At 37.0% G+C, this 115,343-nt stretch carries 111 protein-coding genes, 2 tRNA genes, 2 pseudogenes and 4 other annotated features (1 of these 119 cut by a window edge); of the genes and pseudogenes, 18 read left to right on the top strand and 97 right to left on the bottom strand.

The features are described from left to right. The 8 genes from DPQ31_RS20840 to alaS form a co-directional block, all read right to left on the bottom strand. Positions 1-928 carry the 5' portion of a peptidase U32 family protein gene (locus tag DPQ31_RS20840; RefSeq protein ID WP_000217960.1) on the bottom strand. Its footprint begins 353 nt before the window's first position, so the window shows 928 of its 1,281 coding nt (coding positions 1-928); it begins with the start codon at positions 926-928; its stop codon lies beyond the left edge, outside the window. Between the two features lie 18 nt (positions 929-946). Beyond that, the gene (locus tag DPQ31_RS20835; RefSeq protein ID WP_000742797.1) at positions 947-1,876 is read right to left on the bottom strand and encodes a peptidase U32 family protein; all 930 of its coding nucleotides are present in this window, start codon (positions 1,874-1,876) and stop codon (positions 947-949) included. A gap of 7 nt (positions 1,877-1,883) precedes the next feature. After that, positions 1,884-2,525: an O-methyltransferase gene (locus DPQ31_RS20830; RefSeq protein WP_000389100.1), complete on the bottom strand. Its 642-nt coding sequence runs from the start codon at positions 2,523-2,525 to the stop codon at positions 1,884-1,886. Between the two features lie 203 nt (positions 2,526-2,728). Continuing rightward, complete coding sequence (gene mltG, locus DPQ31_RS20825) at positions 2,729-3,799, bottom strand: endolytic transglycosylase MltG (protein WP_000572128.1); 1,071 nt, start codon at positions 3,797-3,799, stop codon at positions 2,729-2,731. 218 nt (positions 3,800-4,017) lie between these two features. After that, a complete protein-coding gene (locus DPQ31_RS20820; protein ID WP_000392249.1) occupies positions 4,018-4,296 on the bottom strand; it encodes a DUF1292 domain-containing protein in 279 nt (92 codons plus the stop codon). A gap of 12 nt (positions 4,297-4,308) precedes the next feature. After that, on the bottom strand, positions 4,309-4,722 hold the full coding sequence (gene ruvX, locus DPQ31_RS20815) for a Holliday junction resolvase RuvX (RefSeq protein WP_001221202.1): 414 nt from the start codon (positions 4,720-4,722) through the stop codon (positions 4,309-4,311). A gap of 3 nt (positions 4,723-4,725) precedes the next feature. Further along, complete coding sequence (locus DPQ31_RS20810) at positions 4,726-4,992, bottom strand: IreB family regulatory phosphoprotein (RefSeq protein WP_000348591.1); 267 nt, start codon at positions 4,990-4,992, stop codon at positions 4,726-4,728. Positions 4,993-5,068: 76 nt separating this feature from the next. Then, positions 5,069-7,711, bottom strand: a complete 2,643-nt coding sequence (gene alaS / locus DPQ31_RS20805) for an alanine--tRNA ligase (protein WP_208730948.1) — start codon at positions 7,709-7,711, stop codon at positions 5,069-5,071. A gap of 40 nt (positions 7,712-7,751) precedes the next feature. Continuing rightward, positions 7,752-7,970, bottom strand: a binding site (T-box leader). Between the two features lie 237 nt (positions 7,971-8,207). On the opposite strand from alaS, the gene DPQ31_RS20800 reads away from it, so the two are divergent. Next, positions 8,208-8,552 (top strand): PH domain-containing protein, encoded by a 345-nt coding sequence (locus tag DPQ31_RS20800; RefSeq protein ID WP_000209538.1) that lies wholly within the window; start codon positions 8,208-8,210, stop codon positions 8,550-8,552. A 42-nt stretch (positions 8,553-8,594) separates the two neighbouring features. Here the strand turns inward: DPQ31_RS20800 and DPQ31_RS20795 are convergent, their stop codons facing one another. After that, positions 8,595-9,662 (bottom strand): AI-2E family transporter, encoded by a 1,068-nt coding sequence (locus DPQ31_RS20795; protein WP_208730947.1) that lies wholly within the window; start codon positions 9,660-9,662, stop codon positions 8,595-8,597. A gap of 176 nt (positions 9,663-9,838) precedes the next feature. Between DPQ31_RS20795 and DPQ31_RS20790 the strand changes: the two genes are divergently transcribed. Then, the gene (locus DPQ31_RS20790) at positions 9,839-10,051 is read left to right on the top strand and encodes a hypothetical protein (RefSeq protein WP_000242555.1); all 213 of its coding nucleotides are present in this window, start codon (positions 9,839-9,841) and stop codon (positions 10,049-10,051) included. 35 nt (positions 10,052-10,086) lie between these two features. On the opposite strand, the gene DPQ31_RS20785 is transcribed toward DPQ31_RS20790, so the two are convergent. The 7 genes from DPQ31_RS20785 to cymR all read right to left on the bottom strand — a co-directional run bounded on the left by DPQ31_RS20785 (position 10,087) and on the right by cymR (position 16,493). Beyond that, positions 10,087-10,215 (bottom strand): YrzQ family protein, encoded by a 129-nt coding sequence (locus DPQ31_RS20785; protein ID WP_001053553.1) that lies wholly within the window; start codon positions 10,213-10,215, stop codon positions 10,087-10,089. An 18-nt stretch (positions 10,216-10,233) separates the two neighbouring features. Next, positions 10,234-10,422: a hypothetical protein gene (locus DPQ31_RS20780; RefSeq protein WP_000469281.1), complete on the bottom strand. Its 189-nt coding sequence runs from the start codon at positions 10,420-10,422 to the stop codon at positions 10,234-10,236. A 127-nt stretch (positions 10,423-10,549) separates the two neighbouring features. Then, the gene (locus DPQ31_RS20775) at positions 10,550-12,886 is read right to left on the bottom strand and encodes an SF1B family DNA helicase RecD2 (protein WP_000528059.1); all 2,337 of its coding nucleotides are present in this window, start codon (positions 12,884-12,886) and stop codon (positions 10,550-10,552) included. Between the two features lie 107 nt (positions 12,887-12,993). Next, positions 12,994-13,653 (bottom strand): tetratricopeptide repeat protein, encoded by a 660-nt coding sequence (locus DPQ31_RS20770; RefSeq protein WP_000066402.1) that lies wholly within the window; start codon positions 13,651-13,653, stop codon positions 12,994-12,996. Between the two features lie 110 nt (positions 13,654-13,763). After that, a complete protein-coding gene (gene mnmA, locus DPQ31_RS20765) occupies positions 13,764-14,879 on the bottom strand; it encodes a tRNA 2-thiouridine(34) synthase MnmA (RefSeq protein ID WP_208730944.1) in 1,116 nt (371 codons plus the stop codon). Between the two features lie 16 nt (positions 14,880-14,895). Further along, complete coding sequence (locus tag DPQ31_RS20760) at positions 14,896-16,041, bottom strand: cysteine desulfurase family protein (RefSeq protein WP_097952885.1); 1,146 nt, start codon at positions 16,039-16,041, stop codon at positions 14,896-14,898. Between the two features lie 35 nt (positions 16,042-16,076). Further along, a complete protein-coding gene (gene cymR / locus DPQ31_RS20755; RefSeq protein ID WP_000704116.1) occupies positions 16,077-16,493 on the bottom strand; it encodes a cysteine metabolism transcriptional regulator CymR in 417 nt (138 codons plus the stop codon). A 396-nt stretch (positions 16,494-16,889) separates the two neighbouring features. On the opposite strand from cymR, the gene DPQ31_RS20750 reads away from it, so the two are divergent. Beyond that, the gene (locus DPQ31_RS20750) at positions 16,890-18,176 is read left to right on the top strand and encodes a replication-associated recombination protein A (protein ID WP_000812925.1); all 1,287 of its coding nucleotides are present in this window, start codon (positions 16,890-16,892) and stop codon (positions 18,174-18,176) included. 37 nt (positions 18,177-18,213) lie between these two features. Then, positions 18,214-18,855: an RsfA family transcriptional regulator gene (locus DPQ31_RS20745; protein WP_000857724.1), complete on the top strand. Its 642-nt coding sequence runs from the start codon at positions 18,214-18,216 to the stop codon at positions 18,853-18,855. 501 nt (positions 18,856-19,356) lie between these two features. Here DPQ31_RS20745 and DPQ31_RS20740 read toward each other — a convergent pair. The 13 genes and pseudogenes from DPQ31_RS20740 to DPQ31_RS20680 form a co-directional block, all read right to left on the bottom strand. Further along, entirely contained in the window at positions 19,357-20,124 is a 768-nt protein-coding gene (locus tag DPQ31_RS20740; RefSeq protein ID WP_000903182.1) for a tRNA threonylcarbamoyladenosine dehydratase, read from the bottom strand. Between the two features lie 191 nt (positions 20,125-20,315). After that, positions 20,316-22,091 carry an aspartate--tRNA ligase gene (gene aspS, locus DPQ31_RS20735; protein WP_000840919.1) on the bottom strand — a complete coding sequence of 592 codons (1,776 nt, stop codon included), beginning with the start codon at positions 22,089-22,091 and terminating at the stop codon, positions 20,316-20,318. 12 nt (positions 22,092-22,103) lie between these two features. Continuing rightward, entirely contained in the window at positions 22,104-23,375 is a 1,272-nt protein-coding gene (hisS, locus tag DPQ31_RS20730) for a histidine--tRNA ligase (RefSeq protein ID WP_033657340.1), read from the bottom strand. 69 nt (positions 23,376-23,444) lie between these two features. Then, positions 23,445-23,675 (bottom strand) — a binding site (T-box leader). A gap of 54 nt (positions 23,676-23,729) precedes the next feature. Next, positions 23,730-23,906 (bottom strand): hypothetical protein, encoded by a 177-nt coding sequence (locus DPQ31_RS20725; protein ID WP_001242605.1) that lies wholly within the window; start codon positions 23,904-23,906, stop codon positions 23,730-23,732. A gap of 85 nt (positions 23,907-23,991) precedes the next feature. Next, a complete protein-coding gene (locus DPQ31_RS20720) occupies positions 23,992-24,183 on the bottom strand; it encodes a hypothetical protein (RefSeq protein WP_001104578.1) in 192 nt (63 codons plus the stop codon). A 79-nt stretch (positions 24,184-24,262) separates the two neighbouring features. Continuing rightward, a pseudogene (locus DPQ31_RS20715) lies at positions 24,263-24,595 on the bottom strand (YrdB family protein). 269 nt (positions 24,596-24,864) lie between these two features. Continuing rightward, positions 24,865-25,305, bottom strand: coding sequence for a D-tyrosyl-tRNA(Tyr) deacylase (locus tag DPQ31_RS20710; RefSeq protein WP_001266954.1), 441 nt, complete (start codon positions 25,303-25,305; stop codon positions 24,865-24,867). A 17-nt stretch (positions 25,306-25,322) separates the two neighbouring features. After that, positions 25,323-27,503 (bottom strand): GTP diphosphokinase, encoded by a 2,181-nt coding sequence (relA, locus tag DPQ31_RS20705; protein ID WP_097861320.1) that lies wholly within the window; start codon positions 27,501-27,503, stop codon positions 25,323-25,325. Positions 27,504-27,713: 210 nt separating this feature from the next. Next, complete coding sequence (locus tag DPQ31_RS20700; RefSeq protein WP_000346217.1) at positions 27,714-28,226, bottom strand: adenine phosphoribosyltransferase; 513 nt, start codon at positions 28,224-28,226, stop codon at positions 27,714-27,716. A gap of 66 nt (positions 28,227-28,292) precedes the next feature. After that, the gene (recJ, locus tag DPQ31_RS20695) at positions 28,293-30,614 is read right to left on the bottom strand and encodes a single-stranded-DNA-specific exonuclease RecJ (protein ID WP_208730943.1); all 2,322 of its coding nucleotides are present in this window, start codon (positions 30,612-30,614) and stop codon (positions 28,293-28,295) included. Between the two features lie 101 nt (positions 30,615-30,715). Next, the gene (locus tag DPQ31_RS20690) at positions 30,716-31,609 is read right to left on the bottom strand and encodes a cation diffusion facilitator family transporter (RefSeq protein WP_000409731.1); all 894 of its coding nucleotides are present in this window, start codon (positions 31,607-31,609) and stop codon (positions 30,716-30,718) included. A 164-nt stretch (positions 31,610-31,773) separates the two neighbouring features. Continuing rightward, a complete protein-coding gene (gene secDF, locus DPQ31_RS20685) occupies positions 31,774-34,038 on the bottom strand; it encodes a protein translocase subunit SecDF (protein ID WP_208730942.1) in 2,265 nt (754 codons plus the stop codon). 282 nt (positions 34,039-34,320) lie between these two features. Then, positions 34,321-34,605: a post-transcriptional regulator gene (locus DPQ31_RS20680; RefSeq protein ID WP_000890217.1), complete on the bottom strand. Its 285-nt coding sequence runs from the start codon at positions 34,603-34,605 to the stop codon at positions 34,321-34,323. Between the two features lie 185 nt (positions 34,606-34,790). On the opposite strand from DPQ31_RS20680, the gene spoVB reads away from it, so the two are divergent. Next, positions 34,791-36,350, top strand: coding sequence for a stage V sporulation protein B (spoVB, locus tag DPQ31_RS20675; protein ID WP_000198273.1), 1,560 nt, complete (start codon positions 34,791-34,793; stop codon positions 36,348-36,350). Between the two features lie 56 nt (positions 36,351-36,406). On the opposite strand, the gene DPQ31_RS20670 is transcribed toward spoVB, so the two are convergent. Then, on the bottom strand, positions 36,407-37,063 hold the full coding sequence (locus DPQ31_RS20670; RefSeq protein ID WP_000455375.1) for a DUF421 domain-containing protein: 657 nt from the start codon (positions 37,061-37,063) through the stop codon (positions 36,407-36,409). Between the two features lie 103 nt (positions 37,064-37,166). On the opposite strand from DPQ31_RS20670, the gene DPQ31_RS20665 reads away from it, so the two are divergent. Then, complete coding sequence (locus DPQ31_RS20665; protein WP_208730941.1) at positions 37,167-37,550, top strand: TIGR04086 family membrane protein; 384 nt, start codon at positions 37,167-37,169, stop codon at positions 37,548-37,550. Between the two features lie 37 nt (positions 37,551-37,587). On the opposite strand, the gene yajC is transcribed toward DPQ31_RS20665, so the two are convergent. From yajC to ruvA, 6 genes are read right to left on the bottom strand one after another with little or no spacing between them, the layout of a single operon-like run. Further along, positions 37,588-37,848: a preprotein translocase subunit YajC gene (yajC, locus tag DPQ31_RS20660; protein WP_000991114.1), complete on the bottom strand. Its 261-nt coding sequence runs from the start codon at positions 37,846-37,848 to the stop codon at positions 37,588-37,590. A gap of 27 nt (positions 37,849-37,875) precedes the next feature. Continuing rightward, positions 37,876-39,015: a tRNA guanosine(34) transglycosylase Tgt gene (gene tgt / locus DPQ31_RS20655; RefSeq protein ID WP_000125368.1), complete on the bottom strand. Its 1,140-nt coding sequence runs from the start codon at positions 39,013-39,015 to the stop codon at positions 37,876-37,878. A gap of 12 nt (positions 39,016-39,027) precedes the next feature. Further along, entirely contained in the window at positions 39,028-40,080 is a 1,053-nt protein-coding gene (queA, locus tag DPQ31_RS20650) for a tRNA preQ1(34) S-adenosylmethionine ribosyltransferase-isomerase QueA (protein ID WP_000354012.1), read from the bottom strand. A 19-nt stretch (positions 40,081-40,099) separates the two neighbouring features. Then, complete coding sequence (locus DPQ31_RS20645) at positions 40,100-40,300, bottom strand: DUF2905 domain-containing protein (RefSeq protein ID WP_098822034.1); 201 nt, start codon at positions 40,298-40,300, stop codon at positions 40,100-40,102. Continuing rightward, the gene (ruvB, locus tag DPQ31_RS20640) at positions 40,297-41,298 is read right to left on the bottom strand and encodes a Holliday junction branch migration DNA helicase RuvB (protein WP_000344470.1); all 1,002 of its coding nucleotides are present in this window, start codon (positions 41,296-41,298) and stop codon (positions 40,297-40,299) included. Before ruvB ends, DPQ31_RS20645 begins: the two co-directional genes overlap by 4 nt. 5 nt (positions 41,299-41,303) lie before the next feature. Beyond that, positions 41,304-41,921: a Holliday junction DNA helicase RuvA gene (gene ruvA / locus DPQ31_RS20635; protein WP_000464514.1), complete on the bottom strand. Its 618-nt coding sequence runs from the start codon at positions 41,919-41,921 to the stop codon at positions 41,304-41,306. 188 nt (positions 41,922-42,109) lie between these two features. Between ruvA and DPQ31_RS20630 the strand changes: the two genes are divergently transcribed. Further along, complete coding sequence (locus DPQ31_RS20630; protein ID WP_000823617.1) at positions 42,110-43,054, top strand: iron-hydroxamate ABC transporter substrate-binding protein; 945 nt, start codon at positions 42,110-42,112, stop codon at positions 43,052-43,054. A gap of 11 nt (positions 43,055-43,065) precedes the next feature. On the opposite strand, the gene DPQ31_RS20625 is transcribed toward DPQ31_RS20630, so the two are convergent. Further along, positions 43,066-43,596, bottom strand: a complete 531-nt coding sequence (locus DPQ31_RS20625) for a BofC C-terminal domain-containing protein (RefSeq protein ID WP_052943593.1) — start codon at positions 43,594-43,596, stop codon at positions 43,066-43,068. Positions 43,597-44,027: 431 nt separating this feature from the next. Here DPQ31_RS20625 and DPQ31_RS20620 point away from each other — a divergent pair, with 431 nt between their 5' ends. Further along, the gene (locus DPQ31_RS20620; RefSeq protein ID WP_208730940.1) at positions 44,028-44,471 is read left to right on the top strand and encodes a branched-chain amino acid ABC transporter substrate-binding protein; all 444 of its coding nucleotides are present in this window, start codon (positions 44,028-44,030) and stop codon (positions 44,469-44,471) included. A gap of 33 nt (positions 44,472-44,504) precedes the next feature. Here DPQ31_RS20620 and DPQ31_RS20615 read toward each other — a convergent pair whose 3' ends face one another. The 5 genes and pseudogenes from DPQ31_RS20615 to nadB form a co-directional block, all read right to left on the bottom strand. Continuing rightward, entirely contained in the window at positions 44,505-45,152 is a 648-nt protein-coding gene (locus DPQ31_RS20615) for a YhcN/YlaJ family sporulation lipoprotein (protein WP_098822036.1), read from the bottom strand. 1,979 nt (positions 45,153-47,131) lie between these two features. Further along, positions 47,132-47,294 (bottom strand): annotated as a pseudogene (gene safA, locus DPQ31_RS29865) (SafA/ExsA family spore coat assembly protein); the annotation flags it as partial. Between the two features lie 224 nt (positions 47,295-47,518). Continuing rightward, complete coding sequence (nadA, locus tag DPQ31_RS20605; protein ID WP_208730938.1) at positions 47,519-48,625, bottom strand: quinolinate synthase NadA; 1,107 nt, start codon at positions 48,623-48,625, stop codon at positions 47,519-47,521. Positions 48,626-48,655: 30 nt separating this feature from the next. Then, positions 48,656-49,489 (bottom strand): carboxylating nicotinate-nucleotide diphosphorylase, encoded by an 834-nt coding sequence (gene nadC, locus DPQ31_RS20600; protein ID WP_208730937.1) that lies wholly within the window; start codon positions 49,487-49,489, stop codon positions 48,656-48,658. A gap of 19 nt (positions 49,490-49,508) precedes the next feature. Continuing rightward, positions 49,509-51,038 (bottom strand): L-aspartate oxidase, encoded by a 1,530-nt coding sequence (gene nadB, locus DPQ31_RS20595; RefSeq protein WP_052943868.1) that lies wholly within the window; start codon positions 51,036-51,038, stop codon positions 49,509-49,511. Between the two features lie 155 nt (positions 51,039-51,193). Between nadB and DPQ31_RS20590 the strand changes: the two genes are divergently transcribed. From DPQ31_RS20590 to DPQ31_RS20580, 3 genes are all read left to right on the top strand, one after another. Further along, a complete protein-coding gene (locus DPQ31_RS20590; protein WP_199631828.1) occupies positions 51,194-52,336 on the top strand; it encodes an IscS subfamily cysteine desulfurase in 1,143 nt (380 codons plus the stop codon). Beyond that, positions 52,336-52,878 carry a transcription repressor NadR gene (locus tag DPQ31_RS20585; protein WP_000812272.1) on the top strand — a complete coding sequence of 181 codons (543 nt, stop codon included), beginning with the start codon at positions 52,336-52,338 and terminating at the stop codon, positions 52,876-52,878. Before DPQ31_RS20590 ends, DPQ31_RS20585 begins: the two co-directional genes overlap by 1 nt. Positions 52,879-52,957: 79 nt before the next feature. Then, complete coding sequence (locus DPQ31_RS20580; protein ID WP_000510705.1) at positions 52,958-53,605, top strand: MOSC domain-containing protein; 648 nt, start codon at positions 52,958-52,960, stop codon at positions 53,603-53,605. Between the two features lie 110 nt (positions 53,606-53,715). On the opposite strand, the gene pheA is transcribed toward DPQ31_RS20580, so the two are convergent. The 32 genes from pheA to hemA all read right to left on the bottom strand — a co-directional run bounded on the left by pheA (position 53,716) and on the right by hemA (position 87,394). Then, positions 53,716-54,567, bottom strand: coding sequence for a prephenate dehydratase (gene pheA, locus DPQ31_RS20575; protein WP_052943870.1), 852 nt, complete (start codon positions 54,565-54,567; stop codon positions 53,716-53,718). A 96-nt stretch (positions 54,568-54,663) separates the two neighbouring features. Next, the gene (locus DPQ31_RS20570) at positions 54,664-56,577 is read right to left on the bottom strand and encodes an ABC transporter permease (RefSeq protein ID WP_208730936.1); all 1,914 of its coding nucleotides are present in this window, start codon (positions 56,575-56,577) and stop codon (positions 54,664-54,666) included. 49 nt (positions 56,578-56,626) lie between these two features. Continuing rightward, a complete protein-coding gene (locus DPQ31_RS20565; protein ID WP_097957295.1) occupies positions 56,627-58,540 on the bottom strand; it encodes an ABC transporter permease in 1,914 nt (637 codons plus the stop codon). Beyond that, the gene (locus DPQ31_RS20560) at positions 58,515-59,291 is read right to left on the bottom strand and encodes an ABC transporter ATP-binding protein (protein WP_000114530.1); all 777 of its coding nucleotides are present in this window, start codon (positions 59,289-59,291) and stop codon (positions 58,515-58,517) included. Before DPQ31_RS20560 ends, DPQ31_RS20565 begins: the two co-directional genes overlap by 26 nt. Positions 59,292-59,384: 93 nt before the next feature. Beyond that, positions 59,385-60,467, bottom strand: a complete 1,083-nt coding sequence (locus DPQ31_RS20555) for a HAMP domain-containing histidine kinase (protein ID WP_001197401.1) — start codon at positions 60,465-60,467, stop codon at positions 59,385-59,387. Then, complete coding sequence (locus tag DPQ31_RS20550) at positions 60,457-61,164, bottom strand: response regulator transcription factor (RefSeq protein WP_000276708.1); 708 nt, start codon at positions 61,162-61,164, stop codon at positions 60,457-60,459. Before DPQ31_RS20550 ends, DPQ31_RS20555 begins: the two co-directional genes overlap by 11 nt. A gap of 213 nt (positions 61,165-61,377) precedes the next feature. Then, the gene (gene obgE, locus DPQ31_RS20545; RefSeq protein ID WP_000497121.1) at positions 61,378-62,664 is read right to left on the bottom strand and encodes a GTPase ObgE; all 1,287 of its coding nucleotides are present in this window, start codon (positions 62,662-62,664) and stop codon (positions 61,378-61,380) included. Next, the gene (locus tag DPQ31_RS20540; protein ID WP_208730934.1) at positions 62,664-63,212 is read right to left on the bottom strand and encodes a sporulation initiation phosphotransferase B; all 549 of its coding nucleotides are present in this window, start codon (positions 63,210-63,212) and stop codon (positions 62,664-62,666) included. Before DPQ31_RS20540 ends, obgE begins: the two co-directional genes overlap by 1 nt. A 63-nt stretch (positions 63,213-63,275) precedes the next feature. Further along, positions 63,276-63,566: a 50S ribosomal protein L27 gene (rpmA, locus tag DPQ31_RS20535; RefSeq protein ID WP_000944957.1), complete on the bottom strand. Its 291-nt coding sequence runs from the start codon at positions 63,564-63,566 to the stop codon at positions 63,276-63,278. 3 nt (positions 63,567-63,569) lie between these two features. Further along, positions 63,570-63,914: a ribosomal-processing cysteine protease Prp gene (locus tag DPQ31_RS20530; protein ID WP_001973720.1), complete on the bottom strand. Its 345-nt coding sequence runs from the start codon at positions 63,912-63,914 to the stop codon at positions 63,570-63,572. An 11-nt stretch (positions 63,915-63,925) separates the two neighbouring features. Then, positions 63,926-64,234, bottom strand: coding sequence for a 50S ribosomal protein L21 (rplU, locus tag DPQ31_RS20525; protein ID WP_000270907.1), 309 nt, complete (start codon positions 64,232-64,234; stop codon positions 63,926-63,928). Positions 64,235-64,248: 14 nt separating this feature from the next. Further along, positions 64,249-64,326, bottom strand: a sequence feature (ribosomal protein L21 leader region). Between the two features lie 77 nt (positions 64,327-64,403). Continuing rightward, the gene (locus DPQ31_RS20520) at positions 64,404-65,792 is read right to left on the bottom strand and encodes an Rne/Rng family ribonuclease (protein ID WP_097957293.1); all 1,389 of its coding nucleotides are present in this window, start codon (positions 65,790-65,792) and stop codon (positions 64,404-64,406) included. Positions 65,793-65,859: 67 nt separating this feature from the next. Next, entirely contained in the window at positions 65,860-66,720 is an 861-nt protein-coding gene (gene spoIVFB / locus DPQ31_RS20515; RefSeq protein WP_000598976.1) for a stage IV sporulation intramembrane metalloprotease SpoIVFB, read from the bottom strand. Further along, complete coding sequence (gene spoIVFA / locus DPQ31_RS20510; protein WP_208730931.1) at positions 66,713-67,459, bottom strand: stage IV sporulation protein SpoIVFA; 747 nt, start codon at positions 67,457-67,459, stop codon at positions 66,713-66,715. The genes spoIVFB and spoIVFA overlap by 8 nt, the downstream gene beginning before the upstream one ends. 134 nt (positions 67,460-67,593) lie before the next feature. After that, entirely contained in the window at positions 67,594-68,391 is a 798-nt protein-coding gene (minD, locus tag DPQ31_RS20505) for a septum site-determining protein MinD (protein WP_000503310.1), read from the bottom strand. A 2-nt stretch (positions 68,392-68,393) separates the two neighbouring features. Beyond that, entirely contained in the window at positions 68,394-69,080 is a 687-nt protein-coding gene (gene minC / locus DPQ31_RS20500; RefSeq protein ID WP_000391516.1) for a septum site-determining protein MinC, read from the bottom strand. A 35-nt stretch (positions 69,081-69,115) separates the two neighbouring features. Next, positions 69,116-69,661, bottom strand: coding sequence for a rod shape-determining protein MreD (gene mreD / locus DPQ31_RS20495; protein ID WP_000975759.1), 546 nt, complete (start codon positions 69,659-69,661; stop codon positions 69,116-69,118). Positions 69,662-69,675: 14 nt separating this feature from the next. Beyond that, on the bottom strand, positions 69,676-70,530 hold the full coding sequence (mreC, locus tag DPQ31_RS20490; protein ID WP_097952346.1) for a rod shape-determining protein MreC: 855 nt from the start codon (positions 70,528-70,530) through the stop codon (positions 69,676-69,678). A 41-nt stretch (positions 70,531-70,571) separates the two neighbouring features. Beyond that, on the bottom strand, positions 70,572-71,591 hold the full coding sequence (gene mreB / locus DPQ31_RS20485; RefSeq protein ID WP_000466737.1) for a cell shape-determining protein MreB: 1,020 nt from the start codon (positions 71,589-71,591) through the stop codon (positions 70,572-70,574). A gap of 158 nt (positions 71,592-71,749) precedes the next feature. Next, the gene (gene radC, locus DPQ31_RS20480; RefSeq protein WP_001013401.1) at positions 71,750-72,427 is read right to left on the bottom strand and encodes a DNA repair protein RadC; all 678 of its coding nucleotides are present in this window, start codon (positions 72,425-72,427) and stop codon (positions 71,750-71,752) included. Positions 72,428-72,474: 47 nt separating this feature from the next. Next, positions 72,475-73,050 (bottom strand): Maf family protein, encoded by a 576-nt coding sequence (locus DPQ31_RS20475; RefSeq protein WP_097952344.1) that lies wholly within the window; start codon positions 73,048-73,050, stop codon positions 72,475-72,477. 220 nt (positions 73,051-73,270) lie between these two features. Next, a complete protein-coding gene (locus tag DPQ31_RS20470; RefSeq protein WP_098911468.1) occupies positions 73,271-74,233 on the bottom strand; it encodes a stage II sporulation protein B in 963 nt (320 codons plus the stop codon). Between the two features lie 165 nt (positions 74,234-74,398). Continuing rightward, positions 74,399-75,700, bottom strand: a complete 1,302-nt coding sequence (locus DPQ31_RS20465) for a bifunctional folylpolyglutamate synthase/dihydrofolate synthase (protein WP_000582087.1) — start codon at positions 75,698-75,700, stop codon at positions 74,399-74,401. A 92-nt stretch (positions 75,701-75,792) separates the two neighbouring features. After that, positions 75,793-78,438 (bottom strand): valine--tRNA ligase, encoded by a 2,646-nt coding sequence (locus DPQ31_RS20460; protein WP_098911467.1) that lies wholly within the window; start codon positions 78,436-78,438, stop codon positions 75,793-75,795. Between the two features lie 38 nt (positions 78,439-78,476). Further along, positions 78,477-78,708, bottom strand: a binding site (T-box leader). Positions 78,709-78,884: 176 nt separating this feature from the next. After that, positions 78,885-79,910: a spore coat protein YsxE gene (ysxE, locus tag DPQ31_RS20455; protein ID WP_000350668.1), complete on the bottom strand. Its 1,026-nt coding sequence runs from the start codon at positions 79,908-79,910 to the stop codon at positions 78,885-78,887. A 66-nt stretch (positions 79,911-79,976) separates the two neighbouring features. Next, complete coding sequence (gene spoVID, locus DPQ31_RS20450; protein WP_106080608.1) at positions 79,977-80,981, bottom strand: stage VI sporulation protein D; 1,005 nt, start codon at positions 80,979-80,981, stop codon at positions 79,977-79,979. Positions 80,982-81,060: 79 nt separating this feature from the next. After that, the gene (gene hemL / locus DPQ31_RS20445) at positions 81,061-82,350 is read right to left on the bottom strand and encodes a glutamate-1-semialdehyde 2,1-aminomutase (RefSeq protein WP_208730930.1); all 1,290 of its coding nucleotides are present in this window, start codon (positions 82,348-82,350) and stop codon (positions 81,061-81,063) included. After that, positions 82,350-83,339 (bottom strand): porphobilinogen synthase, encoded by a 990-nt coding sequence (gene hemB, locus DPQ31_RS20440; RefSeq protein ID WP_001087055.1) that lies wholly within the window; start codon positions 83,337-83,339, stop codon positions 82,350-82,352. The genes hemL and hemB overlap by 1 nt, the downstream gene beginning before the upstream one ends. A 169-nt stretch (positions 83,340-83,508) precedes the next feature. Then, positions 83,509-84,261 (bottom strand): uroporphyrinogen-III synthase, encoded by a 753-nt coding sequence (gene hemD, locus DPQ31_RS20435; RefSeq protein ID WP_208730929.1) that lies wholly within the window; start codon positions 84,259-84,261, stop codon positions 83,509-83,511. A 2-nt stretch (positions 84,262-84,263) separates the two neighbouring features. Next, positions 84,264-85,193, bottom strand: coding sequence for a hydroxymethylbilane synthase (gene hemC / locus DPQ31_RS20430; protein ID WP_001226391.1), 930 nt, complete (start codon positions 85,191-85,193; stop codon positions 84,264-84,266). A gap of 15 nt (positions 85,194-85,208) precedes the next feature. Beyond that, positions 85,209-86,042, bottom strand: coding sequence for a cytochrome c biogenesis protein (locus DPQ31_RS20425; protein WP_000009003.1), 834 nt, complete (start codon positions 86,040-86,042; stop codon positions 85,209-85,211). 17 nt (positions 86,043-86,059) lie between these two features. Continuing rightward, a complete protein-coding gene (gene hemA, locus DPQ31_RS20420) occupies positions 86,060-87,394 on the bottom strand; it encodes a glutamyl-tRNA reductase (protein ID WP_000547854.1) in 1,335 nt (444 codons plus the stop codon). A 416-nt stretch (positions 87,395-87,810) separates the two neighbouring features. Between hemA and DPQ31_RS20415 the strand changes: the two genes are divergently transcribed. Together DPQ31_RS20415 and DPQ31_RS20410 are read left to right on the top strand one after the other, a co-directional pair. Then, positions 87,811-88,263: a MarR family winged helix-turn-helix transcriptional regulator gene (locus tag DPQ31_RS20415; protein ID WP_000568750.1), complete on the top strand. Its 453-nt coding sequence runs from the start codon at positions 87,811-87,813 to the stop codon at positions 88,261-88,263. A gap of 2 nt (positions 88,264-88,265) precedes the next feature. Continuing rightward, positions 88,266-88,682: an organic hydroperoxide resistance protein gene (locus DPQ31_RS20410; RefSeq protein WP_000359777.1), complete on the top strand. Its 417-nt coding sequence runs from the start codon at positions 88,266-88,268 to the stop codon at positions 88,680-88,682. 33 nt (positions 88,683-88,715) lie between these two features. Here DPQ31_RS20410 and ysxC read toward each other — a convergent pair whose 3' ends face one another. From ysxC to DPQ31_RS20375, 7 genes are all read right to left on the bottom strand, one after another. Beyond that, entirely contained in the window at positions 88,716-89,312 is a 597-nt protein-coding gene (gene ysxC, locus DPQ31_RS20405) for a ribosome biogenesis GTP-binding protein YsxC (protein WP_000869123.1), read from the bottom strand. After that, positions 89,309-91,639, bottom strand: coding sequence for an endopeptidase La (lon, locus tag DPQ31_RS20400; protein ID WP_000097313.1), 2,331 nt, complete (start codon positions 91,637-91,639; stop codon positions 89,309-89,311). The genes ysxC and lon overlap by 4 nt, the downstream gene beginning before the upstream one ends. Positions 91,640-91,823: 184 nt before the next feature. Continuing rightward, complete coding sequence (gene lonB / locus DPQ31_RS20395; protein ID WP_033663342.1) at positions 91,824-93,494, bottom strand: ATP-dependent protease LonB; 1,671 nt, start codon at positions 93,492-93,494, stop codon at positions 91,824-91,826. Between the two features lie 106 nt (positions 93,495-93,600). Next, positions 93,601-94,860, bottom strand: coding sequence for an ATP-dependent protease ATP-binding subunit ClpX (gene clpX / locus DPQ31_RS20390; protein WP_000472286.1), 1,260 nt, complete (start codon positions 94,858-94,860; stop codon positions 93,601-93,603). Positions 94,861-95,124: 264 nt separating this feature from the next. Further along, positions 95,125-96,402, bottom strand: coding sequence for a trigger factor (gene tig / locus DPQ31_RS20385; RefSeq protein ID WP_000729257.1), 1,278 nt, complete (start codon positions 96,400-96,402; stop codon positions 95,125-95,127). Between the two features lie 309 nt (positions 96,403-96,711). Next, the gene (locus DPQ31_RS20380; protein WP_208730928.1) at positions 96,712-97,710 is read right to left on the bottom strand and encodes a hypothetical protein; all 999 of its coding nucleotides are present in this window, start codon (positions 97,708-97,710) and stop codon (positions 96,712-96,714) included. Positions 97,711-97,908: 198 nt separating this feature from the next. Continuing rightward, positions 97,909-98,157, bottom strand: a complete 249-nt coding sequence (locus tag DPQ31_RS20375; RefSeq protein ID WP_001983650.1) for a hypothetical protein — start codon at positions 98,155-98,157, stop codon at positions 97,909-97,911. Between the two features lie 513 nt (positions 98,158-98,670). Between DPQ31_RS20375 and DPQ31_RS20370 the strand changes: the two genes are divergently transcribed. Next, positions 98,671-99,285, top strand: coding sequence for a PH domain-containing protein (locus DPQ31_RS20370; protein ID WP_000473869.1), 615 nt, complete (start codon positions 98,671-98,673; stop codon positions 99,283-99,285). 84 nt (positions 99,286-99,369) lie between these two features. Here DPQ31_RS20370 and DPQ31_RS20365 read toward each other — a convergent pair whose 3' ends face one another. The 12 genes from DPQ31_RS20365 to DPQ31_RS20310 form a co-directional block, all read right to left on the bottom strand. Then, positions 99,370-99,570, bottom strand: coding sequence for a hypothetical protein (locus DPQ31_RS20365; RefSeq protein ID WP_000090056.1), 201 nt, complete (start codon positions 99,568-99,570; stop codon positions 99,370-99,372). A gap of 412 nt (positions 99,571-99,982) precedes the next feature. Further along, positions 99,983-100,056: transfer RNA gene (locus DPQ31_RS20360), tRNA-Arg, on the bottom strand. A gap of 1 nt (position 100,057) precedes the next feature. Next, positions 100,058-100,131 (bottom strand) — tRNA-Gly (locus tag DPQ31_RS20355). 109 nt (positions 100,132-100,240) lie between these two features. Then, a complete protein-coding gene (locus tag DPQ31_RS20350) occupies positions 100,241-100,744 on the bottom strand; it encodes a metallophosphoesterase (RefSeq protein WP_000645514.1) in 504 nt (167 codons plus the stop codon). 13 nt (positions 100,745-100,757) lie between these two features. Continuing rightward, positions 100,758-101,366 (bottom strand): XTP/dITP diphosphatase, encoded by a 609-nt coding sequence (locus DPQ31_RS20345; protein WP_141555939.1) that lies wholly within the window; start codon positions 101,364-101,366, stop codon positions 100,758-100,760. A gap of 11 nt (positions 101,367-101,377) precedes the next feature. After that, entirely contained in the window at positions 101,378-102,115 is a 738-nt protein-coding gene (gene rph / locus DPQ31_RS20340; RefSeq protein WP_001261767.1) for a ribonuclease PH, read from the bottom strand. A gap of 128 nt (positions 102,116-102,243) precedes the next feature. Then, on the bottom strand, positions 102,244-103,290 hold the full coding sequence (locus tag DPQ31_RS20335; protein WP_208730927.1) for a GerMN domain-containing protein: 1,047 nt from the start codon (positions 103,288-103,290) through the stop codon (positions 102,244-102,246). Positions 103,291-103,470: 180 nt separating this feature from the next. Further along, complete coding sequence (gene racE, locus DPQ31_RS20330) at positions 103,471-104,277, bottom strand: glutamate racemase (RefSeq protein WP_098711451.1); 807 nt, start codon at positions 104,275-104,277, stop codon at positions 103,471-103,473. Between the two features lie 323 nt (positions 104,278-104,600). Next, positions 104,601-105,272, bottom strand: a complete 672-nt coding sequence (locus DPQ31_RS20325) for a type 1 glutamine amidotransferase domain-containing protein (RefSeq protein WP_208730926.1) — start codon at positions 105,270-105,272, stop codon at positions 104,601-104,603. A gap of 107 nt (positions 105,273-105,379) precedes the next feature. Further along, positions 105,380-105,604: a spore germination transcription factor GerE gene (gene gerE, locus DPQ31_RS20320; RefSeq protein ID WP_000659484.1), complete on the bottom strand. Its 225-nt coding sequence runs from the start codon at positions 105,602-105,604 to the stop codon at positions 105,380-105,382. Positions 105,605-105,769: 165 nt separating this feature from the next. Next, positions 105,770-107,065, bottom strand: a complete 1,296-nt coding sequence (locus DPQ31_RS20315; RefSeq protein ID WP_000792689.1) for a purine/pyrimidine permease — start codon at positions 107,063-107,065, stop codon at positions 105,770-105,772. 98 nt (positions 107,066-107,163) lie between these two features. After that, positions 107,164-108,405: an amidohydrolase family protein gene (locus DPQ31_RS20310; protein WP_098711449.1), complete on the bottom strand. Its 1,242-nt coding sequence runs from the start codon at positions 108,403-108,405 to the stop codon at positions 107,164-107,166. 189 nt (positions 108,406-108,594) lie between these two features. Between DPQ31_RS20310 and DPQ31_RS20305 the strand changes: the two genes are divergently transcribed. After that, entirely contained in the window at positions 108,595-108,780 is a 186-nt protein-coding gene (locus tag DPQ31_RS20305; RefSeq protein WP_000038412.1) for a PspC domain-containing protein, read from the top strand. Positions 108,781-108,848: 68 nt separating this feature from the next. Here the strand turns inward: DPQ31_RS20305 and DPQ31_RS20300 are convergent, their stop codons facing one another. Then, positions 108,849-109,421: a helix-turn-helix domain-containing protein gene (locus tag DPQ31_RS20300; protein ID WP_000658048.1), complete on the bottom strand. Its 573-nt coding sequence runs from the start codon at positions 109,419-109,421 to the stop codon at positions 108,849-108,851. 100 nt (positions 109,422-109,521) lie between these two features. Between DPQ31_RS20300 and DPQ31_RS20295 the strand changes: the two genes are divergently transcribed. Together DPQ31_RS20295 and DPQ31_RS20290 are read left to right on the top strand one after the other, a co-directional pair. After that, positions 109,522-110,487: a DMT family transporter gene (locus tag DPQ31_RS20295; RefSeq protein WP_208730925.1), complete on the top strand. Its 966-nt coding sequence runs from the start codon at positions 109,522-109,524 to the stop codon at positions 110,485-110,487. 140 nt (positions 110,488-110,627) lie between these two features. Continuing rightward, complete coding sequence (locus tag DPQ31_RS20290) at positions 110,628-111,293, top strand: aquaporin (protein WP_000913214.1); 666 nt, start codon at positions 110,628-110,630, stop codon at positions 111,291-111,293. Positions 111,294-111,352: 59 nt separating this feature from the next. Here the strand turns inward: DPQ31_RS20290 and DPQ31_RS20285 are convergent, their stop codons facing one another. The 3 genes from DPQ31_RS20285 to DPQ31_RS20275 all read right to left on the bottom strand — a co-directional run bounded on the left by DPQ31_RS20285 (position 111,353) and on the right by DPQ31_RS20275 (position 114,016). Then, complete coding sequence (locus DPQ31_RS20285; protein WP_000512996.1) at positions 111,353-111,784, bottom strand: Rrf2 family transcriptional regulator; 432 nt, start codon at positions 111,782-111,784, stop codon at positions 111,353-111,355. A gap of 118 nt (positions 111,785-111,902) precedes the next feature. Next, positions 111,903-113,129: an ABC transporter permease gene (locus DPQ31_RS20280; RefSeq protein ID WP_001224992.1), complete on the bottom strand. Its 1,227-nt coding sequence runs from the start codon at positions 113,127-113,129 to the stop codon at positions 111,903-111,905. A 2-nt stretch (positions 113,130-113,131) separates the two neighbouring features. Continuing rightward, a complete protein-coding gene (locus tag DPQ31_RS20275) occupies positions 113,132-114,016 on the bottom strand; it encodes an ABC transporter ATP-binding protein (RefSeq protein ID WP_000058109.1) in 885 nt (294 codons plus the stop codon). 342 nt (positions 114,017-114,358) lie between these two features. Between DPQ31_RS20275 and DPQ31_RS20270 the strand changes: the two genes are divergently transcribed. Beyond that, positions 114,359-115,186: a 5'-nucleotidase, lipoprotein e(P4) family gene (locus DPQ31_RS20270; protein WP_000782780.1), complete on the top strand. Its 828-nt coding sequence runs from the start codon at positions 114,359-114,361 to the stop codon at positions 115,184-115,186. Positions 115,187-115,343 lie beyond the last annotated feature (157 nt).

Raw genomic sequence — 115,343 nt, 5'->3', positions numbered from 1 at the left:
TATCAAGCTCATCTAACCATTCTTGTTTAAACTCAAAGTTATCCGGATCCGCACAATACGCATCAATTACTTTGCGATATACAGTTGCTACAGTCGCTACGTAATGGATAGATTTCATACGTCCTTCAACTTTTAAGCTATCAATTCCAATTTCAATCATTTTCGGAATTGACAAGATTAAATTTAAATCTTTTGGACTCATCGCAAAGTGAGCATCTTCTTCTTGGAATAAAGGAAGCTCTTTTGCATCTTTATGTTGTGATACCGTTTGAACTAAGTCATAGTCCCAGCGACAAGATTGACAACAACCACCACGGTTAGAGTCACGCGCTGTCATATGGTTACTTAATGTACATCTTCCTGAATATGCGATACACATTGCACCATGGACGAATGCTTCAATTTCAATGTCCACTTTGTCTTTAATTTCTTTCATTTCTTCATAGCTTGCTTCACGAGCTAATACAAGACGATGTAAACCTTCTTCTTTCCAATACTGTGCTGCTTTCCAGTTGGATAGCGATTGTTGTGTACTTAAATGCACCTCAACAGAAGGCGCTACACGTTTACACGTCTCAATAATAAGCGGATCTGCAACGATAATTCCCGTTACACCAGCTTTTTCAATCCCTTTTAAATATTCCTCTAGCCCGTCCATATTTTCATTATGTGCGAAAATATTTGTTGTTACGTATATTTTCGCTCCATATTTCTTTGCAAATTCAACGCCTTCTGCCATATCTTCTAGCGTAAAGTTACCTGCATTAGAACGAAGACCAAATTCTTGTCCACCTAAATATACAGCATCTGCCCCATAATGGATAGCTACTTTTAATTTTTCTAAGTTACCCGCAGGGATTAACAGTTCAGGTTTCTTCACAATAACGCGCTTGCCATCGATCACTCGTGAAATTTCTTGTACAGTCATTTCCTACACCCTCCTCGTTTAGTAAACCGTTTCTTTAAAGAAGAATCCTGTATCTAATGGACGATTTACTGGTTGCATTTCTTCTATTTCTTTATATAGATCATCTTTCACGTCATAATACGCATCACGATCTTCCACACACAAATCAATCGCTTGACGATATTTCTTCGTTACTTCAATAATGTATTCAGAGCTTTTTAGTACACCATCGATTTTTAAGCTATCAACTTCAGCCTCAATTAGTTCCTCTAATTCATCGATGAAACAAATATCATTCGGACTCATAATGTGAGTACCATTTTCATCTTCATAAATTGGATATTTATTGTTACGCTCTGGGTCATACAAGAACATATTCTCTTCATATTTTTTCTTTTCAATGTCAAGATTACGTCCTTGATACTCAAAGTAGTTTCCTACTAACGAACGCTTCGATTGGAACATACAAGTCATACCGTGAATTTGCACTTCAAGTTCCACTTCAGCATTTTCTTTTAAATCAACAATTTCATCTAAGCTAAGCTCACGAGCTAATACAGCACGCTTCGCTCCTCTTTGACCCCAGTAGTTACAAGTGAACCAATTTGTTGCTGTCGTTTCTGTATTCCAGTGCAGTTGCATATTTGGTGCTACTTCACGAACAGCCATTAATACCGCTGGATCTCCGAAGACAATTGCATCTACATGTACTTCGTTTAAAAATGCAACGTAATCTGTTAATTCTTCTACTTTATCATTATGGAACATAGCATTCATTGCTACGTATACTTTCACACCATTTTCATGTGCAATTTTAACAGATTTTTTTACATCTTCACGTGAAAATTCCCCTGCTAAACGTAAACCAAACTTTTGTTCACCGATCATTACTGCATCTGCTCCTGCTTTCGCAAGAGGTTCGATATCCGCCACCGCTCTTGGCGTTACTAACAATTCAGGTTTCTTCATACCTTGGTCATCCTCTCTTTTTACTAACAGCTACTCCATCTCCAATTGGGAAAATCGTTGTATCATATCCTTCATGGTTCATAAGCCATTCATTGTACGTCTTAATACGACGGATTAAACCACGTGTACGTCTATTTTCAATTTTCTCTTTTGTCGTTACAAGACCATGGTACATAACATTATCTGAAATAATTACGCCACCAGGGTTTAATAACGGTTCATATAAGTCAAAAAAGCGACGATATTGTCCTTTTGCTGCATCAATAAAAATAACGTCAAATGTTCCGTGTTCTTTTACTTGTTCACCCGTCTCTAACGCATCACCGTATATAACTGAAATACGTTCTTTTACTGGGGAACGTTCTATATATTCAAGTGCTTTTTCATATCGTTCACGATTGCGCTCAACTGTCACAATGCGTGAATTTGGAATAGCTTGCATCATACGAATACTAGAATAGCCAATTGCTGTACCAAGCTCTAAAATGCTTTTCGGTCCAATTAAACGTAAAAATTGCAGCATAAATTCCATTCCAAGTCGATCCATAATCGGCACATGATTTTCTGTTGCATATTCTTCCATTTCAAGAATTAATTTATCTTTTGGATCAATAAATGATAATAGGTACTCGTTAACTGCATCCTCCATAAATGGTCCTCCTTATTTACATGGAGAAGTGCCTCTATGACGTCTTTTCACACATAGAATGCAATAAAAATACAAGCCAGCTTTACCCTTAGCTTGTACGTCCCGTTTTGATATTAAAAACGATTCTTCTGCCAGTTTTTAACCCGATATATTTTACCACAAAAAAGAGGGATGTGCGACCTTTTTCGCTATCCCTCCCCATTTCACTGTTTTTTCGTAATATATTTTTGCTTTAATGCATTATGCTCTTCTAATGTTTTCGCATAGTACACTTCACCACTTGGTGCAGCTAAGAAATAATAATAATCTGTTTGCGCAGGTTCTAACGCAGCTTCCACTGAATGTTTACCAGAGTTCGCAATCGGTCCAACTGGTAATCCTTTTACAACATACGTATTATACGGTGAATTCACCTTTAAATCCTCGTATAATACACGTTGCTTATGCTTTCCAAGCGCGTATAATACCGTTGGATCTGTTTGAAGGGGCATACCTTTTGCTAAGCGATTATAAAAAACACTAGAAATCTTTTGGCGATCTGTAAAACCAGTCGCCTCTTCTTCAATCAGTGAAGACAATGTTAAAAGCTGATGAACATCCCAGTTCTTCGCTTTCATTTTCGCCTCGTTTTGAACAATGATTGCATTTGTTTTCTCAAGCATTGGAATTACGATTTCTTCTAACGTTGTATCTTTCTTATAGAACGAATACGTCGCAGGATATAAATACCCTTCTAATGGATATTTAATATTACTATCAAAGATTTTATCCGTTAATAACTTCGGATACTTTTGCTGCATTTTTTGAATAAATGCTTTATCGTTTAATTGACGCGTAACATCATCTTTATTCCACTTTAATTCACTCGCAACCGTTTCTGCAATTTCAGTTACTTGCGCTCCTTCTTTTATCGTCACTTTATACAGAGCTGGACGATGTACATTACCAGATGACATTTGTTCAATGACATCTGAGGCACTCATTGAAGGATTTAATAAATATGTACCAGCTTGTAAGTTTTTTGATTTAGCCTTTGTATAAAAGCTAAAAACTGTACCGTTTTTCACAGCACCCTTTTCTTCTAAAATTTCACCAATTTTACTAGTAGATGATCCTTTCGGAATTTCTACTTCAATCTCTTTTTTATTCCCGCTATCAACTGGTCCTAATGCCGATGAAATATACGCATAGACTGAACCACAAACTAAAAGCAGTGCAATAATCGAAAATAAAAAAATGCGTCTACGCTTCTTTTTCACTTGATTCTCTATCAAAACTCTTCCTCCTTATTCAATTGTAGGCCATATGTACGTCTTTCTATACAACACGATGAAAAATCACAATAAACTTACCTATCATTTTTTGACAGATATTTTATTTTTCTACAATCCGTCTCATTATACTACAAAGGATTACACAGTTTCGACAAAAAATCTTTCATTTTACATATAAAAAAAGATGGACTATATATCGTCCATCTTCTCAGTACTTATTATTCAGCTTCTTGCTCATCAGCTAGAGTGTTGAACATTTCTTGTACCATTTCCCACTCTTCTTCAGATTCGATTGGAAGTAAAGTTCCGCCCTCTTCTTCATTTTGCTCATAAGCCATTGCATCATAAATTTGGTCTCCATCTTCGTCTACTTCACCGATTGGAGAGAAGACTACATATGATTTTTTGCCAAATTTTTCAGCATCAAAAGTGAAAACAATCTCACATAAATGTTCGTTACCTTTTTCGTCTACAATTGTAATTTGATTTTCTTCCATTTTGGTCACCTCTTATTTACTATCTAAAAATCCTTGTAAGATTACGACTGCAGCCATCTTATCGATTACTTGCTTTCGCTTCTTACGACTTACATCAGCTGAAATGAGTAGACGCTCCGCCGCCATCGTCGACAAACGCTCGTCCCACATTACAACGTCTAATTGTAACAGCTCTCGTAGGTTTTCTGCAAATTGCTGGCACGCTTCACCACGTGGGCCAATTGTACCATTCATATTTTTAGGTAAACCTACTACTATTTTGTCCACATTGTACTGCTTTACTAACTCAGAAATACGGTCAAAACCAAAGTGACCTCGTTCTTCGTTAATCTTGATTGTTTCCAATCCTTGTGCTGTCCAGCCCATTTCGTCGCTCATTGCAACTCCGACTGTTTTTGTACCTACATCTAAACCTAATATCCGCATAAACTACTCCTCACGATGATGTTTCAAGTAAGACTTCACAAGCTCTTCAATTATCTCATCACGTTCAAGTTTGCGAACGATGCTTCGTGCATCTTTATGGCGAGGTATGTATGCTGGATCTCCACTTAATAAATAACCGACGATTTGGTTAATCGGATTATAGCCTTTTTCTTGAAGTGCATCATACACAGTTAAAAGTACATCATTTACATGGACACTCTGTTTTTCATCTTGAATGCTAAACTTCATTGTTTTATCAAAACCGTCCATTTCAAGCACCTCACTTATATAGTAAGTATAGGGAGAAGAACTTCTCCTCTCCCTACCATTGTACACTACTATCTCTTTATTTTGAAACAGATTTAACGTACTCTTGTACAAATGCTAAAGCTTCTTCAACTTGTGCTGGGTTTTTACCGCCCGCTTGAGCCATATCAGGACGGCCACCACCGCCACCGCCACAACGAGAAGCTACTTCTTTCACAAGTTTACCAGCATGGTAACCTTGGCTAATTAAATCTTTCGTTACGCCAGCTAAAATGTTTACTTTATCGTCATTTACAGAAACTAATACAACAACTGCAGACTCTAATTTATTTTTAAGGTCATCCATCATCGTACGTAAGTTGTTCATATCTGCAACATTTACTTTCGCTGCTAATACGTTTACGCCATCAACTGTCATTACTGAATCAGTTAAGTTTCCAGCTTCGATATTGCTTAATTTTGCAGCAAGAGATTCATTTTCTTTTTGAAGTTGTTTCACTTCAGCAAATAAGCCATCAACTCTCGTTAAAATATCTTTCGGATTTGTTTTCATTTTTCCTGCTGCTTCTTTTAATAAACCTACTTGATCGTTCATTAATTCGTATGCAGACTTACCAGTTACCGCCTCAATACGACGAGTTCCTGCACCGATACCAGACTCAGCAACGATTTTGAAAATACCGATAGAAGCTGTGTTATCAACGTGACAACCACCGCAAAGCTCTAAGCTGTAATCGCCTACTTGTACAACGCGTACAACATCACCGTATTTTTCACCGAATAATGCCATTGCACCCATTTCTTTCGCTTCTTCGATTGATTTTTGAGAAATCTCAACGTTAATACTTTCCCAAATTTTCTCGTTTACGATACGCTCAATTTTTTCTAATTCGTCAGCTTGTACTTGACCGAAGTGAGAGAAGTCAAAGCGTAAACGTTCAGAAGTTACAAGAGAACCTGCTTGGTTAACATGCGTTCCAAGTACATCTTTTAACGCTTGGTGTAGTAAGTGAGTTGCTGTATGGTTTTTCACAACGCTACTACGGTTTTTCGTATCGATAACAGCTTTTACAGCCGCACCTTTCGTTAATGTACCTTCTTCCACAACTACTTTGTGTAAGTTTTGACCATTTGGTGCTTTTTGTACATCTTTTACAACAACTTTCACGCCATCAGCAAGAAGGTAACCACGGTCTGCAATTTGTCCGCCGCTCTCAGCATAGAATGGTGTTACATCAAGCATTAACTGTCCTTCTTCACCTGCTTGTAAGCTATCTGTATACTCACCGTTTTTCACAAGTGCAACAATGTTACTTTCTGTTGCAACTGTACCGTAACCAACGAATTCGCTCGCTACTTTAACTTCACCAAGTACACCGCCTTGAACTTGCATAGAATCAACGTCTTGACGAGCAGCACGTGCACGCTCACGTTGTTTTTCCATTTCAGCTTCAAAACCTTTATGGTCAACTGTCATACCAGCTTCTTCTGCATATTCTTCTGTTAATTCAATTGGGAAACCGTACGTGTCGTATAAACGGAACGCATCTACGCCAGAAATAACAGTTGTTTTTTCTTCTTTCGCTTTTGCAATAACTTCAGCTAAAATTGCTTCACCATCATGAAGTGTTTCGTGGAAGCGTTCTTCTTCATTTTTCACAACTTTTGCGATGAAACCTTTCTTTTCCAGTACTTCTGGATAGAAGTCTTTCATTACTTCTCCAACAACCGGTACTAATTCAAACATGAATGGACGGTTGATGTTTAATTTCTTAGAATAACGAACAGCACGGCGTAATAAACGACGTAATACATAACCACGGCCTTCATTAGATGGAAGAGCACCGTCACCAACAGCGAATGTTACTGTACGAATATGGTCAGCAATGACTTTAAACGCCATATCTTTTTCTAAGTCTCCATTACGATACTTCTCACCAGAAATTGATTCTGTTGCACCAATCATTGGCATGAATAGATCCGTATCAAAGTTCGTAGGTACATCTTGAACGATAGATGTCATACGCTCTAGACCCATCCCTGTATCAATGTTCTTCTTAGGAAGTGGTGTATATGAACCGTCTGGATTATGGTTAAATTGAGAGAATACAAGGTTCCATACTTCTAAGTAACGCTCGTTTTCTCCGCCCGGATATAATTCTGGGTCACTAAAGTCATTACCGTAAGCTTCCCCGCGATCATAGAAAATCTCTGTATTCGGTCCACTTGGTCCTTCACCGATATCCCAGAAGTTTTCTTCTAAGCGGATGATGCGCTCTTTTGGAACACCCATTTTCTCATTCCAAATTGTAAATGCTTCTTCATCTTCCGGATGGATTGTAACTGATAGTAATTCTTTATCGAATCCAATCCACTTGTCGCTCGTTAAAAATTCCCAAGCCCAAGTAATTGCTTCTTCTTTGAAGTAATCACCGATCGAGAAGTTCCCTAACATTTCAAAGAATGTATGGTGACGAGCTGTTTTCCCTACGTTTTCAATATCGTTTGTACGAATTGATTTTTGAGCATTTGTAATACGTGGATTTTGCGGGATTACGCGTCCATCAAAATATTTTTTTAATGTAGCTACACCACTGTTAATCCATAGAAGAGATGGATCTTCATGTGGAACTAGTGATGCACTAGGTTCTACTGCATGTCCTTTTTCTTGGAAAAAGTCTAAAAACATTTGACGAATTTGTGCGCCTGTTAGTTGTTTCATTGTATTTTCCTCCTTAAATATAAAAAACTCCCGCCCCTATAAAAGGGACGAGAGTTAACTCGCGATACCACCCTAATTATGAATTGATTATTATAACAATCAATTCATCACCTCATGGTGCCGTAACGTGGCAAGACGGCAGTGATTAGCTGCTCTCAGGATTAGCTTTCTGTTACCCTTCATTTAAAGCTCCTTTCAGCCAGTGGAAGCTTCTCTCTACAAATGGACTGTAACGTACTTGTTCCGTCATTGATTTAATGTATTATATGACTAAATATAATAGAATTCTCTTAAGTTTGTCAATGTAGATAATCATTTATATTGTATCAATTGTTTATTACTCATAGTTATTCTACTATTCATTCTTAACAGCCTTTCAATATATTATGCATTTATTACTAAATAGGAATCTCCTCACAAAAAATACTTTATACAAATTTCTAAATATTACATTATTTGTTATAATTAAATTATTAACAATAAAGGAGCGATTACAATGACAACTTTATTGAATCAAGCTAGAGAAATGTTAACAACTGATGAAAAAATTCTTTTTTATGCAGCATGTTCATTAGACATATTTATTTATCGTTCCGTCGCAAGGCCAGGCCTATTGATTTTAACGGACAAAAGGCTATTCTTTTATGGACCAGATGTAAGTAAGAATCCAATATTTGAAGAGTACTCTTTCGCAAAAATTTCTAATCTAAAAGAACAAAAGCGCCTTTTCAGCAATCAAATTGTATTTATGTATGATACGGAATGGAAAAGAATAAAACATATTCAAACAACTGATGTGAGCTCTTTTGTTCAAAAAATAAAAAATCAGCTCCCTAAATAATCATATGATTAGCCCTCTATTTTTTAAATAGAGGGCTTCATTTTAAACATCTTCTCTTTTCCAAAGAGGCCTCACATGAACAATCACTGTACGAATAACTGCTAAAATCGGAACCGATATTAGCAATCCTACAATCCCGGCTATCTCTCCTCCAACTAGTAAGGCAAGCATAATAATAACGGGGTGCATACGAAGCGACTTACCAACGATGTAAGGCGATAAAATGTTACTTTCCAAAAATTGCAAAATAGCAATTGTAATCCCCGCCTTAATAAGTAAACTCGTTGATACCGTTGCCGCAATCATCAACGTGGGAATCGCCCCTAAAATAGGACCAAAGTATGGGATTATATCCGTTACCCCAATAATAATGCCGAGCAGCAATGGATACTTCATACCGATAAACCAAAAAGAAAGAACAGATACTCCCCCTAATACTAAGCAAACAAATAACTGTCCTCGAATATAACTTCCGAGTGATTTATCAATTTCTTTCGCAAGCATTTGACCCGTACTACGCCACTTACTCGGAACTAGTTTCCAAAAGATATGATAAAACTCACCGTAATCTTTTAATATGTAAAATACAATGAACGGAATCAAGAAAATAATGAGCAATGAATCCAGTACACCACGGGCTGTGCTCATAACTTTATTTAAAAGCGTTTGTATCTTCATTTCTACACCAACGAAAATTTGCTTTACCTTTTCATGAATAAATGATGGGAAATTCGCTGTTTGTTCTGTAACGCCATCCATCCAAGAATCATACATTTTTGTGAACTGCGGAAATTGTTCATTAATTTCTTGTAACTGTTTAATAACAACTGGCGTTCCTTTATAAATCCCATAGCCAATCCCGCCAAAGAACAGGATGTAAATGAGCAAAATAGCGAGTGTGCGCGGCATCCCTTCCTTATGAATTCTTTCAATTAAAGGATGCAATAAATACGCAATAAAACAAGCGATAAGAAACGGTGTAATCGCCACTTTACATACAAAAATAATCGGCGCCCATAGTGGCTTGATCTTTAAGAAGACAAGCAAACAAAGAAATACAAGTAACAATAATCCTAAACGGTATATCCAAATGATTTTAAGATTCTTCACACGAAAAACCTCCTCCACCTTTATTTTGAAAATAAATAGGGTAGGTTATGTGCAAAACTTTTAAAATCTTTTCATACAGACCATACTGTTTTGTAAAGACGTACATATACATAACATAACAAGGACAACCATCCCTGAGAATGCAGCATGAAACAATATAATCAGGAGGACTCATAATGGTTTTATTTATGCTCGTATTATCAGCACTTTTTATGATTCTTGAATGGGTTTGTATCGGATTTGGTATTTGGAAAGGTTTCTTTATTCGTTCCTCACGAAAAGAGAGGGCGAAGCAATTATTTCATTACGGAATGCTTGGTGTTGGGTGTTACGGTCTATCTTATCTCTTCTCTGAAATTGGACTTTTATATTTGCATACGAGCGCATAAAAAAACTCCCTTATCATGAAGGGAGTTTTTTACGTTTATAAATAAGATTTAATCATCTTACGTGCTTTTTTCATATTGCGTTTTGAAAATACATCTTGCTTGCGAGCATATTGATATGCTGCAGCTCCAACACCTAATGCGATTAATGAATTGCGTAGATTCAAAGTAAATCCCCCTTTTCGTTATCCGATCGTTCTTTCGTTCTCATCAAATAAATCATCAAGAGAGCTTAATGAACCATCTTCCTCTACTTGATGCGTATGGATTTTCCCCTTTGAAACCGATAATTCGATATAACAATTCCAGCAATAAAATTGGTTGACACCTATTTTTCCGATGTCTTTCCCTTTGCAATTTGGACAAATAAACATATGGCTTTCATCTCCTTACAGTCTCCCAGATTCTATTCGCCATTATGTCCAAACCGCATTCATTTATACATTGCTGGAGCCTTTCAACGTTATACGTTTGAAAGTTTCACTATATAATTTCACCTCGTTACATGAAATCATACGGTGAAATGTTTTCCACGTCCATTTCCTCGCCATTAACCGTTACCATCTGCACCTCTCCTTGTGATTCTTGCAAACGACTAGCTAAAGTCGTTTGACGCATTGCATCGTCAAGGCGATTTACACCGGATTGAAAAGCCGCTTCCTCCCCACAAATAATAAGGAATTTCTTACTTCTTGTAATGCCCGTGTAAATTAAATTACGACGTAACATACGGTAGTAGCTCTTTACAATCGGCATAATAACTATTGGAAATTCACTACCTTGTGATTTATGAATCGAGCAGCAATATGCATGGGTAATTTGATTTAAATCCGGCTTTGTATACGTTACTTCGATTCCATCAAATGAAACGATAATCATGTCCTGTTGCTCAACATTTTCTTTTGCATAAAACACCGAAACAATTTCTCCAATATCACCATTAAATACTTGGCTTTCCGGCTGATTGACTAATTGAAGTACTTTATCACCTCTTCGATACACAACGTCACCGTAGGCAATTTCTTTACTTTTTTCTTTTTTCGGATTAAACACTTCTTGAAGAGCTTCATTTAACACATTAATACCTGCTGGTCCGCGGTACATAGGTGCCAACACTTGGACATCTCTTGCGCTAAACCCTTTCGTCTTCGCGTTTTCACATACTTTTTTTACAACTTCAACAATTTGAGCCCCTGCACAGCTGATAAATGAACGATCTTTTTTATTTTGCGCTAAATCCGGTGGAAGTGTTCCGTCTTTTATCGCATGGGCAAGCTGAATAACAGACGAACCTTCCGCCTGACGATAAATTTCTGTAAGTTTTACCGTTGGAATGGCTCCTGCATTTAATAAATCTTTTAACACTTGTCCAGGTCCTACAGATGGCAACTGATCTTCATCACCTACAACGATAACTTGAATATTTGTCGGAAGTGACTTGAATAGCTGATTTGCAAGCCAAATATCTACCATCGAAAACTCATCAATAATGAGTAACTTCCCTTGAACTGGATCGGTTTCATTACGCTGGAAAGACCCTTCTGGCGTCCAACCAAGCAGACGATGAATTGTACAAGCAGGGAGCCCGGTAGATTCACTCATTCGCTTCGCTGCTCTTCCTGTTGGAGCCGTTAATAATATTGGAAATGGATTATCATCACTGTATTCATTCGGATTTAATGATACCCCATGCAAAGACGCGTACATTTCAACAATTCCTTTAATAACTGTTGTTTTCCCCGTTCCTGGTCCACCTGTCAATAACATCATCGGCTTATGAAGTGCCGTTTGAATTGCTTCTTGCTGAAACGGTGCATACTGCACCTTCAGCTGTTCTTCAATTTCACCTAATGTTTTTAACATTTCTGCTTCAGGAAATGAAGGGGTTTCCTCTTGATTCATAAGCCTACGAATAGACTTTACAACACCTTTTTCAGAGTAAAATAACGATGCTAAGTACACTCGTTCTTCTTCAATGATGACTTTCCCTTCACTTTGCATCATTTCAACACAGCCTATAATGTCTTCCTCAGTCACTCTACCTTCTTGATTATTTAAAAGTGACATCGTTTCTCTTACAAGTTGATCTTTCCCCATATAAACGTGGCCGAGCTGCAGTGAAACATTCTCTAACGTATAAAAACATCCCGCACGTACACGGTCATCATGATTACCCGATATACCTAACGCACGTCCTATATCATCTGCTCGTCCAAAACCAATCCCGTCCACTTCTTCAATAAGTTGATATGGATTATTACGAATCACTTCTAATGTCATTTCTTTATATTGCTGATAAATTTTAATAGAAAGCTTCGTTCCAAAACCGTAACCATTTAAAAAGCTCATTACTTTCTCTAACCCTTGATGCTCCACAATTGTCTCATATATTTCCTGTGCTTTTTGTTTGTTAACAACACCATTTAACGCATCAGGATCATCCATAATTTTAGAAATGGCATGCTCACCAAGGTGATCTACGATTTTTTCAGCCGTACGCTTTCCAATCCCTTTAAATAAATCGCTCGCTAAATATTGCACCATACCTGCTTTTGTTTGCGGCAATTCTTTCTTAAACGTTTCAACTAAATATTGTTTCCCATACTTCGGGTGGTCTTTAAAATGACCTGTTAATGTAAACACTTCATCTTCATGCATACGGGGAAAATGACCGTTTATCATTACTTTTTTTTCGTCGTATGTTTCATTCGTTTCAATGATTTTCATACTGACAACGGAATAGAGGTTTTCTTCGTTGTGGAAAATGGTATGAAGAACTTGCGCTTTTATAAATTTTTTCTCTTCCTCAAACAAATCCATGGCATGTTGATTTCCCATCTTTCCTCTCCTTCCCGAGTTCTTTTCACCTTAATGAGCAGTACATCCCCCACCTCTTTCACAATCTTTAGATGAGGGGTAACTGCGCATTAAACTATCATTTCACTTTATTCAGCTTCTTGCTCTAATAAACGAATACCATTACCAGCTAAAAAGTGGTCTGGCTGAATTTCAGTTGCTTTCTTAAATAAAGTAAGAGCTTTCTCGTTATTTTCTTCAAATACGTACGCAACACCTAAATTATAATACGCATCTGCATGCTCTTCATCCATTTCTAATACCTTTTCAAAATAAGGTTTTGCCTCTTGAATATGTTCTAGTCGCGCGAAGCAAAGTCCGCATTGGAAAACAGCTTCTACATCGTCTTCATCTAATTCCGTCGCTCTTTGTAAAAACGGTAATGCAAGACGATCATTTCCAAGTTGCACATGTGTAATACCTAACATAAATGTTACATCAGCTGACTGTAAGCCCGATTGCATTGCTTGTTCAAATACAGATTTTGCCTCTGCAAATTGCTCTTGACCGTAATATACGTTTCCTAAGCCATAATAAGCAGCCGCAGATTTATCATCTAACTCTAATGCACGCTTATAAAATAAAATTGCTCGTTCACTATCACCTAATACATCTAATAAATTCGCAAAGTTAATATATCCAAGCGCATCTTTCGGATTTTCTTCGATTGCTTCTGTAAAATTTTTAGCTGCTTCTTCCCAGTTTCCTTCTTGCATATATTGAATACCTGTTTCAAGTTTGTTTGACATGTCCTTCACCTCTACAACAAATTATAACAAAGAATGTATTTTCCAAGCGAACGAAAATTCGCTTTATGTAAAAGAAACCTCTAACCGCTAATCGGCAGAGGCTTCTCGTTTTATCCTAAATAATCTAATTTCTTACCACTATGATATACTTCATCAATTGTAGCGCCGCCTAAGCACTCATCTCCATCATAGAAAACAACTGCTTGGCCTGGCGTAATCGCACGAATTGGCTCATCACAAAGAATACGAACTGTATTTTCATCAACAATTTGAACCGTTACTTTATTATCTGCTTGACGATAGCGGAATTTCGCTGTGCATTTAAATTCTGTTTCTTTTGCTTTGTTACTTACCCATCCTACATTCGTAGCGATAACTTCATCACCATATAGAAGTTCATTATGGAATCCTTGATCAACATATAAAATGTTGTCTTTTAAGTTTTTCCCAACAGCGAACCATGGATCACCGTTACCACCAATACCAAGGCCATGACGTTGTCCAATTGTATAGTACATTAAACCGTCATGTTTTCCTTTCACTTCACCAGATAACGTTTGCATCACACCTGGTTGCGCTGGTAAATAGTTACTTAAGAAATCTTTAAAGTTACGCTCGCCAATGAAGCAAATACCAGTACTATCTTTCTTCGCCGCTGTCGCTAAACCAGCTTCTGTCGCCATTTCGCGAATTTGCGGTTTCTTTAATTCACCTAATGGGAACATTGTTTTTGATAATTGCTCTTGGCTTAATTGATTTAAGAAATACGTTTGGTCTTTATTGCCATCAACGCCGCGAAGCATTTTATATTCGCCGTCCATATAAGCAACACGTGCATAATGGCCTGTCGCTACATAATCAGCACCAAGCGCAATTGCATGCTCTAAAAATGCTTTAAATTTAATTTCTTTGTTACACATTACATCTGGGTTTGGTGTACGACCAGCTCGGTACTCATCTAAGAAGTACGTAAATACTTTGTCCCAGTATTGTTTTTCAAAGTTTACTGCATAATACGGAATACCGATTTGGTTACACACTTCAATTACATCATTGTAATCTTCTGTTGCTGTGCAGACACCATTCTCATCTGTATCATCCCAGTTTTTCATAAAAATTCCGATCACATCATAACCTTGCTCTTTTAATAAAAGAGCTGCTACAGATGAATCGACGCCACCGGACATCCCGATGACAACGCGTGTTTCGTGAGGTAGTTTGTTCATCATGTCACCTCCCATGCTAATTTTGTGTTAATCGCTTCACGATTTTCACTGTTTCGTACGCCGCTTTTTCAATTTGCTCTTTCGTATTTCCAAGACCGAAACTAAAGCGTACGGATGAACGTATTTGATCGGAGTCTTTTCCGAACATCGCCACTAATACATGTGATGGATCAATCGAACCAGCTGTACAAGCAGAACCACTTGATACTGCAATGCCAGCTAAGTCTAAGTTCACAAGAAATGGTTCAATGTTCATTCCTGTAAAACTGATATTCAACACATGTGGTAAGCGATATTCCAAGTTTCCGTTTACCTCGAAAGTAATGCCTTCATTTTTGAAGACAGATACCATTATATCTTTAAACTCTTCATATTGGGCATTTTTTTGCTCACGAGTTTTTTCAGCTAAAAGAATTGCATGTTGAAGTCCGACAATACTAGGTACATTTTCAGTACCAGCACGGCGTTTTCTTTCTTGCTCTCCGCCTATTAATAACGGTTCAAATTTCAAATTTGCACTAGCGTATAAGAACCCTACGCCTTTTGGCCCGTTAATTTTGTGCGCTGAAATTGATAATAAATCAATCCCAAACTCTTTCACATTTATTTCTACTAAACCGTAAGCTTGTACCGCATCTGTATGGAAATAAGCTTGATGCTCTTTTAGCAGTTTTCCTATTTCCGCAATCGATTGCATCGTCCCTACTTCATTATTCCCAAACATAATAGATACAAGAATTGTCTCTTCTGTTAATGCCTTTTGTATGTCAGAAAGTTGAACACGCCCCGTTTCATCGACAGGTAAATATGTCACTTCAAACCCTTCACGCTCAAGCAATTCACACGTATGCAAAATCGCATGATGTTCAATTTCCGTCGTTATAATGTGGTTACCTTTATGACGGTTTGCGCGTGCTACACCTATAAGCGCTAAATTATCAGCTTCTGTACCACCGCTCGTGAATATAATTTCATTCGGTTTCGCATGGATGCTTTTTGCACACACGCGTCTCGCCTCATCTACTGCATGGCGCGCTTGACGTCCATAAAAGTGAATACTAGACGGGTTTCCGAATGTTTCTGTCATATATGGAATCATCTTTTCGACCACTTCTGGGTGAGTCGGAGATGTCGCAGCATGATCTAAGTAAATGCGTTCCATTAAATCTCCTTCTTTCCAAATCGTTTCACAAGGAATTAAATGTAAAACATATAGCCCCCGTGATTTTCTTCCTCATAACGCACTAAATCTTCTAAAGTTGTACTATCTAACACTTCTTGCACTGCATCTCGAACACGCATCCATAATTGGCGCTGTGCTGGTTCTTCTTCTTCTATCATTTCTACAACACTAATTGGACCCTCTAGTACACGGATTACATCCCCAGCTGTAATGTTAGCCGGTTGATCAGATAATACATATCCGCCATATGCACCACGCGTACTCTTTACAAGACGAGCGTTACGAAGTGGTGAAATTAATTGTTCTAAGTAATGTTCCGATAAGTCATGTGCCTGTGCGATTGATTTTAATGAAATCGGACCTTCACCAAACTTTTTTGCAAGATCGATCATAATTGTTAAGCCGTAGCGGCCTTTTGTTGAAATCTTCATCTATTTTGCACCTCTTTTCAAATTTTCACTTCTATTGGTTATATCTTATTTATCCCGCTATTTGCGGGCAGTAAAACTCCCACCTCAAAATTCGGCTGGAGCAAAGAAGTTAGGTAGGGGATAAACAAAACCCCCACTGATTAAAGTTTCACTTTATAAAAGAACACAATTTAAAATCCTATGAAATTATAGCATAATATAGTATTATAAGAAATTTCAACTTGTGTATCAAAATGATAACATAAAATCGCATTGAAAAACTCGGAAATTATTAAAATTGAAAGAAAAATGAAAATATTCATATTCATCTTTCCCATAAAACAGCATCCTATTTCAAATTCCACTAAAAAAAATGATACGATAGAATGAGATTATATAGTAAGGGAGACGGTAAAAATGAAACAACCACTCGCACATCGAATGCGCCCTACAAATATTCAAGAAATTATTGGACAACAGCATTTAGTTGGTGAAGGAAAGATTTTATGGCGAATGGTCCAAGCAAATCATTTTCAATCTATGATTTTATACGGTCCTCCAGGTACAGGAAAAACATCAATAGCTAGCGCAATTGCGGGAAGTACTGGAACACCGTTTCGCCTATTAAATGCTGTTACTCACAATAAAAAAGATATGGAAGTTGTCGTACAAGAAGCGAAGATGCATCGACACCTCGTTTTAATTTTAGATGAAGTTCACAGGTTAGATAAGGCGAAACAAGACTTTCTATTACCTCATTTAGAAAGTGGACTCCTTACTTTAATCGGTGCAACGACGAGTAATCCATTCCATGCGATAAACTCTGCTATCCGAAGCAGATGTCAAATCTTCGAGTTACACGCACTAACAGAAGATGATATTTTAATTGGTTTAAAACGAGCTCTTGAAGATAAAGAAAAAGGGCTTGGGGAATATGATGTAACTGTTACGGATGGAGCATTACATCACTTTGCAAATGCTTCAGGCGGAGATATGCGTTCCGCTTATAATGCACTTGAACTAGCTGTTTTATCTAGCTTTACAACTGACGACAAAGCTGCGGAAATCACGCTAGAAATCGCAGAAGAATGCTTACAAAAAAAGAGTTTCGTTCATGACAAAGGTGGAGATGCTCATTATGACGTATTATCGGCATTTCAAAAATCAGTGCGCGGAAGTGATGTAAATGCAGCACTTCATTATTTAGCACGCCTTATTGAAGCAGGTGATTTACAAAGTATCGGTAGACGCCTTCTTATTATGGCATATGAAGATATCGGACTTGCTAGCCCGCAAGCTGGACCGCGCACACTTGCAGCGATCGAGTCAGCTGAACGAGTTGGATTCCCAGAGGCACGCATACCACTTGCAAATGCCGTTATCGAGCTATGCTTATCACCAAAATCAAATTCAGCTTATAAAGCACTTGATGCTGCATTGCACGATTTACGTAACGGTCAAACAGGTGACATTCCAGGTCATTTAAAAGACAGTCACTATAAAGGCGCTGAATCGTTAGGTCGAGGCATTGGATACTTATATCCACATGATCATCCAAATGGCTGGGTACACCAACAATACTTACCTGATAAAATAAAAAACAAGCAATATTATAAACCGAAAACAACAGGGAAATTTGAGCAAGCACTTTCTACTGTTTATGAAAGATTACAAAGTTCGAATAAAACGAAAAATAAAGGGTAACATAAACGAAAACGTCACCATTACGGAGGCTTCGCTTATGAAAACACGTCAAGATGCATGGACAAGAGAAGACGATCTCCTTTTAGCAGAAACTGTTTTACGACATATTCGTAGCGGCAGTACACAAATCAAAGCATTCGATGAAGTTGGCGATGCTTTGAACCGCACTTCAGCAGCTTGCGGTTTTAGATGGAATGCTGAAGTACGAGCGAATTACGAAGATGCGGTACAGATTGCAAAAAAACAACGTAAAGAATTAAAACGTTCTGAAGCTAAAATAGAAAAAGAGCAGTTTACACAAACTCAGCAGCTCGTAATCGATGCCGAGTTTTCAGAAAATATCACGCCAAGTCAACAGGAACTTACAATGCAAAATGTCATCTCATTTTTGCAAAACATGGAACATAATAACCCTTCAACCGCAAAGTTGCAAACTGAAAATGAGGTATTACAAGATCAGCTTACTTCCTTGCAAAAAACGAATCATGAACTTGAAGCAAAATTAGCGGTACTCACAAAAAAACAACAAGCAATCGAAGAAGATTATGCAATGCTTGTTAGAATTATGGATCGTGCTCGAAAACTTGTTTCAGTTGAAGAACAAGAAGAACAGATTGCTCCCATTTTCAAAACCGATCAAAACGGGAATTTAGATATTATTTATTCTGCAGAGAATTAAAAACAGGGATGTCACTTTTTTGATTAAGTGACATCCCTGTTTGTTTTCGGTGAATCGTATATAGATATATCGGTAAATGAAATTATATCAACGATTTTTCGAATATATCTATCGTAACTTGCAATATATCTATCGTAACTTGCAATATATCAACGATTTTTCAAATATATTTATCACAACTTGCAATATATCAACGATTCGAAAAAGAATATCGATTTAACGACAAAAATTGACAATAATATTTCTCCCTGTCATACAAGGAAACTCCCAAAATATATTAGATAATTTTTACTGTAATGTCATTATAACTCTTGGCCTTCTCGTCCTGACTTTAGCTCTTTTCACCATTAACAGTCTAAAAAATACATCCGCCTATAAATCAGATAAATATGATCATTACTTATTAACCTTACTTACATTTGAACTAGTAGTGATGCAAATATCAATAATTCTTTAAAACATAGAAAAAGCATATATCCGAAATGGATATATGCTTTCCTTTTATTCTTGCCCTACACGCTTCACTTCTACATTTTTAATACGCTCACGTACAACGTGACTTGCCATAATTAAGCCTGCCACAGATGGTACGAATGCATTTGAAGAAGGTGGTAATTTCGCCTTACGAATTTTTGCATTTTCGTCTGGTACGATTTCTTTACGTACTTCTTCACGAATTACGATTGGGTTTTCGTCAGAGAAGACAACTTTTACACCTTTTTTAATACCCTCTTTACGAAGCTTCGTACGAATTACTTTCGCAATCGGATCTGTATGTGTTTTAGAAATGTCCGCAATACGAAAACGAGTTGGGTCCATTTTATTTGCTGCACCCATACATGAGATAATTTTAATTTTACGACGTAAACATTGTTTAATTAAATGGATTTTGAACGTAATCGTATCAGATGCATCCACTACGAAATCTAAACCGTGTTTAAAGAACTCTTCATATGTTTCATCTGTATAAAACATTTCTAATCCAATTACTTCACATTCGGGATTAATGTCTGCAATACGCTCTTTCATTAATTCTACTTTTGAACGTCCTACAGTAGATACTAATGCGTGAATTTGACGGTTTACGTTTGTAATATCTACAACGTCTTTATCAACTAATACGAGACGTCCTACGCCAGAACGTGCTAACGCTTCAGCTGAAAATGATCCTACGCCGCCAATTCCTAAAATACCGACTGTACTATTTTTTAATATTTCAAGTCCTTCTTTACCGAAGGCTAATTCATTACGTGAAAATTGATGTAACATTCAGCTCTACACTCCTATTACAAAAATGGTCTACCATGTATTCTAGCGTTTTTCCGACTATTTGTATAGAAAAAGTTATAGAATTCCTAAAAATACATATTTCAAACAAAAACATAATATAAACCGGACTTTTTAAACTTCCTCTCAAAAAAAGTCTAGACGGCTATAGTATAACCATCTAGACCCTATTCTTACTTCTCTTCTTTCAAGCTTAATTTTAAGTTCAGTTCTTCAAGCTGCGCTTCTGCAACTGGGCTTGGAGCTTCTGTTAATAAGCAGCTTGCGCTTGCTGTTTTCGGGAATGCAATTGTATCACGAAGGTTCGTACGACCTGCAAGTAACATAACAAGACGGTCTAAACCTAATGCAATTCCGCCGTGTGGTGGTGTACCGTATTCGAATGCTTCTAATAAGAATCCGAATTGTTCTTGCGCTTCTTCTTGTGAGAATCCAAGTGCTTTAAACATTTTTTCTTGTACGTCACGCTCGTAAATACGAAGTGATCCGCCACCAAGCTCATAACCGTTTAATACAAGGTCATATGCTTGTGCACGTGCTTTTTCTGGTGCTGTTTCTAATAGCTCAACGTCTTCACGGAATGGCATTGTGAATGGGTGGTGAGCTGCGAAGTAACGATCTGCATCTTCATCGTACTCAAGAAGTGGCCAATCAGTTACCCATAGGAAGTTAAATTTACTTTCATCTATTAACTCAAGCTCTTTACCTAAACGTAAACGAAGTGCACCTAAGCTATCTGCAACAACGCTTTTCTTATCTGCTACGAATAGTAATAAATCGCCAGCAGTAGCTTCTAATGTACTCATTAACGCTTTTGCATCTTCTTCGCCGAAGAATTTCGCAATCGGTCCTTTTAAGCCGTCTTCTTCCACTTTAAGCCAAGCTAGACCTTTTGCACCGTATACTTTTACGAATTCAGTTAATGCATCAATGTCTTTACGAGAGTATTTGCTTGCGGCACCTTTTGCATTAATTGCTTTTACTTGTCCGCCGCTTTCTACAGCACTTGTAAATACTTTAAATCCACAATCTACTGCAAATTCAGATAGGTCTGTTAGTTCCATTTCAAAGCGTGTATCTGGCTTATCAGAACCGTAGCGAGCCATTGCATCAGCATATTTCATACGAGGGAACGGTGCACTAACTTCTACACCTTTTGCATCCTTCATAACTTTCGTCATCATACGCTCCATCATATCTAAAATTTCATCTTGCGTTAAGAATGAAGCTTCGATATCGATTTGCGTGAATTCTGGTTGACGATCCGCACGTAAATCTTCGTCACGGAAACAACGTGCTACTTGATAGTAACGCTCAAATCCGCCGACCATAAGAAGTTGTTTAAATAATTGTGGTGACTGTGGTAATGCATAGAATTCACCGTCGTGTACACGGCTTGGTACTAAATAGTCACGAGCTCCTTCTGGTGTGCTCTTCGTTAAAATTGGAGTTTCAACTTCTAAGAAGTCTTCTGTATCTAGGAAGTTACGAATTGTTTTCGTTACGTCGTGACGCATTTTGAATGTGTTAAACATTACAGGACGACGTAAGTCTAAGTAACGATATTTTAAACGCACATCTTCTGATGCATCTGTATCATCAGCGATAATGATTGGTGTTGTTTTCGCTGCGTTTAATACGTTTACTCTCGTTGCTTGTACTTCAATACGACCAGTTGCCATATTGTCATTAATTGCGCCTTCACCACGTTCAACAACTGTACCTTCTACGTGCAATACGTATTCACTACGAATCGTTTCTGCTACTTCTAGTGCTTCTTTTGATGTTTCTGGGTTAAATACGACTTGCACGATACCTGTACGGTCACGTAAATCGATGAAGATTAATCCACCTAAGTCACGACGTTTTTGTACCCAACCTTTTAATTGAACTGTTTGTCCAACAGCTTCTACTGTTACTTTTCCACATGCATGTGTTCTTTCAGCCACTGTAAGTTCCCCCTATATTAATTTCTCTGCTACGTATGAAGCAAATACATCTAATGCTACTTCTTCTTGTCCGCCTGTTGCCATATCTTTTAAGTTAATGATGCCTTTATCTAGCTCATCTTCCCCTAATACAGCTACAAATTTCGCATTTAAACGATCTGCTGATTTAAATTGTGCTTTCATTTTGCGATCTAAATAATCTTTTTCGACTGATAATCCAGCTTTACGAAGATCAAACGCAACTTTCGCAGCATGGTCTTTCGCTTTTTCACCAAGAGCTACAACGTAACAATCAATACTATGTTCAATTGGTAACTCAATGTTCTCAGCTTTTAGCGCCATAATTAGACGTTCAATACTCATCGCAAAACCGATACCTGGCATTTCTGGTCCACCGATTTCTTGTACAAGTCCATTATAACGGCCACCACCGCTTAATGTAGTGATAGCACCGAAACCTTCTGCCTCACTCATAATTTCAAAAACAGTGTGTTGATAGTAGTCTAAACCACGCACTAAGTTTGGATCTTTTTCAAATGGAACATCCATCATCGTTAATAGTTCTTGAACTTTATCGTAGTATACTGCTGAATCTTCGTTTAAGTATTCTGTAATAGATGGTGCTGTACCCATTAATTCATGGTTACGGTCCTTCTTACAGTCTAAAATACGAAGTGGATTCTTTTCTAAGCGAGATTGGCAATCAGAGCAGAACTCGCCGATGCGTGGCTCAAAATGAGCGATTAATGCATCGCGGTGCGCTTGACGGCTCGCTGCATCACCTAAGCTGTTTAATACAACTTTAATATTTTTTAAGCCCATGCCGCGGTAAAACTCTACAGCAAGTGCAATTACTTCTGCATCAATTGCAGGGTCGTTACTACCGATTGCTTCAATACCGAATTGTACGAATTGACGATAGCGACCTGCTTGTGGTCTTTCGTAACGGAACATTTGACCGATATAGTATAACTTTGTTGGTTGCGTTGCGTCACCGAACATTTTGTTTTCAACGTAAGAACGTACAACAGGTGCAGTACCTTCTGGACGTAATGTTAAACTGCGCTCACCACGATCTTGGAATGAATACATTTCTTTTTGTACGATATCTGTCGTGTCACCAACACCACGTAAAAATAACTCAGTGTGTTCAAAAATTGGTGTGCGAATTTCTTTATAATTGTAACGACGGCAAATTTCGCGTGCTTGCCCTTCGATATACTGCCATAACTCAACAGTGCCTGGAAGAATATCTTGCGTTCCGCGTGGGATTTGAATAGACATATTCAGTTCCTCCTCAAATTGTTTTAATCTTAATAAAAATAAAAAAACTCCCGCCTCTACTGTTTGAACAGTAGGGACGAGAGTATTATACCCGTGGTGCCACCCTAATTGAAGCACGTATGCTTCCACTTTTTTAATAACGCTTAAATGTGCGTTCATCCCTACTAAGCATATATGCCGTTCAAGTTGAAACCTCTAGAGTGTCATTCAATCAGTCATCATGTAGAAATGTTTTCAGCCTAAGACATCTCTTCTCTTTCCATGTGTATCTCATTTACTCTTCTCTATCAACGGTTATATTCATATGTAAATATAAAATTACTATACGTTTGTTGAGTTCGATTGTCAAGTGTTCTAAGAGCGTTCAATCTGCTTCTTAAGACGCTTTACATCTTGAAGAGAAATTCCAAACTCAGAAGCAAGCTCCATCGAAGTATTGTTTTGTTCTTTTGAAATAAAATCATGAAAATTCACGTTAAACAGTTGATTTGCACCGTTTGTAACAGAATGCCCTTTTTCATTCATACGCATACGTATATCCCTCACATTCAATATGGATGTTTTACTTTTTATTGTTCCATATTGATAAGGTAGTTATACGTATAAACGAATAACGTTATTCCATACCACTTTTATATAAATAATCCGCTCTTTGAATCATAAAGGTTGTTACAACCATTGCTGCTATTACAAATACTGCCCAAGTACTGTAACTTAGCACTGCGAAAGTAACTCCTAATGCATGTAAAAAAATAGCTAAGCTAAATCGCAATGAAAATTTCAAATCTTTAAAGATTGACCAATTCATGTACTATCTCCCCTTTTCACACATACATCCGAATGTTTTTACCATTTTTTACATTATACTATATAATGGATAACCCAAGCTATTGATTCCAAATCAACATCAGCATTCGATTTATAACAATAATAGTTACCAATCCACTCGCCAGCATAGGATGCTTCAAATGATACAACGCTGCAACATCCGCTTCAAACATGATAATCTCTAACAATACATGCAATATACCTTGTACTTCTCATTCTGCATGCGGAGCTCCAAATAGCTCCCAAATGACTGCAACAACAATCGAAATAATAATAGCAAGTGTAATTTTTATAGCCGTTATTGTTCCTACCCGAAATCCCCAGTATCCAACAATCCCAAGAACACATAACTCTAGCATAAAACGTAAAGTTATATTGAATTCTTGAAGCATGCTACACCTTCTTTTCCTTTTATTCCCCTTCGAATTAATCCTATGATAAAGTGAAACTTTAATCAGTGGGGGTTTTGTTCATCCCCCACTGATTATCAACCCTCACCAATCGGGCTTTTACGGGCAGCCCGACCCCCACCTAACTTCTTTGCTTCCGCTGAATTTTGAGGTGGGGTTCTTACTGCCCACAAATAGCGGGATAAATGAACAAAACATACAACAAAGTATAAAAAAGAGAGGACTATATAATCCTCTCTTCTTGGGCCATACTATTTACTTTCCACAATTAAGGTCACCGGACCATCATTGATTAAAGAAACGTCCATCATTGCACCGAACTTCCCTGTTTCTACATGCAATCCTTGTTTACGAACTTCTTCATTAAAGAAATCGTATAAATGCTCTGCATAGTCAGGTTTCGCAGCATCCATAAAGTTTGGACGTCTTCCCTTGCGGCAATCGCCATATAATGTGAATTGCGAAATTGATAGAACTTGTCCTTCTACATCGAGTACAGAATGGTTCATCTTTCCGCTCTCATCTTCAAAGATGCGTAAGTTCGCGATTTTTTCCGCAATGTACGTTGCATCTTTTTCAGTATCTTCATGCGTAATGCCAACTAGTAATGTTAAACCGAATGGAATTTGTCCTACAATCTCACCATCTACTGTGACAGACGCCTCTTTTGATCGTTGTAAAACAACTCTCATCTTTTCTACACTCCCTATTAATGCATCATGCGTCGTACTGCATAAATTTCAGGAACACGTTTAATGCGTTCTACTACTTTTTTCAAGTGTTGTAAGTTACGAATCGAGATCGACATATTAATCGTTGCCATCTTATTACGATCACTTCTACCAGAAACAGCTGAAATGTATGTTTTCGTCTCTGTAACAGCTTGCAATACTTCATTTAATAAACCACGGCGATCATAGCCTGAAATTTCGATATCAACGTTGTATTCAATTTCTTTTTCAGGGCTACCTTCCCACTCTACTTCTAATAAGCGCTCTACAGCTTCTTCTGTATGAATATTTACACAATCACGACGGTGAATCGATACGCCCCGACCTTTCGTAATATACCCAACGATATCATCACCTGGAACTGGGTTACAGCATTTTGACAAACGAATTAATAAATTGTCAGCACCACTTACCTTTACACCAGAATCCCATTTTCTAATTTTCATCGGTTTACGAACTTCTTTAACTTCAACAATTTCTTCTTCACGCTGCTTACGGAACTTGTCCGTTAGTCGCGTAACAATTTGCGACGCTGTAATTCCGCTATATCCAACTGCTGCAAACATATCTTCTTCATTTGCAAAATTAAACTTCTCAGCAACACGTTTTAAATTGTCAGGAGCTAACACTTCTTTCATCTCATACTCTAGACCACGTACTTCTTTTTCAACAAGTTCACGGCCTTTTTCAATATTTTCGTCTCTACGCTGTTTCTTAAAGAATTGACGTATTTTATTTTTCGCATGAGATGTTTGAGCAAGTTTCACCCAATCTTGGCTTGGGCCATACGAATGTTTCGATGTTAAAATTTCAATGATGTCACCCGTTTTTAATTTATAATCAAGGGTCACCATTTTCCCATTTACTTTTGCCCCAATTGTTTTATTCCCGATTTCTGAATGGACACGATAAGAAAAGTCAATTGGAACAGATCCAAGTGGTAATTCCATTACATCGCCTTTCGGTGTAAAGACGAATACCATGTCAGAGAATAAATCAATTTTTAATGACTCCATAAACTCTTCTGCATTAGAAGCTTCATTTTGCCATTCTAATATTTGACGGAACCAAGTTAGTTTCTTCTCTAATGTACCTGTTGTTTCTGCGGTCTTTCCTTCTTTATACGCCCAATGTGCCGCGATACCGAATTCTGCAATTTCGTGCATTTCTTTCGTACGAATTTGCACTTCTAGCGGATCACCTTTCGGTCCAATTACCGTCGTATGAAGAGATTGATATAGATTTGCTTTCGGCATTGCAATATAATCTTTGAAACGACCTGGCATTGGCTTCCAGCAAGTATGAATAATTCCAAGCACCGCGTAACAATCTTTAATACTATTTACAACGACACGTACAGCTAGTAAATCGTAAATTTCATTAAACTGTTTATTTTGCAATGCCATTTTACGATAAATACTGTAAATATGTTTTGGTCTTCCAGAAATCTCAGGTTGAATGGAAACTTCTTTTAATTTCTCACGAATACCAGTCATTACTTCATCTAAATATTCTTCACGCTCTGCACGTTTACGCTTCATTAAATTTACAATACGATAATATTGTTGCGGATTTAAATAGCGAAGTGACGTATCCTCTAACTCCCATTTAATAGTACTAATTCCGAGTCTATGTGCTAAAGGTGCAAAGATTTCTAACGTTTCATTCGCAATGCGACGCTGCTTCTCTTGAGGCAAATGTTTCAATGTACGCATGTTATGAAGACGATCAGCTAGTTTAATTAAAATAACTCGAATATCTTGAGCCATTGCGATAAACATTTTGCGATGGTTTTCTGCTTGTTGCTGCTCATGAGATTTATATTTAATCTTTCCGAGCTTTGTAACACCATCGACAAGCATAGCGATTTCTTTATTAAATTCTCGCTCAATATCTTCTAATGTAATCTCTGTATCTTCCACTACATCATGTAAGAAACCTGCCGATACTGTAGCTGGATCCATGTGTAAATCAACTAAAATACCTGCAACTTGAATTGGGTGAATAATATATGGTTCACCCGATTTTCTATATTGTTCGCTATGTGCATCGCGTGCATATTCATAAGCACGTGCCACTAGCTCAATATCTTCAACCGCTAAATATTGACTTGCTTTCTCGAGTACCTGTTCAGCTGTTAGTACTTGCTCATTTGCCATCGAATCACCTTTTATTGAAAATTGACTTTGTATTTATTAAATAGAATAAATTATATTCTATCATTATAACCCAATGATTGTGAATTGTGAAAAGGAAAAGATTTTACTGACATTTCACCTTATTTTTTTGTTCAATTATACAAAAGTACCCGCTCCTCTCCAAGAGATTCACGGGTACTTTTTATCACCGTAGTTTTACCTATATAGTGATTAGTATTTTTCTAATACTAATACATCGTAACCATCTAACATTTTACGACCATCTAAGTAAGTAAGCTCTACTAAGAATGCAATCCCTGCTACAACTCCGCCAAGTTCTTCAACTAGCTTAATTGTTGCTTCAATTGTTCCACCTGTAGCTAATAGATCATCAGTAATTAATACGCGTTGACCTGGTTTAATTGCATCTTTATGGATTGTTAAAACATCTGTACCATATTCTTTGCCGTAGTCAACTGTAATTACTTCACGTGGTAATTTTCCTAATTTACGAACTGGCGCAAATCCTACTTCTAATGCATAAGAAACTGGGCAACCGATAATAAAACCACGAGCTTCTGGTCCTACTACAACATCGATATCTCTTTCTTTTGCATACTCAACGATTGCATCTGTTGCTGCTTTGTATGCTTTACCGTCGTTCATTAAAGGTGTAATGTCTTTAAACACAATACCTTCTTTCGGATAATCCGGTACAATTGCGATATGTTGCTTGAAATCCATATTTCTGAATCCTCCTCAGATATAAAAGGTTTGTAAATACCAAATCCTTTACCCTAACTGTTCTACTTATTTATGATTACGAATCGTTTCAAACCATGTATATAGTTGCTGATATGTGCTATAAACCAATTCTTTTTCTAATTGTAAGTGGTTCATTTTCTCACGATATGTGTTCGATTCAATTAAATCACGCTTTTGTTTTTGTTCGGCCATAAAAATGACACCGTCTTTTATTGTAACAAATTCTAACTCAAAAAACACCTGTGTCATGAAATTTACTGTATCTTTTGACCAACCTTTATGGCGACATAGTTGTTCCCCATATTGTCTTAAAGAAAATGGTGATTTTTGGTTTAAGAAAGAATAGTACCATTTAAAATGTTCCCTCGTTGGGACTGTACTAAATAGATGATTGTTCTCTTGATAAAATAACGTATAGATTCTAGATGGGAATCCTACTTTAAATAAATCACGCAATTCATCTGTTCCTTTTGGCAAATCGAGTAACACGATGTATTGATCATCTAAATGAGTTACCTCTGATGCATGCACAAGATGTTCTTTATAGTCTTCTAAAGAAAACTTATTCAATACCTCTTCAGAAAAATACACCATTGTTATTTTTTCTTTCGGGAGTTCTGCTAAATTTGCTTCCACATTACGCATACTACGCCAATCAAATAATTGCCATGCCTCTACAGCAATATCTTGTACCATTAATTGTGGCTTCTTAAAATTATTCCATTCATTAATGGATGCCTCTCCTATTACAGATACCTTAGCAACTGGAGAAATTTCTTTTGCATACGCACCAAATCCGAATCCAATTGTATCCAGTGTTGCCTGTCCGTCACGAAGTGCCATTTTCAAATGTGAACCATCGGATCCGATTGCACGAATACTTTCTAATTCAGCATTTTTCACTGCAAGACGTGGTTTCGGATTTCCAACACCAAATGGCGCTAACTTTTGCATATCCTCAATTGCTGCAAGCGTTACATCTTCCACTTTACAAAATGTATCAACTGCTGTGATTGGAATAAAATCCGCTTCTGTTAAAATTGCATCCGCTTGCGCATTTAAGCGGCGACGTAACTCATCTACATCATTCATATGTAGCGTCATTCCTGCGGCCATCGGATGCCCTCCGAAGTGCGGTAATAACTCTCTACAATCCGACAAGTTTGCAAACAAATCAAATCCCGCGATACTACGTGCTGAACCCTTTGCTGTTTCTTTGGCAGGATCAATGCTTAATACAATTGTTGGACGATAAAAACGTTCAACTAATTTAGAAGCGACAATTCCAATTACACCTGGATTCCAGCCTTCTTTTGCAAGCACTAACACTTTATTTTCTTCTGGCGGGAATTTATTTTCCACTTCAGCGATAGCCTCTTCTGTAATTTGCTTTACAATATCTTTTCGAAGTTTGTTCAGCTCATCAATTTCTTCAGCCAGTTCTTTCGCTTCCTCTGGGTCATCTGATAATAATAGGTGTACAGCCGGCGTAGCATCTTCTAAACGCCCAACTGCATTAATACGCGGTGCGATTGAGAATCCAATGCTTTCTTCTGTAATTTCACTTTGCGAAACGTTAGCAACTTTAAACAATGCCTTTAAACCAATATTTTTCGTCATTCGCATATGTTTTAAACCGCGCTTCACTAGCAATCTATTTTCGCCATGAAGTGATACTAAATCGGCTACCGTACCGATTACTGCAATTTCTAATAAATGTTCTGGTACACGACCTAATAGTGCATGTGCAACTTTAAACGCAACACCTACACCGGCTAAATAATGAAACGGATACACACCGCCATCTAGTTTTGGATGAATAATCGCGAGTGCTTCTGGTAATTCTGGCGGTGGCTCATGGTGATCCGTAATAATAAGATCTATTCCAAGTTCCTTCGCTACCTTCGCTTCATGTATCGCTGCGATACCAGTATCGACAGTAATAATAAGTGAGAACCCTGCACTATGCGCCCAACGAAACGCTTCTTCGTTTGGTCCATAACCTTCTGTAAAACGGTTTGGAATATAAAATTCTACCTCTGCACCTAATTCTTGCAGAGCAAGATATAAAACCGTTGTACTACTTACTCCGTCCGCATCATAATCACCAAATATTAATATTTGCTCTCCATTTTGAATCGCCTTATTTACACGTTCTACCGTTCTATCCATTCCTTCTAATAAAAACGGATCGTGAAATTCTTGATTTTCTGTATTTAAAAAATCTAAAATCTTATCTTCTGTATCTAATCCTCTACCGAGGAATAACGAAATGACAAGTGGTGATAGTTGTAACTTTTTTGCTAATTCACTCACTCGCTCTTCATTATATTCTTTTTCTTTCCAACGCGTCTTCGGTTGTAACACGAAATCACCCCTTAACCTGTTTATTATACAAGACAGATTAAGGGGTGACAATATAATGCAAACTACGATGCAATATCTATATACTAAAATTTTAATGATATTTAATTTGGAGAATACGGATTTATATGTACAAACACATTTTGTACATTATCTTGTTTCATAAGCATTTCTTTCACATGTTTTCCAATGCGGTGTCCTTCTTCTACAGTAATGTATGGATCTACAGAAACTTTAATATCGACAATAACATAGTGACCATGTTCTCTCGCATATAAAGAACCGATTTTTTTCACACCATTTACTTGCAGGACAGCTTCTCTAAGCGGAATAACATCTTCCTCATGAAGTACATGATCAAGCGTTGCATGAATCGCTTCCGCCCCAATACTCCACGCCATCTTTGCAACAAGGAGTGAAACAAATAACCCTGCAACCGGATCCGCATATACAAGCCAATCTAAACCTAGCTTACCACCGATAATAGCTGCACAAATACCGATTAAAGCTGCAATTGAAGAAAATACATCCGAACGGTGCTCATATGCATTTGCAATAATTGCATCACTATTTACCCTCTTCCCTAATCGGAATTTATACTGAAACATTCCTTCTTTCACGACAATCGAAAGAATAACAGCAAAAATCGTAATTCCTTTCGGTGGTTCTAGTTCTTGCGAAAAAGCTTTTATAGACGAAATCGCTATCTCGATGCCCACAATAAATAATAATACTGCAACAATAATCGCTGAAATCGATTCCGCTTTACCATGACCGTACGGGTGATCTTCATCTGGTGGTTGCTTTGCTGCTCGCAATCCAAAAAGTACAGCTAGCGAACCAATTACATCTGATGCAGAATGCACAGCATCCGCTAATAGTGCTTTACTGTTCCCGATATAACCAATTACCGCCTTTACAATCGCTAATATAATATTACCAACGATTCCGACAATAGCACCAAACTCGGCCTGTTTAAAACGTTCATCTTTTTCCATAATTAAAATCCCTTCTTTTCTTAACCTATCTTGTTATCCCGATTTATTGTATCAAAAACAACGATAACATCACCACTTTTTTCCATCTTTATTCTGTAAAAAGTTGCTATCTTATTGTATCCACAAACGAAAAAAGAGATGCCTCCTAATGAGGCATCACCTTTTTATACTTGTGGTTCAGATACTTCTTTCTCAACCTTCTTCTTGTTTTTGCCCTTTTTCAAACGACTGTTTTCAAGCATTAACCAAATTTGAGAAGCAACGAAAATAGAAGAGTACGTACCTACAACTAATCCAATTAATAACGCAAGTGAGAAGTTACGCAGTGATTCACTACCGAAAATAAGTAGTGCAATTACTGGGAACAACACTGTTAAAACAGTATTAATTGAACGACCAATTGTTTGACGAATACTTGAGTTTACGATTTCTTCTAAATCTTTTAAATCGCGAACTCGTTTTTTCTGTTTGTATAATTCACGGTTTCTATCAAACGTAACGATTGAGTCATTGATAGAGTAACCAATAATGGTTAATACCGCAGCGATAAATGTTAAGTCTACCTCTATTCGGAAAAGACTAAATACAACAATCATAACGAAGGCATCATGTAATAATGCGATTACTGCAGATACTGCGTACGTAAGACGGAAACGAATACTTACGTATAAAATGATTACTGCAGACGCAATTAATACTGCGATAAATGCATTTCGTGCAATCTCTTTACCGATTGTCGGTGAAACTGTACTTACATTCGGATCTGTACCGTATTTATCGTGGAAGAATGTTTTCGTTTTCGCAATTTCATCTTTTGATAGAACACCTAATGTACGAACTGCGAAACCTTTATTGTCATCTCCAGTCGGTACAATATTTTCTTCCTTCACATCGATTTTCAATTCTTTAAAATCTTTATGAACATCAGCAACAGTAACTGCTTGTTTTGATTGCAAGTCGATACGTGTACCACTTGCAAAGTCAATACCAAGATTCATTTTGAAAATCGGTAATATAATTGCCCCAGCAATTACGACTACAATTGAGAATAAGAAGAATTTATGACCGATATTTACGAAGTTAATACGATCAAATCTCGTTGGCGGATGTACTACACCTTTTGTTAATGGAATAATATCCTTTTCCTTAACACCAAAATAAGATTGTTTTTTATCGAAGTAACGGCTCTTTACAAGTAAACCTAGTAAGAAACGAGTACCGAATACGTTCGTAATGAAACCGACTAAAATACTAACAATTAAACTTGTTGCGAAACCTTTTACAGAACTATTACCGTAAGCAAATAATACACCGGCTGCTGCAATTGTTGTAATGTTCGCATCTAAAATTGTCGCTAATGAACGATGGTTACCAGCACGAAATGCTGACATCATTGACTTACCAATTTTCAGCTCTTCCTTTAACCTCTCGTACGTAATGATATTCGCATCAACTGCGATACCTACCCCGAGCACTAATGCCGCAATACCTGGCAACGTAAGAACCGCATGCATCCAGTTAAAGACAAGTAATGTAACGAAAATGTATAAACCTAACATAATAACCGCTACAAGCCCTGGTAAACGGTAGAATACAAGCATAAATAAGAAGATAATAGCAATACCGATTGCACTAGCGAAAATCGTTTGCTCTAATGCTTGTTGACCAAATTTCGCTCCAACAGATGTTGAATACATTTCTTTTAAATCAACAGGAAGTGCACCTGCATTTAATAAAGATGAAAGTTCTTTCGCACTTTCAACTGTAAAGTTTCCACCTACGATAGATACTTCAGCTTGGTTAAACACTTGGCTTACTGTTGCTGCTGATAAAAACTTCGGATTCGGTTTTGCAGATTCTGCTTTATACGAATCTTTTCCTTCTTCAAAATCAAGCCATATTACCATTAAATTCGTTGGTGGTGGCATTTTTGAAATTTTTTCAGTTACATCACGGAATTTTTCAGCGCTTTTTAATGTAAGACCTACGCTCGCACGGCCTTGCTCATCAAATGTTTGCTTCGCTCCGCCGCCTTTTAAATCCGTTCCATCCATAAGAAGATTGTCATCTACATCACGAAAAGTTAATTTCGCTTGTGTTGATAACATTTCACGTGCTTTTTGCTGATCTTGTACACCAGCAAGCTGTACCCGAATTCGATTCTCCCCTTCAATTTGGATGTTCGGCTCACTTACACCGAGAACATTGACACGATTTTCAAGAGCACCTACTGTACTTACAAGTGCCTCTCGGTCAATTTTATCACCTTTTTTGGCTGGTTTTACTTCATACAGAACTTCAAAACCACCGCGAAGGTCTAGTCCTAGACTAATTCCTTTTGCTATGTCTTTTCCTGCCGCACCAATTACGCCACCGATTAATAAAACGATGAGGAAAAAGGCGGCAATTCTCGTACCACGCTTTGCCATATGTACCCTCTTTCTGCTACTAACACTTTCAATAAATCTCTTACGATTCACTGCTATACGTGTGCATACACCTAGTTAGTAGACTTCCTTTCTATAAAATACATTTGTTTTTTGCTAGTTCATCACTAGCTGTGTCGGTAAACCTTACGCAATACCTACACTTTCATTATTTATTTTTCTTCTTCACTACCTCCTTTACATATAATCTTAGACATCGTTATTTCCTCTTTATCAATACCTATCATTATACTGCAAAAGGAAGAACAAACCAATTGCAGTCAGTTATTTATTTTCATACTCATCAAATGACCAAAGTGGCGCTTGGTATGCTTCAACAGTTAAATATGTCATATATTCATTAGGTGTTATTCTTAATACATCGTTCACTAATTCATACAACCTAACATTACTGTCTATCTTTTTCCACTTTTTCACTTTAAGAAACTTCCAAATGTCATCATCTGTCACTCTGTCATAACCGAACATTTGAAACTCCTCTACTTTACTAACTAAAACGACTTGTAACTGTCCGCGGTATGATTCTACCAAATCTTCTTTTTCTAACATACGTAACATCTCCTTATAATTTCAGCACGAAAAGTCGCTTTTATTCCCGCTCTAATGGACAGCAATAACTACTTTCAAGAGCACTATCATACTTCACTCTCTTAAATGCTTGTCATTCTTGTCTCGTACGTGCATATAAATTATTGTAAATCATTCCACTGATTTTGAGAAGGTAGGAGAAGACCATGACGAGACAAAGCTTTTTAAAAGGCGCATTTATTTTAATGATTGCCGGCTTTATTACCAAAATCCTTGGATTTATTAACCGGATTGTAATGGCACGTATACTAGGAGAAGAAGGCGTTGGCCTTTATATGATGGCCGTTCCTACATTCATTTTAGCAATTACATTAACACAAATCGGTCTTCCTGTCGCAATCGCAAAATTTGTAGCAGAAGCGGAAGCGGTGAACGATAAACAAAAAATTAAAAAAATATTAACCGTATCACTAGCTGTCACTTCCTTTATTAGCATCATTTTAACAATTGGCATTATGCTCCTCACACCTATTTTAGCGAAAACATTATTAACCGATGAAAGAACGTACTATCCATTAATGGCCATTTTACCTGTCGTTCCTGTTATTGCTGTTTCTTCTGTTTTACGTGGTTATTTCCAAGGGAAACAAAATATGAAACCTAGCGCTTATGCTCAAGTGATCGAACAAGTTGTCCGCATTACAATTATCGCTGTATGTATTCGAATATTTTTACCTTATGGCGTAGAATATGCTGCAGCCGGCGCTATGCTATCAGCCGTTCTCGGCGAAGTTGCATCCTTATTATTCTTACTCACTTTATTCCAACGTGAAAAACACTTATCCATACGCTCTAGATTTTTCACTACCGTAAAGGAGAGCAAAGGTACATTTTATTCTCTTATGGATATTGCCCTTCCAACTACAGGAAGTCGTTTAATCGGTTCCGTTTCTTATTTTTTTGAACCTATCGTCGTTATGCAAAGTTTAGCAATTGCCGGAGTTGCCGCTTCTGTCGCAACCCAGCAATACGGTATATTAAACGGTTATGCATTCCCACTCCTATCACTACCCGCCTTCATTACATACGCTCTTTCTACAGCGCTCGTTCCTTCAATTAGTGAAGCAATGGCAAAAAGGCAACATAAATTAGTGGAGCACCGTTTACAACAAGCACTTCGAATTTCATTAATTACTGGTGGATGGTCTGTCGTTATATTATACGTATTCGCTTCCCCTGTTTTAACTCTTATGTACGGATCAGACAGCGCAACAGCATTCATTCAGCTACTTGCACCTTGCTTTTTATTTCATTATTTTCAAAGTCCACTTACATCTGTATTGCAAGCTTTAAATTTAGCACGCGCTGCTATGATGAACACATTTATTGGCGCCATCGTGAAATTAATCGTTATTTTTGTACTAGCTTCAAAGCCAGAATTTCAAATGATGGGGGTTGCTCTCGCTATTGCAGCAAATATAGTAACCGTGACATTCCTTCACTACGCTACCGTTTTAAAAAAGATTACATTTACCATTTACGCAAAAGACTATATTTTCGGCGGACTTGCCATCGGTATTGCAGGTGCCTTCGGTTTTTACCTTCATAAGTATATTATTTTCTCTCATTCTCTTGGTATACAAACATTATGGGAAATCACTTTAACAACAATTGTTTATGTCGTTCTCCTCTTCATCTTTAAACTAATTCGAAAAGAGGAGTTAAGTCGCCTCCCTATCATTCGTAAACTTTCATTTTTGAAATAAAGTAAAACTTTCATTAGCGAGACTTTTCCGGGCTTACTATTTAAAATGGTAAGCTTTTAGTTTTCTTTCAAATCAACAAAAAATTGTCCATTTTGAAAACTACAGTATAAAATTTGTGTTATATCGTTATAACCTAAGTTTTTTAGTTTTTCAATGAGCCATTCGTCTGTATGTTCAATCATTTGCAAATGATTAGATTGAATTTCTCCATCAATAATTAATGGGAGAGTAAAAATAGGCGTATCATTTTTACTCTTTTTACTTTTTTGTTTTTGAAAAACGGATAACTTCCCTGATGGTTCCAAAATAGCGTATTCCACATCCCGCACGTCTCCGACCCCTTGCTCCCTTAATTGCATCATTAAATCATCTATGTTATAGCGCTGTTTTCTCATCTTTTTTTCATCGATTTTTCCCGCATTTATAAGAATAGCAGGCTCCCCTTCTATTAAATGCCGAAATCGTTGAAACTTCAAAGAAATAACCGACAAAATGATTTGTATGCACATAAGGAAAATCATCGGAACTAATTGATGCCAAAGTGATTTATCTGTATTTTCAATCGCTACTACAGCCATTTCACCAAGCATAATGAATACGACTAAATCTAATACACTTAGCTCTCCTATTTCACGTTTACCCATAAGACGGAAAATAATTAAGATAATGATATACAAAAGCATCGTCCGGCCAATTATCGATACCCATTCCATTTCTACATCTCCTTTTTTACTTATAGATTCCCCTATAGAAAAGAAAATAGTCTAACTTAAGCAAAAGAGAAATATGCTTGTATTAAAAAGGGGGAATGCATAAATGGATGGAACGAAAAAATTATCAACTGCAATTGGTTTCGGTATTATTACCCTACTAATTCTCGCATCTATTACTAGCATGGTTATAGCTCTATTATTAAAGTTTACGAACATGAATGAAAGTACATTAACCGTCACTATTTTGATACTAGCTCTTTTATCTATGCTTATGTCTGGGTTTATTGCTGGTAAAAAAGCACGAGGGAAAGGTTGGCTAGTAGGTTTTACAACAGGACTCACATTCGCCATACTCGTTTTTCTAGTTAACTATTTAGGCTTCTCTCAAACTTTATCGAACTCACAGTTTCTTTACCAATTGGCATTAATGGGTGCGAGTACACTCGGTGGTATTTTCGGTGTAAATATGTCAAAGCAAAATAATTAAAAAAAGGCCCTGCACATTTCATGCAGGGCCTTCCTCATTAGTTTTTCACAACTTCACGAATCGCATTGCGATCGAAAGTTAAGTGTGCACCACCAGATTTAACAACGATTTTCGTTTCATCTACTGATTCGATTGTACCGTGTAAGCCACCAATTGTTATGATAGCATCACCTTTTGCTAATTCGTTTTGCATTTGAGCAACTGCTTTTTGACGCTTTTGTTGCGGGCGAATTAATAAGAAATAGAAAATCGCAAACATCGCAACGATCATAACGATATTCATCATACCTGCATTCATCTTTTGTTCCTCCTTTTAAATTATGTATTAGAAGTTTTTAGCATTCGGTTTATTAAAGCCATACTGTTCAAAGAATTCTTCGCGGAAATCGCCAAGACGGTCTTCACGAATAGCTTGTCTCACCTGCTCCATTAAGTTTAACAGAAAATGAAGGTTGTGATAAGACGTTAAACGAATTCCGAACGTTTCATCACATTTCATTAAGTGACGAATGTACGCACGAGAGTAATTTTTACATGTGTAGCAATCACAATTAGGATCAAGCGGACCGAAGTCTCTTGCGAATTTCGCATTTTTTACAACTAGACGGCCTTCACTTGTCATACATGTACCATTTCGAGCGATACGAGTTGGAAGTACGCAGTCAAACATATCAACGCCGCGAATTGCCCCATCAATTAACGAGTCAGGAGAACCTACTCCCATTAAGTAACGTGGCTTATCATCTGGAAGAAGTGGTGTTGTAAACTCAAGCACACGATTCATAATATCCTTCGGTTCACCAACAGATAAACCACCTATAGCATAACCAGGGAAGTCCATTGAAACAAGGTCTTTTGCACTTTGGCGACGAAGCTCTTCAAACTCTCCGCCCTGTACGATACCGAATAAACCTTGATCTTGTGGACGTTCATGCGCTTTTAAGCAACGTTCTGCCCAGCGGCTTGTACGTTCTACAGATTTCTTCATATATTCAAAAGTAGCTGGGAACGGTGGACACTCATCAAATGCCATCATAATATCTGAACCTAATGCATTTTGGATTTCCATCGCTTTTTCTGGTGATAAGAATAATTTATCTCCATTTAAGTGGTTACGGAAGTGAACGCCTTCCTCTTCAATACGGCGGAAGTCACTTAAACTGAATACTTGGAAACCACCAGAATCCGTTAAGATCGCACGGTCCCAGTTCATAAATTTATGCAAACCACCTGCTTCACGAACAATTTCGTGACCTGGACGTAGCCATAAATGATACGTATTACTTAAAATAATGCCAGAATCCATCGCTTTTAATTCTTCTGGTGACATTGTCTTAACTGTTGCAAGTGTACCAACTGGCATGAATGTTGGTGTATCAAATGAACCGTGCGGCGTGTGTACACGACCTAAACGCGCACCCGTTTGTTTACAAGTTTTAATAAATTCATAACGAATTGCTGTCATAATTTACTCCTTTTATTTGTTTCTCATTTTAGCGTGAGATGCAACGAACATTGCGTCACCGAAGCTAAAGAAACGATATTTTTCTTTTACTGCTTCATTATAAGCATGAAGTACATTATCTCTATTTGAAAATGCACTTACAAGCATAATTAATGTTGATTTCGGCAAATGGAAGTTTGTAATTAAACCATCAATTGCTTTAAATTCATATCCTGGGTACATAAAAATATCTGTCCAACCAGAAGCTGCGCAAAGCTTACCACTATGATCGGTCGCAATCGTTTCTAACGTACGAGTTGATGTCGTACCTACAGTAATAATACGTCCACCATTCTCTTTCACACGATTTAATAATGCCGCTGTCTCTTCAGACATATGGTAATATTCTGCGTGCATATGATGCTCTTCAATCGTATCTGCAGAAACTGGTCTAAATGTTCCAAGCCCTACGTGAAGTGTAATAAATGCTAACTGAACGCCTTTTTTCTTTAACTTCTCAAGTAACTCTTCTGTAAAGTGAAGTCCCGCTGTCGGCGCTGCTGCTGAACCGATTTCTTTCGCATATACTGTTTGATAGCGATCGCGATCTTCCAGTGTCTCTTTAATATATGGAGGAAGTGGCATTTCCCCAAGTTCATCTAAAATTTCATAGAAGATGCCGTCATATGAAAATTCAAGCTGACGCCCACCTTGATCTGCAGTCCCTGTGCAAGTTGCTTTTAATTTCCCTTCACCAAAAGAAATTACAGTTCCTTCTTTTACACGTTTCGCTGGCTTAACAAGCGTTTCCCACTTATCGCCTTCCTCTTGTTTCAAAAGAAGCACTTCAATGTGCGCGCCTGTATCTTCTTTCACACCGTGCAAGCGAGCAGGCATAACTTTCGTTTCATTTAAAACTAAGCAATCCCCCTCATGTAAGTAAGAAAGAATGTCAGTAAAATGTTTATGCTCAATATCACCAGTTTCACGGTCTAACACCATTAATCTTGATGTTTCACGATCCTCTAACGGGACTTGTGCAATAAGTTCTTCTGGTAAATGAAAATCAAACAGATTAATATCCATAACTGTATCCACCTATTTCTTATTTGAATCGATTTATTATATACATAATAAAAGATAATGCAATACTTAACACAATACATGTAATGATAGGAAAATAAAAGGTAACGTTACCTTTTTTCACAAAAATATCGCCTGGAAGCCTTCCAACGAACTTCCAAGCTAAGCCAACAACAATGAGTAAGATACCTGCTGTTATAAGCAATTTCGGTATCTCCGTCATACTTTTGGCATCTCCATTCCGAAATGTTCATACGCAAGTGGCGTTACGATTCGGCCTCTTGGCGTTCGTTGTAAAAAGCCAATTTGTAATAAATACGGCTCATACACATCTTCAATTGTATGAGATTCTTCTCCAATCGTTGCCGAAACTGTCTCTAATCCAACTGGGCCACCACGGAATTTCTCAATTATACCGAGCAATAATTTATGATCAATATGATCGAGTCCTAATTTATCTACCTGCAGTAGTTCTAATGCCATTTGTGTAATTTCCATTGCAATTGTTCCGTCGCTGCGAACTTGTGCGAAGTCACGTACACGTCGTAATAAACGATTCGCAATACGAGGTGTACCACGGGCACGTCTTGCAATTTCTAGTGCGGCTAACGAATCAATTTCCACTTCGAATACTTCCGCTGTACGTTCAACAATCGCAGAAAGCTGATCCACTGTATAATACTCTAATCTTGAAAGTACACCGAAACGGTCACGGAGCGGCGCTGATAATGCTCCGGCACGTGTTGTCGCTCCAACTAATGTAAATGGAGGTAAATCTAAACGTACAGACCGTGCTGACGGTCCTTTTCCAATTACGATATCAAGGCAAAAATCTTCCATCGCAGGATATAGTACTTCTTCAATTGATCTATGCAAACGATGAATTTCATCAATAAACAATACATCTCCAGGCTGAAGTGCTGTTAATACCGCTGCTAAATCTCCTGGTCTTTCAATTGCGGGACCTGACGTCGTTCGAATGTTAACACCCATTTCATTGGCAATAATATTCGCAAGCGTCGTTTTACCAAGTCCAGGTGGTCCATATAAAAGTACGTGATCTAACGTTTCTTCACGCATTTTCGCCGCTTCAATAAACACTTCTAAATTATGTTTCGCTTTATCTTGGCCAATATACTGACGGAGCGTCTGTGGCCGTAATGAATACTCTAAATCCGCATCTTCGTATCCAGATTCCCCTGAAAGGAGACGTTCGTCCATTATACTCACCTCTTACCATTTAGTAAAAGACTAAGTGCCTTTTTAATATATTGATCCGTCGTTAATGATTCTTTTAATAACTCTGGTACAACACGAGAAACTTCCCGTTCTGCATAACCAAGTGCACGCAGTGCTTCCAGTGCTTCATCAAGTTCAACTGAGGAACCTTTCTTCTCATCAAAACTTTCAACATCTGAGAACAAATCAACAAATGCATCTGGTACAACATCTGCTAGTTTTCCTTTTAAATCTAAAATCATTTGGCGCGCTGTTTTCTTTCCGACGCCCGGGAATTTCACTAAAAACTTCTCATCTTCATGTTCAATCGCTTGAACGACCTGTCCTGTTTGACCAGAAGCTAAAATCGCAAGAGCGCCTTTTGGCCCAATGCCAGACACACCTAACAATTTTGTAAATAATAAACGCTCTTCACGTGTTTTAAACCCGTAAAGTGCCATAATATCTTCTCTCACATAATGATATGTATAGACACGGATTTCTTGCTTACTTCTTTGAAATACATACGGATTTGGTGTGAAAATTTGGTACCCAATTCCATTATGGTCAATTACGACATATTCCGGTCCTACATACTCCACGTAACCTGTAACATATTCAAACAAAATACGATCTCTCCCTCTTAAATCATGTATTCCATTTTAACATATTTAATGATAGAAAAGCGAGACTACCCCAACAAATGTTCTCTGTTTAAAACTTCTGTTATTTTCCATTGACAGAAAGGATAAAGCACCTTAATATACAGTAGTCGATAATGATTATCAATACTAATTAAAGGGGTTACATCAGGATGAAACGTAAGTTATTTATTTTATTAACTATTATGCTAGTCGTTCTTTCTATCGTTGGCTGTTCTTCTCAAAAAGAAGCGTCAAAAGCAAAAGAACAACCGAAAACAAAAGTTGTGAAACACGCTAAAGGGGAAGCTACAATTCCAGTAAATCCAAAGAGAATTGTTGACTTATCTGGATCAACAGAAGAGTTATTACTTCTTGGACACAAACCTGTTGGTACAGCAAATACATATAAAGATAAAATCCAAAATCACTTAACAGACAAGCTAGATGGCGTAAAAGCAGTTGGCTGGTACTGGGCACCTAAAGTTGATTTAGAAGCTGTTACAGCTTTAAAACCGGACTTAATTATTTTAAATAATCGTCAATTAAAAATTTATGATCAATTAGAAAAGGTTGCACCGACTGTTGTTCTAGAAACAAACTTAGAAGACTGGCGCGGTAAGTTTAAAGAAGTAGGTAAACTATTTGATGAAGAAAAGAAAGCTGACAAATGGATTGCCGACTACGATAAAAAAGCAGACTCTTTATCTAAAAAAATTAAAGAAAAAACAAAAGATGAAAACTTTATGTTTGTCGCAGTTACACCACAAAACTTCCGTGTATACGGTAGCTTCGGATACGGTGACATCATCTTTAACGACTTAAAACTTCCAGCAACAAAAGGTACAGATTTAAAACAAACGATGGCGCAAGTATCATTAGAAGGGCTTGTTGCATTCCAACCTGATCAAATGTTTATTGTAAACTTCGGCGGCGAGGCTGATAAAGTGTACGAAGACTATAAAAATAGTGCTGTTTGGAAAGACAATAAAGCAGTAAAAAACAATCACGTATATGAAGTATCGAATGAAATCTTCAATACGAAAGCATTCAATCCAATCGGAAAAGATATGCTAATTGATGAAATCGCAAAAGAAATTTTAGCTAAAAACAAGTAAGAAAAAGCAGCTCACCATGAGCTGCTTTTTTTCTTATTTTGCACTGCATATTGCTTCATTTTTTCAATCGTCTTCACAAAACTTTCTTTTGATTTTATACGAATACCACGTTTCAATTTCGCACGCTCATAACTCTCAAGTTTTTTCATATCAATTTGAAAGAAAGAATGAATCGCATTATCGCTTTTTGGTACACCCTTGAAAATTTGTAATATCCCTTCCTCTGAAACACCAAAATAGCCGCTCGTCTTCAATAACGGAGAAATATCGTCCACTTTCTTTTGCAATACAATTTGTACATCATCACGATCAACGAGTTGCCATTCTTTATATTGCTGTAAAAACTTTTCTAAATCCGCTACTTTTTCTGTAAATATTTCTTCACTTACTTCTCCATCAACATACATACGCTCTAATAAAATTGTAACTTCAGGTTCTTTTTCTGTTACTTCTGGTACTGGTCCTTCCGCCCTCACACTCGTTTCATAGGCTAAACAAAACATCATCACGAAAGCTTGCACTGCAATCAGTATCCATTTCATTTCCGTTCACCTCTTTTAGGCAAAATCAAACTTTCATTAGTAGTTTTGCCGAAAGTGGAGGTTTTATCCATATAAACAACCACATTACATTTCTCTCAAAAATAAAAAATGCAGATAAGGTTTTATCCTTATCTGCATTAGCATTTGTTTTTATATAAAATGAAAGACGCCTGCAAGCAGGCGTCTTGATGCGTTTACGGCGAGAGACCAGGCGACCACATTCGCGTGTTTAGCACTTAAGCATATCTCTCGTCTTACGTAAATTAGCTCATCGCTTTGCTAATATAACATTAATAACGTATAAGTGCAACATGTTTATAAAAATATTTTATTTTCTCTTTCACCCAAACGAACTTTATGTAAATTATAAATTGATAAATGTAATATATATATTTCAATTGATGTGACAGCGAAATCATAATAAACAGGAGATGGATATTGTAAAAAAAATAAAGGATGAACGTCTCATTCTGAAAACATTAAAAAACATACGTATTGCCTTTCTTTTTCAATCGCTTGGTATAATTGGCATTTTAGGCTATATCGGATTCACTGAAGGAATGGATCAAATTACGAAATCTCCATTATGGTTATTATTTATCCTTACAAGTATCGTACTTAGTTATTTACAGTTAAGCGTTTCTATCGATGTAGAAGAAGGCGAAAAAGAAATAAAATTAACTCCTTATTACAAACTTGTCGTACGCTCTCTTATTGTAGCAACTATCATAGTTATTATTTATATCATTTTCAGTCCAGAAAGACCTCTGTTTGAAGCACTTCTAGCAGGTAGTATTTTCTTCATATGCTTTTTAGTTTCTTATTCCGTTGGTTATTTTATTAAAAAACGTCGTTTACAAGATAACGATGAATAAAGAGGAAGGGCAATCCCTTCCTCTTTTGTTTTGCTATCGCACTGTACCAGTTAAACCGTAACGAATGTCTCGGAACATATTTCCTATGTCACGATTAAAATCGTTTGTAACTGTACCGTTACGTAGACGCGTACTCATTGCATCGACACGAGTAAACATATCATTTCTTACAGAAACATATACGTTTCTGTTTCCAACTTCATTTGAAACCGCTTGACGAATTTCGTTCGCCATCGCCGTTTCATTTGTCGCTGTGTTACGTGGTTTTACTGCAATCGCTACGTCGTTTCCATATACAACCGTAGACACGCGGTCTACGTTATTCATACGTTTCACACGATTTGTAATTTTTTCTGCAGTTTTACCATCATTGTTAATGTATGAATTGTTCATTGTAATATTACGAGTTGGATGGGGATTAGCAATTTGCCCGTTGTAATTTACATCACGGTAATAATTATTATATCCTGTATCGTTACGACCGTTTCTATATGTTACATAATCTGTATAACGATCGTTACGCGCTACATTATCACGATACTGATGTGTATCATTATAAGATGTACGCTCGTAATTGTAGTTACGTCCATCCATCGCATTGTTATCTTTTGGTGTACCACATGCAGCTAATGCACTGGTAACTAACAAAGAAGCAGCAATCACTTTTACTTTCGTATTCAATACAAAAACCCCCTCTGTTAGAATGAACTTCTCTTCTGAAAAGCTCCCTCTTATGATGAGTAACAGAGAAGGTTTTTACACTGTTAATATTTCACTGGGAATTTTCTAACACTTGATGTAAATCTTCCGTTTTCAAAACAATTCTACATACAAAAAAGGTGGGATTATTCCCACCTTTTTTTAAACTTCTTCTTCGTCCTCTTCTTCTGCGACTGGCTCTCCAAATACATTTGGTGGATCTGGTTGATAATACATCGTCCCTGGCTGTGGTGCATATGCAGACTGCGTTGGTTGATAATATAAAGGATTAGCGTATTGTGGTCCCCCAGGCTGCGGACTATATAACCTACTCTCTCCTCCGCATCCACAATCTTCCTCACCTTGTATGAGTGGCGGCATATTATTATCCATTGGCATCATATTTGGATTTGGCATAGACGTATACTGTGGTCCAAAAGGTGCCCCTTGCTGATATGGCATATTGTAATATGGGTTTTGTTGTTGATAATATGGATTCGGCGGCATCATCGGCTGTTGATACGGCATTTGATATGGCATCATATTCGGTGGTTGATTGTTATCCATGATCGGCATCATATTTGGCATTTGATTGTTATCCATGATCGGCATCATATTTGGCATTTGATTGTTATCCATGATCGGCATCATATTCGGCATTTGATTGTTATCCATAATCGGCATCATATTCGGCATTTGGTTATTATCCATAATCGGCATCATATTTGGCATTTGATTGTTATCCATAATCGGCATCATATTTGGCATTTGGTTATTATCCATAATCGGCATCATATTTGGCATTTGGTTATTATCCATAATCGGCATCATATTCGGCATTTGATTGTTATCCATAATCGGCATTATGTTTGGTGGTTGGTTGTTATCCATTATTGGCATTATGTTTGGTGGTTGATTGTTATCCAACATTGGCATTATGTTTGGTGGTTGATTGTTATCCAACATTGGCATTATGTTTGGTGGTTGATTGTTATCCAACATTGGCATTATATTTGGTACTTGAATATTTGGCGGTATGACTTGTGGGATAACTACATTTTCTTTCGATACATTTGGTGATACTATGCTTCCTACATTTTCTTTCTTTACTTGCGGTGACACTATATTCCCTACATTTTCTTTCTTCACTTGCGGCGATACTATATTCCCTACATTTTCTTTCTTCACTTGCGGCGATACTATATTCCCTACATTTTCTTTCTTTACTTGCGGCGATACTATATTCCCTACATTTTCTTTCTTTACTTGCGGTGATACTATGTTTCCTACATTTTCTTTCTTTACTTGCGGCGATACTATATTCCCTACATTTTCTTTCTTCACTTGCGGCGATACTATGTTTCCTACATTTTCTTTCTTTACTTGCGGTGATACTATATTATCCTTTTTCGTTTGCGGAGAAATGACGTTGTTAGGTTTCATTTTCGTAATTTGCGGAGCAATTAACTCGCTTCCTTTTTTAATTACATCTGAAATTTTATATTCTTTTTTCGTTTTTATTGGCGGTTGCGGCGGCTGTGGTAATACATTTATCGAAAACTTCGTATTTTCTTTTTCCGCCGGTTTTTGTTTTTCTATAACAGGTGGCTTTTGAATAACAGACGGTTTTTCAGCTGGTTTTTCTTTTTGAATTGGCTGTTCTTTTTGCACTTCTTTTTGTGGTTTCACCTGTACTTCTTTTTGCGGCTTCACTTGCATTTCCTTTTGTGGTTTTACTTGCACTTCTTTTTGTGGTTTTATCTGTACTTCTTTTTGCGGTTTTACTTGCACTTCTTTTTGTGTTTGTTGCATAGCGGGCTGCTGGGTAATTGGTGCCGATTGATACGTAACTTCTTCCTCATCTTCTATTCCAAGCGGCGTTGGTGTTGCTGCAAATTCTTTTTGTTGCACTTCTTTTACGTATTGCTTTGGAGGTGCTGATCCTGCTCCAGCTTGCTGTTTCACGTGGACGCCGTTTGATGGTACTTTAATTTTCATACCTGGCATGATTAAATCTGGATTACTAAGCTGTGTATTTGTTTTTTTCAGCGTGTCAAAATCCACTCCGTACTTTTTCGCAATTTTCCAAAGGGTATCCCCTTTTTGCACGATATGAATTTTCAAATTTTCCCCCTCCTGTATAACTTATCTATAAGTAACAAATCTCATGAAGTAACCCTTTCTAAATAACATTAACTTCTTTTCACTTTTATCACTTCTTCTATTTTCAATATAGTTGGAAGTGGAATAGGCATAAAAACCACAATGATTTCTTCAAAACAATGTATGCCCATTTCGCTCTCGTTATGATTATATGTATGAAAAAAAGCAACGGTATTCCCGTTGCTTTAAACACGCTCTAACATACGATTTAATGCGAGAACTGCTTCTTTCGTTACTTGTTTGTCTACGCTAATAACGTTAATCTCTCCTCCGCCTTCTATCGTTTCAAGCACCCATAGTAAGTGAGGGAGGTCAATTCGATTCATCGTTAAGCACGGACACATAAATGGATTAAGTGAAACAATTTCTTTATCTGGATGTTGCTGAATAATTCGGTTCACTAAATTCATTTCTGTACCAATTGCCCATTTACTTCCAACTGGAGCTGATTCAATCATATCAATAATGTATTTTGTTGAACCTGCATAGTCGGAAGCGGCTACAACTTCATAGCAACATTCTGGATGTACAATAATATTCATATCCGGATGATTTTTCCGCACACTTTCAATATTTGTCACTGTAAAGTTTTGATGAACTGAACAATGTCCTTTCCATAAAATCACTTGGATTTCTTCTATGTTTCCATCGTATTCTAATGAATCTGTATGTGGATCCCATACCGCCATTTTATCTAACGGAATACCTAAATCGTACGCTGTATTTCTTCCTAAATGTTGGTCTGGTAAAAAGACAAGACGCTCTTTTTGTGTAAACGCCCAAGAAACCATTTGTTTTGCATTTGAAGAAGTTACTGTCGCTCCACCATTACGACCGCAAAACGCTTTAATTGCAGCTGTAGAATTTACATACGTTAACGGAATCATCGTATCTCCAAATAACTTCGTGAGCTCTTTCCACGCTCTTTCTGTTTGTTCAATATCTGCCATGTCCGCCATTGAACAACCTGCGCGCATATCTGGTAAGATGACAACTTGTTCATCTGTCGTTAACATATCTGCTGTTTCTGCCATAAAGTGCACACCACAAAACACAATGTATTTTGCTTCTTTATTACTCGCTGCAACTTGCGCAAGCTGAAGTGAGTCCCCTGCTGCATCAGAAAATTGTACAACTTCATCCTTTTGATAATGATGCCCTGGAATAAATAACGTTTTCCCCATTTTTTCTTTAATTTCACGAACACGCTTTTCCATATTTTCCGTTGACATTGTGTAATAACGCTCTGGTAACATCGTTTCAATTGGCTGTACTTTTTCTAAAATACTCATATACCTTTCTCCCCCTCTAAGCCACTTTCCTTACGCTTCAATATTGAAACTAATATCAAGTGCTTTCACTGAATGTGTTAACAATCCAAGTGAAATATAATCTACCCCTGTTTTTCCATATTTCGATAAATCTTCAACTGTAATGCCACCTGACGCTTCCGTAACAATGGCGCTTGGCACAATCTTTGAAAACTCTCGAATTTCATCTGGCGTACGGTTATCAAACATAATAATATCCGCACCGGCTGCTACTGCCTCTCTCACTTGCTCCTCCGTTTCTGTTTCCACTTCTACTTTCACCATATGTCCTAATTTTTCTTTCACCGATGTAATAGCTTTTGTAATAGAACCAGCAAACGCAATATGATTGTCTTTAATCATGACACCGTCATATAAACCGAAGCGGTGGTTAAATCCACCTCCGCACACGACTGCATATTTATCAAACATACGTAGCCCAGGCATCGTTTTTCGCGTATCACAAATGCGAGTATGACTACTATCTAACGCAAGAACCGCTTTACGTGTCATCGTGGCTATCCCACTCATACGCTGAATAACGTTTAATATAACGCGCTCTGCTGTTAATAACGAGGCAATTGGACCTTGCACAGTTGCAATGATTTCGCCTTTTTCTACAAGATCCCCATCTTTTTTATGAAGCTCTACTTCAATTCTCTCATCAATTAATTTAAATCCTGATTCAATTACTAAACATCCTGCAAAGACCCCTGTATCCTTCGCAAGAAACGCTCCTTTCGAAAGCAAGTTATCTGGAAAAATAAGCTGAGATGTTACATCTCTTTCCCCTATATCTTCTAAAAAAAATCGATTTAATGCTTCTTTAACTTTTATCGTGTTCATAAAGCCCCTCTTCCCCTCATCACACAATTTGTAGTTTTCTCTTTACTCGAACAATCTCTTTCTTTCCTATATTTCTATCTGGATAATCACTCCGGTAATGCCCGCCAATACTTTCTTCTCTTTGCAAGGCTGACACAACTATAAGCTCACAAACCGTTAACATATTAATAAGCGTTATCTCTTCATTCGTAAGAACATCATGTTGTAATATCATATTTCGAACACCATACTTACTAAGCCATCTCTTCGCATAAGATAAACTTTGCTCTGTTCGCACAATCCCAACATATTTCATCATGCATTTTTGTATTTCTTCTTTCGTCGGTAAATGATTCAGAACGATAAACTTTGCTTCCTTTTCGGCTAGCATGTTCACCTTTTCTTTTGTCTCTCTAGATAAAATGTGTCGTCCGATTCTTTTTCCAAACACAAGACCTTCTAATAATGAATTACTCGCTAATCTATTTGCACCATGAACCCCGTTACAAGCTACTTCACCGACTGCGTATAAGTTCAGAATAGACGTCTCTCCATCACAGTTCGTTTTCACGCCGCCCATGTGAAAATGAGTACCGGGCACGATCGGAATAAGTTTTTTATTTATATCGACTCCATTTGTTTTACATATCGATGACACGGTCGGAAAGCGTTGTTCAAAGTTTTGAATCATTTCGATGTTTAAGTACACTTTTTCACCCTCAAGTAGCTGTTCATGAATAGCCCTAGCCACTACATCACGCGGGGCTAGATCCTGTTCAGGATGTATCTCCATCATAAAACGCTGTCCTTTTCCATTTATAAGGACAGCTCCTTCTCCGCGAACAGCTTCGGACACGAGACCGGAACAACGCCCACCCGCGTATAACATCGTCGGATGAAATTGTATAAACTCTAAATCTACAAGTTCCCCACCTGCGCGGTACACCATTGCAAGTCCATCGCCTGTAATTGTCTCATCATTAGATGTAAAGGCGTATAAACCGCCAATACCGCCTGAAGCTAACACCGTATAATCTGCATTGTAACGTTTCAGTTCTCCTTTATTGTTGCGAGTTAAAGCCCCAACACATTTATCTTTTTCTATAATAAAATCGAGCACCATTTCCTGTTCCACTACCGTAACGTATGGAGCTACTTCTTGAATAAGATGCTCTAATAAATTCTTTCCTGTTGCATCGCCACCTGCATGTAAAATACGACGTTTTCGATGCGCCCCTTCTTTTCCAAGATGAGGACCTGTTTCATCTCCATCAAATTTCATTCCTCTTTCAATAAGGTTATTAATTTCTTTCGGTCCTTCCTCGACTAAATAACGGACCACTTCTTCATTGTTATAATGACACCCTGCTACTAACGTATCTTCAAAATGATCATTAGGATTGTCATATGTCGCTACCGCTGCGGCAATTCCACCTTGAGCTAAATGTGTATTATTATTACGTTTCGTCTCCTTTGTGATAATAATCACATTCTTTTCGTGACAAATCTCTTTTGCAACACGAAGTGCCGCAACGCCACTTCCAATAATTAAGACATCTGCACTTGGCATAATTGTTGCCTCCTACTTTACACTTTTCAACTGTCTTGACACCTATATTTACATAGTTTTAAAATAATGACAAGAGTTTTTTTATAATTCTTATTTTCACTACTACCATTTAAAAAGTAAAAGAAATGTAACTCTTACTAGAGAGAGGAACTTACATGATGATATATCTTGACTATGCAGCTACTACACCTATGAGCGAGGAAGCGTTACAAACATATATGAAAGCAGCTTCGCAATACTTCGGAAATGAACAAAGTTTACATGATATTGGAGGAACGGCTTCTTCTTTATTACAAGTTTGCCGAAAAACATTTGCGGAAATGATTGGAGGCAAAGAACAAGGAGTATTTTTCACAAGCTGTGGATCGGAATCGAACTATCTTGCGATTCAATCACTTCTAAGTGCCCGAAATAAGAAGCATATTATTACGACACCTATGGAACATGCATCCATTCGAAGTTATTTTCAATCTCTAAAATCAAAAGGCTATATGATCACTGAAATTCCTGTTGATAAAAGCGGACTCATTTGTTTAGTAGATTTAGAGGCAGCTATTACAGAAGATACTGTACTAGCAAGTATACAGCATGGAAACTCTGAAATTGGGACTGTTCAAAACATAGCAGAAATTGGGGCCCTTTTAAAAACATATAATATTTTATTTCATACGGATTGTGTGCAAACGTTTGGTAAACTGCCTATCCATGTTTTTGAGATGGGAATTGATAGTCTTTCTGTTTCAGCACACAAAATATACGGTCCAAAAGGTGTCGGCGCTTGCTATATAAATCCACAAGTTCGCTGGGCACAAATATTCCCGGGAACTTCTCACGAAAAAGGATTTCGCCCAGGCACAGTGAACGTTCCTGGCATCGCATCTTTTTTAACAGCTGCTGAAAATATATTGAAAAATCAACAGGTAGAAAGTTTACGTTTTAAAGAGTTACGATCCTACTTTTTAGAGGAATTACAAACACTTCCGCTAGAAATTGAAGTAGAAGGTCATTCTACTTCTTGTTTACCACATATTATTGGGGTTACAATAAAAGGAATAGAAGGTCAATATACAATGCTAGAATGCAACCGCCGCGGTATTGCCATCTCGACCGGAAGTGCTTGCCAAGTTGGTAAACAAGAACCTTCGAAAACAATGCTTGCAATTGGAAGAACGTATGAAGAGGCTAAACAATATGTCCGCTTCTCTTTCGGACAACAAACAACGAAAGAACAAATTGATACTACTATTCATGCACTACACACAATTGGAAATCAATTTTATAGAGGTGTTAAATCATAATGAAACAAAATGAACAAAAAAAGATTTTAGGTGAAGAAAGACGACAACTTATCCTTCAGTGGCTGCTTGCTGCAAATGAACCGTTATCTGGAAACGAACTATCTAAGAAGACAAACGTAAGTAGACAAGTTATTGTGCAAGATATCTCCTTACTAAAAGCAAGAAACGAGCCAATTATCGCAACTGCTCAAGGCTATTTATATTTAAAACCACAGGAGAAGCAACAGGCTTTTGAACGCGTGATTGTATGCCAACATAAACCAGCAGAAGTACGTCAAGAACTTACAATGCTTGTTGATCATGGCGTTACGATTAAAGACGTAAAAGTTGAGCACCCTGTATACGGCGACTTAACAGCATCAATTATGGTAAGTAATCGATTTGATGTAGAGCAATATTTACAAAAAATCGAAAATACAAATGCTTCCTATCTTTCGCAACTTACAGATGGTATTCACTTACATACAATTGAAGCAGATTCTAAAGAAAAATTAGACGCTGCTTGCGAGGCTTTAGATAAAGCAGGATTTCTCGTTTATTAATGTAAAGCACAGAGTTTTTATAATTCTCTGTGCTTTTTTAATGCTATAATATTGTAATCAATCGTAAAGGAGATCGAATATGGGAATTGAACTCGTTCACTTTAGTACTGGTAAACCGAAACAAATGAAATATGGCGAAGATAAAGAAATGATAACAGGTATATGTAAAGATCCTACAGAAGAGGCCTTTCTCTCAAAAGACGGATTTCGTGGTGATGACGTAGCGGATTTAAAACATCACGGCGGTCCTGATCGCGCTGTTTGTGTGTACCCACACGAGCATTACGCACTATGGGAAGAGGAATTTCAAACTACGCTTCCAGCTTCCACATTTGGCGAAAACATTACCGTAACAAATATGTTAGAGCGTGATGTTTGCATCGGAGATACATATCAACTTGGTGAAGCAATCATTCAAGTGACACAAGCAAGAGTACCTTGTAGCACTATTTCAAAACGCCTCGGTATTCCTGGCATACTGCCGCGCATTGTAGCAACTGGATTTACTGGCTACCTATGCCGCGTTCTTCAAGAAGGTACTGTACGTAAAGATTCTAAAATCACATTGCTAAAACGTCCATCAAACAATGTATCTGTTTTGTTTTCTAACGAAATTTATTTTCATAATAGAAAAGATAAAGATGGCATTGAAAAGATTCTTGCTGTTCCTGAACTAGCCAATATTTGGCGTGGTCAGTTAGAGGATCGTCTTGCTAAGTTAAAGTAAAGAATCCCACCTATAAATGGTGGGATTTTATTTATCTATCAGACGGTATATTATCGACTGAAATTATATCGATTTAACTACAAAATACGACAAATACTCTCCCTTACCCTTTACAACCAATAAGAAGAATAGCTCCCCAGCACAGTAACAGAAAAACCGAGCGCTTCAAGTTCCATCGTTACGCCTGGCAATAATACGTCATCGTATGCTTTATCGACATCGATTAAGAAAAAGTAATTTCCGAGTCCTGTTTTCATCGGGCGTGATTCGATTTTTGATAAATTTAATTTTCTCCATGCAAAAGCTGATAACACTTGATATAGTGCCCCTGCATAATCTGCAGGTAACGTTATCATAAGCGTCGTTTTCTCCCCGCGGTTTTCTCCGTTATTTGAGAGTATTGCTTTCTTTTTCTTATGGAGCACTAGGAAGCGTGTATGATTGTTTTTATGCGTATGAATGTCACGTCTTACAATTGTTAATCCGTATTTTTCTGCGGCTGCTTCATTTGCAATGGCAGCGATTTTTTCTTCAGGATGTTCTTTCACATATTGTGCAGCAGCACTTGTTGATGTCATGTCTCGAACAGTTACCCCTTTTAATTCTTCATTTAAAAACTTATGACATTGTGCGATAGCATGTGGATGAGAATGCACTGCATATACTTCTTCCCACACTTCTGCATACTGCGGATGTACGAGTAAATGTTGCTGAATTGGCACTGTAATTTCTCCTACAATAGAAAGTGGTTGCTCATGCACGAGGTAATCGACCGTTATATTTACTGAACCTTCTATTGCGTTTTCTAACGGTACGACTGCGAAATCTACACTTTCATTTGCGGCTGCATCTATACAATCCGGAATCGTTCGATACGGTACATGCTCTGCTTCCGGAAAAAAACGACTCACCGCCATATTTGTAAATGTTGCTTCTGGTCCTAAATATCCTACTCGAATCATCGTCTTTTCCCCTCTTTTTCGTTTTCTTACTGTTATACCATACTTTTTTATATTCTTCTATGTAAATTTCGAATATTAAAAAAAGACTAGCATTCGCTAGTCTAAATTTTTCTTATATTCTCTTTGAGCGAAGAAGAAATAAACGATGCATGCAGCGATATAATACAGAATAAACAAGCCTACTTTTCTTAATGAACCGTCCATAAAAATCGTATTATGAAATGTATATAACGCAACTGCACTATGCATACTTCCTACTATAATAGGTGCAAAAAATAACATACATAATTGCCAACGAGAAACCTTCCACACTTCTTCCTTCGTCATTCCAAGTTTAGAAAGTGCCCCGTACTGTTTTCGATCCGATGCAATATTATGAAACCATTTAAAATATACGATGCTACATGAAGTAAGGAAGAATAATATACTAATAAATGAGCCTACAAATAGAGTAACATTGCCAAACTCTTTCATATTCACATATAGCTCCATATTACTTCGAAATGCATCATTTGTATCTTTGTTCATATGTTTCCGTAAATCAGCGTTTAATTCCTTCGTATTTTCGATATTCGGTAATGTGTAGCCTCTATATATCAATTTTTCAGATTCAGGAACCTGATTTGCTATACTAGCAAAATCTTCATCATTCATGACAAAAAATAGACCATTAATGTACGAAGGATGATGGTTAAATTGCACCCCTTCTTTCTGACCGTTAAATGCGAATTGATACGTTTGTTTCATTACTTGTAATTGGATTCCTTTTTGATTATATACATTCGGATCATTACGTTCATTATAATAAACAAGCGTAACGGTTCCTTTTTTAGGGTGATACGTTTTCTGTTTTTGTTTTCTCGCCTCTTGATTGTATTCACTTTCCTTTATAAGCGACGCTACCTCTGTTTCTCCTTTATTGGACTGAAATGATGCATACACTCCAACAAAACTCATAGATTGAAAATCATTATACCCATATTGGTGTAATAATTGTTCAACCGTCCCCTCCGCAAAGACTTCATGAGAAGAAGTACCTTTTTCTATGTATGAAAATGAGTGTACTCCTCCGCCCCGCCACATATCTTGCATACCGGAAAAATATAAGAACACCGTACCTGTTGCCGTAACTACAAACGTCGTTGCCATAGACATCAGAAAGAAAAAGCGTCCATTTTCCTTCATTCGATGTGACAATTGGTTTACTATAAATAAATACGGATATGTATACATAATCTTTTTATTTCGTTTTATCACTTCTAACAATTGGCTAACACCATGTGTAAAAGAAAAATACGTTCCGAAAAAGACAAGTATAGACACAGGGAAAAAGTATAATGCTATCGTTGGCATCGTCGTTTGTAACGCTAACGCATATCCTATACCTAAACAAATAAAGCCAAATATACAAAGCCACATTGATGTTTTCTTCTCTTTTTTATCTGCTCGAAATTCTTTCAATAACCGAATGATTTTTATATTCCATATACGTAAAGCACTTATAAAAGATAAGACAATAAAAACGACCATATATGTAACAAACGTTCCCCCAATTGCTCTCACGTCAAATATGACAGGGAGTTCTTTCGGAAGCCCCAATAACATACTAAACACCATGAAGAAGAGCTTTAAAAAAATCATGCCAAGCCCAATACCGAAAATATTAGCAAATACCCCGATCAATATTTGCTCGGTCATAATCACTCCAATTACGTTAGACTTCGTTGCTCCCATTAACATATATAACCCTAATTCTTTCTTACGTGCCTCTATGAAAATAGAAGTAGAGTACAAAATAAATATAACGAAAAAAGAAATGATTATAACATTACATATAATAAGTCCCCAGCGTACGTTTTGATACCACATCGTCTCCTGCATATACGGATGCACAATAACCGACATATATGCAAAAGACGCAAATATCGCAAAACAACTACTTAAGAAAAACACTTTATAATTACGCCAATTTCCTTTTATATTTTGCAGCGCTAGTTGCCGAATGTTCATCTATCGTCCCCCTGTAACTTACTACATAGGCAAAAAGCTAGAGGTTTCCCTAGCTTTTTACGTGTTTTAAATATCCTCTTTGCGCGATCATAAAGTAAATTGCAGAAGCTACAATGTATGCCCCAATTACAATCGCACCTGATTTCCATAAATCAATATAAAGCATTTTTCCTAACGTATGAAGAGCAAACCCGCTATGAATAGAACCGATTAAAATCGGGATAAAGAAGATAACGCCCATTTGTCGAATTGCAATTTTACGAATTTCTTTATCTGTCATACCAATTCTCTTTAACGATTTAAATTGAATACGATCTTGTTCTTTATCGTTAAACCATTTAAAGTATGTCATACTACAAGCGAAGAAGAAGAACAGTACAGCTACAAAGAAGCCTATGAACATTGTAATTGCTCCTTGCTCCTTTATCGCTTTATACGTAAGGATGGAATTGTGGAAATTCTGTTGTTGTTCTTGCACAATTTCTTTCTTTAAGTCTAGTACAAGATTTTCTGTTTCTTTCCAATCTTCAATGTAATATCCATAATATTTCGTCTTTTCTTCATCTGCTGTGAGCTGTGAATATTTTACAAAATCCTCATCATTCACAATTAAATAACTATCATCATTAAAAACAGACTTTGATACTGGATCATTTAGCTTAATATACTGTTTTTGTCCGTTCAATGTAAATTCAAATGGCTTCGTAAGATCCGGCTTGACAATATCATTCATCATATCAATTACAACCATCGTTGCACTTCCCGGCTTATTTTGCACTTCTGGCACGTTCTGTTTACGCGCTTCTTTATTATATTCCTTTTCAGATATAATCCCTAATGGCATCTCATGTTCACCGTTAAACATCGTTACCTTTTGAGTTGCAGGAAGTTTTACATACGTTACTTCTCGCGCTTCTTCAAATCCGTGTTTTTTTATTAATTCTTTTGTTTTTCCTTCTTTTATAACATTATGCGTATTGATTCCCTTTTCCTCATACGAAATAGCATGCGGGGTACTAGTTACTGTCTTATAACTCATATCTTCAAAGAATACGTACAGTGTACCGACTGCTGAAGATACAACCGCCGTAATGATAGAAATTACAAATAAAAAACGAGCATTATCTTTCATTTTATAAATAAGATTGCTAAGTACGAACATATTTGGATATGTATAAAAAGATTTTTTTCGTTTTTGCAACGCCTTTAATACGACTGTACTACCTTGTGTAAACAGCAAATAAGTTCCGCCTATCGTCAGCCCTACAATCGGTAAAAACAGCATGATAAAATTCATAAATGTCACTTGGAAGCTAAGCACATATGCGGCAATAATACATCCTATTCCTGCTACACATAACGATGTAAATGCAAAAGGTTCTACTTTTTGTTTTCTTGCTTCTCTTAATAAATCAATAATTTGCAAGCGTCCTACTGTCCAAACGCTAAACAATGATAGAATTAAAAATAGAATAAAGTATACACCCGCTGTAATCAAAACCGCTTTACTATTCCATACGAGTGGAAGTGTTTTATCTATTTTCAATATTACGCTTAATGCTTGGAAGAATAATTTTGAACAAAGCATACCAAGTCCAATACCTACTACAATTGCAATACTACCTAACATAAGCTGTTCTAATATAATCATTCGGCCAAGTTGAGATTTCGTTCCGCCTATTAATGTTAATAGACCAAACTCTTTTTTTCTTGCTCGTAAAAATGTTGAATTTGCATATAAAATAAAGAGCGCTGAGAAGATGACTACAATATAATTCATCGATTCTAACCCTTTTGAAATCATCGTCTTCATACTAATATTACCGCTTACGACATCTGGATGATAAATGAAGGAAGCATACATGAAAAATACGACAATCGATAAACAACTGCTAATAAGAAACGCTTTATAATTACGCCAATTTCCTTTTACGTTATTAAGCGCGAGCTGGCGAAAGTTCATGATATTCTCCTCCTAGCATCGCAAGTACGTCCAAAATTTCTTGGAAAAAGGCTTGTTTCGTTCTTCCCTTATGTATTTCTGAGAAAATCTCTCCATCACGTATGAAAAGAATACGTTCGCAATAACTCGCCGCTACTGGATCATGCGTTACCATTGCAATTGTTACTTTCTTTTGTTCATGCAAATCTTGCAACGCGCTCATTAATGATTTTGCCGACTTAGAATCTAAGTTTCCAGTTGGCTCATCCGCTAAAATTAACGTCGGTTCATGAATAATCGCTCTCGCAGCTGCTGCACGTTGTTGTTGTCCGCCTGATACTTCATATACTTTTTTATTTAATATTTCTTCGATGTTTAAAAACTTCGCAATTTCCAGTACTTTCGCATCGATTTCATTTACAGATTTTTTCGCCATTACAAGCGGTAAAATAATGTTTTCTTTAATCGATAACGTATCAAGTAAGTTAAAATCTTGGAAAATGAATCCTAAATGTGTACGACGAAACTCTGCTAATTTTGCAGCACGCATTTGATTAATTTCTTCACCATTTACAAGCACATGACCTGAAGTTTGCTTATCAATTGTTGCTAATAAATTTAAAAGCGTTGTTTTTCCACTTCCTGAAGGACCCATAATCCCTACAAATTCGCCTTCTTCTATTTTAAAATTTATATCATTTAAAGCAGTCGTCGCTACTGAACCTTTTGATTGATACACCTTCGTTAATCCTTTTACTTCAAGAACACTCATTTCTAATCCCCCTATGTGTTTTCTTCTTACATTTACTATAAGAAAAATAAGAAAAAGAAACGAGTGATTTCCCTTACAAAACGTTTTGTTATCTTACAGTTTTGTCATTTTTCTCATTAATGTATGATATTCTTCATCTTTTGCAAATTGGAACGTAAATGTTGTCCCTTCCCCTTCAGCCGATTGCACATAAATACCGTGATGTAAATTATCACAAATTTCCTTCGTAATATATAAACCCATTCCAGTCGCTTCTCTCGTTTTACGGCCATTTATCCCCGTAAAGAACGGATCAAATATACGCTTTACATCTTGCTCCGGAATACCGATTCCATTGTCTTTAATATGTAATAACACCTTTTGATCTTTCTCTTCAATTTGAAATTGAATTTCCTTTTTCTCTGCTTCTGAAATTCTCGTATACTTAATTGCATTTACAACAATTTGCCCTATAGCAATACTAAGCCATTTTCTATCAGATGCAACCATACAAGTATCTTCTTCAAACATTACTTTCGGAAATACAGACGATTGAATGAAAGACTTTCGATTTTCATTAATAATACCTCGAATAATATCTATCACATTTACTACTTCTACTTTATAATCTTTCGCAAATTGCTCTAACCTTGCCATATGTAACGCTAAATCTAAACCATTTAGTATACGGTTATTTTCTTCACGAATACTTTCAACTGTTGCTCTCGCTTCACGATGCTCTTTACCAAACTTCTGTAAGAGTAACTCAATAACAGATACTGGTGTCTTCATTTGATGAATCCATTGGTTCATAAATATCATTTGCTGTTGCTCTTTCGCATGCTGTTTGTGAACTTCATTCATATATTGCTGTCTTAATAGCGTAAAAGATTCAACGATCATCTCTTGTTCTGTCGTATACGAAGTATCAATAAGTAAAGAATCATGTAATGTATTTCCATCAGCAACATATTTTTCGATTCTCTTAAAAAAAACACTTCTTTTTCGGTAATCGTAAATGAGGTATACAGTAAACACAACTGTCCCTAATAAAAGTCCGTATAACCACGTACTCCAATCAATTGATCTTTTTTCTAAAAGACTTTGCAACTGCAATACGAGTCCAAATAAACAAAGACTTACAACATAAGAAAGAAGTAAAGCAAAGCGGTCTATGAGGTAACTTTTAACCTGCATGCCCTTCACTCCACTCTGTAAGAAGCGCATAACCGTATCCACGTTTCGTTACAATCGCATTTTTAATACCTAGCTCCTCTAGTTTCTTCCTTACGCGCTTTACATTCACAGTCAGTGTATTATCATCAACAAAAGCTACTTCATCCCACAGAGCTTCTAACAATTCTTCACGCGTTACATATTGATTCGCTTGTTTCATTAAACACTCTAATAAGTAAAATTCATTTTTTGTCAGCTCTGTTTGTTGCCCTTGCCACTCAACAACGTGTTGGGACGGGAATAACAAAAGTCCATTCACACCTAAACAATCACTTTCTGCCGCAGAAGCATACTCACCATACCCACGTCGAAGTGCACTTTTCACCTTAGCCATGACAATATCTAAATGGAATGGCTTTGTAATGTAATCATCTCCGCCATTTTCAATTGCCATTACTTGATCCATTTCCCCTGTTCTTGCAGAAACAAAAATAATCGGCGCATTCGATACAGTGCGGATTTGACGACACCAATAGAAACCATCAAAATATGGTAAATTGATATCCAGTAATACGAGATGTGGATTCACTTTTACGAATTCATCTTTTATATGACGTAAATCAATTGCTCTAAATGATTGATAGCCATACCTTTCTAAATGCTCCTCTAATATTCCCGCAATTTTCTCATCGTCTTCTACAATTAATATTTTATACATGTTCTCTTTCTCCCCATAAATATTCTTCTAAAATTACTTCTTTTTCTATTATAAATTGAAAATTTAATTAGTGGGGATTTTTTCCTATCTTCGTAATTTTTAACTAGCAGCCTGATTCACACCTAACTTCTTTGCTTCAGCTGAATTTTGAGGCGGGAATCTTACTACTTGCAAATAGCAGAATAAAAAAAAGACCGCCATACTTTGGCAGTCTTAATCGATAAATTCAAATTCATATTCAAGAATTTTTACAATATCTCCGTCTTTTGCACCACGTGCACGAAGCGCTTCATCAATACCCATTCCGCGCATTTGGCGAGCGAAACGACGTATAGATTCATCACGTGAGAAGTCAGTCATTTTGAATGTCTTCTCGATATCATAACCAGAAATAACAAACGTGCCGTCACTTTCACGTGTAATTTCAAATTTAAGACTTTCAGCATCAAATTTATACATTACACTTGCTTCAGACTCTTCAACAACATCGTACATTGGGAATTCTGGTGTTGTTTCTAGTAAGTTCGCTACTTCAAATAGTAAATCACGAACACCTTGTTTCGTTACAGCTGAGATTGGGAAGATTTTTACTTCGTCTCCCACTTTCTCTTTAAATGCTTGTAAGTTTTCTTCTGCATCCGGCATATCCATTTTGTTTGCTACAACAACTTGTGGACGCTCTGTTAAACGCATATTATATTCTTTTAATTCATTATTAATTGTGACATAATCTTCATATGGCTCACGGCCTTCTAAACCAGACATATCAATAACATGTACAATTACACGTGTACGTTCGATATGACGTAAGAATTGGTGTCCAAGTCCGACGCCAGCATGTGCGCCTTCAATTAGTCCAGGAAGGTCAGCCATAACGAAGCTGCGGTTATCACCAGTTTCAACAACACCAAGATTAGGAACGATTGTTGTAAAGTGATACTCTGCAATTTTCGGACGCGCTGATGATACAACAGATAATAATGTAGATTTACCTACACTTGGGAATCCAACAAGTCCAACGTCTGCTAGCACTTTAAGTTCTAGAATGACATCACGTTCTTGACCTGGTTCTCCGTTCTCAGCGATTTCAGGTGCTGGATTCGTAGCTGTTGCGAAACGCGAGTTACCACGGCCACCTCGGCCACCTCTTGCGATTACAGCTGTTTGTTCATGCGTTACTAAATCGGCAAGAATTTGACCTGTTTTTTCATCTTTTACTATTGTTCCTGGTGGAACCTTTACGATTAAATCTTCAGATTTACGTCCGTGCTGACCTTTACTCATTCCGTGCTGACCACGATCAGCTTTGAAATGACGTTGGTAGCGGAAGTCCATTAATGTACGTAAGCCTTCCTCAACAACGAAAACAACATCTGCGCCTTTACCACCGTCGCCACCTGCTGGGCCACCTTTTGGAACATACTTCTCACGACGATACGCAACCATTCCGTTACCACCGTCGCCGCCTTTTACATATATCTTGACCTGATCTACAAACATTATTTCACCACACTTTTTTCGATTGGTTGTAATATAACTGAGACTTCTTCGTCTCGTACTGTATAAGAAATGGAATACCATTTATTGTTTTGGTTCGCAAGCCAATTCTGTAGTTCTTCTACACTCGTTAGCTTACCACGAAAATCAAAAAAGAAACGAGCATTCTCCGCGTCACATTCAATTGTGATACAAACATAATTTTCAACATATACGTCTAAACTATGCTGAAGCATTGAGAAGAATTGATTCGCCCATGTACATACAGTCTCATCTAAGTGAGATAAGTTACGTAATTCTCCTAATACTTCGTACTCCAATAAGCACGGCTGCTGTTTCCAATTATATGTTAAAATCCACTCTGAAAATAAAGGCATTGATAACCCCATCAGATTGGATTCTTGTCTCGCTTCTTGGACAAAACGATCGATGAGCCGATGAATCTCTTCCACTTTTCCAAGGGAAAGGTTTCCTTTAACCATCTGCATACGATTGAGCCAATCATGTCTTGAATGACGCAACGCATCTATAATTGTCCATTTTTCATTCATTTAGATACCCCTTAATATAGAAAAACTCTAACCTGCACTCAGGTTAGAGTTTTCCGTGAGTTCTTATGCTTCTTGAGCAACAGGATATACGCTCACTTGTTTGCGGTCACGGCCAAGACGCTCGAAGCGTACTACGCCGTCAACTTTCGCGTATAAAGTGTCATCGCCACCACGACCAACGTTAACACCTGGATAAATTTTTGTACCGCGTTGACGGTAAAGAATTGAACCACCTGAAACCGTTTGACCATCTGCGCGTTTAGCACCAAGACGTTTTGACTGAGAGTCACGACCGTTCTTTGTACTACCTACACCTTTCTTAGATGCGAAAAACTGAAGATCTAATCTTAACATACGTTACACCTCCTGCACTTTTTCTATTAAACGGATATACTTTCCGTAATCAAGTTCGATCGTCTTTAGCGAAACAACTAATCCTTCTAAAAGCGTTTGAGCTTTTTCTGCTGCATGAACGTCTAAATCATTAGGCAATTCATACGTTAAGAATCCACCATCACTTCCGAGTTCAATAGTTGCCTGCACATTACAAAGCTCTTCCACTGCATTTATAGAACCAAACACAACCGCTGTAGTTCCAGCACAGACAAGGTCTTGTCCATGTGGCGCATAATCGGCATGTCCAGTCATTTTAAATGATTGGATACTTCCTAATTTCGTGCGACTTATCGTAATTTTAATCATGTTAACCTGAATTAAGCGTTGATAGCTTCAACAACTAGCTTAGTGTAAGGTTGACGATGACCTTGTTTCTTACGATTGTTCTTTTTCGCTTTGTATTTGAAAACGATGATTTTCTTAGCGCGACCTTGTTTTTCAACTTTAGCAGTCACTGTTGCGCCTTCTACAACTGGGCTACCAACTTTAACGTTTTCGCCACCAACGAAAAGAACTTTGTCAAAAGTAACAGTTTCACCAGCTTCAACATCTAATTTTTCAATGTAGATTGCTTGACCAGCTTCAACTTTAATTTGTTTTCCACCTGTTTCGATAATTGCGTACATACTTGCACCTCCTCTTAATTACTAAGACTCGCCAAAAACGAGGTAGACATAAATGCCTTTAGGGAACCTGTCTTGTGCGGTTGTAGCATATAGCCGTTTAGGTGCTATAAACTATAACATAAAGATGTTATCATGAATCATAGACGGTTGTCAATAAATGTTCTGCTAACTATTTTTTCCGTTCTACAATTTCTTTTTTACTTCCAAATCTTATAATAGCGTACTTTTCGATAGTATCATCTTTGAAATAAATTTCAAATGGAATATTTTTTTGTAATTCTTTTTGTAAAAATTGTTTTTGCAGATCTTGAGGTGCAGCAATTAATACTGCTTCATCCTCTATATTGCCATATGTAATGAGTTCTCGCTCTAACTCATAAGCAATCGTTTCATACGACATTACATACCCCGTCGCCTTACACGGTACACAATCTTCTAGCAATACGTCACGTAAAGAATGTTTTTTACGTTTACGTGTCATCTCCAAAATCCCTAACTCAGTAAACCCAAGTACTCTTGTATAAGTGCGATCATTTTGCATAGCAGCTATGAGACGTTCTCTTACCTTTTCTTTATCTTCTCGTTTTTTCATATTAATAAAGTCGATTAATATCATTCCACCAATATCACGAAGTCTTAATTGGCGAGCGATTTCGTCAGCGGCCATTTCATTTGTACGAAGTACTGTATCTTGTAAATTTTGTTTTCCGGTAAACTTCCCCGTATTCACATCTATTACAGTCATCGTCTCCATTTGTTCCACAATCAAATAAGCACCGTTTTGGAGCCACACAATTTTTTGAAGTGCTTTTTCAATTTCTCGCTCTATTCCGAAATGATTAAACATCGAAGATTTTTCATTATAAAAAGATACTTTTTCTTTTCCGACCTTGTCTTCTAATTCTTTTACTACACTTCTTGTATCTACAACTATTTTTTCGATTGTTTCAATTGGATTCTCTTGAAATACACGATCTAAAAAAGTCGCTGGTCGATGAAGTAATAGCGGTGCCTTTCCTTGGCCCTCTTTTCTTTTTAACTCTTCATATAACTGCTGTAACCTTTGCATTTCAGTTTGTATTTCTTCAATTTCTCCTTTTTCAGAAGCGGAGCGGAAAATATACCCTCCTGTCCCTTCTACTTCAATTTCGAGTAACTGCTGTCTTCTTTTATTATTTTTTATTTTCCGAGAAACAGCGCGCATTTCATCATATGGCATATAAACGACATATTTCCCGGTAAATTCTATATTCGCTGTTAATTTCGGTCCTTTCGTATCAATTGCCTCTTTCACAACTTGTACGAGTACTGCTTGTCCTTCATGTATACGATAAGAAGACGGTACATCATCATATGAAAGGTACGCATGTTTTTCTAAACCGATGTTTACAAATGCTGCATTCATTCCAGCAATTGTTCTTACGATACGTCCAACGTAAATATGCCCAACAATCTCTTGTTCTTCATTACGTTTCCATAAAAATTCAACAATTTTGTTCTTCTCTTCAATTGCAACGCGCTTTTCCGATCCAGCATAGTTCATGTATAAGGTTTTCAAATTTCTTTCCTCACTTTATAATCTTCTTTGTTTTTACAATAATAAAAGGTTAGTGCTATCGTCAACACTAACCGATTAATTCTTCAACAGATGAAGTTGTTCGTTTTTCAGTAAAATACGCATAGAGTAATTCATTTTCATCCAATGTGTAATGCTCTTTATATTCTCCATGGACGATAATAGAATGCTTATATCCTCTACGAAATTTGGTGAAAATCGTATATAAACGATCTTCTGATTGCACCTCTATAGGTGCAATCTTTTCAATCCCTCTTTTATTTCCATAATAACGCTCTAATAAAAAGCGCATAAACGCATAACGTCTTTGCTTCCATTCTTGATATAACGATATTGCTAAAAATATGAGTAGTACCCACATCATAATATTGTTACTATTCCAAAGTAACTGCCATCCTAATATGACACTAAAAAAAACACATGACAATTGCATCATTTTTTCATGTGCTTGTAAATAAGGAAAACGATATGATAATACATTAAACAACACTTTCCCGCCATCAAGTGGCCAAATAGGGAGTAAATTAAAGGCTAAAATAATTATATTATTCCACATAAAAAAATAATATAATTCCGCATTCAGCCAGCCAATCTCAAACAATATATACCCTACTAGCATCATCCAAATATGTTGAATAGGTCCTGCAATTACGACAACAAGTTCCTCTTTCAATGATTTATTTCCATGTTCCTCAAGCTCAGCCACACCACCAAACGGTAACAGTTGAATTTTTTTAATACGCCAATTATAATGCGCTGCTGCAAAAGCGTGACCGAGTTCATGAATGAGTACGATACAAAACAACAATAGTAACTCTTTAAAACGCGCCGTAAAAATACCAATAACTATAATAACCCAAAACAACGGATGCACTGAAATTTTCGTTAAAACTTCCTTATATTTAATCAAATGAAATCACCTGAATCGGATCAACAAATTTTTCATTCTTTTTTATTGCGAAATAAAATTTCCCATTTTTATTATTTGCATCATTACTCACCGTTCCAATTTTTTGTTTCTTTGAAACGTAATCATATAACTTTACTGACATATCATTTAAATTTGCATACCACGACTCCGTGCCATCTGCATGTTGAATTTGAACTGTATTTCCAAGTTCCTCTTTCTTACCCGCAAAAACAACTAATCCTTCATTTACTGACTCAACTGTTGCATTTGTAGCCGTTTGGACAAATACACCTTGGCCATTTTTTTGAAATCCTTGCATTACCTTTCCTGAAGCAGGAATTGCATAGTCTTTTTGCTGAATAGTCCCTTCCTTTTTCTCGTTAGGCGAATAGAAGACGAGAGGTTTTCCAAACTGTTTTTCATACCATTTCGCTACAGTAGCAAACTGAAACTCCTCTTTCATCACTTTTTCTGTAACAACTTTAGCACCATCGAAAGAAGAAGGCGCATTCTTATATAAAATAGCAATTGAAAGAACTAAGATTGCTGATAATAAAACTTTGAAGAAAAAGACTTCCTTTCGAAACAAAGGATGAATTTCCTTTTCTCCCTCTTCAATAAATACCCCTTCACTATCAAAATTCCCCCCAGCAAAATACTGCTCTTCCTCCATTCTTTCTTGCTCTGCCTTCCTTTTCGCAATCCGCTTTTTAATTTCTTCTACACTTCTATTCTTCATACTGTCTCCCTTCTTTCGCTAACCTTATTTAAATAGAAACAGTTGTATACAGTTTGTACATATGTATGAGCTAGGAAAGAAAGATATTCGTATGAAGAAAAAAAGAAAGCACTTCGCATATGTGCGAAGTGCTTTTAACGGATGCCAAAGAAGTTTTTCATCTTTGTAAATACCGATACCTTTTCTTGTTCAAATGCTTGTAATGGTACATTCTCACCCAACAAGCGTCTTGCAATATTACGATAAGCTAACGCTGCTTTTCCACTAGGTTGCAACGCTACAGGTTCACCTGTATTTGTAGCACGAATAACTTCATCATCGTCTTCAACAACACCAAGAAGCTCGATTGATAATGTACGTACGATTTCATCAACATCTAACATATCCTGTTCATGAAGCATATGACTACGCACACGGTTAATAACAAGTTTCGGTGGTTCAATATCCTCTTTTTCTAAAAGCCCGATAATACGATCTGCATCACGCATTGAGGATACTTCTGGCGTCGTAACAACGATTGCTTTATCCGCACCAGCTACCGCATTTTTAAATCCCTGCTCAATCCCCGCAGGACAATCAATTAATATGTAATCATAATCTTGACGTAATACTTGTATTAATTCATCCATTTGTTCAGGTGTTACCGCTGATTTATCACTCGTTTGTGCTGCAGGTAATAAATAAAGATCATCAAAACGTTTATCTTTAATAAGAGCCTGAGGTAAACGACAACGCCCTTCAACGACATCAACAAGATCAAATACAATACGATTTTCCAGCCCCATTACTACGTCTAAATTTCGAAGACCAATATCTGTGTCAATTAAGCACACTTTCTTTCCAGATAAGGCTAGGGCTGTACCAATGTTCGCAGACGTTGTAGTTTTACCTACTCCGCCCTTTCCAGATGTAATTACTATTGCCTCTCCCACAGCTATACAATTCCCCTTTCTAACTTTGTTAAATTAGGTCTAAGATGAGTGAGAAGTTGCAGGCGATCGACAACAATGTGATTGTCCTCATTAATATACGCACATTCTGCCGTCTCCGCTCCGTCTTCTTTCTCTTCCGGAGCCCGCATTGCCACATCACTAATTCGAAGTTGCATCGGGTTCATAACAGATGCAGCGATTACAGCCTCTGAATCCCCATAATACCCAGCATGTGCAATCCCTCTTAATGATCCTACGACAAAAATATTCCCCCCAGCGATAACCGTTCCGCCTGGATTAACATCTCCAATTAACAATAAATTTCCTTTTACATGTAAAACCTGTCCAGAGCGAACAATTTTGGAAATAGGGACAATCTCTGTTTCTTCTTTCCATGCTATTGCTTCCGATTTAGTTATAACATCACTTTCAATTGAATCCACAACAAGATTCTTTTTATTACGAATTAACGTACGAAGCTCTTCTTGGTGGACTTCTGTTAAATAACGATTTCCCACTTTCACATGCACTTCAATTAAAGAACGCCCATCGCCATCATAGTAATGTGTAGATAGTTTTTCGTCCAATTCTTTCAGTAATTCAGAGAATGAACAGCAGTCATCTAAATGAAGCGTTATCCCGTCTTTTGTCCCTTTTATCGTTACATTTTGTTGCTTTTTTTCTTCCACTAAAGTTCACCCCACCGATTCAATTCGACATAAAATTAGAAAATCCTTTTTTCTTTTTCTTCCATCGCTCTTGAAAGACGCACTAAATATCGTCTCAGTGGGAAACAAACTATCAATATGAAAATTCCATTCAGCAATAAAGTAGAAAGGAGACGATCCGTGAAAAAGACATACGCCGACATATGAGTACGTCCTAACAAAGTTAAAAATCCATACACATAATATTCTAATGCTGCAATGCTAGCTAATACGATAGACACAACAATGAATAAATTCAATTGTAGTACCTTCATCACACTATAAACTAAATAAGCTAAAATCGGATAAGCAAATATATATATACCGACAAGTTCTGTGTATACGGTATCAAATAAGAAACCGAATAATAGCCCGTAATAAATCCCTTGGACCGGACCATAGTACACAGTAACAAAACATAACACAATGATAAAGAAATGCGGCGCTGCTATACTGTCTTTCCAAAAAACTTCTGTTGGAACAATAGTAGCAAACATATTTTCAAACAGAAAAACAAAAAGGAGCAAAAGAGGAAGAGCTGCTCTTTTTAAAATCTTCATCATCTCTTCTCCTCCTCCTATTCTAATGGCGCTGATTTCATACCACGTTTAGCTACTATAATATGCTCTACGTCATTTAAATCAGCGGCAGGTTTTACATAAGCTGTTTTTGTTAAGCCGTATGCATCTGGTTGAACATCAACGATTTCCCCAATCTCAAGACCTTTCGGGAAAATCTCCCCACCAAGTCCAGACGTTACAACCATTTGACCTTTAGCTACTGGTGCATCAGAACCAATCTTTGTGAAAAGTAACAATTTTTTTTCTTTGTCATAACCTTCGATTAATCCGAAGATATTTTCATTTCCATGTACAACAGCTGAAACACGATTTGTTCGACTCATAGAACTTAACAACTCTACTGATGATGTAAACTGAGATACACTTTTCACGCGTCCAACTAAACCTTTTGAAGTCATAACAGCCATATCCTTTTTAATCCCTTGTTGTGCTCCTTTATCAATTCCAATTAAATCGTACCATTTATCTGGATTGCGAGAAACAACAGTAGCTGGAATTTCAGAAAAATCGCTCGGCAACTCTTTTTTTTCAGTTAGCTGTCTTAATTTATTGTTGTCGTCCTCTAATTGCTTCATTTTAACTGATAAACTCGCATAGTTATCTATTTTTGCTTTTAATTCTTTATTCTCTTCATACGTGCGCTTTACATCCTCTACATTTTCAAAGAATCCAGCTACATATTTCGCTGGCTTTTGGAATACACGTTCTACAACACCGACAGTGTCTTTAACAAACTGCTCTGGCCATGTTAAACTGTTCCGTTCTTTCAATGAGATTCCAATCAATGCCACGAGAAGAATAATACTAACTAACAAAACAATTAATCTTTTGTTTAAGAAAAACTGTGGCACGTTCACACCCTCTTAATTCCATTGATTTTTATTTTGCAATATTATCGAGCAGCCGTTTTGAAAAGATCGATATTATCTAATGCTTTTCCTGTTCCAATTGCTACGCAATCTAATGGATCTTCTGCAACAAGAACTGGCATATTTGTTTCTTCACTAATCACTTTATCTAAGTTACGTAGTAATGCACCACCGCCTGTTAATACAATACCGCGGTCCATAATATCTGCCGCTAATTCAGGTGGAGTTTTTTCCAACGTATTTTTAACTGATTCTACAATTGCATCTACTGTATCTTTTAATGCATCCGCAATTTCTTCTGGTTGAATTAGTACTGTTTTTGGTAAACCACTTACTAAATCACGACCACGAATTTCCATAGGCTCGATACCTTCTGGCTCGCCTGCAGAACCGATTTCTAACTTTAATGCCTCTGCTGTTCTTTCACCAATCATTAAGTTATAGCTTTTCTTAATGTACTGAATGATTGAATCATCCATATCATCACCAGCAACACGAACTGATTGACTTGTTACAATACCACCTAATGAGATGATTGCAACTTCTGTTGTACCACCACCGATATCAACAACCATACTACCAGTTGGTTCCCAAACAGGTAAGTTCGCACCAATTGCTGCTGCAAATGGTTCTTCGATTGGATATGCATCACGAGCACCCGCTTGACGAGTCGCATCAATTACTGCACGTCTTTCAACAGCTGTAATACCAGACGGTACACATACCATTACATACGGTTTACGTGAGAAGAAGCCGTTTGATTTTTGAGCTTGTTGAATGTAATATTTCATCATTGTTGCTGTTGTTTCGTAATCAGCAATTACACCGTCTTTCATCGGACGAAGTGCTACTACGTTTCCTGGTGTACGACCAATCATTTGTTTTGCATCGCTACCTACAGCAACGATTTGTTTCGTATCAGTTTGTAATGCTACTACTGAAGGTTCACGTAAAACTACACCTTTTCCTTTTACATATACAAGCGTGTTCGCAGTTCCTAAATCTATTCCAAGATCGCGAGTAAAGCCACCAAATCCAAACATATTTTTTATCTTCCTTTCTTGTTTTCACGGACTCATTTTTTTCTTATTTTATATTATAAAAACAGTACGTTTTTTATATCTATATCCTTTTTGCAGATAATTTTCTACAAAAAACTCATAAATCACATTATAAAACAAAATAAGTAAAAAGCATAGTCTTAAATATGACCTTTTTCCTTTAAACTCACGAATTTATGGTCACCTATTATAATATGATCAAGCACTTCAATTCCGATAATCTGGCCGCATTCTACTAAACGTTTTGTTACTTCAATATCTTCTCGGCTCGGCGTAGGATCTCCTGAGGGATGGTTATGAAGACATATGATAGAGGCTGCTGCACGGCGGAACGCTTCTTTAAAGACTTCTCTTGGGTGTACAATTGACGTGTTTAGACTTCCAATGAATATCGTTTGCCTATGTATAACTTGATTTTTTGTATTTAAATATAAACAAACAAAATGCTCTTGTTGTAGAAAGCGCAGTTCTTCCATCATGTATTTCGCACAATCTTCTGGGCTTCGAATGCTATATCGATTTTGATACTCTAAACGTACCATTCTTCTACCTAGTTCAAAAGCAGCCATAAGCTGAGATGCCTTTGCAATCCCAACACCATGAATACTAATTAATTCTTCTAACGTTGCATCTTTCAACATACGTAAACCATCAAAGTGATGTAAAATTTTATCTGACAACTTTAAAACTGTCTCTTCTTTAGAACCTGTTCTGAGTAACACTGCAAGAAGCTCCCGATTTGATAAACTCCCTGTTCCTTCTAATAATAAACGCTCCCGTGGCTGTTCTTCTCTGACAACATCACGAATACCGTTCATCTCTCCACCCCTTTTACCTGTTCTCTCAAAGAAAACCCCATGCAATTTTACGCATGGGTTACATCAATATCAAATTGTTTTAATTCCCGGACAAGACGTGCAATTGGTAAGCCGACTACACTGTAGTAATCTCCTTGAATATGTTGAACAAAAATAGACCCTTTTCCTTGAATACCATAACTTCCTGCTTTATCAAGAGGTTCTTTCGATGCAACATATACGTCAATTTCCTCTTCTGTTAATTCCCAAAACGTAACTTCTGTACGCTCATAAAAAGTGACCGTTTTTTCTTTCGATATAATTGCCACACCTGTATATACTTCGTGTGTTTTTCCTGATAATAATTGTAACATTTCTTTCGCCTCAACCCCATTAGAAGGCTTTCCAAGAATACGCGACTCATATGTAACGATTGTGTCTGCACCTAACACAATGTGATCACTATTATTTTCTGCTACCGCAGATGCTTTTTGCAAGGCAAGGGACATAACAATATCAGGAGGTGATGAATACGCACCAATCGTTTCTTCTACTTCACTTACAACGATTTCAAATGGTACGCTAGCTAACTCCAGCAATTCCTTCCTCCGAGGTGATCCTGAAGCTAAAATAATTTTTCTCATATTTTCTCCTTCCTTTCTCACATGAAGCAGAACAATTTACATCAATCGTATCAAAAGAATAGTTTATCCACAAATGAAAGAAATATTATTTTCTCTAAACAAAATAATATTTCTTTACTGCATACGATTATATTCCAGCCATAGAGAAAGCACTTTGCTCTAAATTTAAAAGAAAAGAAAGAAGTATAGACACTTCTTTCTTCATCATTTCATTATCTTATCATTTCACTTTTTGTGAAACAATTTTTTCATACGAAAGTATACCATCAATAACAACTTGATTTAATTTCGCCAAAGATTCTTTATCGCTCTTTCCGTCCTTCACTGTTTGCACAGCTATTGACGTATACATATACAGCTTTTTTACCTCCTCCTGCTTCATACTTTTCCCTACTTTTTCAATTGATTTCCATTCTTTCTCAATTACTTCTATATCTTTTGCATTACTTTTCCCACCAGCTTGTACGCTAGAAGCATATTTTGCTAAATGAGTATATAATGGCTGTACTTTTGTTAAGAACGCTCCTATTTCTTTATCATCTTTAAGCAACGCTTTATCCGTAATATCCCAGTTCTTTTTTAAAACGGAGACACCATCATTTTTATACTGCGTCATTAATTGATTTATAGCCTGTTCATCGCTAGCAATACCAACAATTAGTGCATACTTATCACCGCTCGGTTTCAAAGCAGCAACCCCTCCGTTACCTTTCCATTCTTCAAGAGCGGCCTGTCCCGTTTCTTTGGAAGAATAAAGCCCACCTTGAACAAAAAATAATTTCATTGGCTCTAATGACATTCCTGTCTGTTTTTTTTGTTTTTCCTCTTTTGATACTGGTGTTTGTTCTGCCGTTCCATCCACCTTTGATTCTTCATTTCCAGTCTGCTTCGAAGCCGTTACCGTACTTTCCCCTGTTGTCCCTTGTCCTGTAAGTAACTGCAGCATTCCCATTCCAAACGCCGTACCAATTATAATTGCAGTTGCAACAATTACAATTAATGTATTACTCCACTTCTTTCTGTATTTTTCCATGGGCGCTGATTTCTTTTTTTGAAACGGAACAACGTTTTTCGGTCTTTCACTTTCCACTACCATCCATTCAAACTCATCTTTCTTCTTCTCTTCATACTTCGCTTCTGTTCCATTTACTTTCACTGAGATCGTTCGTGATTGCTTGTCCATACACTCACACCTCACCTCTTGTCGTTGTCCGCATCATATCATATTCATTTCACAAAAAAACGAGATATTTGTCAGAGGAATTCGCCAAATAACCCTATATAATTATCTTATATGTATGCATTTGACTTCATTTGTAGAACAAAAAAACTAGATAGCAAAGGCTATCTAGTTTTTCTCGCGAATATATTTTCTAACTTCAGAAATGAAATATAGAGAACCCGTTATGATAAAGACATCATTTCCCCCTATCATTTCAACCTTTGTATCAATTGCCTCTTTCCAATCTTCAAAGACTATTTTTGATTTTTTTTGCGAATGCGCTGCAAGTTTGTCAGCGGAAATGGCACGATCAAAGGCGAATGTTGTAAAAATAATTTCATCGGCAATTGTTTCTAATTGACCTACCATGTTATGCAACTGTTTATCACCAAGCGCAGTAAATAAAACTATTATATTTTTATCTTTATAATGTGCCTCTACTGTTTTCACAAGACTCTCAATACCTTCTGGATTATGAGCACCATCTATTATAATATCAGGATTACTTTTCAGCTTTTCAAATCGGCCAATCCAATACGCTTCATGTAATCCAGCTCTTATTTCCTCTTCCTCAATTAAAAATGATACATATGTTTTTAAATACATAATTGCCATAAGTGCTAGTGAGGCATTTCCTACTTGGTGAACACCTTTCATTGACATTCGAACATCTTCAAAAGATGCGAAAGGACAAGCAAAATCAAAACGTTCCCCATCTTCGTTAGACTGTTTATGTAACGCTGTAAAATGTTTGCCCAGTTCATATAAGTTTGCATGATTTTCCTTTGCAACCTTTTGAATGACCTGCAATGCTTCATCATCTTGCACGCCTGTAATAACCGGAACACCCGACTTAATAATTCCTGCCTTCTCATACGCAATTTCTCCTAGTGTATCCCCTAAAATATGCATATGATCGTGGCCGATATTTGTAATAATTGTGAGAATAGGATGAATAACATTCGTAGAGTCAAAGCGCCCTCCAAGCCCTGTTTCAAATAAAACAACATCACAGAAATTGATTTTACCGAAATAACAAATTGCCATAACAGTAATAATCTCAAACTCAGTCGCTTCCCCTAAATCCGTCTCGTCTAGTTTTTCAACGACTGGCTTTACCATGTTTACAAGTTCCGCAATCTCTTCATCTGCAATTGGTGTTCCGTTCACACTAATACGCTCATTAAATGTTTCAATGTAAGGAGAGGTAAATGTTCCAACCTTATATTTTGCGCCTTCTAGCATGTAGCGCATATACGTTAAAGTTGAACCTTTTCCATTTGTACCAGCAAGATGAACACATTTTATATGACGCTCTGGATTTCCGAGTTCTTCTAGCATCCAGCTCATTCTTTCTAATCCTGGTTTAATACCAAACTTCAATCGACTATGAATCCACCCTATCGCTTCTTCGTATGTATGTATCACGTATGTTTTCCCCTTTCAAAAGACAACCTTCATCATTCTATTATACGCAAAGAAAAGAGACTCACCAATATAGTGAGTCTCTAAAATACACTTTATTTCTCAAGATCTGCTAGACGTTGGCGAACTGCTTCGCGTTTTTCTAGGTAATCTTGCTCTTTCGCACGCTCTCCGTCAATAACTGCCGCAGGAGCTTTCGCTACGAAGCCTTGGTTTGAAAGTTTCTTCTGTACACGTTCTACCTCTTTATCGAACTTCTCAAGTTCTTTTTCAAGACGTGCTCTCTCTTCGTCAAGGTTGATAAGATCAGCTAACGGTAAGAATAACTCTGCACCTGATACGATTGCAGTCATCGCTTTTTCTGGCGCTTGTAAATTCGTTTGAATTGTTAATTCACTTGGGTTACAGAAACGCTCAATGTAAGAGCTGTTTTTCGTAAGTTGAGCAAGGATAGCCTCATCTTTTGCTTTAATTTGCATTTGAACTTTTTTGCTCATTGGCGTATTTACTTCTGCACGGATGTTACGAACAGAGCGAATGATATCAACTAGAAGGTGCATTTCTGCTGCCGCTTCTTTATCTTGTAAATCTTCGCGAACTGTTGGCCAAGCCGCTACTGTAATAGACTCGCCTTCATGCGGTAAATGTTGCCAAATCTTCTCTGTTACGAACGGCATGAATGGGTGTAATAGACGCATCGTTTGGTCTAATACGTAAGCTAAAATAGAACGAGTTGTTTTCTTAGCTACTTCATCTTCACCGTATAGTGGAAGTTTCGCCATCTCAATGTACCAGTCACAGAAATCATCCCAAATGAAGTTGTATAATGAACGACCAGCTTCACCGAACTCATATTTATCCATGTTACGTGTTACACTTTCGATCGTTTCGTTTAAGCGAGTTAAAATCCACTTATCTGCAACTGATTTTTCACCAGTTAAATCGATTTCTTCATACTTCATATCATCCATGTTCATTAATACGAAACGTGATGCGTTCCAAATTTTATTAATGAAGTTCCAAGTAGATTCTACTTTTTCCATGCTGAAACGTAAATCTTGGCCTGGTGCACTTCCTGTTGATAAGAAGTAACGCATTGCATCTGCACCGTACTTCTCGATAACATCCATCGGATCGATACCGTTACCAAGAGATTTACTCATTTTACGTCCCTGTTCATCACGAACTAAACCGTGAATTAATACATCTTTAAATGGACGCTCTCCTGTAAACTCTAAACCTTGGAAAATCATACGAGATACCCAGAAGAAGATGATGTCATAACCAGTTACTAAAGCATCTGTTGAATAGAACTTTTTAAAGTCTACTGCCTCTTCATTTGGCCAACCAAGTGTTGAGAACGGCCATAACGCTGAGCTAAACCATGTATCAAGTACGTCGTTATCTTGATTCCAGTTTTCAATATCCGTTGGCGCTTCAGTACCTACGTATACTTCACCAGTTTCTTTATGATACCAAGCTGGAATGCGATGTCCCCACCATAATTGACGAGAAATACACCAGTCATGAATGTTTTCCATCCAGCGTAAGTATGTGTTTTCAAAACGCTCTGGTACGAACGTTACTTTTTCTTCTTCTTTTTGTTGAAGTGCTACTGCTTTTTCTGCAAGTGGAGCCATTTTTACGAACCATTGTGTTGATAAATAAGGCTCAACAACTGCACCGCTACGCTCACTATGACCTACTGAATGCATATGAGGCTCAATTTCTACTAATACGTCCGCTTCTTGTAAGTCTTTCACTAACGCTTTACGGCATTCGAAACGGTCCATACCGTTATACTTACCAGCTTTTTCGTTCATCGTTCCATCTTCGTTCATTACTAAGATGCGTGGTAAGTCATGACGGTTACCTACTTCAAAGTCATTCGGGTCATGAGCTGGTGTAATTTTTACAACGCCTGTTCCAAAGTCTTTTTCTACGTACTCATCGGCAATAATCGGAATCTCACGGCCTACGATTGGAAGGGTAACTGTTTTTCCGATTAAATGTTTGTAACGATCGTCTTCTGGATGAACTGCTACAGCTGTATCACCAAGCATCGTTTCTGGACGAGTGGTTGCAAGACGAATGTGACCAGAACCATCTGTTAACGGATAGTTCATATGGTAGAATGCACCTTGAACCTCTTTATGAATTACTTCGATATCAGAAAGAGCTGTACGTGTTGCTGGGTCCCAGTTGATAATATATTCACCGCGGTAAATTAAGCCTTTTTCGTATAATTGAACGAATACTTTATTAACTGCATCAGATAAACCTTCGTCTAATGTGAAACGTTCACGAGAATAGTCTAGTCCTAAACCAACTTTCCCCCATTGTTGACGAATGTGAGAAGCGTACTCTTCTTTCCACTCCCAAGCTTTTTCAAGGAATTTCTCACGGCCAAGATCGTAACGTGAAATACCTTCTTCACGAAGTTTTCCTTCTACTTTCGCTTGTGTTGCGATACCCGCATGGTCCATTCCTGGAAGCCATAATACATCGTATCCTTGCATACGCTTCGTACGAGTTAAAATATCTTGAAGAGTTGTATCCCAAGCATGACCTAAGTGTAACTTACCAGTTACGTTCGGAGGTGGAATTACAATTGTATACGGTTGTTTCTTCTCGTCTCCTGTTGCTTCGAAATATTTGCCTTCAAGCCACCATTGATAAAGGCCTTCTTCAACGGACATATGATCATATTTAGTTGGTAAATTCTTTTCCGTGTTTGACATTATTTTCCCTCCTTAAAATAAAAAATGCCCCTCATCCAAAAAAGGACGAGGGACATCGCGGTACCACCTTTATTTACAAACAAATTCAGAATTTGCTTATACTCTTAATTTGATAACGGACAAATCCGTCTTTTCCTAATGAGAACTATTCCGTTCAGAAAAGATGCTCCAGGGCTACCTTCTAACATAACTATCTAGAGAATCTCCCAGCTAATGATTCTCCTCTCTGAAGACGTTTCATGTTATACTCTTCCCCTTCAAGGCATTTATATGATTGTTAATTATTATATACAATAGTGTAAAAAACGAAACCTTATTCGTCAAGATAAATTTAAGACTATCACTTTCCGGGCGAATATAAAAAAGATAAGTAGCATCCTCCACTTATCTTTTTTACCCCTCTATTTACGGGCGGTAATACCCCCGCCACTGATTAAAGTTTCACTTTATCCGTTCCCTTGCTGGGCAGCTTGTAATTGTGACAGGAAATATTCTACATTGCTAACGAGCCAATGTGATTGTTGCAAGCTCTTTACTCCGCGAATCTCATTTTCCTTATTGCGACTCTGCCTTCTTTTTTTATAAGACTCAATTTGCCGAATAAATTGCGATGGATAGGTCATGTAAGCATACATAAGCAGTTGCTCTTCTTTCGTAAACGGGAAGTTTTTTTGGTACATTTGATACCATTCAAAACGATCACTTCGCGCAATTGGATATGTGTTTAAAGACCGCGAATAAAACCCTACAATATCTTGCACAGGCGTTGCAAACTTCGATTTTTCTAAACTAATAAAATAGCCATTCCGTTCATAGTCAAATAAAAAATGATTAAGTGACACGTTACCATGCACAAAAGTAATGCGTGTTTTATCTTTTTCTTTCATCGCATCGTTCCACTCATTTAATTGCTTCGTTGCAAATTCACGCGCCCTCATTACATGATGGTAGTACGTACAATATTGTAATTCAAACGGAGACATATACCACTTCGCTTCAGATTCTACAAGAAACTCTTCTAACATCTCACCATCATTTTCCCAACGATCGGATATACTTGTGTAATGTTTTTCTAAATCTTCTTCTGTATATGTTTCTTCTTTCACCGTTTTTTGGTGCAACGTTCCAAGTGTTTGAAACATTTTATGGTATTGATCATTATCCTCGCCGTTTCCTTCCGCACGTTCTAACCAAGGCATTAAATAATAATTATAAGTCCCGTCACTTAAAATATAATTCCCATCCGTCGCATGGTATATAGGTACATAATTTGAAAAACCTTTCTCCTTCAAATATTGAATATGATGTAGAAAGTTATTCCGCTCTAACTTTCTATCTTCTATTTTCTTTAGCGCATATGGACCTTGATTCGTGTAAATTTTCGTTACACTTCCGTGCTCTTCCATATGCTGCGTATCCAATCTATATTGCCTTACAATGGGTTCATAGCGATTTCGTAATTCAATATCCATACGAATGACCCTCTCTATTCAAAACATAGCCTCTAGGACAATAGGGGAGTGAAAGCACTCACCCCCTTATTTCACCTTTGCTTTTGAAACGGGAATATAAATAATTTGTCCCGTAGTTAAATATATATCTTCTGTTTGATTAACACGGTATAAATTTTGTACAGACGTGTCATAACGTTCTGCAACAGATTCGATTGTATCCCCTTCTTGCACGAAATACATTCTTAACTTCGTAAATTCTTCTTCCGGTTCTTTCGTAAATAATTGTGTTAAATAAAGCGCATTTTCATCTCGCTGTGAGTATGCCTCTTCTTGCTCTTCCTGCTTTTTCGCCTTTTCTTTTTGATAATCTTTTCGTCCAAACAATTCAAATTGCAGCGTCGTTTCTTGCCCCTCTTCACGCTCCGCAAATTCATGTTCTGCCAATTCCTCTTCCGCTTCTTCTTGCTCTTTTCTTTCTTCTAGCTGGAACGGTTCAAATGCGTAATCTTCCCATTCATCCGATTCTTTATAGGTTGGTTCCGCTACATGCGGCGCGGGTCTATTTTCATCCTCTTCAGCTGAATCATCTTCTAACTCAGCATACGCCGTTTCTTCCTCTTCATCCTCGATTCTTTCCTCATCACATAAACCTGTAATAGATATATCCGCTAATAATTGTAAGCAACCATTTTCCTTCAATTCATAATCAAATTCTTCAATTGATACATATAATTCTTCAATTACTTTCACTCGATTTCTTGGAATTGATATTTCAAGTGGAAAGGAATGAACAAGTTCATTCACCCCATCTTCCCTTGTTTCTACATAATCAATTGACTTTGCTGGCGATAGTTCTCTTAATGAATAGGCCGAATCATCTTGCCTTGCAACATACTCCCCCGTTAAATCTAACTGCCCTCTCACGATAACTTCATGATCAAGCTCTTCTATCTCAACGTCTGGATCTAACGAAATTGACAAAAGTTCTTCGACTTCCTGTCCTTTTTGGAACCAAACAGATTCTTTTAATGAAAATCGTAACGAATGATCTGTTGTCACTTCTTTTCCCCCTCCCAAACTATATGTCATTACAGATTTATGTATGTAAAGCCCACTTTATGAATAAAAAAAATCGCTCCCCTTATGGAGAGCGATTTTCTCTAATATATTATGCTTGTAACTTTGACATTGCAATTTCAGCCGCTGCAATCGTCGCTTCAATATCTGCATCACTATGTGCTGTCGATAAGAACAAACCTTCAAATTGAGATGGTGGCAAGAATACACCTTGTTCTACCATTTCACGATAGTAAGCCGCGAAGAATTCTAAGTTTGAAGATTTCGCTGTATCGTAATTAATAACCGGCTCATCTGTAAAGAAAATACCAATCATAGAGCCTGCACGGTTAATATGATGAGGAATACCATGTTTTTCAGCCGCTTTACGTAGTCCCGCTTCTAACATTTCTGCTTTACGCTCAAACTCTACATATGATTCTGGCGTTAATTGTACTAACGTTTCATAACCTGCTGCCATTGCAAGTGGGTTACCTGATAAAGTACCAGCTTGATAAATCGGTCCGCTCGGCGCAACTTGACACATAATTTCTGCTTTACCACCGTACGCCCCTACTGGTAAGCCACCACCGATTACTTTACCTAAACAAGTTAAATCAGGTGTTACACCGTAGTAACCTTGTCCACAGTTATAAGCAACACGGAATCCTGTCATTACTTCATCAAAAATAAGCAGTGCACCGTTTTGTTCTGTTACTTCACGAAGCCCTTCTAAAAATCCTGGTTGCGGAGGAACAACCCCCATATTCCCTGCTACTGGTTCTACAATTACACAAGCAATATCATCACCGAATTGTTCAAAAGCGTACTTCACACTTTCTAAATCATTATAAGCTACTGTAATCGTATTTTTCGCTACACCTTCTGGTACGCCAGGGCTATCTGGTAAACCTAGAGTCGCCACACCAGAACCAGCTTTAATTAATAACGAATCACCATGACCGTGGTAACAACCAATAAATTTTAAAATTTTGTTACGGCCTGTATAACCACGAGCTAAACGTAGTGCACTCATTGTCGCTTCTGTTCCAGAGTTAACCATGCGGACAATTTCAATCGATGGTACACGCTCAATAACAAGTTTCGCTAATTTATTTTCGATTTCAGTCGGCGCACCGAAGCTTGTACCTCTTTCAGCAACAGATTTTAACGCTTCAACAACACGATCATTTGCATGACCATGAATTAAAGGACCCCATGATAATACGTAATCGATGTATTCATTTCCATCAATATCATATACTTTAGAGCCTTTTCCACGCTCTATAAACAATGGATTCATACCAACAGATTTAAAGGCACGAACAGGGCTATTTACGCCACCAGGCATTAAGTCTTGTGCCTCTTCAAACGCCGCAATCGATTTATCAAACTTTTTCATTATTTAGCGCCTCCTTCTTGTAACCATTTTGCTGCATCTTTCGCATGATACGTAATAATTAAGTCTGCTCCTGCACGTTTCATGCTAATTAATTTTTCAAGCACAACTTCTTTTTCATTAATCCAACCATTTTGCGCTGCCGCTTTAATCATTGAATATTCACCACTTACGTTGTAAGCAACGATTGGTAAATTAAAGTTATTTTTCACATCACGAATGATATCTAAGTAAGAAAGAGCTGGCTTTACAATTAAGAAATCAGCACCTTCCATTACATCTGATTCTGCTTCACGGAATGCCTCCATACGGTTCGCTGGGTCCATTTGATATGTTTTACGGTCACCAAATTGCGGCGCGCCGTGTGCAGCATCACGGAACGGTCCATAAAATGCTGATGAATATTTCACAGCGTACGACATAACTGGTACGTGTCCAAAACCATTCTCATCTAACGCATGGCGAATTGCTGTTACGAATCCGTCCATCATGTTTGATGGCGCAATAATGTCCGCTCCTGCTTTCGCTTGGCTTACAGCTGTTTTCGCAAGTACTGCAAGAGACTCGTCATTTAAAATAATACCATCTTCAATTACACCGCAATGACCATGGCTTGTGAATTGACATAAACATGTATCTGCAACTACTACTAACTCAGGGAACTCACCTTTAATTTGCTTAATGGCACGCTGTACAATTCCATGATCACAATATGCTGATGATCCAACTTCATCCTTTTCAGCAGGTAAACCAAATACAATAACAGAACGAATACCTAAATCAACAACCTCTTGCATTTCAGCTTGCAATAAATCTAAAGAGATTTGATATACGCCCGGCATAGAAGGAACTTCATTACGAACATTCTCTCCTTCTAATACAAAAATAGGGTAAATAAAATCTTCCGTATGTAAAAACGTTTCACGCACAAGCGCACGCATGCCCCCGCTTTGTCTTAAGCGACGATGACGATTAAATTGTAAAGAGTTCATAAATTTCTATCCCCATTCTTTTATTTTGTCCCGCGTTAACGGGCAGTAAGACTCCCATCTCAAAATTCGGCTAGAGCAAAGAAGTTAGATGGGAAATCAACTGCCCATAAACGCCCAATTGGTGAGGGCTAATAATTAGTGGGGAATGAACCTCCCACTAATTAAAGTTTCACTTTATAGATTCACAAATGCATTGTAGTAATGCTTCTACAGTGTACTCTTTCGGCACAATAACATGCGGAAAATAAAGGTTCGCTTCTTTTTCCGTAATAGGCCCTATACAAGCAATTGTACATTTTTTTGTCCATTCTCTCCAGTTTGTGCCCTCCAGTAAACGAACAAAACTATCAACAGTTGAAGGACTCGTAAATGTAATAACATTTACTTTCCTTACTTTCAATGCTGTTATAAGTTCTTGTTTTTTCTCTACATTTACTTTCGTACCGTATACGATTAGCTCATCTAGAGAAACACCAATCCCCCGAAGTTTAACTGGAATTACATCTCTCGCTAAATTCCCTTTCGGAAATAAAATACGCTCGTTTCCACTTAATTCTTTTTGAAACTCTTCGGCAAACACTTCTGCAACAAATGAGGTTGGAACAAAATGAACTTGATAGCCCCTTTTTTCTAACTCTAATTTTGTTTTCACGCCTACCGCAGCGATTTTAATAGTTAATGGTAGTTTCTTTTCTAAACCATCTAGAAAAAAAGTTACACCATTTTTACTCGTAAAAATAACCCAGTCATACGAATGTAGCTGCCTTGCTGTATGGTGAATTCGCCTATGAGATGTGCCTTCCATACGCAAAAGCGGAATTTCCAATGGAATTCCGCTCCGTTCTTTCACTGCTACACTCATTTGTTTCGCTTGATGCTGGGCACGTGTAATCAATACTGTTTTGCCAGCAAGAGCATTCATATTTATTGTTGTCCCTTATTTGCAGCAAGAATGAGTTCTTTTGCGCCTTGTTTAATTAAACGGTCCGCAGCCTCTAGCCCTACTTCCTTTGGTTCAACGCCTACCACTGTCTCTTTTAATAAAACAGAGCCGTCCATAGAACCGACAAGAGCTGTTAATTCGATTGCATCATCCTTTGTAAGAGTTGCATATCCAGCGATCGGAACTTGACATCCACCTTCAAGTTTATGAAGAAATACTCGCTCCGCTGCCACTGTTCTCTCTGTTACAGCATCATTCATATGCGATAACAACTGTAATAAATCGTTATCGTCCTCACGACATTCAATCGCTAATGCACCTTGTCCTACAGCTGGTACACATAACGTTTCATCTAAATGTTCTGTAATCACTTCATCATCCCAGCCCATTCTTTGTAATCCAGCTGTCGCTAAAATAATTGCATCATAATCTTCTTCTTTTAATTTACGTAAACGTGTATCGATATTTCCGCGAATCCATTTCACTTGTAAATCTGGTCTCGCAGCTAATAACTGTGCACTACGTCTTAAACTACTCGTTCCTAAAATCGCACCTTCTGCTAAATCTTTAAATGATTCTCCGCTTTTAGAAATAAAAGCATCACGAGGGTCAACACGCTTTGGTGTACAGCCAATCATTAATCCTTCTGGAAGTACGGCTGGCATATCTTTCATACTATGTACAGCCATATCGATTTCTTTCATAAGTAACGCATGTTCAATTTCTTTAACGAACAAACCTTTTCCGCCTACTTTTGAAAGAGTAACATCTAAAATCACATCACCTTTAGTGACAATTTCTTTCACTTCAAATTCATATGGTAAACCAAGTGCTTTTAACTGATCAATAAACCAGTTTGTTTGCGTCAATGCTAGCTTACTCTTTCGTGAACCTACAATAATTTTGCGCATAATTCTCTCTCCTCATTATAAATACCAAAAGTGGAAATTAGATAAACTACTTAATAGAAAAATGTTAACTAGCATTACGAGAAAGGCCCCTACATTCCACAGTACAATTTTCTTCCCTTGCAACACATCTGCCGCTCGTAAATACAAGCCCGTACAATATACAAATAGAACGACAAACGAACCGATTACTTTCGTATCATACCAATGAAAATTGTCCAATTTTGTATATCCCCATATGCATCCTAATAAAATTGCTAGTAAGAAAAATGGAACAGAAAATAAATTTAACCCGTAAGACGTAGATTCAAGCTTCGGCAAATTCCCTAACCTTCTTAATCTCGCATTCCACTTTTTCTTTTTTAATAGGCGATATTGCAGTAAATACATAATAGAAAAAATAAACGATACCGTAAACGTTGCATAAGAAATAATCGCCATTCCAACATGCACGTATACAAGTTCTGAAACTAATTGCTCTGCAAGTACTGGCGACATCTTTCCGAGCGGTGTAAAAATAGAAAAGGCGCTTACGCCAAATGCTACAACATTTGTAAAGAAGACTAAAAAGTCAACGCGCATAAATCGATTTATGACTAACGACATCGTAATCAATAACCAAACATAAAAATAAATCCCTGATAATAAAGTTAAAATGGGATTCGTTTCTGAATCTGTCGCCCTAAGCAACATAAAAATAGACTGCAATACCCATACAATCGAAAGTAACCAAAAAGCAAATCGGTTCGCCTTTCGGTTACTTTGGAAATAATCTATAAAATATAAACTAATGCTACAAGCATATAAAATAATTGCAATATGATAAATAATACTGTTATTTAAAAAACTCATCCGATCATCCTTCCAAATTATAAAGATGGAACGGATGGTGTCCACACTCTTTTATGTTCTACTTCTTCCGCACGACTCTCTACTTCTTCCGTTTCTAAATCAAAAATCTTTGCAAATAACGCTAATTTTTCGCCCGCCCCCTCTTCAGCAGCTATTTCTTTTGCTACTAAAATTGGGTCTTTTAATAATTGGTTAATAATACTTTTCGTATGCTTACTAATTACTTTTTTCTCACGATCACTAAGATTTGGTATTTTTCGTTCAAGACTTTCCATCGTTTCGCTTTGAATTACAAGTGCCTTATCACGAAGAGCTGCTATTAACGGAACAACACCAAGTGTACTTAACCACGTTTTAAATAGAACAATTTCCTCTTCAATCATAAATTGAATTTTCTCTGCTTCTTTCAAACGCTCAGCACGATTTGCTTCCACTACTCCTTGCAGATCATCAATGTCATATAAGAAAGAACCTTCTAACTCATCAATTGCTGGATCAATATCACGTGGCACTGCAATATCAACCATAAATAAAGGACGACCAGAGCGCATTTTCTCTACCTTTGTCATCATCTCTTTCGTAATGACATACTCTGATGCACCAGTGGAACTAATTAAAATGTCCGCTTCTAATAATGCACATTGTAATTCACTTAAAGATTTTGCATGTCCCATATATTTCTCAGCCATTACTTCCGCTTTTGAAAGCGTTCTATTCATAACGGTTACTTTACGAGCACCGCTTCCGTATAAATTTTGTAATGCAAGTTCTCCCATTTTACCAGCACCAAGAATAAGTACATGACAATCTGTTAACTCACCAAATATTTTCTTTCCAAGTTCAACAGCAGCATAACTAACAGACATTGCACTCTCACCAATTGTTGTTTCTGAGTGAGCACGTTTTGCTAACGTAATGACTTGCTTAAACAATTCATTAAAAATTGTACCTGTCGCTTTTACTTGTTGCGCTTCTAAAAAGCTATCTTTTATTTGACCTAAAATCTGCGTTTCTCCAACTACCATAGAATCTAAACCGCACGTTACGCGGAATAAATGATCTATTGCACCATCTTGTTCAAAAATAGTTAAATATGGTGCGACTTCTTCTATTTCAAGCTGAAACCAATCAGCTAAAAACTTCTTAATATAATACCGTCCCGTGTGTAATTGATCGACAACAGCATAAATCTCAGTGCGATTACAAGTTGATACAATGACATTTTCTAACACGCTCTTTTGACTTTGTAATGTAGTCATTGCTTGTTCTAGCTCTGCTGCCTGAAATGTGAGTTTCTCACGAAATTCTACAGGGGCTGTTCGATAATTTACACTAACAACAAGAATATGCACGCAGCATGTCCCCCTTCACCCGTTTTATCACTTTATCTACTATCATAATACAACTTTCCTCTTATGAATCTGACAATCGTGTGAACAACCGATTATTTTTTATATATTCTCCGTATGTAATAAAGGAGATTCAGTAAAACTAATAAAAAGCTCCCTACTTTATAATGATTATAAATTAATAACTCTATTTGTACGTTACCAAAAAAAGTCCTCATAATCAAGTGATGGAAACTATTCCATATAAATTATAACATCATCTTTCCTATCTTCTTTCATCATGAAGGAAAATATGTATGATTGTTCCAAAATATAGCACACACTTTCTCAATACAATGTATTTGACATTGTATTTATTTTTCGTTATATTGGTTTTACAAAATTAAATTGTGCACAATTTAAAAAGAAAGGAGTTATTCATGATAGAAGATTCTTTGCATCTAGATAACCAACTTTGTTTTTCTATTTACGCCTGTTCTAGAGAGGTTACACGTTTTTATCGACCGTATTTAGACGAAATGGGTATTACGTACCCTCAGTACATTACTTTACTTGTACTATGGGAACAAGACGGACTAACAGTAAAAGAAATTGGAGAACGTCTATTTCTAGATTCCGGCACGTTAACACCTATGCTAAAACGGATGGAATCATTAAACCTTGTAAAACGTGTTCGTTCAAAAGAAGATGAGCGAAAAGTTTGTATTGAATTAACAGAACAAGGTAAAGATTTAAAAGAAAAGGCTTGTTCATTACCGAAAACGATGGCTACAAATTTAGGAATTACAGAGCAAGAGTATCGTTCTTTATTAACCCAATTAAATAAACTAATTGAAACAATGAAAACAATAAATGATAGAAAAGGGGAATAAACATGGATAAATTATATACTGCTTCAGTAACAGCAACAGGTGGAAGAAACGGGAAAGTAGTTTCAGATGATGGCATATTAAATCTTGATGTAAAAATGCCGAAAGCATTAGGTGGTGCTGGCGGGGAAGCAACAAACCCTGAGCAACTATTTGCCGCTGGTTATGCCGCTTGTTTTGATAGTGCATTGCAACTTGTCATTCGTACAAAACGAGTGAAAGTGGAAAGTACAGAAGTAACTGCTCACGTTTCTATCGGAAAAGATACAGATGGTGGTTTCGGACTATCTGCTGTACTTGACGTACATGTCGCTGGCGTTTCTCATGCCGAAGCACAAGAACTTGTAGAAGCCGCTCACGGTGTATGTCCGTACTCTAAAGCAACACGAGGGAATATTGAAGTAACATTAAACGTACGCTAAAAATTTATACAAACAAAAAACGCGCGACATTCGTCACGCGTTTTTTGTTTTTGTCATTTTATGAATTGCCTTCCACGCTTCTTCTTTTCCAAGTCCTGTTTCAGAAGAGAATAGAACGATTTCATCGCCAATTTCAACAGCAAGCGTTTCTTTTACAACTTTTAAATGCTTTTGCCATTTCCCTTTCGGAATTTTATCGGCTTTCGTCGCAATAATAATTGTTGGAATTTCATAATGCTTTAAGAAATCATACATCATCACATCATCGTTTGTTGGTTGGTGACGTAAATCTACTACTAATACAGCTGCATCTAATTGCTCACGTGTTGTAAAGTACGTTTCAATCATCTTGCCCCATGCTGCACGTTCCGTTTTAGATACTTTCGCATATCCATAACCTGGAACGTCAACAAAATGCATCATTTCATTGATTAAGAAAAAGTTCAGCGTTTGCGTTTTTCCTGGTTTAGAAGAAATACGTACTAACTTTTTACGATTTAAAATTTTATTAATGAAGGAAGACTTCCCGACATTTGAACGACCTGCTAATGCAATTTCTGGTAAATCACTGTCTGGATATTGTTCTGGTTTAACAGCACTAATTACAATATCTGCTTTTGTTACTTTCATTGTTTCACTCCTACTAATGCGTGCTCCAATACTTCGTCTAAATGAGATGCAAGCACAAACGTAAGATTTTCTTTTACGCTTTCTGGAATATCATCTAAATCTTTCTCGTTCTCTGCTGGCAAAATAATTTTTGTTAAGCCTGCGCGATGAGCACTTAATGTTTTTTCTTTCAATCCACCAATTGGTAATACACGGCCACGAAGTGTAATTTCACCTGTCATACCAACTTCTTTACTTACAGGAATACCTGTTAGTGCAGAAATAAGTGCCGTTGCCATCGTAATACCTGCTGACGGTCCATCTTTTGGAACTGCTCCTTCTGGAACGTGAATATGAATATCATTTTTCTCATGGAAATTTGGATCAATATGAAGCTCTTCGGCACGAGAACGAATATAGCTAAACGCAGCTTGTGCTGATTCTTTCATAACATCCCCAAGTTTCCCTGTTAAAATTAATTTCCCTTTACCTGGCGCTACGGACACTTCAATTGCAAGTGTATCGCCGCCCGCTGCTGTATAAGCTAACCCGGTTGCCATTCCGACTTGGTCTGTTTTCTCTGCTTGCCCATAACGGAATATGTGTTTACCAAGTAAATCTACAATATTTTTCTCTGTCACAACAATACGTTTACGTTCCGCTGTAACGATAATTTTCGCTGCTTTACGACAAACTTTTGCAATTTGGCGCTCTAGCGTACGAACACCAGCCTCACGTGTATAATAACGAATAATTTCAAGAAGCGCTTCATCACGTACTTGTAAATTACCTTTTCGTAAGCCATGCTCTTTTAATTGTTTCGGCAATAAATGCTCTCGAGCAATGTGCACCTTTTCCAGTTCTGTATACCCAGCAATCGAAATAATTTCCATACGGTCAAGTAATGGACCCGGAATACTTGAAAGTGTATTAGCGGTTGCTACAAACATAACTTTCGATAGATCATATGGTTCTTCAATGTAATGATCACTGAAGTTATGATTTTGTTCTGGATCTAACACTTCAAGTAATGCTGCTGATGGATCGCCACGGAAATCGTTAGACATTTTATCAATCTCATCTAATAAGAAGACTGGATTAACTGTTTTCGCCTTTTTCATACCTTGAATAATGCGTCCCGGCATTGCTCCAACGTATGTACGACGGTGACCACGAATTTCAGATTCATCACGCACACCACCAAGGGATACACGGACAAAATTACGATTTAATGATGTCGCAATTGAACGAGCTAACGAAGTTTTCCCGACCCCTGGAGGGCCTACTAAACAAAGGATAGGTCCTTTTAATGAGTTCGTCAATTTTTGTACAGCTAAATATTCAAGCACTCGCTCTTTTACTTTTTCAAGACCGTAATGATCTTTGTTTAAAATCTCTTCAGAATGAACAAGATCAATCATATCCTCTGTCGCTTCTGTCCACGGAAGTGCTAATAACCAATCAATATAATTGCGAATAACACCGCTCTCCGCAGAACTTGCTGGTAGCTTTTCATAACGATCTAATTCTTTCAGTGCAGCCTTCGTTGTTTCTTCAGGCATTCCTGACTGTTCAATTTTCTCACGAAGTTCTTCAACTTCCCCGCCCTTACCTTCTTTATCGCCAAGTTCAGTTTGAATCGCCTTCATTTGCTCACGTAAGAAATATTCTTTTTGCGTGCGTTCCATTGAACGTTTCACTTTTTGTCCAATTTTCTTTTCTAAACTAAGTAACTCTTGTTCATCTTGAATAATTGAAATAAGTGTATGTAATCGTTCTTTCACAGATACAATCTCTAAAATTTCTTGTTTCTGTTTCGTTTTAATTGGCAAGTGAGAAGCAATTAAATCAGCTAGTCTTCCTGGTTCTTCTACATCAGCTACCGTTGCAAATGTTTCATTTGATACTTTTTTCGAAACTTTAATATATTGTTCGAAATGCTCCAGTAACGTACGCATAAGAGCTTTCTCTTCTAAATCATCTTCCACTTCTTCAGTTACCGTTTTAATAGAAACTTGTACTACATTTTCTTCCTCGATAAACTCTACTACTTCTGCTCTATGTAAACCTTCTACAAGGACACGAAGCGTACCGTTCGGCAATTTTAACATTTGCTTCACTTTCGCCACTGTACCTACACTATATATGTCATCTTCTTTCGGATCATCGATATTCATTTCTTTTTGCATCGCTAAAAAGATGATATTTTCATCCATTGCCGCCTGCTCTAGTGCCTGTATCGATTTATCACGTCCTACATCAAGATGCAGAACCATCGTTGGATATACGAGAACGCCTCTTAATGGTAGGAGGGGTACGATTCTTTCATTCGTATTCATACTAGACATAGCACCTCCATAATAAATTAAACTCCTGTTCAACTATTTTATATTACAATACATCTAGATGCAATTGCAGAGATTCTGAGCAATTGTAAATCCCTTGTTTTTTCTCCCTTATGAAAAGAAAAAAAGACTCCGCTTAAGCATACAAACTTAAACGAAGTCTGGCAAATTTTATTATCATTCATTCTCACATGGATTGTGCATCTGTTTCGTCTACAGTAGTATGTACATCAAGCTCTCGATGCATATTTTCCTGCATAAATGTTAGCTCAAATACTTCTTTTAACTTACGCACAGGAATGATTTCAATTCCCTTTATTGTGTACAAAAACGGTTGCATGTTTTCAGCAGGAATAATGACTTTCTTAGCTCCTGCTTTTTTCGCAGCCTTTATTTTTGCGTACACACCACCAATAGGCTTCACTTCTCCATGTATACTTATTTCACCTGTCATCGCCACTTCATTATTCACATATGTACGATGCACGGCTGAGTAAACACCCGTTGCCATAGCAATCCCTGCAGAAGGACCATCGATCGGGATACCACCTGGAAAATTAATATGTATATCGTACCCTTCTGGCAACACATCTAAAGAACGAAGTACTGTTAATACATTATCTACAGAACCTTTCGCCATACTTTTACGACGAATTGATTTCGTTTGGCTACCAATACTTTCCTCTTCTACAATACCGGTAACATTTACCGCCCCTTTATCTTTCGCCGTGATTGCTGTTACTTCTATTTCTAATAACGCTCCTGTATTCGGTCCGTATACAGCAAGTCCGTTTACAAGACCGATCCTCGGAATAGGGTAAATACGTTTTTCATATTTCGGTGCAAGCTGACTAGAATGAACAACCCACTCTATATCTTCATCTTTAATGAAAGAACGTTCTTCATTTATCGCCATACCAGCAGAGATTTGCACGAGATTGATTGCTTCTCGTCCATTCCTTGCATACATACCAATCATTTCAATACCGTTCTCACCGATTTGCATTTCCACTTTGTCGGCTGCATTCTTCGCTACTTTTTGAATTTCTTCTGTATCTAGCTCACGGAAAAATACCTCTAAGCAACGAGACCGAATAGCAGGTGGAATTTCCTCTGGTGAACGTGTTGTCGCTCCAACTAAGCGGAAATCTGCTGGTAAACCTTTTTGAAAAATATCATGTATATACGTTGGAATCATCGTATTCTCTTCACTATAGTACGCACTTTCTAAAAATACTTTTCGATCTTCTAACACCTTTAACATTTTGTTCATTTGAATCGGATGTAGTTCACCAATTTCATCAATAAACAAAATACCACCATGTGCATCTGTTACTGCGCCTTTTTTCGGTTGTGGAATACCTGCTTGCCCCATCGCACCAGCACCTTGATAAATCGGATCATGAACCGAGCCAATTAAAGGATCTGCAATACCACGTTCATCAAACCGAGCTGTCGTCGCATCAAGTTCGATAAATGTTGCATTCGTACGAAATGGAGATTTCGGATTTCGTTTCGCCTCTTCTAATACAAGACGCGCTGCTGCTGTCTTTCCGACACCCGGCGGGCCATATATGATTACATGTTGCGGATTCGGACCACAAAGAGCCGCTTTTAACGACTTAATCCCGTCTTCTTGCCCTACAATATCTAAAAAGGATGTAGGGCGCACCTTTTCCGCAAGCGGCTCTGTTAGAGAAATCTCACGCATTTTACGAAGCTGTTCTAATTCTTTTTTTGATTCTCGATCAATTGAAACTTTTTGTGTTCGCTGATTTCGAAGTAAGTGCCAAAAATATAATCCGACAATTACACCAAAAACAAGTTGAACAAGTAAAAATATATTTGTCCAGCTCATCATTTATTTCCTCCCGCAATGTTTTATCATTTAGTATTTCCGCGGAAGAACGTAGCTAAACATAAAGAAAAACAGCAATTATAAAAATTGCTGTTTCTCTTTCGCATTATGCAGATGTTTTTGTATCAAGTACAGTACCGTCTTGTAGCACCAATTTCGGTGGCTCATTATCAGCTACTGTTTCTTTCGTAAGAATACACTTCTCGATATCTTTGCGAGATGGAAGTTCAAACATTACATCAAGCATTAAGCCTTCAATAATAGAACGAAGTCCACGAGCACCTGTTTTACGTTCAATTGCTTTTTTCGCAATCTCAATCAGTGCGCCTTCTTCAAACTCTAACTCAACATCGTCAAGCTCCAACAGTTTTTGGAATTGCTTAACAAGTGCATTTTTCGGTTTCGTTAAAATATCAACAAGAGCATCTTCATCAAGTGGCTCTAGGTTCGCAATAACTGGAAGACGACCGATAAACTCTGGAATTAAACCAAATCTTAAAAGGTCCTCTGGTAATACGTGAGATAGAACATGCTTTTCATTTACATCAGCATTTTTCTTCTCTGAACCAAATCCAATTACTTTTTCACCAAGGCGACGTTTAATAATTGGCTCAATGCCATCAAACGCTCCACCACAAATGAATAGGATATTCGTTGTATCAATTTGAATGAATTCTTGATGCGGATGCTTACGACCACCTTGAGGTGGAACGCTTGCTACAGTACCTTCTAAAATTTTCAGAAGTGCCTGCTGTACACCTTCACCAGATACATCACGTGTAATTGATGGATTTTCGGACTTACGTGCCACTTTATCAATCTCATCAATATAAATAATTCCTTTTTCCGCTTTTTCTACATCATAATCAGCCGCTTGAATTAGTTTTAGTAAAATGTTTTCTACATCTTCCCCAACGTATCCAGCTTCTGTTAAAGATGTTGCGTCCGCGATTGCAAATGGAACATTTAAAATACGCGCTAATGTTTGTGCCAATAATGTTTTACCACTACCTGTTGGCCCAATAAGTGAAATATTACTCTTCGCTAATTCTACATCATCAATTTTGCTGTTAGAATTAATACGTTTGTAATGGTTATATACCGCTACCGCTAGTGCTTTTTTCGCGTTATCTTGTCCGATGACATACTCATCTAAGATTTCACGAATTTCTACCGGTTTCGGTACATCTTTGAATTCTACTTCTTCGTCCTTCGCAAGCTCCTCTTGTACAATTTCAGTACAAAGCTCGATACACTCGTCACAAATGTAAACACCTGGACCTGCAACTAACTTTCGAACTTGCGTTTGTGTTTTACCACAGAAAGAACATTTTAATTGCCCTTTTTCATCATTAAATTTAAACATATTTTCACACCCCTTACAAAGTGCTAACCTCTTGCCTTCGTATGTACACGATAAATGTATCGTATGTAAATACATATTATGTCACTACGTAGCGAGAAATACAAATAATATGACTAGTTATGTACAAATAAAAAGTTTTTAAAACTTTTGAAATATGTATATTCGACTTATAAAGGAACTTTTCCTTCTTCATCGAAAAGTTTTATAAATATATTTCTATATTTATAAAACAAGGCACGATTAAAATCGCGCCTTGTTATTTTATTATGCAGCGTTTTCTACTAAGAAGTCTACAGCTTTACGCACTTTAAGATCTTCAGATAAAGCGTCTGCGCTTCCAAGAGCTTGCTTGATAGCGTCTACTGGCATACCGTACATTTCAGCCATTTTTTCAACTTCTGCAGTTACTTCTTCTTCAGTAACTTCGATGTTTTCAGCTTCAATGATAGCTTCAAGAACAAGATTGATTCTTACACGTTTTTGTGCATCCTCTTTCATTTGCTCTTTTAATTTGTCAGCATCAGTACCTGTGAATTGGTAGTAAAGCTCAAGGTTCATACCTTGTTGGCTTAAACGTTGCTCGAATTCACGAACCATACGATCTAACTCAGTGTCGATCATAGCTTCTGGAATATCGATTTCAGCGTTAGCAGCAGCTAATTCTACTACTTCGTCACGTACTTTGTGCTCAGCTTCGTGCTTTTTGCCTTCTTCTAAGTTTGTACGAAGTTTTGTTTTTAATTCATCAAGAGTTGCAACTTCTTCGTCAGCCTCTTTAGCGAACTCGTCGTTTAACTCAGGAAGTTCTTTTGTTTTGATTTCGTGAATTGTTACTTTGAATGTTGCTGGTTTGCCAGCTAATTCAGCAGCATGGTACTCTTCTGGGAATGATACTTCAACGTCTTTAGACTCACCAGATTTAAGACCAATTACTTGCTCTTCGAAACCTGGGATGAAAGTACCAGAACCGATTGCAAGAGAATAGTTTTCGCCTTTTCCGCCTTCAAATGCTTCGCCATCAACGAAACCTTCGAAGTCGATTACAGCTGTATCACCATTTTCAATAGTTCCTTCTTCTTTAACAACTAGTTCAGCTTGACGCTCTTGTAAAGCTTTTACTTCATTCTCTACATCTTCGTCAGTTACAGTTGTTTCAACTTTTTCTACTGCTAAACCTTTGTACTCACCTAATTTAACTTCAGGTTTCACTGTAACTTTTGCAGTGAAGATAAGGTTAGCATTTTTTTCGAACTTCTCAATATCGATTTCAGGATGAGCAACTGGGAAGATACCAGCTTCATCGATTGCTTCACCGTATGCTTTTGGTAAGATGATATCTAAAGCATCTTGGTATAAAGATTCGATACCAAAGCGTTGTTCGAATAACGGACGAGGCATTTTTCCTTTACGGAAACCTGGTACGTTGATTGTTTTTACTACTTTTTTGAACGCAGCGTCGATAGAGTTGTTTACTTCTTTAGCATCAACTTCAATTGTTAAAACGCCTACGTTACCTTCTAATTTTTCCCATTTTGCAGCCATTTATTCTTTCCCTCCAACTATAATAATGTATGCACATACCTCTATAGATCAAAATATTCATTATCTCTCTTTCGAAATAATAAATGTACAAATAATCCTCTAGCAAATGCTTTCAGATATAATGTTCCAATCTACTAGTTGTCTAAAAGACAACTACGGTATATTTTGTTCGAGACTAATATGAAACATATTAAGTAAGAGAATTACACTTCTCTTCTCTTACAAACAGGCAGATTTCTGCCTTTTGCAACCCTTACATTATAACATAGAATATGCTCGTTTCAAGAACTGAACGATTCTTTTTCATAATTATACGGGCAAATATCCTTCTCTTTCAACACGCAATAACCATTGATAGGCAATATGAAACTCTTCTAATTCAATATTATATGCTGTCATAAGTTCTTCTTCATCAATAGCCAATCCGAAACGTTTTCTTCCAATTCTCTCTAAAACAGCAGCCCAAATCTCTACTTTATCCATTAATAGTGCAAATGGGAAAACGCTAATTTGTAATTCTTTCCAATATACAACCATCGCACTAAATATATCGGGATAATTTTGCTCCAATCGGCTTGATAATGTATGTATAATGTTATCGGATTGCTCCTCATTATGACCTGTAAATGCTGGAATCACTTTAACCCTATTTCCAAACTTTTCTACTTCCATCTCTTCTTCTACTTGATTTTCTATCATTTTATACAAAATAGAAGTTTTCAAATAAGGATGTTGCTTTTCGTCTATTAAAAATTTCTTTAAAACAGGTAATGCGAGATCCAAGTCTTTTAACGAAATCTGTTGAATCGCTCTCAGCTTTTGCCCAAAGTTTTCTCCAAAAATCTCCTTAGTAAATTCATCCAATTCGAAATTTGAATCAATTAGCGACGTGTCTTCTTCATTTAGCATACCTTCTGCAAATAAAGCGAGTTGCGCTAATTTTTCCTTTTGCTCAGGCATTATATCTTTCGTTCGCAAAACTTTTTCAACAGTTTCAATAACGCCTTCATAATCATTTGTTTGAACTAAAATCGTCACATACGTTTCAAGAATATCACCAAATAAGACAGCTCCTGTTTCAAGCAGCTGTTCACATTTGTCTTTCGCTTCTTCCATACGTTTTAATTCCAGCAAACAAATAACGGAAGCTAATTCCGTTTGTTCCGTTTCTGCATTATACTGACGTAATATTTCAAAGCAGCGCAATGCATCTTCGAATTCCCGCTCTTTCAGTGCTAAAAAACCTTCATCAATATAGCGTTCTGATAGTTGCGGAAACAATACGACCGTATTTTCTTTTTTATCCATACGTCCGCCTCTTTTTCTAGATTTTAATGATCTTCAAAGTAAATATATCAAATGCGTAATAAGAACACAACAATCTAAAACCTTTTGTTTGAAATATAAAAATATTCTATTTTTATATTTCAATACAGCTAAACCTTTATTAAAAAATCAAAATTATACAAATAAAAATCCTCAGCAACAGACGCAGAGGATTCATCATTAATGGAAAGCTTTTATAATTGTGGGGTATATTACAAGGGTAATAATTTGGAGAACAATAATTGCCATAACAATCATGCTAAAATAGAAGATTGGCTTACTTCGCTTCATTAAAAACATAATAATAAGCATCGTGCAAGCAAACAAACTTAAGAAAAACAAACTCGTGGTCGAACTAAGTATACCACTCGGGACAAAGAACAATAACACTACACTACAAGTACCTATAATTCCAAATAACCATTCCATTCATTCACTCATTCCCTTTCCCTCTCATGGTAGTTTTTTTACTAAGCGATTAAATGTTTTACAACATCAACTACATACGTTAATTTCTCATACGCTACAAATCCAAAAGCAACTGTTAAGCCTGTTACAACTAATCCCTTCATCATTTCTTCCTCCTCGTTTTATCGTTGTTACCTTCATTATAAAAGATTAGCAATTTCTTACCATCGAACTACCTTACAGTTACCTTACAGAATTGTAAGATTTCAAATGGGTTAGAAAAACACCTCCTATCGCTTGAGGTGCTTTCATGGAATTTCTCTATAATCACTTGCAATATTAACTTTTTCTCTTAATAATTTTTCGGAGAATCAACTCTCAAACTAATGGATTTATTAAATAATTTAGGATCGAAATAATATTCGTTATTTTTCTTAACTTACCTTCAAATATTTTCGCCTTACAAGAAAACATTTTGTTAAAATCATGTTAATATATTTTTGTATAATTAAGAATTTAAAAGGGGGATTATATATGTTTAAAAAAATGGCTGCAGATGTATTAGGACTAAGCGATGTAGGGTCTGTCATTACACCGAAAGATTACGATAAGGTTGATGCTGATGATTACGTGATGCATGAAGATGGAGAGAAAATTTATTTTCTAATTAAATCAAAATCAGATGAATATTGTTTCACAAACAAAGGATTAATCCACCTAGATGGCACAAGCGCAACAAGTAAAAAACGTACACTACGCCGCTTTAGCTATAGTAAATATCAAATTAAAAACGTAGCACTTGAAACTGCCGGAACGATTGATTTAGATGTAGAAATTAAGTTTCAAATGGGAGATGAGCATTATTCAATTGATGTTCATAAAAAACACATTGAAGAATTAAAAGATTTATATAAGGCTTTACTTAAAATAGAAGAAATTTCATACGACAACGATATTACATTGCAGTATGCACATAAAAGTCTAGATATGGCATCTAACGCTTTTAGCCGTATCTCAAATGCACAAGTAAATTTAGCAGAGCAATTTAAAGAGATGAATGAAATCGCCTTTAACTGGCTCGTTGATACGAAAAAACAATATAATGTGAAAGATTATGGTTTTGTCTTTGAGAAGTTTATTAATAACTAAACAAAAAACCTTGTTATCAAAAGATAACAAGGTTTTTTTAGCGTCCCAGGAGAGGTTCGAACTCTCGGCCCGCTCATTTCCGTACTATTTTATATATTTTGATCGCAGTCTTAATATATCTTCCTCTTCGCGAATGCCTGCCGATCCCTTCCTCACATTTTTTACGACAGTCCAATTCGGGTTAGTTTCATCACCGATGTTCTGTATTGTAAAGTTGCCGTCACCATATTTCCGTTGACCTTCTGCCAATTTCTCCGTTAAATCATTCTCTTTTGCTCTCGCCATCTTTGCGCCATCTCCCTTTTTTATACAACCTTCTTAAACTGTCCAACCAATCACACGTCCAGTCAATTGGAGATTCTCGTTTTCCGCTTCTATTAATTGTAACACACTGTCGGGGATAAGTTTCGATAACGGGTGCTCAATCGTACTAGAATGATAAAAAGTTTTATAACACTCTAAGTGAACAATTGGAATAATATAGATATGGATTTAAGTTCCATCATAAGCCTATTGATTCTTTAAATTAAACAAGAGAAATAGAGCGCATAAATGGCGCTCTTTTCTTAATGCACTTTAATCTGTTGTATATAATAATTATTATATGTTACGTTATATTTTTTACACCTCTTGCACATACATCAATTTTTAGACAAACAAAAAACCTTGTTATCAAAAGATAACAAGGTTTTTTTAGCGTCCCAGGAGAGATTCGAACTCCCGACCGTACGCTTAGAAGGCGTATGCTCTATCCGGCTGAGCTACTGGGACATGGAGCGGGTGAAGAGAATCGAACTCTCGACCAGAGCTTGGAAGGCTCTTGTTTTACCACTAAACTACACCCGCATATGTTATTTTATTTTTCTTCGTTAGCGCTGTTGCCCTATCGACAATATTTATTATATGTATATCCATACATAAAGTCAACACCTTTTTTAAAAGAGGATAATTTTTCTTATCCTCTTTTAAAAACTGCTTGTTCAACTAGTTGTCCGTCTAATGTTTCAAAGCGAACATCTATATGTTTTTCATTCATTTCTAATAAGGCAAATGTCTTTTCTACACGCTGACGTGGTAATAAAATACTTCCTGGATTGATAAATAAAACTCCATCAATAAATTCCGCACCTAATACGTGAGAATGTCCGAAGCATGCAACTTGTGCCCCCACTTCTTCTGCATAGTACGCTAACGTTTGTAAAGTCATTTTCACGTTATGACGATGTCCATGCACAACTAAGAAGCGAATGCCATCTACGTCAGTTACAATTTCATCTTGAAAGTTAGCATAATCACAATTTCCTTTTACAACATGGAAACCTTGCAGTTCTTCATGAGCAGGCGTTAACTCCGAATCACCACAATGGATCATGACATCTACTTTCCCTTCATATTTCTCTTTTAACTGCTGTAATTCCTTCACAGAGCTATGACTATCGCTTACGATTAAAGCTTTCATCAATCTCTCTCCCTCATTCTCCTAAAAACCATTCCGGAATTTTTTCTTCTAACTTACGAAGAGCACGTCCGCGGTGACTAATGGCATTTTTCTCATCTGAACTTAGTTCTGCCATCGCTTTTTTATATGCTTCTACATAAAAGATTGGATCATATCCAAAGCCGTTTTCCCCGCGGCGCTGTTCTAAAATGTACCCTTCACACGTTCCATTCACAATGACCGGTTCTTTATCCGCTTCTGGGAATGCAACTGCTAATGCACAGTAGAAACGCGCTTTACGTTTTTCAAAGTCAATTCCATTTAATTCTTGTAACACTTTATCCATGTTCGCTTGATCGTCTTTCGGCTCTCCTGCAAACCGGGCTGAATACACGCCTGGTTTTCCGTTTAGAGCATCTACGATCAGACCTGAATCATCCGCAATTACGATAGAATCCAACTGTCTACTCAAACTATCTGCTTTTAAGATTGCATTTTCTTCAAACGTTTCACCAGTTTCTTCGACTTCTTCAATATGAGGAAAATCGTGTAATGATTTCACTTCTAAATCAAAGCGCTCAAATAACTCAGCAAACTCACGCACTTTCCCCATATTTTTTGTCGCAACAACAACTTGTTTCATATTTTCCACCTCTACTCTATATGAGATACGATGTCACCTAACGCTTCTTTTTGCATGTCAATTAGTTGGAAAATGCCTTGTTCCGCAGCATCAAGTAGTTCATTTAACTGTGTTCTGCTAAACGTCGCTTCTTCTCCAGTTCCTTGCACTTCGACAAACTGACCTTTTCCAGTCATAATCACGTTCATATCAACGTCCGCTTTAGAATCTTCTGCATAGTTTAAATCTAAAACAACACCTTGCTCTTCCACAATTCCTACTGACGTTGCTGCTAAATAATCTTTTACTGGAATTTTAGATACTTTTTCTGCTTGTAATAACTTCTCAAACGCTAATACCATCGCTACATATGCACCTGTAATAGAAGCTGTTCTCGTTCCACCATCTGCTTGAATAACATCACAGTCAATCCAAACTGTTCTCTCGCCAAGTGCTTCTAAGTCAACTACCGCACGTAATGCTCGTCCAATTAAACGCTGGATTTCCATTGTACGTCCAGTTACTTTCCCTTTACTTGACTCCCTGATTGTACGTTGTTCTGTTGCACGCGGAATCATCGCGTATTCAGCTGTTACCCAGCCCTTTCCTTCCCCGCGCATAAACGGTGGGACACGCTCTTCAATTGTCGCTGAGCAAATTACCTTTGTATCCCCAACTTCAATTAATACTGATCCTTCTGGGTGTTTTAAATAATTCGTATGAATATGTATATGGCGTAATTCTGTTTTCTCTCTACCATCTACTCGCATAAAAATAACCTCCTCATAACTACTTGTTAGTATAGCCAAATTTAAATGTATGATATGTATACAATAAAAGAAGGGGAACCCAAAAAGCAATTCCCCTTTCTTACTTAAGTATATCAAATTATCCACGATTAAAAACTACCTGTATTCACGTTTTCTGGACGATCTACAGGTTTTATTAACTTTCCGCCCTTTTCATCTATAAGATTTGCTTTACCATTTACCTCAATAGAAACACTTTTTACGCCTTTCTTTTCTGTTAAAGATAAAACTAACGACTTCAATACGTAATTTGAAACCATATTTTTATCTGGGTTTACAAATATATTTTCATTAAAGTTTAATGTAAGATTTCCGTCTTGCAATTTTGGATTCGTAATAAGCTTAACTCCTGGGTTAAAATCATTCAGGAGCGATTGATGAATCGGTCCTTTTACAAGTTCATCTATAATGGTTGCATAATCATTTTCTTTTCCCTCTACAACGCGGCGTGTTACCGGTACATAATATTGCTGCTTATCATTATTTTGCGCCATAAAGTAAAGCGTAACTGGTTTTGTATTTGTTACATCTGCTACTTGTTCATCATCAAAGTTAATACCATTCGCACGACTCACCCCTTCTCCAAGCGGTGTACCCGCGACAGGCATCTTCGCTAACTTTTCACCATTTATCTGAAACTGCACTTGTTTTATTTCTTTAAATTGAGTCAAAGTCCACGCTACTGACTCAACAATTTGACGCTCTTCTTCTTTTGCATAGTTTTTCATTTCTTTAGAGAAATCAATTACTGCTGTCCCATCTTTTTTCAAATCTAGAGTCATCGATGTATTTGCTGGAATAACCGCACGGAACCCATTCGGTAATAAATCAGTTACCGGCCCATCTTTCACAAGGTATTCTAGCGTTTGCTGTATTACTTCATTCGCTTTCGGAGTAGGCATTGCGATTGTTTGCGGTACAACATATCCATTTTTATCAACTAAGTATATTTCTCTATTTATCGTTTGCCCTTGTTTATTTTGAGCCGTCCCTTTCTTTTCACCATCTGTATACGTAACTTTTTTTGGTGGATCAATTTGTTCGGTCGCTTTCTCCTGATTTATGAAGCCGCACCCTGTTAATAAAACAGTACTTACCGTAGCACCAATAACCCATTTAAAAGTGGATTTAGGCATGCCTTTCCCCCCTAAAAACTAAGTTTGTACTATTATGTATACGAGCTATTTCACGTTTTAGAACAAGCTGTGCTTCTTATAAAGTGAAACTTTAATCAGCAGGGTCTTACTGCCCGGCAAATAGCGGGATAAACAAAAAACCCCTGATTTCTCAGGGGTTCACTTATATGAATTCTATTATTATTCTTCTAAATGAATATGCTTCACATTTTCAATCGGCTGACCGAACCATTTTGATGCAATTTCTTTAAATAGGCCTATTTTCCCTGTTGTTAAGAAGAGATGATCACTTTGTTCCTCTCCCTCATTCAACATTTTACTATGATATAAAATTGTACTTACTTCACGCGCTGTTTCATCACCAGAACTAATTAGTTGCACTTTATCTCCCATTACCTTTTTAATAACAGGACCTAAAATTGGATAATGTGTACAACCTAAAATAAGTGTATCAATATCGGTATTTTTCAGCGGTTGCAATGTTTCTCTTACAACTTCATACGCCATTTCACTTTCGAAATTCCCACTTTCTACAAGTTCGACGAAAGGCGGACATGCTAAACTTTCTACCATAACACGGTTATTAATAGACTTTAACGCTTCTTCGTATGCACCACTTTTCACCGTTCCAATCGTACCAATAATCCCAACATGATACGTATTTGTCACTTTTAAAGCTGTACGTGATCCTGGGTGAATAACTCCCACTACCGGAATTGGTAATTGTTTCTGCATTTCTTCTAATACAACCGCAGTTGCTGTATTACACGCAATAACTAACATCTTGATATTTAAATCTAGTAAATGCTCCGTCATTTCCCACGTAAATTGACACACTTCTTCTCGAGAACGTGGACCATAAGGGCAACGCGCTGTATCCCCTAAATATATAATACGCTCTTTCGGCAACTGACGAATTAATTCCTTCGCTACAGTTAAACCACCAACTCCTGAATCGATAACACCGATTGCTCTATTCAACTTCATCACCCGTTTTCTCATTCATCATCTTATTTTATCATTATATTTTACACACTTTAAGTTCGCTCACTTAAACTGCTTCTGTATGAAAATTTTCATTTGTACCTGTATAGACTAGGACCTTTTTTATTTTGCTCCTTTTTTTCATAATTTGCAAGACAGAAAAATAACCGACCTTCTATACGAAAGTCGGTTTCTTCTATATAAAGTGCATATTTACCTCGCTATTTGCCGGGCAGTAAGACCCTGCTAATTAAAGTTTCACTTTATTGCTCCATCTTTTTTTTGGAAAGAAGACATTCCTATTAATAAGAAGAAATGAGCAGAAATTAAAAGGACGATAATTTATTTACAGCCCTTTTTATAGCCTTACCTATTCCCACGCTAGACTGCGGATTTTGCCCTGTAATTAAACGACCATCCACTACAACATGTGGCGTAAAATTAGGAGCTACATAAACCAAGGCCCCTTCTTCTTTCAATTTACTTTCTAGCAAAAATGGAACTCGCTTTTCTAAATGTACAGCTTTTTCTTCATCGTTTGTATAACCTGTTATACGCTTACCGGCAACAAAAAACGAACCATCTTTATTTTTCACACCAACTAAAGAACTTACCCCGTGACAAACAGCCGCTACAATCCGGTTATTGTTATACATATTCTCAATTAAATTTGCTACATATGGATTACCTGGAAAATCTACAATCGCCCCGTGTCCACCACCAAATAATACCGCATCATACTCTGAAGAATGGACAGTTGAAATCGCCCTCGTATTTTGCAATAAAGAAGCGACATGCTTAAATTCACGAGGTATGCCATTCGGAATAGATACTCTATCAATCGGCACTCTTCCGCCTTTTATAGAAACAATATCAACATCGAACTTAGCTTTTTTTAATAAAAGATAAGGGGCTGCGAGCTCTTCCAGCCACAAACCAGTCGGGTGTCCATTCATATCATGAGCACTTGTTGAAACTAACAGTATCCTTTTCAACATATCCCCTCCTTATTACCTATTTATGTATGAAACGTTTTTATCATTCATATAGCACGTGAAACAAACAGAAAAATAGCCGACTCTTTTTATAAAAGTCGGCTGCTTTCTTATAGTTCGAGCTCTCCCATGCGAAGAAGCTCAACAACTGCTTGTGAACGTCCTTTAACCCCTAGCTTTTGCATTGCGTTTGAGATGTGGTTGCGAACTGTCTTTTCACTTATAAAAAGTTCACCTGCAATTTCTTTCGTTGTTTTATCTTGAACCAGTAATTCAAATACTTCTCTCTCTCTCTTTGTGAGTAAAGGTTTAGATTGATACGCTTTTTCCTTCAACTGGTATAACCCTCCTTGCTTAAGCCAGAGCTGTGTATGTGTAAGTTGGGTGTTTATTTAGTCAAGATATTGTATGAACGAAATGTGCAGGTGGTGAATAAAAATGGGCTTTATTTCCTATGTTATTTTAGACTTTTATACAGTGCGGACACTCTTTTTATCCACTTACTTTCCAGTACGCCATATTTGTTCTAGCAATATACTTACAACTGTACCTACAAATAAACCATTCCCGAATATATATTGCATAACAGACGGCAATGATTGGAGTGCTCCAGACGGTAAAAACATAACGCCGCTGCCAAATAATACTGCAACGCCTAAAATCGTTATATTCCTTTCACTCATCGGCACTTGTTTTATATTATTAAATCCAATTCCAATTAACTGTACGAACGAAGCCATTAACACTGCAGATGCGACAGCGGATGGCAACGATGCTAAGTAACGAATAATACTCGGAAACAGCGACATTACGACTAGTAATATACATGCTAGTAAGAACGATCGTATATACTTTTGTTTTGTTAAACGTATAAATCCCGCTGTCGCCGGTAGCGGCACGACACCTACAGTTGAAAATACGGAAGAAATGATATGTGAAATCCCTCCAACCCACGTACCATCCTTCAACTGTTTTTGTTCAATAGTCGCTTTATGAATCGTAGCTTGATTAATCGCTATAATAGCTGCCACTGTATTTGAAACTAAAATACATACCATAACGAAACTCGATACAGCCATCCCTGTATTCCACTTTGGAAGACCCCAAGCAAATATTTGTGGAAGTTGCACAAAATGAGTTACTTGAGATGGGATTGTCACTTTCCCTGCAATGAGAAAAATAATCCACCCACTAATTAATCCTATTAAAACGGCATAACTTTTAACGAAACCTTTTCCAAAATTAGATAGTATAATAACGAACAGAAATATACTAAACGCGATTATTGCTGTAAATCCATCAATTTGAGAAATAGTAGCTGTAATTCCTAGCATTCCTTTTAAAAATACACCACTTAATTGTAAACATAATAAAAGTAAAAACGTCCCTGTCACAACCGGCGTAAATAAAAATAAAATACGTCCAATAAAACCAGTTACTCCTAATCCTATTAAAATAACACCGGAAATGATCATTCCTAATTCCAAAATTTGCAGTGTACTATGTAATTGATCCTGTCCGGCCGTTGCATAAGCAAGTACGGTAAATACACCAACCCAAGATCCAGCTGGCCCATCCGCAATTGGTAGTCTATGTCCAATCCATCCTTGTAAAAAAGAAGATATACCAACTACAAAAAACGTACGCTGCATTAAATAAAATATTTCTTCCGTCGTAAGATGAAATAACCCACCAACGACAATTGGTAGTGCGATTGAATTCGCTAATAAAAATATAAACCATTGCAAAGTTCCCATAATATGATTTTGGTTATGTTGATTGTCCAAATTTTTCATCCCTTCTAGCTTTCCTATACGAAATATATTGTAAGAATAAAAAAGAAGAGTTCTATATTCTCAATTAGAACCCTCCTCAAATTATTTAAACGATTCTTCTACACAAGATTATTTAATTCCACCTTATTTAAACTTCCAACAACAATATCCCCTTTATACACGACTAAACGCTTTTCTGTTTGACGCGCTACCGCTTCAGCAGTACATGTTGCATTCGTTAAAACAAAGCTCGCTTCATCTCCTACATTTGGCCAAGCTCGTTTCCCTTCCTTGTTTAACGTTTCTTTTCCTCCCGTAATAAAGCGAAGTGCTTTTCCTAAAGACCTTTCGTCACTCCACCCAAAACGCTCTGCTAATCGATTTGCCTTTTGAAGCATATCGCCAGTTCCAAACGGCGACCAATGATCTGTAATACTATCATTTCCTAATGAAACTTTAACACCTTTTTTATCTAATAATGGAATTGGAATTACTTGTTTACCAATTGGCACCGTTGAAGTAATATCAATACTTAATGCTGCTAATCTTTCTGCCACTTCTTCAGCTTCTTTATCAGTAACACCACCAAGTCCAAGTGCATGACTAATTGTTACACGACCTTGCCACCCTGCTTCTTCTGTTAAGCTTGCCAACCTCTTCATCGTAAACGTTCCTAGATTATTCGCATCATGCAAATGAATATCAACATCTGCATTAAATTCTACTGCGATATCCATAATCGTATGTAATGATTTTTCGATATCATTATCCACTGTAGCTGGATCCACTCCACCGACTAGATTCGCACCCATACGCATCGCATCTTTCACAAGTTGTACAGAATTACTGCGCAATAATCCATGTTGCGGAAAAGCAACGATTCTACCAGACATCCGATTTTTATATGTTTCTAATGCAGCTAACGTCGCCTCCAAATTATGAAGTCCAATAATTGGATCAACATTACAATGCGTTCTAATATTCGTTGTACCATTTCGAAGTAGTAACTCTAGCATATTTTCCGCCCTGTCTTGAGCAGTTGTTACTTGCTTTGGCAAAATCTTCTCTTCCTCATTAAAACGTGTAAAAATACTGTCTGCTGGCATACAAGCTTTCCAAGGCCCACTATAATATGTTTTATCAATATGAATATGCATCTCTTCGAAAGACGGCAAAATTAATAAGCGATTCGCATCAAGAGTTACTATCCCTTCCTCTTGAACAATCCCTTCTATAATTTTTTTAATTCGTCCATCTTCAATGAGTAAACTACATAATTCTGTTTCTGTTCGTGAAATTGCCCCTTCTTCATATGTATACCTTGATTCAAGCATTACATTAGTCAACCAATATACTGTCATTTCTATTTCCCCACCCTTTATTAAAAATCGCCTCATACCTCTTACTATAAGTTTAATATCCGCTGAAAATTAAGACAATTAATATGATCGTTTCTCTAAAAAAATGTAATACAACCTCATAGTCTTCTCATAAATTTCCATATAGAATAGAAGTATATAGCTTCATATAAAAAAGGAGTTGATCGTTATATGTCAAAAAAATTATGTAAATCCGAAACTGATAAAATGCTATTTGGTATATGTGGTGGTTTAGGAGAATATTTTGATATTAGTTCTACTCTCATTCGTATCCTTTGGGTCATTGCTATTTTATGTTTTGGAACGGGATTTTTAGTTTACTTTATTTGTTTATTACTTATGCCACGTTCGTACTAATGGCATCACTTCCTATACTTAAGAAGAGCATATAAAAAATCACCTATAGAATTCTATAGGTGATTTTTTCATGAAGAGTATTTCATCGTTAAATGTAATACAGCCACTTCATCTTCTTCATTTTTATAGCTATGTTTCTTATTCGCTTCAAATTGAATGGAGTCAAACTCGTTTAATTCGTATACATCATTCTCCACTTGAATGGATACTTTCCCTTTCATTACCGTTACAAGCTCAATAGCACCTTCATGATGAGCTTCCGGTTCATATATACTATTCGCTCTTAAACAAGCACGGTGCATTTCCATCCCTGTTTCTTTCGTGTAACGGAACATCGTTTCTAAATGCCATGCTTGTCCTACATCTACTGCAAATCCTTCTCCGCAGCGCGCAACAGCTACAGGTTCTCCAACAACCATTAATCTCGATAAAGGTATCGATAACCCTTTCGTTATTTTCCAAATGACAGCTAACGTTGGATTCGTTTCACCTCTCTCAATTTTCCCTAATGTTAATTTACTAACTCCTGTTTTTTGGGCTAATTCTTCTAAACTTAATTTTTGTTCATTTCGAATTTGCCTTAATAGCTGACCTACTTGCTGAATGACTTCTTTCGTTTGCATATCTTCATGTTCTTTCATCTATAAAACCACCTTAAAGTATAAAATAGTTTACTTTTATTATCTTAAAGTATATTATACTATACATAATTATTTATTTCCAAAAGGAGTGTTATATTTCATGCGTGCAATATTATTAGGCCTCTTATCATCAGCCTTTTTTTCTGCAACTTTTATTATTAATAGAGCAATGAATGTATCTGGAACGAGCTGGGCTTGGACAGCTTCCTTCCGCTTTTTATTCGCTCTCCCTATTTTATTCCTTATCGTTTTATTTCGCAAAAACTTAGGTGGGTTATGGGCAGAGTTAAAAAAACATCCATTCGCATGGATCGGATGGGGTTCCGTTGCAGGGATTGGTTTCTATTCTTTATTAAGTTTCGCAGCTGTCTTCTCTCCGGCTTGGCTCGTTGCCGGAACTTGGCAAGTTACGATATTAGCAGGTTTACTTTTATCACCACTATTTTTCGTAAAAATAGAAACGAAGTCAGGTACAAAACTTGTACGCGGAAAAATTCCGCTTCGTAGTTTATATGTAGCATTATTTATTTTACTAGGTGTAATTTGTATGCAAACAACTTCAGCTGGACACATTACAATAACTCAGTTCATTTCAGGGTTTTTACCTGTCGTATTAGCTGCTTTTTTATATCCGTTCGGCAACCGAAAAATGATGGAACTTGTGGGGGGACGTCTTGATACATTCCAGCGTGTATTAGGAATGGCAATAGGCAGTCTTCCTATTACAATTTTACTTGGTATATACGGATTTTCTACTACTGGTATTCCAACATCCAGCCAAATGCTGCAAGGATTTTTGTTAGCTTTATGTTCCGGCGTCATTGCGACGATGACATTTTTCTTTGCCACTGACTTAGCAAAAGACAACCTCGCTTTACTTGGTGCCGTTGAAGCAACACAAGCTGGAACGATGGTCTTTACAGTACTTGGTGAAATTGTGTTCTTGAACGGTTCATTCCCTGGTGACCTTTCCCTATTTGGAATGATTATTATTATGTTAGGAATGGTTGCAAATAGTATTTTAAACCGTTCTGTTCCAGTCATTAAACAGAAAAAGTCAGCATAAAAAAGATATGGTTCTTCTTCATAGAACCATATCTTTTTTATTGTCCCCCTATTTCGCCTTATCAGAATAGTATTTCATTGGCTGTTTATACGAAAACCTATGTTATAATACGTTTCATGCGCATTAATAGGAGGTAAATTATGTTAAAAAAAGCAATCGCTGAATTTATTGGTACATTTGTACTTGTATTATTCGGAACTGGAGTAGCTGTCACTGGCGGCGGAATTGAAGGAATTGGAACATTAGGAATCGCTATGGCTTTCGGTCTATCTATTGTAGCTATGGCATATAGCATTGGAACAATTTCTGGATGTCACATTAACCCAGCAGTATCGGTAGCTATGTTCATTAACAAAAGAATGAACGCTATGGAACTTTGTTATTATGTATTAGCTCAAATTTTAGGTGGTTTATTAGGAACTGCAACGTTAGTAACGATTTTACGCTCTGCTAAAACACCTTTAGATAATTTAGGACAAAATGGTTTCGGAACTCTTGGTTTATCTGGAGCATTTTTAGTTGAGTTCGTTTTAACTTTCGTATTTATTTTAGTTATCATGGCTGTAACAGGTAAAAAAGGAAGTTCTTCTTTAGCGGGACTAGTAATTGGTTTCACATTAGTTTTAATTCACTTATTAGGAATTCCTTTAACTGGAACATCTGTTAACCCTGCTCGTAGTATCGCACCAGCTTTATTTGTTGGTGGAGAAGCACTTTCTCAACTATGGGTATTCATCGTAGCACCAATTCTTGGTGGTATCGTAGCAGCTATCGTAGGTAAATTCATTTTAAATACTGAAAAATAGAATTTTCAATATTTCTGAATAAAAAAAGGCGAGCCCTCATTATGAGGAAGCTCGCTTTTTTATTCTTTTATTTTAGACTTTAAATTTGTAACTAATTGCTCTACCGTTACATTTGCAAGTACGTTTTCCATCGCTTCTTGCGCTTGCATTAAAATAATTTCTAATACTGATTGAATATTAGCTCCTACTGGACATTCAATGTTGGGATTTTCATGGAAGGAAAATAGATGTCCTTCTTCTACAACTTCCACTGCTTTATATACATCAAGTAATGTAATTTCTTCTAAATCACGAGCAAGTGTCGTACCACCTTTACCGGCTTGTACATCAACAAGTCCTGCTCTCTTCAACATTCCTGTAATGCGACGAATCACAACTGGATTTGTATTCACACTACCAGCAATCCATTCAGAGGTACAGCGAGAGTTTCGATCTATCGCAAGTAAAGTCAACATATGAACACCTACTGTAAAACGACTACTAATTCCCATCTGCACACCCTCCTTTGTATTCATTCTATTAAAAGACAACTCTTACTATTATATACTATTTTTAATTTATACATAAAGAAAAAGCATGATTTCAATAGAAAATCATGCTTTTCTCTCATTATTGACGCTTAATAAATTTTGCTAAATCTTTAAATTTCACTTTGTCTGAGTAATTCATTACACCATTTACATAGATACGACTTGTAACAGCGTTTAATATACCAATCGTCGCCAATAAGACTACTAATGTTATCGTAATTTCTAACATGCCTGCTTCACCGGCTACAATACGTGAGAAGGTAACCATCGGTGTAAAGAACGGAACGTAAGAACTTACAACAACGATAGTACTATTCGGATCACTTAATGATTTAATACTAATGAAGAATGCAGCCATAATTAAAATCATTATCGGGAAAGATACAGCTTGTAAATCCTCCGTCTTAGAAACAACAGCGCCAGCTGCAGCGTACATCATCGCATAAAGTAAATATCCCGTAATGAAATAAACAAGGAACATACTTATAACTTTTGCATCTAATTTTGTAAAGTCAATTGGAATTCCAAATAATGAGGCGTTTTCTAAATCGACCCACCCTAACAAATAAGGAATAAGATAACCGCACGCTAATATGACCAGTTGTAATAAAGCTGTTGAAACAACTGCTAATATTTTCGCATACATCATCGTAAGCGGTTTTACTTTCGGCAGCATGACTTCCATTACACGTGACGCCTTTTCTGATGCAATATTCATTGCAATTGTATTTCCGAACGCGACAATAAACATATATAAAGCAAATGTAAAGAAATAGGCAATTCCGAAAGAAGAAGAGCGATCTTTTATTGCTTCTTGTTTCACTGAAATTTCAGTTTGCAATTGCTGTGCAATTTCTGGTGAAACATTATGCTTTGCAATTGTCACCATTGTATATTGTTGTTTGAAATAACTTGCCATGATTGCAGAAGTTGCTTGGCTAGGAAATCCATTATACATATACGTAACCTCTGGAGCTCCATTCTTTTCTATTACATGAAACAAACCATCCAGCTCACCGTCTTCTACTTGTTTATGCAGTTTATCAAAATCTGCTTTTGAACCAACCGTTATTTTTGCTGATGGTAATAGCTTAGTTAACTCTTCTTTTTGTACGTTGTATGTGGAACTTTCTGTTACAACTGCAATTTTATCTTTATCCTTACTTTTATCATTCCCTGAGGTAAAATGATTAAATGCAAAAATCCCAAATACAACTAAAAATAATATCGCACTCGTAATTAATGATTTTTTAGATAAAAACGCTTCTCTAAAATAAAATGAAAATACATGAGAAAATTTACGCATCGTTATTTCGCCCTCTCTACAAAGATTTCATTTAACGTCGGCTCTAACATTTTAAATTGGCGCAAGGTAACACCTTGTTCTTGCAATTGTTGTAAAATCTTTAGAGCTTCTGCATCGTCTTGTACTTTTATATAAAGAAGGCCTTGTTGTTTTTCATATGAAACATGTATAGCTTCTAATCCCTTTTCATTCTCTGCTGTATCTTCAATCGTTAAATTACGGAAACCATATTCTTTCTTAATATCACTTAACTGTCCTTTGACAACTGCTTCGCCTTTTTTCAAAATACATACATGTTGGCAAAAAGCTTCTACTTGTTCCATACGATGACTGGATAAAATAATTGTCTTCCCGCTCTGTACTTGTTCTTCAATAATGCTAGCTAACATCCCAGCATTGACTGGGTCAAGTCCGCTAAACGGTTCATCTAAGATGAGAAGTTCAGGATTATGAAGAAGAGCAGCAATTAATTGAATTTTTTGCTGATTCCCTTTTGAAAGCTCTCCTGCCGTTTTAAATTTGTATTCTGGAATTGCTAATCGCTCTAACCAGTGGTCAATAGCAAGATCTACTTCTTTTTTCGTCATTCCTTCTAATCTACCAAAATATCGCAGCTGGTCTATTACTCTACTTTTTGTATATAAACCTCTTTCTTCTGGTAAATAACCAATCGTTACCCCACTAGTCCCAAATGATTTTCCACCCCATGTAATAGAGCCTTCATTAGGCGTTAATAATCCGAGAAGCATTTTGATTGTAGTTGTTTTCCCTGCACCATTTCGTCCAAGTAATCCTAGCACTTCACCTTTTGGTAACGAAATTTGCAAACCGTTAACTGCTTTTGATTCCCCAAATAGTTTCGTTAAGTTTTGAATTTGTAAACTCAAAGTATAAAGCCTCCCCTTTATTATCATTCGTACTCTCTTTCAAAGATTATGTTTATTTAGGATAAAATATAGCACTACGCTTCATCCTCTTATATATAACATTACCTTTAATCCATCATTTGTTCTATTTAGTTAAAATTGTAAATAACAAAGGTTTATTTGTCAATTATAATTGTCATTACGACAATAAAACCTGTCAAAATGACTATCATTATTTTGCTCATCTTTCTAATATAGGACACACTACTATATATACAAAAGACAATATGCAAATGTTCATAAAAAATTTTTATATTTTAATATATAATATAAGATGATTTTCTAACATCAAGGAGGATACATATGAAGATGAAGAGGGGCATTACCACTTTATTATCTGTAGCGGTTCTATCTACATCGCTTGTAGCATGTTCAGGAACGACAGAGAAAACAGCGGCCAAAGAAGAAAAAGTAAAATTAACAGAACAGCAATTAATGGCTGATTTATGGTATCAAACAGCTGGTGAAACGAAAGCACTTTACTACCAAGGGTACAATATCGGTCAATTGAAGCTGGATGCAGCTCTTGCAAAAGGGACAGCAAAAAAACCTGCTATCGTACTTGATTTAGATGAAACTGTTTTAGACAACAGTCCTCATCAAGCAATGAGTGTAAAGACAGGAAAAGGCTATCCTTACAAATGGGATGATTGGATTAATAAGGCTGAAGCTGAAGCCCTTCCAGGCGCAATTGATTTCTTAAAATATACAGAGTCTAAAGGTGTAGATATTTACTACATCTCAAATCGTAAAACGAACCAACTAGATGCAACTATTAAAAATCTTGAGCGCGTAGGTGCCCCTCAAGCAACGAAAGAACATATATTATTACAAGATCCGAAAGAAAAAGGGAAAGAGAAACGCCGTGAACTCGTTTCTCAAACACATGATATTGTCTTATTCTTCGGTGATAACTTATCTGATTTCACTGGTTTTGATGGTAAATCGGTAAAAGATCGCAATCAAACAGTTGCAGATTCAAAAGCACAATTTGGTGAGAAATTCATCATTTTCCCTAATCCAATGTACGGCGATTGGGAAGGCGCTTTGTATGACTATGATTTCAAAAAATCAGATACGGAAAAAGATAAAGTCCGTCGTGACAACTTAAAATCATTTGAAGCAAAATAAAAGAGGATGGCATTTGCCATCCTCTTTCCAGGCTGTGGAGAAAGTCTTCTCCACAGCCTGTTTATGTGTCTGAACCTCTTTTTATGTGTCAACACTGATAAAAAAGAGGTAAAGGAGAGATTTTTTATGATGGGTGCTTTAAAAAATCATCGTGATG

The sequence above is a fragment of the Bacillus sp. COPE52 genome, from assembly GCF_003355115.1.
In the GTDB taxonomy this organism is placed as follows: Bacteria; Bacillota; Bacilli; order Bacillales; family Bacillaceae_G; genus Bacillus_A; species Bacillus_A toyonensis.
Note: the sequence above shows the minus strand (reverse complement) of the source record. Positions and strands in the feature narration are given on the sequence as shown.

Coding starts and splice junctions, on each gene's coding strand:
- DPQ31_RS20835 (WP_000742797.1), bottom strand. CDS start 1,876: ATGAAGAAACCTGAATTGTTAGTAACGCCAAGAGCGGTGGCGGATATC.
- DPQ31_RS20830 (WP_000389100.1), bottom strand. CDS start 2,525: ATGGAGGATGCAGTTAACGAGTACCTATTATCATTTATTGATCCAAAA.
- DPQ31_RS20820 (WP_000392249.1), bottom strand. CDS start 4,296: ATGGAAGAAAATCAAATTACAATTGTAGACGAAAAAGGTAACGAACAT.
- ruvX (WP_001221202.1), bottom strand. CDS start 4,722: ATGCGGATATTAGGTTTAGATGTAGGTACAAAAACAGTCGGAGTTGCA.
- DPQ31_RS20810 (WP_000348591.1), bottom strand. CDS start 4,992: ATGGACGGTTTTGATAAAACAATGAAGTTTAGCATTCAAGATGAAAAA.
- alaS (WP_208730948.1), bottom strand. CDS start 7,711: ATGAAACAACTAACAGGCGCACAAATTCGTCAAATGTTTTTAGACTTT.
- DPQ31_RS20800 (WP_000209538.1), top strand. CDS start 8,208: ATGACAACTTTATTGAATCAAGCTAGAGAAATGTTAACAACTGATGAA.
- DPQ31_RS20790 (WP_000242555.1), top strand. CDS start 9,839: ATGGTTTTATTTATGCTCGTATTATCAGCACTTTTTATGATTCTTGAA.
- DPQ31_RS20780 (WP_000469281.1), bottom strand. CDS start 10,422: ATGTTTATTTGTCCAAATTGCAAAGGGAAAGACATCGGAAAAATAGGT.
- DPQ31_RS20775 (WP_000528059.1), bottom strand. CDS start 12,886: ATGGGAAATCAACATGCCATGGATTTGTTTGAGGAAGAGAAAAAATTT.
- DPQ31_RS20770 (WP_000066402.1), bottom strand. CDS start 13,653: ATGTCAAACAAACTTGAAACAGGTATTCAATATATGCAAGAAGGAAAC.
- mnmA (WP_208730944.1), bottom strand. CDS start 14,879: ATGAACAAACTACCTCACGAAACACGCGTTGTCATCGGGATGTCCGGT.
- DPQ31_RS20760 (WP_097952885.1), bottom strand. CDS start 16,041: ATGGAACGCATTTACTTAGATCATGCTGCGACATCTCCGACTCACCCA.
- cymR (WP_000704116.1), bottom strand. CDS start 16,493: ATGAAGATTTCAACAAAAGGCCGCTACGGCTTAACAATTATGATCGAT.
- DPQ31_RS20750 (WP_000812925.1), top strand. CDS start 16,890: ATGAAACAACCACTCGCACATCGAATGCGCCCTACAAATATTCAAGAA.
- DPQ31_RS20745 (WP_000857724.1), top strand. CDS start 18,214: ATGAAAACACGTCAAGATGCATGGACAAGAGAAGACGATCTCCTTTTA.
- DPQ31_RS20740 (WP_000903182.1), bottom strand. CDS start 20,124: ATGTTACATCAATTTTCACGTAATGAATTAGCCTTCGGTAAAGAAGGA.
- hisS (WP_033657340.1), bottom strand. CDS start 23,375: ATGTCTATTCAAATCCCACGCGGAACGCAAGATATTCTTCCAGGCACT.
- DPQ31_RS20725 (WP_001242605.1), bottom strand. CDS start 23,906: ATGCGTATGAATGAAAAAGGGCATTCTGTTACAAACGGTGCAAATCAA.
- DPQ31_RS20720 (WP_001104578.1), bottom strand. CDS start 24,183: ATGAATTGGTCAATCTTTAAAGATTTGAAATTTTCATTGCGATTTAGC.
- DPQ31_RS20710 (WP_001266954.1), bottom strand. CDS start 25,305: ATGAGAGTTGTTTTACAACGATCAAAAGAGGCGTCTGTCACAGTAGAT.
- relA (WP_097861320.1), bottom strand. CDS start 27,503: ATGGCAAATGAGCAAGTACTAACAGCTGAACAGGTACTCGAGAAAGCA.
- DPQ31_RS20700 (WP_000346217.1), bottom strand. CDS start 28,226: ATGGATTTCAAGCAACATATCGCAATTGTACCGGATTATCCGAAAGAA.
- DPQ31_RS20690 (WP_000409731.1), bottom strand. CDS start 31,609: ATGGAAAAAGATGAACGTTTTAAACAGGCCGAGTTTGGTGCTATTGTC.
- secDF (WP_208730942.1), bottom strand. CDS start 34,038: ATGGCAAAGCGTGGTACGAGAATTGCCGCCTTTTTCCTCATCGTTTTA.
- DPQ31_RS20680 (WP_000890217.1), bottom strand. CDS start 34,605: ATGTTAGAAAAAGAAGATTTGGTAGAATCATACCGCGGACAGTTACAA.
- spoVB (WP_000198273.1), top strand. CDS start 34,791: ATGACGAGACAAAGCTTTTTAAAAGGCGCATTTATTTTAATGATTGCC.
- DPQ31_RS20670 (WP_000455375.1), bottom strand. CDS start 37,063: ATGGAATGGGTATCGATAATTGGCCGGACGATGCTTTTGTATATCATT.
- DPQ31_RS20665 (WP_208730941.1), top strand. CDS start 37,167: ATGGATGGAACGAAAAAATTATCAACTGCAATTGGTTTCGGTATTATT.
- yajC (WP_000991114.1), bottom strand. CDS start 37,848: ATGAATGCAGGTATGATGAATATCGTTATGATCGTTGCGATGTTTGCG.
- tgt (WP_000125368.1), bottom strand. CDS start 39,015: ATGACAGCAATTCGTTATGAATTTATTAAAACTTGTAAACAAACGGGT.
- queA (WP_000354012.1), bottom strand. CDS start 40,080: ATGGATATTAATCTGTTTGATTTTCATTTACCAGAAGAACTTATTGCA.
- DPQ31_RS20645 (WP_098822034.1), bottom strand. CDS start 40,300: ATGACGGAGATACCGAAATTGCTTATAACAGCAGGTATCTTACTCATT.
- ruvB (WP_000344470.1), bottom strand. CDS start 41,298: ATGGACGAACGTCTCCTTTCAGGGGAATCTGGATACGAAGATGCGGAT.
- DPQ31_RS20630 (WP_000823617.1), top strand. CDS start 42,110: ATGAAACGTAAGTTATTTATTTTATTAACTATTATGCTAGTCGTTCTT.
- DPQ31_RS20625 (WP_052943593.1), bottom strand. CDS start 43,596: ATGAAATGGATACTGATTGCAGTGCAAGCTTTCGTGATGATGTTTTGT.
- DPQ31_RS20620 (WP_208730940.1), top strand. CDS start 44,028: ATGGATATTGTAAAAAAAATAAAGGATGAACGTCTCATTCTGAAAACA.
- nadA (WP_208730938.1), bottom strand. CDS start 48,625: ATGAGTATTTTAGAAAAAGTACAGCCAATTGAAACGATGTTACCAGAG.
- nadC (WP_208730937.1), bottom strand. CDS start 49,489: ATGAACACGATAAAAGTTAAAGAAGCATTAAATCGATTTTTTTTAGAA.
- nadB (WP_052943868.1), bottom strand. CDS start 51,038: ATGCCAAGTGCAGATGTCTTAATTATTGGAAGTGGCGTTGCGGCACTT.
- DPQ31_RS20590 (WP_199631828.1), top strand. CDS start 51,194: ATGATGATATATCTTGACTATGCAGCTACTACACCTATGAGCGAGGAA.
- DPQ31_RS20585 (WP_000812272.1), top strand. CDS start 52,336: ATGAAACAAAATGAACAAAAAAAGATTTTAGGTGAAGAAAGACGACAA.
- DPQ31_RS20580 (WP_000510705.1), top strand. CDS start 52,958: ATGGGAATTGAACTCGTTCACTTTAGTACTGGTAAACCGAAACAAATG.
- pheA (WP_052943870.1), bottom strand. CDS start 54,567: ATGATTCGAGTAGGATATTTAGGACCAGAAGCAACATTTACAAATATG.
- DPQ31_RS20570 (WP_208730936.1), bottom strand. CDS start 56,577: ATGAACATTCGGCAACTAGCGCTGCAAAATATAAAAGGAAATTGGCGT.
- DPQ31_RS20565 (WP_097957295.1), bottom strand. CDS start 58,540: ATGAACTTTCGCCAGCTCGCGCTTAATAACGTAAAAGGAAATTGGCGT.
- DPQ31_RS20560 (WP_000114530.1), bottom strand. CDS start 59,291: ATGAGTGTTCTTGAAGTAAAAGGATTAACGAAGGTGTATCAATCAAAA.
- DPQ31_RS20555 (WP_001197401.1), bottom strand. CDS start 60,467: ATGCAGGTTAAAAGTTACCTCATAGACCGCTTTGCTTTACTTCTTTCT.
- DPQ31_RS20550 (WP_000276708.1), bottom strand. CDS start 61,164: ATGTATAAAATATTAATTGTAGAAGACGATGAGAAAATTGCGGGAATA.
- obgE (WP_000497121.1), bottom strand. CDS start 62,664: ATGTTTGTAGATCAGGTCAAGATATATGTAAAAGGCGGCGACGGTGGT.
- DPQ31_RS20540 (WP_208730934.1), bottom strand. CDS start 63,212: ATGAATGAAAAATGGACAATTATAGATGCGTTGCGTCATTCAAGACAT.
- rpmA (WP_000944957.1), bottom strand. CDS start 63,566: ATGTTAAGATTAGATCTTCAGTTTTTCGCATCTAAGAAAGGTGTAGGT.
- DPQ31_RS20530 (WP_001973720.1), bottom strand. CDS start 63,914: ATGATTAAAATTACGATAAGTCGCACGAAATTAGGAAGTATCCAATCA.
- rplU (WP_000270907.1), bottom strand. CDS start 64,234: ATGTACGCAATTATCGAAACAGGTGGAAAACAAATTAAAGTTGAAGCT.
- spoIVFA (WP_208730931.1), bottom strand. CDS start 67,459: ATGAAGAATAGAAGTGTAGAAGAAATTAAAAAGCGGATTGCGAAAAGG.
- mreD (WP_000975759.1), bottom strand. CDS start 69,661: ATGATGAAGATTTTAAAAAGAGCAGCTCTTCCTCTTTTGCTCCTTTTT.
- mreB (WP_000466737.1), bottom strand. CDS start 71,591: ATGTTTGGATTTGGTGGCTTTACTCGCGATCTTGGAATAGATTTAGGA.
- radC (WP_001013401.1), bottom strand. CDS start 72,427: ATGAACGGTATTCGTGATGTTGTCAGAGAAGAACAGCCACGGGAGCGT.
- DPQ31_RS20475 (WP_097952344.1), bottom strand. CDS start 73,050: ATGAGAAAAATTATTTTAGCTTCAGGATCACCTCGGAGGAAGGAATTG.
- DPQ31_RS20470 (WP_098911468.1), bottom strand. CDS start 74,233: ATGGACAAGCAATCACGAACGATCTCAGTGAAAGTAAATGGAACAGAA.
- DPQ31_RS20460 (WP_098911467.1), bottom strand. CDS start 78,438: ATGTCAAACACGGAAAAGAATTTACCAACTAAATATGATCATATGTCC.
- ysxE (WP_000350668.1), bottom strand. CDS start 79,910: ATGGATATTGAATTACGAAATCGCTATGAACCCATTGTAAGGCAATAT.
- spoVID (WP_106080608.1), bottom strand. CDS start 80,981: ATGACATATAGTTTGGGAGGGGGAAAAGAAGTGACAACAGATCATTCG.
- hemL (WP_208730930.1), bottom strand. CDS start 82,350: ATGAAAAAGTTTGATAAATCGATTGCGGCGTTTGAAGAGGCACAAGAC.
- hemB (WP_001087055.1), bottom strand. CDS start 83,339: ATGAACTCTTTACAATTTAATCGTCATCGTCGCTTAAGACAAAGCGGG.
- hemD (WP_208730929.1), bottom strand. CDS start 84,261: ATGAATGCTCTTGCTGGCAAAACAGTATTGATTACACGTGCCCAGCAT.
- hemC (WP_001226391.1), bottom strand. CDS start 85,193: ATGCGCAAAATTATTGTAGGTTCACGAAAGAGTAAGCTAGCATTGACG.
- DPQ31_RS20425 (WP_000009003.1), bottom strand. CDS start 86,042: ATGAGTTTTTTAAATAACAGTATTATTTATCATATTGCAATTATTTTA.
- DPQ31_RS20415 (WP_000568750.1), top strand. CDS start 87,811: ATGATAGAAGATTCTTTGCATCTAGATAACCAACTTTGTTTTTCTATT.
- DPQ31_RS20410 (WP_000359777.1), top strand. CDS start 88,266: ATGGATAAATTATATACTGCTTCAGTAACAGCAACAGGTGGAAGAAAC.
- ysxC (WP_000869123.1), bottom strand. CDS start 89,312: ATGAAAGTAACAAAAGCAGATATTGTAATTAGTGCTGTTAAACCAGAA.
- lon (WP_000097313.1), bottom strand. CDS start 91,639: ATGTCTAGTATGAATACGAATGAAAGAATCGTACCCCTCCTACCATTA.
- lonB (WP_033663342.1), bottom strand. CDS start 93,494: ATGAGCTGGACAAATATATTTTTACTTGTTCAACTTGTTTTTGGTGTA.
- clpX (WP_000472286.1), bottom strand. CDS start 94,860: ATGTTTAAATTTAATGATGAAAAAGGGCAATTAAAATGTTCTTTCTGT.
- tig (WP_000729257.1), bottom strand. CDS start 96,402: ATGGCTGCAAAATGGGAAAAATTAGAAGGTAACGTAGGCGTTTTAACA.
- DPQ31_RS20380 (WP_208730928.1), bottom strand. CDS start 97,710: ATGGATAAAAAAGAAAATACGGTCGTATTGTTTCCGCAACTATCAGAA.
- DPQ31_RS20375 (WP_001983650.1), bottom strand. CDS start 98,157: ATGGAATGGTTATTTGGAATTATAGGTACTTGTAGTGTAGTGTTATTG.
- DPQ31_RS20370 (WP_000473869.1), top strand. CDS start 98,671: ATGTTTAAAAAAATGGCTGCAGATGTATTAGGACTAAGCGATGTAGGG.
- DPQ31_RS20365 (WP_000090056.1), bottom strand. CDS start 99,570: ATGGCGAGAGCAAAAGAGAATGATTTAACGGAGAAATTGGCAGAAGGT.
- DPQ31_RS20350 (WP_000645514.1), bottom strand. CDS start 100,744: ATGAAAGCTTTAATCGTAAGCGATAGTCATAGCTCTGTGAAGGAATTA.
- DPQ31_RS20345 (WP_141555939.1), bottom strand. CDS start 101,366: ATGAAACAAGTTGTTGTTGCGACAAAAAATATGGGGAAAGTGCGTGAG.
- rph (WP_001261767.1), bottom strand. CDS start 102,115: ATGCGAGTAGATGGTAGAGAGAAAACAGAATTACGCCATATACATATT.
- DPQ31_RS20335 (WP_208730927.1), bottom strand. CDS start 103,290: ATGCCTAAATCCACTTTTAAATGGGTTATTGGTGCTACGGTAAGTACT.
- racE (WP_098711451.1), bottom strand. CDS start 104,277: ATGAAGTTGAATAGAGCAATCGGTGTTATCGATTCAGGAGTTGGTGGT.
- DPQ31_RS20325 (WP_208730926.1), bottom strand. CDS start 105,272: ATGTTGAAAAGGATACTGTTAGTTTCAACAAGTGCTCATGATATGAAT.
- DPQ31_RS20315 (WP_000792689.1), bottom strand. CDS start 107,065: ATGAAAAATTTGGACAATCAACATAACCAAAATCATATTATGGGAACT.
- DPQ31_RS20310 (WP_098711449.1), bottom strand. CDS start 108,405: ATGACAGTATATTGGTTGACTAATGTAATGCTTGAATCAAGGTATACA.
- DPQ31_RS20305 (WP_000038412.1), top strand. CDS start 108,595: ATGTCAAAAAAATTATGTAAATCCGAAACTGATAAAATGCTATTTGGT.
- DPQ31_RS20300 (WP_000658048.1), bottom strand. CDS start 109,421: ATGAAAGAACATGAAGATATGCAAACGAAAGAAGTCATTCAGCAAGTA.
- DPQ31_RS20295 (WP_208730925.1), top strand. CDS start 109,522: ATGCGTGCAATATTATTAGGCCTCTTATCATCAGCCTTTTTTTCTGCA.
- DPQ31_RS20290 (WP_000913214.1), top strand. CDS start 110,628: ATGTTAAAAAAAGCAATCGCTGAATTTATTGGTACATTTGTACTTGTA.
- DPQ31_RS20285 (WP_000512996.1), bottom strand. CDS start 111,784: ATGGGAATTAGTAGTCGTTTTACAGTAGGTGTTCATATGTTGACTTTA.
- DPQ31_RS20280 (WP_001224992.1), bottom strand. CDS start 113,129: ATGCGTAAATTTTCTCATGTATTTTCATTTTATTTTAGAGAAGCGTTT.
- DPQ31_RS20270 (WP_000782780.1), top strand. CDS start 114,359: ATGAAGATGAAGAGGGGCATTACCACTTTATTATCTGTAGCGGTTCTA.